The following is a 111,976-nucleotide window of genomic DNA, read 5'->3' as shown; positions in this document are numbered from 1 at the left end:
CTACCTGGAAAAAAAGCTGGGCATGAAGGTGGAATTTACGCCCGTGACCGACTACGCGGCATCCGTGGAAGGCTTGATCAATAACAAGCTCGACATGGTCTGGTTCGGCGGCTTTACCTTCGTGCAAGCGAACGTGCGCAGCGGTGGCAAGATCGTGCCCCTGGTGCAGCGCGAGGAAGACACGAAGTTCCGCTCCGTATTTGTGACCACCAGCAAGGACATCAATCAGTTGTCCGACCTGAAAGGCAAGAACTTCACGTTCGGTTCGGAATCGTCGACGTCGGGCCACTTGATGCCGCGCTACTACTTGCTGGCCGCCAAGATCAACCCGGACACGGACATGAAGCGCATCGCGTTTTCCGGCGCGCATGACGCCACCGTGGCGGCCGTCGCCGGCGGCAAGGTCGATGCGGGCACCTTGAATATCTCCGTGTGGGAAAAGCTGGTGGAAGCGAAGAAGGTCGATCCCGCCAAGGTGCGCGTGTTCTACACGACGCCCGGCTACTACGATTACAACTGGAGCGTGCGCGCCGACATGAACCCCGCCGTGCGCAAGAAGCTGACGGACGCCTTCCTGGCGCTCGATCCATCCACGCCTGAAGGCAAGGAAATCCTCGAACTGCAGCGCGCCACGAAGTTCATCCCCACCAAGGCGGAGAACTACAAGGATATCGAAGCGGCTGCGCGCAATGCGGGTTTGTTGAAGTAATTTCCGACACGCGGCAGAAATCTGGGGTCAGACCCGTCGGGTCTGACCCCGGCTCTTTGCCCCGGACTTCAATAGATGTAACAACTTTCCAGCAATCGTAGCCAACAAACGCATGACATTCCAACTTCACAAGGTCAGCGTCCACCACGCGGGCGCCGCCGGCAATGCGCTGGCCCTGCGCGAACTCAGCCTGGACGTGGCCCAAGGTGAACAGATCGCCCTGATCGGCCCTTCCGGCGCCGGCAAGACCAGCCTGCTGCATACCCTGGCCTGCGCGCTGCGCCCCGAGTCCGGCACCTTGACCATCCTTGGCACCTCTCCGTGGCAAATCGGCAGCGGCGAACGCCACGCCTTGCGCGCGCGCCTGTTCCTGGCGCCGCAGACGCCGCCCTTGCCGCCGCGCCAGCGGGTCGTCAACGCCGTGCTGGCGGGCCGCTTGCCCCAATGGAGCTTGTGGACGGCCATCCGTTCGCTGCTGGCGCCCGTCGAGCCGCGCGCCGCTTGGGACGCCTTAGCTAAATTCAACCTGCAGGATAAGCTGTATGCGCGGGTCGACCGCCTGTCCGGCGGCGAACGCCAGCGCTGCGGCATGGCCCGCGCGCTCGTGTCGGATGCGCAAGTGTTCCTCGTCGACGAACCGCTGTCCGCGCTCGACCCCACGCTGGCCTTGCAGACCATCCATGTGCTGCAGGCGGAAGCGACGGCGCGCCACGCCACCCTGATCTGCAGCCTGCACCAGGTGGATATCGCGCGCGCCTGTTTTCCCCGCATCGTCGCCCTGCGCGACGGCAAGATCGTCTTCGACTTGCCTGGCGCCGAGGTCAGCGACGCCATGATCGAAGCGCTGTACCGCAACAAGGCCGATCCGGCCCCGCAGTTCGAAGCCGTGGAAACGCAGCTGGACGCCGCGAGGCCCCTTTGCTGACGAGCACCGCCATCCCCCGCGACCCCGCCTGGCGCGGCCGCCTGACCGGCGCTGCCGTCGTGCTGCTCGTGCTGTGGCCGATGCTGGTGCAAGCGGAATTCAAGCCGTGGATTCTATGGGATGCGCAAAGCCTGGCCGCCACCTGGCAATTCCTTGCCAGTTTCGTGCCGCCCGCCCACTCGCTGGAATTCCTGCAACTGGTAGCCATTTCCAGCTGGGAAACCATTGCCATGGCCACGGCCGGCATGGCGCTGGCCATGCTGGGCGCCATCCCCCTGACCTTGCTGGTGACGGAGCGCCTGTCCATTTCGCGCATCGGCTCCGGCCGGGTGTCGCCGCTGGCCGCCGCCCTGCGCCACGCAATCCGCGCCCTGCTGGTGCTGCTGCGCAGCGTGCCGGAACTGGTGTGGGCCTTGTTATTGGTGCGCATCGTGGGACTGGGGCCGACGGCGGGCGTGATCGCCATCGCCCTCACCTATTGCGGCATGCTGGGCAAGGTCTATGCGGAAATCCTCGAATCGTCGGACGCGGCCGCCTGCAACGCGTTATTGCACAACGGCAGCGGCAGGCTGAAAGCCCTGCTGTATGGCGCCCTGCCCGAATCGGCCGCCGAACTGGTGTCCTACACGATCTACCGCTGGGAATGCGCGATCCGCGGCTCCGTCGTCATGGGTTTTGTCGGTGCGGGCGGCCTGGGCCAGCGCATGGATGAATCGATGAAGATGATGGCGGGCAGCGAGCTGGCCACCATGCTGATGGTCTTCGTGCTGCTGGTGGCGGGCGCCGATGCCGTCTCGGCCATGCTGCGCCGGAGGCTGGCATGAAGAGCGATACGTCCATGCTGCCTGTTGCCGAGCCCGTGCGCTGGTCCACCTGGGCCTTGCTGGCCTGCTTGCTGCTGCTGGTCATCGCCAGCTTTGCCACCCTGCCCCTGAAATGGGGCGAGTTCTTCAGCGCCGACGCCGTGCACACGAGCGCAGACTTCCTGCACGGCTTCGCGCCGCCCGAGCTGGCGCCGAACTTCCTCATGAAAGTGGGCGTGGCCACCTTCGAGACCCTGGCCATGTCCGCCATCGGCACGGTGATTGCCGCCGTGCTGGGCGCGCTGCTGGCCCTGCCCGCCAGCGGCCGTTTTGGCAATGTGGCGCGCAACGCGACACGGGGCGTGCTGAATGTTCTGCGCTCGATTCCCGAACTGGTGTGGGCCTCCATCCTGCTGATCGCCGCCGGCCTGGGCCCTTTCGCGGGCACCCTGGCGCTGGCCCTGCACACGGTAGGCGTGCTGGGACGTTTGTTTGCCGACGCCTTCGAGAATTGCCCGCCCTTGCCGGCGGCGACCCTGCGCATCAACGGCGCGCGCCCCGCCGTGGCCTTCCTGTACGCCACCTTGCCGCAGTGCAGCCCGCAAATGATGTCGTATACCCTGTACCGCTGGGAAAACAATATCCGCGCCGCCGCCATCCTCGGCGTCGTCGGCGCGGGCGGCCTGGGGCAGATGCTCAAGTATCACCTGTCGCTGTTCCAGATGCCGAGCGCCGCCACCGTCATCGTCGCCATGCTGCTGATGGTGGCCGCCGTCGATGGCCTCAGCTACCTGCTGCGGCGCGCCATGACCCGCTGATCCGTTTAATTTTTCACAAGGAAACCCCATGTCCGGCTGGTGGACCATTATCTCGACAGAAACGCCCGAACAGATGGCAGATATGACGAAAGTCGGCAAGCAGGCGTTTCTCGCCACCTGGGAAGCGGGCTTGTCCGGCGCGGACTGGATCGCGCAACTGTGTACGCAAGGCAAGGCCACCCAGCTGGCCTTCAACGGCTTCCCCAACCGCTACACGGCCACGGCGGACGTCATCGCGCCCCTGCTGCAGGCAGGCATTGCCGAAACGCACGATGACGAATTTCCCCAGGACCGGCCCACGGGCTGGCCCGGCACCATCACCGTGCACGGCGAACGCATCGCCGCCTGCACGCCCGGGCAATTGCTGACCATCGAAGTGTGGGACCAGTCATGACGCAAGCGCTGATCCTTCGCAAGGAAACCGCGGCCGACATCACCGCCATCGACCAGCTCACGCGCGCGGCCTTCCTGCATGCCGAACACACGGACCACACGGAACAGTTCATCGTGCACGCGCTGCGTGCCGCGGGCGCCTTGAGCGTGTCGCTGGTGGCCGAACGGGAAGGCGCCATCATCGGCCACGTGGCCGCTTCCCCCGTCAGCATCAGCGACGGCACGCCGCGCTGGTATGGACTGGGTCCCGTTTCCGTTGCCCCTGGTCATCAGCAACAGGGCGTGGGCAGCCAGCTCATCGGACAATTGCTGGACGACTTGCGCCAGCTGGGCGCGGCCGGCTGCGTGGTACTGGGCGATCCACGGTATTACGGGCGTTTCGGCTTCCGCGCGGACGCTGCCTTGGTCCTGCCGGGCGTGCCGGCCGAGTATTTCCAGGCGCTGCATCTGGCGGGGCCCTTACCAACAGGTAACGTGACCTACCACCGCGCGTTTGAGGCCAATAGCTAGGCAAAGTCTTACGCGCATACAACACTGTCGCATGCACGGGCACCGGCAAGGCGGTGATGCTGTTAATATTGCCAAATACTTAAATGACTGGCGCCATCCATGGACGCACGCCACGCCATTCAAGCATGACGGACGTCTTTCCCGCCTATGCGGGCCACCCTTGCATGGAATTGCCGGCACCATGAAAAAATTGTTTTTTGGTATTACCACCGCCTGCTGCGGGCTGTTCACCAACGCCAGCGCCGCCCCTGTCGAAGACTTTATCGGCACCTGGAAACTGGCACGCACCACCGTGCCGAACTATGTCGTCATCAAGCACGATGGCGACCGGCTCGTGGCGCTGCGCTACTCGCGCAATGTCGCGAGCAACAGGATCGTCGAGCGGCGCTTTCCCGCCAGCTATGCGGACGGTGACGTAACCATCGCCGCGGGCGAAACGGTCATCGAAGCGCGCAGCGTGAACGACGTGGCGACCGTCACGATGCTGGCGGAAGCGTACAAAAAGATTTCCTCGTCCACGGACGCGCCCACCAGTTAAGGAATGTCGCAGACTTGAATCACATCCTCATCCGCCCCACCAGCGCCGCCGACTGGCCGGCGCTGAAATCCACGCGCCTGGCCGCCCTGCTCGACGCCCCCACGGCCTTCGGCGCCAGCCACGCCAGCGCCGCCCGTTTTTCCGATGCGGACTGGCAGCAGCGCGCCGTCAGCACGCCGCAGCGCACGTTCTTCCTCGCCTTTGATGGAGGGCAAGCCATCGGCCTCGCCGCGCAAGTGGTGGGTGCCAATGGCGAGTGCCATCTGATCGCCATGTGGGTGCATCCCGAATATCGGGGCCTGGACGTGGCGCGCAAGCTGGTCGATGCCGTAAAACAATGCGCCGTCGACAATGGCCATCCTCGGCTGGTGCTCGACGTGGCGCCGGAAAACACCCGCGCGGCCGCGTTCTACCAGAAACAGGGCTTTGTCTTTTTACCGGAATGGGAGCCGCTGGAAAGCCATCCCCATATCCAGGTGCAAAAGATGGAGTGGCTGGCGGCGGCATGAAGGCTTGTCTGAAAGTGCTTGCACGTGATAGATCTTCCAGGGAACGGTGGCTGTTTGAAAGCTGCACCGGATTGGCCTTGAGCGGACGTTTCGTTTGCCACGCACACTTGCAGTAATCCACCAGGAATGCCCCCGCTGGGGATTTTACTATTATTAAAAATTGATCGATTATGCCGAAACATAAAGCACTTGCCGAAGGACTCGCACTGATCTTTCAAGGTATCGCACATCTCAATTCGACATTTCCAAACCGGAAATTCACTGTTGATGGCCGCCTTGTGGGGGATATTGGGGAGATCATTGCCTCGCTCGAATACGACATGATACTCGACGAAGTATCGCAGCCCGTCTACGACGGGGTTAGCAGCGATGGAAAACGTGTGCAAGTCAAGGCAACGTTCAAGGATAGCCTGACCTTTAAGGGAACCCCCGACTACTTTCTCGGCTTTAAACTCTTTCCCGATGGGCGCTACGAGGAAATATATAACGGTCCGGGCAGTGTGATTTATGACAGATACGCGCATCGACGTGGCATCGGCAGCACTTTGCTTTCTTTTCCCAATGCAGTTTTAAAGGAACTTTCAAGTGCAGTAGCACCCGATTCAAGAGTTCAGAAACGAGGCATGTAAGTGCTGCAATTCCATCCAACGAAACTCGCCATCGCTGGCGGGGGATTCCTTTTCGGCCAATCAGTAACTACCCCTGCCATTTAACGAAAACGCGTTCAGTCGCAGGATCCCGAAAAGAGTGCTCTCCATTTTTGAAGCGCAATGCAAAAAAAACAGCTGATTCAAGCACTCCACTCCTCCAGATTGACACTCTGTCCTAAAAGTCCCCATTCACCGCCATTCTTTTCTACACTCACGTTTCCATGAATGCGCAGGAAAACCAGATGTTTCCTGGCTTGATAAACAGTTACTTGAGATTCTAATGAACAAACTGAATATGCGTGCAATAGCTGGTCTTCTGCTGTGTGTATGCGGCGCTGCCGTCCAGGCCAGGACGGATGTGGAGCCGGCCGTGGAACAAGCCGGGCCGGATGCGGCGGCATCCGTCAATGTCAAAGGCATCCGGGATCCGGACTGGAAACCCTACAGCGCCATGCTCAAGGGCGTCAAACGCTTCGAGGAAAAGCATGCGCTGGCGCCTGGCGCCGAGTTGAAATTCATCCTGGAGCCGCGCCGTGCCGAAGTCGACATGCACGCCATCGCGCTGCGGCTGGAAAGCGACGACGCGGGCATGGCGATACCGCTGGGGGAACGCAATATCTTCAGCTTGCCCGTCGGGCAGGGTCCCCTGTATGACAAGGCGGAGCTGACCTTGAACCGCAAGGCGGGGTCCGTCAGGTGGATACCCTACGTCAGGAGTGCGGCCACCAGCGACACGATCCGCCGCCTGGGCGACCTGCGGCTGGCGTGCGAAGTCCATTGGGCCATCGACAAGGAAACCTTGCCGTTTGCGATGCGCACGGCGATGGGCGCGCTGGGCGGGCCCTGCAATTTCGTGTCGCAAAAGGGCACCTACAGTTTTGCCGAACCGCGGCGCATCGCGGCGGCGACGATCAGTTTCAACGGCAAGAGCGCGCCCGTGCCCTTCAGCGGAACGTCGTTTACGCCACCGCTGCGGGAACAGGACTGGAGCGATGACAGCGTGCTCGAGCTGACGTTCGCCGACGACTAGCCGGCGCGGTGCCGGCACACTGCGGATCACGAAAAAATAGGGGCAGCATATTGAAAACGAGAAGCGTCATATTCTTTGCCATCGTGATCGGTATCATGTCGCCCTCATTTGCCCGCACGTGCAAGACGGCCAATTGCGGCAGCGATAATATCGAACACTTCATGGCATCGGACGGCGCATCGCTTGTTCGCACCATCCAAAGAAAGTTGCCTGGCGTATTGCACATGCCATCCGACGGCAAGGTTCCTGCATACACGACAGTGGAAATCAATTCACCAGCATCCGACACAGCGCTGTCCATGGCATTGGCGCGCGCCTGGAAACGAAGCTGGATAGAAAAAGGGGTGGATAACGCAAAGGGCGCGCTGCTGGCCTGCCAGCGCGAGACTTCGCTGCTGTTGACCGTGCCATTTATGCGCAGCGAAGGCCAGCAGGCACACTGCTACAGATTTTAAGACCGCGCACTTGGAATCCATTGCCCTGACAGCGGACGGTGCTTCCCCATTCCTTTGCCGCCAGCCAGGTCCACAATTTCAGCGGCTATTTCACCCGCTGCTTTTCCAATTTGCGCGCCAGGGTGCGCCGGTGCATGCCCAGTCGTCTCGCCGTTTCCGAGATATTGAAATCCGTCTCGGCCAGCATTTCATGGATGCGTTCCCATTCCAGGGTCTTGATGTTGGTAGCGCGGTTCGTCAGTTCGATATCGGCGTTGCCGGCCACGTGGCCGAAGGCCGCTTCGATATCGTCCGTGTTCGACGGTTTCGCCAGGTACTGGCAGGCGCCCAGCTTGATGGCTTCGACTGCCGTGCCGATGCTGGCGTAGCCCGTCAGCACGACGATCAGCATCTCCGGGTCGTGCTGGTGCAGCATCTGCACGCAGGCCAGGCCCGAGGTATTGCCGTTAAGTTTTAAGTCGACGACGGCGTAGTCGGGGCAATGCTGCTCGAGCAAGGCGCTCGCTTCGTCGAAATTCGTGGCCAGGATGACCTGGTAGCCACGCCGCTCGAACGAGCGGCCCAGGGTGCGGGCAAACGCGGCGTCGTCTTCCACGATCAGTAACAGACGGTCATCCTGCATGGTGGTCGCTTTCTCTTTCCAGTTTGATGGCCGCCAGCGGCAGGGCCAGGTGCACCACCGCCCCGCCCTGCACCCGGTTGCGCGCCGTCACCGTGCCGCCCAGGGTGCGCGCAACGTTGACCACCAGGAACAGACCAAGGCCGCCGCCGGGCTTGCCCTTGCTGCTTTGATACGGTTTGCCCAGGTGCGTCAGCATCGACGGCTCGAAGCCGGGACCCGCATCGGTAATGACCAGGTGCAAGGCGTCCGCTTCGCGCGTGGCTTCGAAGCGCAGCCAGTCGGGCGACGCTTCCAGTGCATTGTCGAGCACATTGCAGATGGTTTGCTTCAGGGTCGAATCGAAGACGACGGGTACGTCGTGCTCGATGCGGTTATCGTACTCGAAATCATGGATGGGCCGGCTGCTGCGCCACTCGTCGACCAGGTCGTTGAGGAAGGTGTTGATCGTCGTCTTCACGGACGACTCGCCGCGCGCCTCGCCTGCCGACAGCAAGATGCCGCTGACGATGCTCTTACAGCGCTGCAATTGCGCCTGCATTTCCGTGATTTCCTCCAGCAATTCGCCATTCTTGCTCAATTCCGGCATGCGGCGCCAGTCGCCGAGGATGACGGACAGGGTCGCCAGCGGCGTGCCCAGCTCGTGCGCAGCGCCCGAAGCGAGCAAACCCATGCGGATGATGTGCTCTTCTTCCGCCGCGCGCTGGCGCAGGTCGGCCACCTTGGCGTCGCCGGCGCGCTGGTTGCGGTTGATGCGCGTAATAAACACCACCAGCAAGGCCGCGTTAAGGATGAAACAGATCAGCAAGCCCTGCACGTACAGGCTGGAAAAGCCCCGCTCCGGGTCGATGGGCAGGATCAGGGGGCCGGGCAGCAAGGCCAGGCCGGCCAGGCACAGGCTGGTGATGGCCACCATGATCCAGGTCGACCACACTTCCAGCAGCACGGCGCTGAGGATAACTTGCAACAAGTACAGGAAGGCAAACGGGTTGCTGATGCCGCCGCTCAGGTAGAGCTGGGCCGTCAGCACGGTAACGTCGACCAGCAGGGCGAGGAACAATGCCGTGTTGGACACGGGCTGGCGTTCGTGCCAGCGCAGCAGGCTGGCCAAATTAAAAGCGATGAGGCAGGACAGCACTTCCAGCATGTAGGGCACGGGCAAGGCGATGCCCAGCCCCACGCCCACGCCGAAGATCGTGCTGATCTGGCCGATCACGGCCAGCCAGCGCAGCTGGATCAGCAGCTTCATGTTCTGGTGGCCGGCCGGATGTTCCATCTCGGCCGCCACCGCACCGCGTTCCAGCACTTCGCGGTTGGGCAGGATCTCAATCCTGCCCGGCATGATCACTTTCTTGGGTACTGTTGCCGCCGGCACGGCGCGCGCGGCGGCGCTTGTCTTCGCGCACGATCCACCACGTGATGCCGGCCACCATCAAGGCCAGCGCGAACCACGTCAGCGCGTACACGAGGTGACTGTTATGGAAGGAAATCACGGTCAGGCCGCCGACGGGGGCGTCGGCAGCCGTTTCCGACTTTGCCTTTGCGTCGACAAAATATGGCGCCACATTGCTCAGCATGTGCGAGGCGCCGATGGCGGCCACGTCGCGCGAATACCAGTGCTGCGTGGCAGGACTGTTTTCACGCAAGAAACCGCCGCCCGTCTCGCTGATGCGCAGCAAGCCATCGATTTCGACAATGCCGGCCGGCGTGCTGGCGCCGATGCTTTCGCGCCTGGGCACGAAGCCGCGGTTGATCAGCACGGTGCTGCCATCGGCCAGGCGCAAGGGCGTCACCAGCCAATAGCCGCTGCCCAGTGCCGTCGTTGCTTGCACCAGGGTATTGAAAATGGGGAGATACGTACCGGAGAGTCGCACATGGCGGTATTCATCCGTTTGCTGCGTGACACTGGCCCAAGCTGCGGGTCCAGGTGCGTCCGTTGCGGGCGCATGTACGCGTTGTTCGACGCGCTCGATCAGGTCAAGCTTCCAGAACAGGCGCTTGACTTGCCAGGTACCCAGGGCACAGAAACCGGCAAACAAGATCCCCGCCAGCAAGGCCAGTGCATACCGCACAGCCATGCCGCGTGGGCCTGGCGCGGCATCTTGCGATGCGGCGCCAGGGGCGCGCCCGGTGTTGCTTGGGCGCGTTTGACTCATCATGGAGCCGTTTTCGTATGCATGTACTCAGGCATCAGATCCGGCATCATGTTGTGGTTCATGTGGTACATGACCCACAGGGAACCAGCCATGGCAATACCCACGATCATGATCGTGAAGATCAGCGCCATCATGTTCCAGCCGCCTTCGGACTTGGTGTTCATGTGCAGGAAGTACACCATGTGTACCACCACTTGAACAGCCGCGAACGCCAGCAGGACCAGGCCCATGGTGCCCGAGTTGGTGATGGCTTTCGTCATCACCAGCCAGAACGGAATGGCCGTCAGGATCACCGACAGGATGAAGCCGATGGTATAGCTTTTCAGGCTGCCATGATCGTGATCGTCATGGTGGTGGCTATCGCCGTGTGTGTGGTGGTCGCTCATGGCAGCACTCCCATCAGGTAGACAAAGGTGAAGACGCCGATCCAGATGACGTCCAGGAAATGCCAGAACAGCGACAGGCACATCATGCGACGGCCGTTTTCCGGGGTCAGGCCATGCTTGTTCAACTGGAACATCAGGGTCACGAGCCAGATCACGCCGAACGTCACGTGCAAGCCGTGGGTACCGACCAGGGCGAAGAACGACGACAGGAACGCACTGCGCTGCGGACCGGCGCCTTCGTGGATCAGATGAATGAATTCATACATTTCCAGCGACAGGAAGGCCAGGCCGAACAGGCCCGTGATGCCCAGCCAGACCAGGGTGCTGCGCAATTGCTTGCGCTGCATGGTCAGCATGGCGAAGCCGTAGGTGATCGACGACAGCAGCAGCATGGCCGTGTTGACGGCCACCAGCGGCAGGTCGAACAGCGCGGCGCCCGTCGGGCCGTCCGCGTAGCTGCGGCCGACCACGGCGTACGTGGCGAACAGACAGGCGAAGATCAGGCAATCGCTCATCAGGTAGAGCCAGAAACCCAGCAGGCTGCCGTTTTCCGGGTGGTGCTCGCGCACAAAGTAGCTGCGCGTGCTTGGTGCGGCGCCAGCGGCGCCGGTGTTATGGGCGATGGTATCAGACATGGCTGCTCAGCAATTTAGTATAAGCGTCTTCGGTACGGACCACTTCTTCCGCAGGAATGTAGTAATCGCGCTTGTAGTTAAAGGTATGGACGATGATGGTGACCATCATGATCACGAAGCCAACGCTGGCGACGAGCCACATTTGCCAGATCAGGCCAAAACCGACCAGTGCGGACAGTGCGGCGATCACGAAACCAGCCCAGGTGTTCTTCGGCATGTGGATCTTCGTGAAACCGGACGTCGGACGCTGGTAACCGTGTTTCTTCATATCAGTCCATGCATCGAGTTCGTGCACTTGTGGCGTGAAGGCGAAATTATAGTCTGGCGGTGGCGACGACGTCGACCATTCCAGCGTACGGCCGCCCCATGGGTCGCCGGTCACGTCGCGCAGGGCGTGACGGTTGCGGTAGCTGACGAAGAACTGGATCAGCATGGAAGCGATGCCCAGTGCGATCGAGACGGCGCCAAACCAGGCGATGATGGTCCAGATTTGCAGCGATGGATCTTCAAAGTGGTTGACACGACGGGTCACGCCCATCAGGCCCAGCACGTACAGCGGCATGAAGGCCAGGTAGAAGCCGACGAACCAGAACCAGAACGAGCACTTGCCCCAGAACGCGTCGAGCTTGTAGCCGAAGGCTTTCGGGTACCAGTAGTTGATCGCAGCGAAGACACCGAAGACCACGCCGCCGATAATCACGTTATGGAAGTGGGCGATCAGGAACAGGCTGTTGTGCAGCACGAAGTCCGCTGGAGGTACGGCCAGCAATACGCCGGTCATGCCGCCGATGGTGAAGGTGACCATGAAACCGATCGTCCACAGCATGGGCAACTCAAAACGGATACGGCCGCGGTACATGGTAAACAGCCAGTTGAAGATCTTCGCGCCCGTCGGGATCGAGATGATCATCGTCGTGATGCCGAAGAAGGAGTTGACGCTGGCGCCCGAACCCATGGTGAAGAAGTGATGCAGCCATACCAGGTACGACAGGATCATGATGACGCAGGTGGCGTACACCATCGAGGCGTAGCCGAACAGGCGCTTGCTGCTGAACGTGGCAACCACTTCCGAGAACACGCCGAACAGCGGCAGGATCAGAATGTAGACTTCCGGGTGACCCCAGATCCAGATCAGGTTGACGTACATCATGGCGTTGCCGCCCAGTTCCGTCGTGAAGAAGTTAAAGCCGGCAACGCGGTCCAGCGACAGCATGGCCAATACAGCCGTCAGCACCGGGAAGGCGGCGACGATCAGGATGTTGGTGCACAGTGCGGTCCAGGTGAAGACTGGCATTTTCATCCAGGTCATGCCTGGCGCGCGCATCTTGACGATGGTGGCGATCAGGTTGACACCGGACAATAGCGTCCCGACCCCGGCAATCTGCAGGGACCATATGTAATAGTCTACCCCCACGTCCGGACTGCCGACGATGCCCGACAGCGGCGGATACGCCAGCCAGCCCGTGCGGGCGAATTCGCCGACGAACAGCGAAGCCATCACCAAGACGGCGCCCATGGTGGTCATCCAGAAGCTGAAGTTGTTAAGGAAAGGGAAAGCCACGTCGCGCGCGCCGATTTGCAGCGGCACCACGTAGTTCATCAGACCCGTCACGAAAGGCATCGCGACGAAGAAGATCATGATCACGCCGTGGGCGGTGAAGATCTGGTCGTAGTGATGCGGTGGCAGGAAGCCGGCATTGTCGCCAAAGGCGATTGCCTGCTGGGTGCGCATCATGAGCGCGTCGGCAAAGCCGCGCAACAGCATGACGAGGCCCAGGATCATGTACATGATACCGATTTTTTTATGGTCGATACTGGTGATCCAGTCGCGCCACAGGGTACCCCAGACGCGGAAATACGTCAGTGCCGCAACGAGTGCGATACCGCCCAGGGCGACCATTGCAAAGGTCGCCAGCAGGATAGGTTCGTGAAATGGAATTGCATCCCAAGTCAGACGGCCGAATATAAGCTTCGTCAGATCAATATGGTCTAGCATTGTTACTCTCAGAGAAAAAAGGGAGGCGCCAGGCAAGCGGCGCCAGTATCTGCAGCGCATTGCGCTGCGGGATTCATGCAGTCGTTACTTGGCTTGAACGCCCTTTTCAACTACTGCATCGCTAGCGACTACTGCCGTTACGGCCGCTACCGGGCTATTTGCCATCGTCAATTTGTATGGCTCGACCGGCGTCACGCACAGGGCGTCGGAAACGATGGTGCGGTTCAGGATTGCCTTGTACAGATCGCTAGGGACGGCGCTGTAGCGGCGGACCGGGTCGCGTTCGCTAGGCTTGGCCAGCTCCAGGTAGTCGTCGCGGTTCAGCGCGCCGCCACCGGCACGTGCCGATGCCACCCATTTGTCGAAGTCCGCATCGTTCACGCCGTGGAACTTGAAGCGCATGCCCGAGAAACCGGCACCGCTGTAGTTGGCGGAAAAGCCCTTGTATTCGCCAGGCTTGTTGATGACGGCATTCAACTGGGTTTCCATGCCCGGCATGGCGTAGATCTGACCTGCCAGTGCGGGGATGAAGAACGAGTTCATGACGGACGAAGCGGTGATCTTGAAGCGGATCGGACGGTCGACGGGCGCGTACAGTTCATTCACGGAAGCGATGCCTTGCTCCGGATAGATGAACAGCCATTTCCAGTCCAGGGCCACGACTTCGACGATCATCGGTTTGTGGCTGGCAGGAATCGGACGGTTGGCGTCGATACGGCTCAGCGGACGATAAGGATCGAGGGTGTGGGTGCTGATCCAGGTCAGCAGGCCCAGCACGATGATGATCAGCAGGGGCGCGCCCCAGATGATCAGCTCGAGGCGAGTCGAGTGGTCCCAGTCCGGCTCGTATTTGGCCGCGGTGTTGTTTTTTCTATAGCGCCATGCGAAAAGCAGGGTCAGGGCGATTACCGGAACGATAATCAACAGCATCAGCAATGTCGAGATGACAATCAGATTGCCTTGCTGAACTGCGATGTCTCCGGACGGATTCAGTACCACCGTATTGCAACCAGCCAACAATGCGAGAGGTAAAAGAAGCAGTCCGCGACGAACTTTTAATGAAAACATACAGGAAAGTCCAGTACAGGGGATGAAGATATGGTACTGTATTCTCACTGGAGCGCGTTGGCAATTGGACGTTTTGTCCTACCCCTTGCTCGGATTTTCACTCGGTGGTTGCGGAGTTTTCCTACAACTATCTATTGAATAGTCCTACTCCGGGCGTGAGACACCCGGGGTATGTTACGCGTTGGCCGAACTCGAAACTATATTGGAGACGATCATCATGTCCAGCACGCGCATACACAGCGGGGATGTACCCGCTGACTTTTCCCCCCATTCCCTGCGCGACGCAAGCGGGGCCGGTACGGTCGAATCGCATATCGACCCCGGTGAGATCGCCGTCGGCGTGATCATCGGCCGCGCTTCCGAATACTTTGACTTCTTTGTCTACGCCATCGCTTCGGTGCTGGTGTTTCCGCGCGTCTTCTTCCCATTCGAAGAACGCCTGGAAGGGACTTTATATGCCTTCCTGATTTTCTCGTTCGCCTTCATAGCCCGTCCGTTCGGCACCGTGATCTTCATGGAGATCCAGCGCCGCATGGGACGCAGCGCCAAGCTGACGTTCGCCCTCTTCCTGCTGGGCGTATCCACGGCCGGCATCGCTTTCCTGCCGACCTATTCCCACCTGGGCTTTGCCGCCATCATCTGGCTGTCCGTGCTGCGCATCGGCCAGGGCGTGGCGCTGGGCGGCTCATGGGATGGCCTGCCATCGCTGCTGGCCCTGAACGCGCCGGAAAACAAGCGGGGCTGGTACGCCATGCTGGGCCAGCTGGGCGCACCCGCCGGCTTCCTGATCGCCGCCGGCCTGTTCTGGTTCATGCTGACCACCCTGACGGATGAAGACTTCCTCGACTGGGGCTGGCGCTATCCGTTCTATGTGGCGTTCGCCATCAACGTGGTCGCCCTGTTTGCCCGTCTGCGCCTGGTATCGACGAATGAATATGCGCGCCTGCTCGACGAACGCGAACTGCAGCCCGTGAGCGTGTTTGAAATGAGCCGCGGCCAGGGCCGCAACGTGCTGATCGGCGCCCTGGCCGCGCTGGCCAGCTATGCGCTGTTCCACCTGGTGACCGTGTTCCCGCTGTCGTGGATTTCCGTCTACCAGACGCGCTCCGCGCCGGACTTCCTGCAGATCCAGATGCTCGGTGCCGTGCTGGCCGCCATCGGCGTGGTGATTTCCGGCTTGCTGGCCGATAAAGTGGGCCGCCGCACCACCCTGGGCGTGCTGGCCGTGCTGATCGCCATCTTCAGCGCCTTCGTGCCGACCCTGATGGGTGGCGGCAATACGGGCCAGGACGTGTTCATCCTCGTGGGCTTCAGCCTGCTGGGCTTGTCCTACGGCCAGGCAGCCGGCGCCGTGACGGCCAACTTCCCTGCCCGCTTCCGCTACACGGGCGCGGCCCTGACGTCCGACCTGGCCTGGCTGGTCGGTGCCGGCTTTGCCCCGCTGGTGGCGCTGGGCCTGTCGGCCAACTTCGGCCTCGCCTACGTCAGCTTCTACCTGCTGTCGGGCGCCGTCGCCTCGCTGGCCGCGCTGAGCCTGAACCGGGCGCTGGAAATCCGCGACTGACATATATATAGTGCGCAGCGCGCGCAGTACTGAAAAACGCCGGCATCGTCCGGCGTTTTTTCATGGGCCGGTGCAACCTGACGCCACGCTCACTGTATCGCCAGCTGCCGCCCGCCCGTGCCCTCTTTCTTCGGCAAGTCCAGCAGCAGGACGCCATCCTGGTAGCGCGCCTGGGCGCCCGCATCGTCCACCTCCTGGGGCAGCACGAAACTGCGGTACTGTTGCCCGTACTCGCGCTCGCTGCGCACGATCTTGCCGCCCGCGTCACGCGTCTCTCGCTCATTCTTGCGTTCCGCACTGATGGAGACCCGGTTGCCGTCGATCGACACCTTGATGTCGTCTTTGCTGACACCGGGAAGGTCCGCCTGGACCAGATAGGTTTGCTCGGTCTCGGAAATATCGACACGCATGCGTCCATTGCCTACATCGCGCACGTGCAATACGGGCGCAAAAAAGTCGTGCATGAATTCTTCCATGTCGCTGAAAGGGTCGAAACGCCCCAGCGGGTGCTGCGGATCGCGGCGGATCAGATGGTTGGCCATGATGTGTCCTCCTGCATGGGCTGGCTTGCACACGGTAGCCTCCATGCCCCAGCATCTTGCGCTTGGCGCACGGACGCCACCACCTCCTGCATCTTAGGGCGCGAACGGCCAATCTCTTTGATCTGCCTCAATCGTGACCCGCTTGATTTTCCTGGATGAGCATCCGTGCGCTGTCACGCATTGCATCGGCGTGCGGGTCCGCAATTCCCCCCAAGGCTGTTATGCTAGCGCACGCTATGCTTGACCACCAGAAATCTTGCATTTCAATTAAAATTGACTTTTTCGCGACAGCCTTACACGGACATGATGAATACCAAGACCCCGATCGACTCCTTCAGCTTTCGCCGCATCCTGGCCCGCAACGTTACCTTGCCACTGGTCATCGGGGTCGTCACGGCCCTCGTCTTCGTCGGCCTGATCGCCTACCTGCTCTCGGCCCTGCGCTCGGTCGAGCATTCCGAACGGGTGATCGGCAATGCGAATGAAGTCATGAAATTGTCCGTCGACCTGGAGACGGGCATGCGCGGCTACTTGCTGACGGGCGATGAAACGTTCTTGGCGCCATATAAATCGGGCAAGGCAAAGATCGCCGTGGAAATGAATACCCTGCTGGACCTGGTATCCGACAGCCCCATCCAGGTCGACCGCCTGCGCCGCATCCGCGCGCTGCAAGGCCAGTGGATGGAGTACGCCGAAGCCGTGATCGCCCAGCGCCGCAGCAACCAGGAATTCCTCGCGCGCGTGCGCCAGGGCGAAGGCAAGCTGGAGTTTGACGAAATCCGCCGCGAATTCCTCACCTTCCTGTCCATGGAACAGCGGCTGCGCCAGGAGCGGGCCGATACGGCCGAGAGCCGCACCATGCTGGCCGTGCTGGTATTCCTCGTCCTCAGCCTGGGATTGTCGGGCCTGCTGGCCTACCTGGGCCGGCGCGAGCTGCTGCGCCTGTCCGACATCTACAACGATGCGCTCGAGCAGCGCGGCAAGGACAACGACGTGCTGCAGGAGCAGGCGTGGCTGCGCACGGGCCAGACGGAACTGGCGGCCCACACGAGCGGCCAGCTGGGCTTGCCGCAACTGGGACGGCATGTGCTGGACTTCCTGGCCCACCGCCTGGAAGTGGCCGTGGCCACCCTGTACGTCGTCGACGACGATGGCAGCCTGCGCCGCACGGCCGTGTACGGCTTCAACGAACAGGGCGTGAAGGACAAGCAGGTCTTCAAGCTGGGCGAAGGCCTGGTGGGCGAGACGGCGCGCGAGAAGCGCCTCAAGCACATCAAGCAGTTGCCGCAGGACTATCTGACCGTGACGTCCGGCCTGGGCCATGGCGCGCCGCTGGAACTGGTCCTGGCGCCCGTCAACAATGAAGGCGTCGTCAACGGCGTCATCGAACTGGGCTTCACGCATCCCGTCAGCGAACGCGCGAAGGAATGGCTGAATCTGATTGCAGCAAATGTCGGCACCTCGCTGGAAGCGGCCCTGTACCGCCAGCGCCTGCAAAACGTGCTGGAAGAAACCCAGCAACTGAACGAGGAACTGGAAGTGCAGCAGGAAGAGCTGCGGACGGCCAATGAAGAACTGGGCGAACAGTCGCGCGTGCTGGAACAGTCGCAAGCCCACCTGGAAGAGCAAAAGGCGGCGCTGGAGCAATCGAACGAGCAGCTGGCCGTGCAGGCGCTGTCGCTGGACCAGAAAAACATGGCCATCGGCCAGGCCCACGCCCAGCTGGAAGCGCGCGCCGAAGAGCTGCAGCGGGCCAGCCGCTACAAGTCCGAATTCCTGGCAAATATGTCGCACGAGCTGCGCACGCCGCTGAACAGCTCGCTTATCCTGTCCAAGCTGCTGTCGGACAACACCAGCGGCAACCTGACGCCGGAACAAGTGACGTTTGCGCAAACCATTTATTCGGCCGGCAACGATCTACTGACCCTGATCAACGATATCCTCGACATTTCCAAGGTCGAGGCGGGCAAGCTGGAACTGAACCCGGAAGCCGTGCCTTTCGACGAGCTGCTCAGCAGCATGAAGATGCTGTTCGGCGCCCAGGCGCAGCAAAAGAAACTGGGCTTTGACGTCAAGGTGGCGCCCGACGCCCCGCCGTCCTTCGTCAGCGACCGCCAGCGCCTCGAGCAGATCCTGAAGAACCTGCTGTCCAACGCCATCAAGTTTACGGATGCGGGCACGGTATCGCTGCACGTGAGTACCGATGCGGCCGGCCAGGTGCGTTTCCAGGTGCAGGATTCCGGCATCGGCATCGCCGACGACCAGCAGCAGAAGATTTTCGACGCCTTCCACCAGGCCGACGGCACCACCAGCCGCCGCTATGGCGGCACGGGCCTGGGCTTGTCGATCTCGCGCGACCTGGCCGCCTTGCTGGGCGGCAGCATCGAACTGGCCAGCACGGCCGGCCAGGGCAGCACGTTCACCCTGGTGCTGCCGCACAGCATGCCCGAGCGCGCGCCGGAAGCCGCGCCGGCAGCCGTGTCGGCGCCATCCGCGCCGCAGCCGACCGCGAAGCCGGCCGCCGCCGCCGCAACCAAGGCGGCGCCCGCCGTCAAGCCCGTGCCCCTGCCCACCTTCCAGGACGACCGCGACAGCACGCCAGCGGGCAAGACGGGCCAGCGTTCCGTGCTGGTGATCGAGGATGAGCCGTCGTTTGCGGGCATCCTGTTCGACCTCGCGCATGAAATGCAATACCGCTGCCTGGTGGCGCATGGCGCCGACGAAGGCTTGCGCCTGGCGGAAGAGTTCCTGCCCGACGCCATCCTGCTCGACATGGGCTTGCCGGACCGCCCGGGCTTGCTGGTCTTGCAGCAACTCAAGGAAAACCCGCTGACGCGCCACATTCCCGTGCACATCGTGTCCGGCAACGACCAGATGCAGGAAGCCATGCAGCTGGGCGCCATCGGCTACGCCACCAAGCCGCGCACGCGCGAGCAGCTGAAGGAAGTGTTCCGCAAGCTCGAATCGAAGTTCACGCAAAAGATGAAGCGCATCCTGCTGGTCGAGGATGACGAACGCCAGCGCGAAAGCGTGGTGCACCTGATCAGCGACGACGACGTGGAAATCACGGCCGTGGCGCTGGGCGAACAGGCGCTGGAATTGCTCAAGACGCAGATTTTCGACTGCATGATCATCGACCTCAAGCTGCCCGACATCGAGGGCAACGAATTGCTCGAGCGCATGGAGCATGAAGAGCTGTGCTCGTTCCCGCCCGTCATCGTCTACACGGGCCGCAACCTGAGCCGCGAGGAAGAAGCGGACCTGATGAAGTATTCGCGCTCCATCATCATCAAGGGCGCCCGCTCGCCCGAGCGCCTGCTGGACGAAGTCACCCTCTTCCTGCACAAGGTGGAATCGGAACTGTCGAGCGAGCGCCAGGGCATGCTGCAGCAGGTGCGCAGCCGCGAGCGCGTGTTCGAAGGCCGCAAGATCCTGCTGGTGGACGACGACGTGCGCAATATCTTTGCCCTGACGAATGCGCTGGAACAAAAAGGCGTGGTGGTGGAAATCGGCCGCAACGGCTTCGAAGCCATCAGCAAGCTCAACAGCGTGGACGATATCGACCTCGTATTGATGGATGTCATGATGCCGGGCATGGATGGCCTGGAAGCGACGCGCCTGATCCGCGCAGACGGCCGCTACAACAAGCTGCCCATCATCGCCATCACGGCCAAGGCCATGAAGAATGACCAGGAAGAATGCCTGCAGGCGGGCGCGTCCGACTACCTGGCCAAGCCGATCGACCTGGACCGCCTGTATTCGCTGCTGCGCGTGTGGATGCCGAAGATGGAACGCATGTGATGGCACGCCATGTCAGGGAGCGGCGCTGATGTCCCAGCGCTATACGGACGCGCAACTGCACGCGCTGATGGAAGCGCTGTATCAGCGCTACAGCTATGATTTTCGCGACTATTCGCTGCCCTCGCAGCGGCGCCGCCTCAATCACGCGCTCGATCGCTTCCACTGCGCAGACCTGGCAGCGCTGCAGCAACTGGTGCTGGCCGATGCCGCCGCCTTTGGCGGGCTGCTGCAGATTTTGACCGTGCCCGTCACGCAAATGTTCCGCGACCCCGCTTTTTTTCTCGCCCTGCGCGACCACGTGGTGCCCGTGCTGAAGACCTACCCATCGCCGACGATCTGGGTGGCCGGCTGCTGCACGGGCGAGGAAGCGTTGTCGCTGGCCATCGTGCTGCACGAGGAAGGCGTGCTCGAACGCAGCACGATTTATGCCACCGACATCAATCCGCAAGCGCTGGCCACGGCCGCGCGCGGCGTGTATCCGCTGCACCGCATGGCCGATTACAGCGACAGCTACCTGGCCGCGGGCGGCCTGGGCCAGCTGGCCGACTACTACACGGTCGAGCATGCGACGGCGCGTTTCCAGCAGCGCCTGCTCGACAGGATCAACTTTGCCGACCACAGCCTGTCCACGGACAGCGTTTTTATTGAAACGCAATTGATTTGCTGTCGCAATGTCCTGATTTACTTCAATAAAACCTTGCAGGAGCGGGCCCTGGGCCTGTTCCACGACTCGCTGTGCCACCGGGGTTTCCTGGGTTTGGGCAGCAAGGAAAGCACGCACTTTACCCGCTTTGCCGCCGACTTCGAGCCATTGCCGGGTCCCGAAAAGCTCTACCGCAAGCGTGCGCCGTCGCACGCCGCTTCCCACTACGCTGGACGGCAAAGCCATGCCAGGAATGAAACATGATGAATGAAACAAGCACCAAACTGCTGATCGTCGACGATTTGCCGGAAAACCTGCGCGCGCTCAATGCGCTGATACGCGAAAGCGACCGCAGCGTCTACCAGGCGTCGTCGGGCGAAGAAGCGCTGGCCCTGCTGCTGGAACACGATTTCGCGCTGGCCATCCTCGACGTGCAAATGCCGGAGATGGATGGTTTTGAATTGGCACAATTGATGCGCGGCACGGAAAAAACGCGCCACATCCCCATCGTCTTCGTCACGGCGGCCGGCAAGGAAATGAATTTTGCCTTCCAGGGCTATGAAAGCGGCGCCGTTGACTTCCTGCACAAGCCGCTCGACATCAATGCCGTGCAAAGCAAGGTCAACGTCTTCGTTGCCCTGTACCAGCAACGCAGCGAGACGCGGCGCCAGGTGCAGGCGCTGGAACACAGCCGCCAGCAGCAGGAAGCGCTGTTGAAAGAGTTGCGCGCCACCCAGGCGGAACTGCAGCGCTCGCTGCGCCTGCGCGACGAATTCATGTCCATGGTGGCGCACGAGCTGCGCACGCCCCTGAACACGCTGTTCCTGGAAACGCAGATGCGCACCGTCAACCTCGAACGGGGCAACCTGGCCGCTTTCGAGCCGGATAAGCTGAACAAGATGGTGGCGCGCGACGGGCGGCAAATCCGCAGTATGGTGCGCCTGATCGACGACATGCTCGACGTCTCGCGCATCACCAGCGGCAAGCTGTCGATCCGCCGCGAAGCCGTCGACCTGACGTGCCTGGTGCGCCGCGTGGCCGACGACCTGGGGCCGTACGCGGCCGCCACGGGCAGCGTGCTGGAAGTGCTGGCTTTCGAGCCCATCCAGGGTTTCTGGGATGCCTTCCGCGTCGAGCAGATCGTCGTCAACCTGATCAGCAATGCCGTGCGCTACGGCCAGGGCCAGCCCGTGGAAATCAGCCTGGCGCACACGCAGAACAGCGCCGTCATCGAAGTGCGCGACCATGGCATCGGCATCAACGCGCGCGACCAGGAACGCATCTTCGACGCCTTCGAGCGCGTCATGCACCAGGACCGCACGGGCGGCCTGGGCCTGGGCCTGTTCATCACCAAGCAGCTGGTCGATGCGCACGGCGGCGCCATCACCCTGCAAAGCCAGCCCGGCAATGGCGCCCTGTTCAGCGTCACCCTGCCGCTGGCCGGCAGCTGAGGCCGCCATGACCAGCACTCCTGTCTCCCGCAGCCATGCCGGCACCAGCGGCGTGGCCTTTCTGCTGCAACTGGAACGCCGGCTGCGCCTGCTGCAAGACACGGGCGAGATCCTGTCCCTGTCGGCGCAGCTGCTGGGGCAGCGCCTGGGCGCCCAGCAAGTGGCCTGCTTCGACATTGCCCAGGCCCTGCAATGCCCCACCCTCCAGCATGCATGGAGCGACGGCCTGGCGCCGGGCGCCGCCGGCGAATATTTCCTCGGCGATTATGCCGCCCGCCTGGCCGATACGCTGTCTGCGGGCCAGGCACTGGCCGTCAGCGACGTGATGAACGACCCACGCACGGCCATGCCGGCCGCGCTGGCCACGTTTGCGCGCCTGGACATCCGCGCCTTCCTGAACATTCCCATCGCCAAGGATGGCCAGCTGGCGGCCCTGTTCGTCGTGCACAGCCGCGCCGCGCGCCTGTGGCATGCGGACGAGATCGAACTGGCCGTGCAAGTGTCGGAACGGGTCTGGTCCACCATTTTGCGGGCCCAGGCGGAATCGCGCCTGCGCGCCCTCAGTGCCAGCATGGAAACGCAAGTGGCCGAACGCACGCGCGAATTCGGCCGCACCTGGAACGTCAGCCCCGATTTGCTGGGCGTGCTCAACCTCGACGGCTATTTCGAACACTCGAACCCCGCCTGGCAAGCCACCCTGGGCTGGTCGGCGGAGGAAATCCGCACGACGAAATTCCTCGAACTGGTCCACCCGGAAGACTTGCCGCGCACCTATGCGGCCTGGGATGCGGCCAACCAGGGCCAGCCCGCGCTGCGCTTTGAAAACCGCTACCGCCACAAGCTGGGCGGATGGCACTGGCTGTCGTGGGTGGCCGTGCCCGAGGGCGACAAGGTGTATTGCAGCGCGCGCGACATCACCGTGGAAAAGAAACTGGAAGCGGACCTGGCCGCGCGCAACAGCGAGCGCGAGCGCCTGTGGCGCAGCGCGCAAGACTTGATGGTGGCCATCGATGCCGACGGCTGCTTTGCCGCCGTCAACCCGGCCGCCAGCGCCATCCTGGGCTGGCTGCCCGAGGAAATGCTGGGCCGCAGCATCTTCGACTTCGTGCTGCCCGAAGATGCCGCCGCCACGCGCCAGGCGCTGGCGCAAGTGACGCACGAAGCCATGCCCAGCTTTGAAAACCGCTACCGCCACCGCGAGGGCGGCCACCGCTGGCTGTCGTGGTCGGCAGCGCCCGAAGGCGACCTGGTGTTCGCCACGGGGCGCCACATCACCCTGGAAAAAGAAGCGGAAAGCACCTTGCGCCGCATGCAAGAATCGCTGCGCCACAGCGAGATGGCTCTGCTGCAATCGCAAAAGCTCGAAGCGCTGGGCAAGCTGACGGGCGGCGTGGCCCATGATTTCAATAACGTCCTGCAAATTATCTCGGGCAATCTGCAACTGCTGCAGCTGAACCTGAACGACGACCCGCTGGCCGCCAAGCGCATCGCCAGCGCCTCGGCCGCCGTGGAACGGGGCGCCAAGCTGTCGGCCCAGCTGCTGGCGTTTGCCCGGCGCCAGCCGTTGAAACCGCTGGTGACGGATCTGGCGCACCTGCTGCGCTCGACGGAAGAACTGCTGCGGCGCGCCACGGGGGAAACCATCGAGACGCGCTTGCTGCTGGCCGACGACTGCTGGCGCGCCCTGGTCGACCCGCACCAGCTGGAAAACGTCATCCTCAACCTGGCCATCAATGCGCGCGACGCCATGGATGGCCAGGGCCAGCTGACCATCGAGCTCAGTAACAGCGTGCTGGGCAGCGACTACGCGGCGCGCCATGCGGACGTGGCGCCCGGCGACTACGTGCAGCTGGCCGTGTCGGATACGGGCACGGGCATTCCCGCCGACCTGCTGGACAAGATTTTCGAACCATTCTTCACGACAAAGAAGGAAGGCGAAGGCACGGGCCTCGGCCTGAGCATGGCGTACGGTTTCCTGCGCCAGAGCGGCGGCCACCTGACGGTGGACAGCGTGCCAGGCCATGGCAGCACCTTCCGCATCTACCTGCCGCGCTCGCTAGAAGCGGAAACGGAACTGCCGCTGCAGCTGGGCGGCCCCGTACTGGGCGGCAAGGAAACCATCCTCGTCGTGGAAGACGACGTGCAGGTGCAGACGACGGTGGTGGACATGCTGCGCGGCCTCGGCTACGCCGTGCTGCGCGCCAGCGATGGCGAAAGCGCGCTGGCCATCGTGGGCAGCGGCGTGGCCATCGACCTGCTGTTCACGGATGTGGTGATGCCGGGCAAGGTGGCCAGCACGGCGCTGGCGCGCCAGGCCCGCATGCTGCTGCCGCAGCTGGCCGTCTTGTTTACGTCGGGCTACACGCAGGACGCCATCATGCAGGGCGGGCGACTGGAACCGGGCGTGGAATTGTTGAGCAAACCGTACCGGCGCGAAGACCTGGCGCGGCGCATCCGCCACCTGCTGGCCAATGGCCGCCACGTGACGGCCCTGCACCAGTACCGCGCGCAGCTGGCGCCGCAGCCGCCCGCGCCGGGGCTGCAACCCGGCATGCGCCACATCCTGCTGGTGGAAGACAATGCGGACGCGCGCGCCATGACCAGCGAACTGCTGGCCATGCTGGGACACACGGTGCAAGCCGTCGGCACGGCCGAGGAAGCCTTGCCCCTGCTGGGCACGCCGGGACTGGAACTGCTGCTCACCGATATCAGCCTGCCGCACATGTCCGGCGTCGAGCTGGCCGAACTGGCGGCCCGCGAGCGGCCGCAGCTGGAAGTGGTGTTTTCCACCGGCCATGCGCCCGCCAATTCCGGCGTGCTGGACCCGGCCGCGCGCTTCCTCGTCAAGCCATTTACCGTCGAGCAACTGCAGCAAGCACTGCTGGCGCCCGCCGGCCCGCCGGCGTAACCGGCCTAAGCTGCCCAAGCTGCCTAATAGACTTCCAGCCGGCGCGCCTTCAGTGCGCCGGCCAGCTCCTCCAGTCCAAACGGCTTGCGCAGGAAGCGCGCGCTGGGGTCCTGCATCAGGCTGGCGCCCCAGTCATGCCCGGAAGCAAACACCACGTCCAGCTGGGGCCAGTGGGCACGCGCGTGGCGCGCCAGTTCCAGGCCCGACATGGTGGGCAGGCTGATGTCCGTCACCAGCACGTCCAGGCCCGGCATGGCCAGCAATGGCAACGCTTCCTCGGCGCTGGCCACGCCGTGCACGGTGTGGCCCAGCATATTGAGCATCTCGGTCGTCATTTCGCGCGCGTCGTCATTGTCTTCCACCAGCAGGATGCGCCGCCCGGACGGGTCGGGCGCGCCCACCAGGCGGCGATCGGCCAGCAAATGGCGCACGCGCCGCGCCAGGTCTTCGCGCCGGTAAGGTTTGCTCAGCAGTTCCACGCCCGGGTCCAGGCGTCCGCCCTGCATGATGGCGTTGTGCGTATACCCCGAAGTAAACAAGACGGCCAGCTCCGGCAGCAGCAGCCTGGCCTGCTGCGCCAGCTCCTTGCTGCTGACGGGACCGGGCATCACCACGTCCGTAAACAGCAGGTCAATGGCCACGCCCGTGCCCAGCAGGGCCAGCGCCGAGGCGCCGTCGTCCGCATGCAGCACGTCGTAGCCGAGGCCGCGCAGCATGTCGACCACCGTGTGCTGCACGGGCGCATCGTCTTCCACCACGAGGATGGTCTCGCTGCCGCCCAGCACGGGGCCGGACAGGCCCGGTGGCGGCTCGGCCAGTTTTTCCAGCGAACGGGGCAGATAGATCTTGAAGGTCGTGCCCGCGCCCGGTGCGCTGTGCACCTTGATGTGGCCCGCGCTCTGGCGGATGAAGCCGTAGGCCATGGACAGGCCCAGGCCCGTGCCCTCGCCTTCGCGCTTGGTGGTGAAGAACGGTTCGAAAATCTGGTCGATCACGTCGCGCTCCATGCCGTGGCCCGTGTCGGTGATGGTCAGCAGCACGTATTGCCCCTCCAGCACGTCGGCATGCAGGCTGGCGTAGGCGGCATCGAGCGTGACATTGCTCAAGGTAAAAGTCAGGCGCCCGCCTCCTTCCATCGCGTCGCGCGCATTGATGGCCATGTTGAGCAGCACGTTTTCCATCTGGTTCGGGTCGACCAGGGTATGCCACAAGCCTTCGCTGATGAAGGTTTCCTCGGAAACCGCCTCGCCCAGGGCGCGGCGGATCAGCTCATGCATGCGGCGCAGCAGACGGCCCAGGTCCGTCACCAGCGGCTTCAACGGTTGGCGCCGCGCAAAGGCCAGCAGTTGCGACGACAGCTTGGCGCCCCGCTCCACGGCCGAGGCTGCCGAATCGAGGCGCTTGGCCGCCTGCGGATTGTCGGCCACCGTCAGTTTCAGCAACTGCAAATTGCCGGAAATGATTTGCAGCACGTTATTGAAATCGTGGGCCACGCCGCCCGTCAGCTTGCCGATCGATTCCAGCTTCTGCGCCTGCAGCAGCGCCTGTTCGCTGCGCACCAGCGCCAGCCGCGCCTCTTTTTCATCGGTGACGTCGCGGCCGATGGCGTGGATCAGCTTTTGCGCCGGCACGGCCGTCCAGGAAATCCAGCGGTAGCCCCCGTCGCGGCGCCGGTAGCGGTTTTCCATGCGCAAGGTGGGCGCGCCATGGGCCAGCCGCGACAAGTCCTTCAAGGCGGCCATGCGGTCATCGGGATGCACGAGACTGATGAAATCCATGCCCAGCGATTCGATTTCCGGCCGGTCCAGGATCTGGCTCCAGGCGGGATTGACGGCGATGATCATGCCGGCCAGGTCCGCCACCAGCATGATATCGGTCGACAGCCGCCACATGCGGTCGCGGTCGGCCGTGCGGTTGGCCATTTCCACTTCCAGCGAGGAATTCAGGTAGGCCATCTTTTCCAGCACGTTCTTCTGTTCCTGCACGTCCGTGTTCGTGCCCACCCAGCGCAGCACCTTGCCCGCCTCATCGAACAGGGGCAAGGCGCGGGCCAGGAACCAGCGGTAGGCGCCGTCGCTGGCGCGGCGCATGCGGAATTCGTATTCGTAGGCGCTGGCCGTGGCGACGGCCCGTTCCCAGCTTTTCTGCGTGGCCTGCACGTCGTCCGGATGCACGCAGTTGCGAAAACCGCTCGACACGAGGGACTTCATCGATTGCCCCGTGTACTCGCACACCTGTTCGTTGACCCAGTAGGTGGCGCCGCTGCCATGCGCGAGCCAGGCCTGGTTGGGCATGGTCGAAGCGAGCGAACGGAACTGCGCCTCGCTGTCGAGCAAGGCATTGCGCGCCTGCCAGTGCTCGTCGATATCCTCGCACGAGCCATACCATTTCACGGCCTGGCCCCGCTCGTCGAGCCGGCAGTAGGCGCGCGAATGCACCCAGCGGTACAAGCCGTTCTGCCAGCGCACCCGCATTTCCGCATCGAAAGGCTGGCCGCTGCCCACCGCCTCGCTCCAGGCCGCCAGGGAATGGCGCACGTCGTCGGGGTGGATGGCGTCCAGCCAGTTGGTGCCCAGGCCGCTGCAACCGGTCCATTCGCGCCAGCGCTGGGCCACGTAATCGAGCTTGCCGTCGATATCGGCCGTCCACAGCACTTGCGTGTTGAGTTCGATGGCGTAATGAAAATGTTCGCGGCTGTCGTGCAGGGCTCTTTCCAGCTGGCCCCGCTCGATGACATGCGCGGACACGCGCGCGGCCAGCGCCAGCAGTTCGATTTCAGGCTGGGTGGGATGGCATGGCGCCTGGAAAAACAGGCCCAGCACGCCCAGTATATGTCCCTTGGCGCCAAACACGGGGGCGACCCAGCAGGCGCGGTAGCCGTGCAGCATGGCTTCCTTGCGTCCCGCACTCCAGTTCACGTCGCGCGTGATGTCGCCGCAATATACGGGCGCGCCGGAAAAGGCCGCCGTGCCGAACGGCGAAGGCTGTTCGCCGCCGTGGCGCAAGGCCAGGCACAGGTCTTGCGGCAGGCTGGGCGCGGACAAACCGCAAAAGCGGTCGGCCTCGTCGATGAGCACGAGGCAGGCATGCGCGCCGCCCTCGGCCAGGTCTTGCAGCGCCAGCAACAAATGCTCCAATGCATGGGCCAGGTCCGCGCCTGCCGCGATACTGCCCAGCGCACCATGCTCGGCGTCCAGCAATGAAAGAATGTTGTTTGCGTGCACCGTGTCGATAAGGGGAAAACTGATGCCCGGAATATACCATGGGGCACCCCTGTTGAAGGAGGAAAACAGCTCAGTGTTTTATGCCCGGGCCGGACGCAGGCAGGCAGGCAGGCAGGCGGACGGCCCTATGCTACAGTGTTGTTCTCTTCTCAAGCGTAACCTATGATGCCCACGTCCCTGCCCTCCTCCCTGATCGCCACCGCCCTGCTTGCCGCTACCCACGGCGCCGTCGCCGCTCCCATGAGCCTGGACGACTACCTGGCCCTGAACGGCCCCGCCCCCACGGCGCAGCTCGCCTATGGTCCCGCGCCGTCGCAATACGCGCAGCTGTTCCGCCCCGAAGGCAGCGGACCGTTCCCCGTCGTCGTGCTCGTGCATGGCGGCTGCTGGACGGTAGCCTTCGGCGGCATCAGGCAGATGCGCAACGTGGCCGGCGCCCTGGTGGCGCAAGGCATCGCCGTGTGGAATGTGGAATACCGGCGCGTGGACGAGCCGGGCGGTGGCTACCCGGGCACGTACGAAGACATGCACGCGGCGCTGGACAGCCTGCAACAGCACGCGCCCCAGTACCAGCTGGACGTGGACCGCATCGTGGCCATGGGCCATTCGGCCGGGGGCCAGCTGGTGCAATGGATTGCAGGGCGGGAAAAACTGCCGAAGACGAGCCCCCTGTACCGCGACAAGTTCCTGCCCGTGAAAAATATTATCAGCCTGGGCGGCCTGGCCGACCTGCGCCATGAAAAAGAGTTGATCAGGACCAGCTGCGAGCGCGACATCGCGCAATTGGCAGGCAGCGCCAGCACAGAGCGCCCCGACATCTACAGCGACACCAATGCGGCCGAGCTGATCCCCAACGGCAGCCGCACCGTACTGATCACAGGCGAGCTCGACACCATCTCCCCGCCCCGCGTCGCGCACGATTACGCGACCAAGGCAATCAAGGCCGGCGACCATGCGGAAGTGCTGATCTTGCCGGGCGCCAGCCATTACGACGAGATTGCGGCCACGTCGAATGCGTGGATGATGATTTTGCCGGTGCTTCGGCAGATGCTGGGGATGACGGACGGCAAGAGCCGATAAGGCAGGCGATCGATGGATGCGAAGACGCAGTTTTCGAACCGGGCAATGAAGGTGAACCATGCGGGAGAGCAAGGTGCCATCGGCATTTATACGGGCCAGATCTTCATGGCACGTTGGACGGCAAGTCATCTCGTACAGGAACTGCGCGCCATCAGGGTGCATGAACGGGAACACAGGACGATATTTCACGACGTTCTCGAGCGCCGTGGCTTGCCGCGCTGCCGCAGCTATTACCTGTGTGCAACTGGAGGCTACGTGCTGGGCATCGTTACGGGGCTGTGCGGCGCGCGCGCGATCTCGCTGACGACCGTGGCCGTCGAACGCGTGGTCCTGCGGCATCTGCGCCACCAGCTCGCCATGCTGAGCGACGACGATGACGCAAGCGGCGCCATTACAGCGATACTCAGGGACGAACAGGAACATCACGACCAGGCATCCATCCGCACGCAAGACAGTGGCATGTTCGGACGCATGCTGAGCGCCGTAGTGTCCGGCGCCACGGAATCGGTGATCTGGCTGGGAATGCGCCTGTAAGCCAAAAGATGTCGAGTACCTGGTGTTTGCATGTCGTCGTGGCGACGGGGCAGAGGCATATTCATCGCTGGAGCGACTCAAAGTTATGATTTCGATATTTTTATAGGCATATACAATGGCGTATGACAGGATTGATTGGCATTCTGGCGAAAACTATCCCGATGACTTGCCGGAAGAGAATGGCGGCATCCCTATCGGCATGTTCCTGGCCTGGTTGCTGAACCAGGACATGGCGAGCGCTTTTCACCGCACGGATTCCCCCGAGGAGCTCAAGCGCCTGGCACGCCGGGAAATGACCGGACTTCAATTTCTGATCGATGCTTGCGATGGCAAGCTATGGGAAGAGGATCTCAACGATCAGGGCAATGCTTTCACCGTTGACTATTACGATAAAAAGTCGGCATTCGCCCAACAGCATGGCAGCTTTCTGCAAGACTATTGTGATGTATTCAACCGTCACGCCGCCGAACATGGCTTCGAGTATCCCAGCGTCTATCACGTCCAGAATACCTGGGAGAAATTCGATCTGCTGAAACCCACCCTCGACCAGCGCTACGGCCAATGGCAAGCGTGGTCGGCCGATCCCGCCAACCGTCAGCGCGATCCCAAAGCCCAGTTTCTCCAGGCATGCCAGGAAGTCGGGAAGTTTCTCGTGCCGCATGGCTTTAAACCGAACAAGGCAGGAACCGTCTGGAAGAAGACGGCGGCCGACAAGGACACCGTTTTCGAGGTGTCCTTCGAGCCCGAACGCTATAATTCCCGCAGCGATGTTCGCATGACGGTCGACCTCTCCATCGCCAGCAAAGCGCTCAAGAGGTGGCTTGCGGAGAGAGGAACCGGTGCAGGCTACGCTGGCGGCATCCTGTTCGGCGGCTTGCGTCGGCCCGACAAGGATGCCAGCGCCATAGTCTGGCAGGTGGCGGGCTTGTCCGCGCGCTCCTCGATTGAGGAGATGGGCCAGTTGCTCACCGAACGCAGCCTGCCGCTTTTCTCCCTGTTCGCCGATCGTCCGCGGGCGCTGGAACATCTTGCGTCGCATGGGGGCGGTTTTTCCGCCATTTGCGAGCCAACGGCTACCCCTTTGTCATTCATGTTGTGCTTCGGGACCCAGGAACAGGCGCAGCTTTTTTTCACTGGCTATGTTGCTTCCAGACCATCCCCGTGGCGGCGCAATATCATTGGGACATTCAACAAGCTGCAAGCAGGGGAAGTTTGGGAATATTCCGCCTACTCGCATGAAACGGATATCAAGCTGGCGTTCCAAAGCGGCCTGAGTCTGCCGCAAAATGCCTGACTTTCCGGGCGGACGCGCGCCAGATTGAAGATGGGAGCAGATTGATCCCTGGCCGCTTGTAGCAGTCGTTCGACTGATACAGCATGTGCCTGTACGCGGCGCCTTGTGCCTTGTCCCTGCCGCGCCGCGCTTCTAGACTGGAGGCCTTTCCACGCTGCGACTGCCGACCATGACCGAACTCCTGCCCCTGATGAGCTATTGCTTTGTCATGTCCGCCACGCCCGGACCGAACAACGTCATGCTGGCCACCACCGGCGCCAATTTCGGCTATCGCGGTGCGCTGCCGGTGATCCTCGGCATCCAGGCCGGCATCTTTGTGCAGACCGTGCTCATGTGCGTGGGGCTGGGCAGCGTGTTCGTCGCGTATCCGATGGCGCAGCAGCTACTGCGGATAGCGGGCGCGCTGTACCTGATATTTTTGGCTTGGAAGCTTGCCGGCGCCTCGGTGGCGGGAGCCAGCGCACCGAAGGCCGTGTCGTTTGCGCAGGCCGCGCTGTTTCAGGCGCTGAACCCCAAGAGCTGGCTCAAGGCGGTCACCATGGCGTCGGTCTTCATGCCTTCGCAGGGCAATATGCTCGCCAGCGCGCTGCTGGTGTCCGTGATCGGCACCGTGGTGGGCACGCCGTGCAACGCCATGTGGGCGCTGTTCGGCGTCTCGATCCGCAGCGTGCTGAAAGCGCCCCGCAACCAGCGCATATTCAACCTGGCGATGGGGGGCATCCTGCTGGTCCTCGCCGTGATGTTTTTACGTTAGACTGCCATCCATGTTCTCCATCGACCGCTCTTCCCCCACCGCCCTGTTCAAACAGATCGAGGCAGCGTTGCGCCAGCAGATCGCGCAACGCGTCTTGCCGGGCGGGACCAGGCTGCCGTCGATCCGCCAGCTCGCCGCCCAGCTTGCGGTCAGCACCAACACCGTGGTGGTGGCCTATGACAGGCTGGTGGCCGCAGGCGTCATCGATACGCACGGCACGACGGGCTTCTTCGTCTGCGCGCCAGTCGACGCCAGCCGCGCCATTCCCGACGAGGTGGCGCTGGAGGCGGGCCAGGAGCAGGAACCGGTTTGGCTGAGCCAGCAAGTGAACGACCAGCGGCCGGGCGTGCTGTTGGCCAGCAGCGGCGCCTTGCCGCCCACCTGGCTGCAGGATGCGCTGCCGGCCGCCGCCGTGCAACGCGGCCTGGCGCGCAGCGCGGCCGGCATGGCTTCGCGCTGTCCGCCGCAAGGGCTGGCCGAACTGCGCGAACAGATCGCGCTGCTGTTGCGCGGCATCGGCATCGCTGCGGACGCCAGCCACATCCTCACCACTTTCGGCGGCACCCATGCAATCGACCTGATCTGCCGCACGTTTCTGCAGCCCGGCGATACGGTGCTGGTGGAAGACCCCGGATACTTCCTGATGTTCGGCAGGCTGCGCCAGGACGGGGTGCGCCTGATGCCCATCAAGCGCCGCCCCGATGGCCTCGACCTGGACGAACTGGAAGCCGCCTGCCGCGCGCACCGTCCGCGCCTGCTGTTCATGCAGACGGCCTTGCACAATCCCACCGGATGGAGCAGCAGCGCCGCCAACCTGCACAAGGTGCTGATCATGGCGCAGCAGTATGGCTTCCTGATCGCCGAAGACGATGTGCACGGCCATTTCCAGCCGGGGCACAGCACGCGGCTGGCATCGCTGTCCGGACTGGACGGCGTGATCTACTACTCCAGCCTGTGCAAGGCGCTGAGCCCGGCCCTGCGCATGGGCTACCTGGCCGCGGCGCCCGCCCTGCTCAAGCTGCTGATGCGGACCAAGATCCACGCCATCATGACCTTGCCCGCGCTGAACGAATACGTTCTGCTGGAAGTACTCAAGGCTGGCAACCTGCGCAAGCACCTGGAGCGGCTGCAACGCAAGATCATGGTGGCGCGCAACGCCAGCACGCGGCAACTGAGCGCGGCCGGCGTGCTGTTCGAGCAGCCCGGCGACGCAGGGATTTTCCTGTGGGGCAGCATGCCCGAAGGGCTGGACGTGGACTTGCTGGTGCAGGACGCCTACCGCAACAAGATCCTGATGATGCGCGGCGCCGCATTCTCGGCCAACGACACGTCCGACCAGCACATCCGCTTCAACGTCGCCTTCAGCCAGCATCCCCGCGTGAGCGCCTACCTTGAAGAACGCCTGCGCGCGGTGGCCGGCGCGCGCTCGACCTTGGCCCGCGCCAGCGGCGCCGCCAGCATCGCGGGCAAGTCCTGAGTATCGGCTGCACCACAGCAGACGTCCTCAAGCGCGAACTGTCACGACAGCAAGAACCCGCCCCCGCCCCCAACCCAGGCTCCCCGGGCCCAGCGGGCCTGAAAAATGGCCAGTGCAAGGCGCGCGGGCGAAGACAGTACGGTTAGTACGGCGAGCCCAAGCAACGCAGCCATGGGCATTTTCTCAGGCCCGCGGCTCTGGCCCGCTCTTCAATAAACAATAAAAACCTACTGCACGCGCGCCAGGTACTGGGCCAGCTGGGAAAAGGTCGCCTTGAACCCCTGCGTCATCGACTCATGCCCTTCCAGGAAAGTCCGATGCTGCTCATCGGTGGCCTTGTGCGGCGTGGAGCGCAAGGTCATCGTCGTCTTGCCGTTCTCTTCCGTCAGGGTCATGACATTGAACGATTCCAAAGGCCAGGTGGCGCTGACGGGGTGCTGCACGGCGTTGCCCTGCTTGTCGGCGAACGACAGGATAGAGACGATCTTTTCCGGCGCTTCGATGGCCTGGTAGGTGAACTTGCCCCACATCTCGTAGCCATTGTCGGCGCGCATGCCGTAGTGGAAGACACCGCCCGGCTTGAGGTCGAGCGCCAGCACGCTCAGTTCGAAGCCGACGGGGCCCCACCATTGGGCCAGGCGTTCCGGCTCCACCCACGACTGGAACACCAGTTCGCGGGGCGCGTCGAAGGTTTGCGTGATGACAAAGTCGCTGCTGTCGCGGTGCTGTCCGTCCTGCTTCTGTTTTTCCGTCGTCATGCTGTCTCCTGATGGTGGTGGGCTCCCTGTTAATGTACCAGCGGCGCCGATAAACGGGAAGGCCTGTACGCCTGTCAAACGGCCATGCTAGAATATTAGTTCGATACCTAACTATTAGACGACTCACCTTATGACTTCTATCGAAGAGCGCTTTTCCGCCGCGCTCCACAAGACGGCACGCGGCTGGCGCCATGCGATCGACCGGCGCCTGAAGGACCTGGACCTGGGGCAAGCAAGCTGGATGTGCATCGCCATGATCGCCAAGTCGCCGCAGCCGCCCTCGCAAAGCGAACTGGCGCACCAGCTGGGCGTGGAAAACCCCACCATGGTGTCGATGCTGGACCGGCTCGTGAAATCGGGCTTCGTGCAGCGCCAGCCATCGGAAACGGACCGCCGCGTCAAGCTGGTGGTGCTCACCGAGGCGGGCATGCAGGTGTACGACACGGTGCGCAAGGAAGCGGACGGTTTCCGCAAGGAACTGCTGCAAGGCATTGATCCCGATCAGCTGCGGGCCGCCACCGAACTGCTGGAAGCGTTGCAGGCGGCCACGGAGAAATCCGCATGAGTTCGGCCACAGCCAGCGCCGCACCGGCGCTGCCCGCCTCACAGGATCCCACCCTGAACCGGCGCATGATCACGATTTCCATCATGCTCGCCACCATCATCCAGGCGCTCGACGGCACCATCGCCAACGTCGCCCTGCCCCACATGCAGGGCAGCCTGTCCGCCTCGCAAGACCAGATCACCTGGGTGCTGACTTCGTTCATCGTCGCCGCCGCCATCGCCACGCCCCTGACGGGCTGGCTGTGCGACCGCTTCGGCCAGAAAAACACCTTCCTCGTTTCCGTGGCCGGCTTTACGCTCGCCTCCGTGCTGTGCGGCCTGTCCGGCACCCTGTCCGAGATCGTTGCCGCGCGCCTGCTGCAAGGCGTGTTCGGCGCGGCGCTGGTGCCCCTGTCGCAGGCCGTCTTGCTCGACATCAATCCACGCGAAAAGCACGGCTCGGCCATGGCCATCTGGGGCATGGGCGTGATGATCGGCCCCATCCTCGGTCCCACCCTGGGCGGCTGGCTAACGGACAGCTACAGCTGGCGCTGGGTCTTCTTCATCAACATCCCCATCGGCGCCATGGCCTTCTACGGCATCTGGCGCTATATCCGCAAGGACCCGCCGAACCGGCGCATGAACTTTGACATGTTCGGTTTTGCCACCCTGAGCCTGTCCATTGGCGCCTTGCAGATGCTGCTGGACCGGGGCGAGCAGAACGACTGGTTTTCATCGACGGAAACGTGGATCGAAGCCATCGTGCTGGCCATGAGCTTGTGCTACTTCATCGCCCACACGGCCTTGCGTCCGGCCGGCAAGTCCTTCCTCGACTACCGCTTGCTGAAAAACTCGAACTATGTGAGCGGCCTGCTGTTCATCTTCATCGTCGGCATGGTACTGTTCGCCACCCGCGCGCTGACGCCGTCGATGCTGCAAGGCTTGATGAATTACCCGGCGGCCATCGCTGGCCTGGTGACGGCCCCCAGCGGCCTGGGCACGATGCTGGCCATGCTGATCGTCGGCCGGCTGACGGGCAAGATCGATACGCGTATCCTGTTGGGCATGGGCTTTTCCATCACCGCGTTCTCGCTGTGGCAGATGGCCAATTTCACCCTGGACCTGGTGCCGAAAACCGTCGTGTGGAACGGCATCATCCAGGGCATCGGCCTGGGCCTGGTGTTCGTGCCCCTGAGCGCGGCCACGTTTGCCACCCTGTCGCCGCAGATGCGGGCGGAAGGCACGGCCATCTACAGCCTGGTGCGCAACATCGGCAGCAGCATCGGCATCGCCCTCGTGCAGACCTTGTTGGTGCGCAATACGCAGATCGCCCATGCTTCCCTGACGGAACACATCACCATCGCCAACCCGGCCCTGCATGACCCCGGCATTGCCAGCGTCTACAACCTGGGCACGGGCACGGGCATGGCGGCCCTGAATGGCGAAATCACGCGGCAGGCATCGATGATCGCCTACCTCGACGACTTCTGGCTGATGATGTGGCTGACCATCCTCGTGCTGCCGCTCTTGCTCCTGATCAAACCACCGAAGAAGAATGCGCCTGTCGTGGTCGACCACGCGGCCATGGAATAACCCTCATGCACACACCTATGAAACTCTCCCTGAGCGTCCTGGCACTGAGCTTGGCCCTGGCCGGCTGCGCCAGCATCCCGCCCGACACGCAACCGTTGCCGCAGCAAGACCTGGCCACGATACAGCTGGCGGCCGACATCCACCTGGCCAGCGAAGGCTGGCCCGCCGCCCAGTGGTGGCGCCAGTTCCAGGACAGCCAGCTGGACCAGCTGATCGAGCACGCCCTGTCCAGCAGCCCGAACCTGGAGGTGGCAAATGCCCGCATCGGCTCGGCCCTGTCTGCGTTCGATGCCCGGCATGCGGACCGCGGCCCCAGGGTAGACCTGGGCGCCAACGCCAACCGCCAGCGCTATTCGGGCAACGGCCTGATGCCCGCCCCCATCGGCGGCAATTACTACAATGAAGTCACCGTGGGCGTGCAAGCCCATTACGACCTGGACTGGTGGGGCAAGCACAAGGCGCAGATCGCCGCCAGCCTGGGCGAAGTCAACGCGCGCCGCGCCGAGTACGCGATGGCGGAACAGATGCTGGCCGCCGAGATCGCCCGCCACTACTTCAGCATGCAAAGTGGCTGGGCCCGCATGGACAACCTGCATGCGCTGGTCAAGCTGCAGCAGCAGCTGGTGACGGACAAGGAAAAGCGCATCGCCAACGGCCTGGGCGTCAGCGACGACCATCTGTCCGCGCAAACGCGCTTGAGCTTGCTGCAACAGCAGATCGCCCTGCTGGAAACGCAGATCGTCACGGAGCGGGAAGCCTTGCGCGCGCTGCTCGGTGCGGATTCCTCGGCCCTGGCCAGTCTGCAGCCCAAAGAAGCCCAGGCATTGCCGCACGCCCTGCCCGGCAAGCTGGGCATGGAATTGCTGGCGCGCCGGCCCGACTTGCAGGCGGCGCGCTGGCGGGTGCAGGCAGCCATGAGCACGATCGAGGCGGCGCAGGCGGCGTTCTACCCCGATATCGACCTGGGCGCGTCGTTCGGCCTCGATGCGATCAAGCTGGGCAAGCTGCTGCAGTCCGGCAGCCGCACCCTGTTCATCGGTCCCGCCTTGTCGCTGCCCCTGTTCGACAGCGGCCGCCTGCAGGCGCAGCTGGCCGGCGCGCGCAGCGAACGCAATGAACTGATCGCCGACTACAACCAGAATGTCTTCAATGTCGTGCGCGACGTGGCGCAGGCGGGGGCCAAGGTGCAGGGCGTGGAAAACCAGCTGCGCCTGCAGGAAGAAAACCTGCGCGCCAGCGAAGCGCAGTTGCGCAACGCCAACGCCCGCCTGAAACAAGGGCTGGCCGACCGCGCCACCCAGCTCAATGCGGAAATGACCGTGCGGGGCCAGGTAGACCTGGGCATGCAGCTGCAAAACCAGCGCCAGAACGCGGAAATCAACCTGAACGTGGCACTGGGCGGCGGCTACCGGGGCAGCAGCGACTTTGCCGATACCGCAAGCACCAGCAAACGCAGCACCCAACAATAACACTGACTACGGAACACATCATGAGCAGCGATACCACAGCAAGCACCACCCCAACCGAACAGCCGGGCAAGCGCAAGGCCGTCCTCCTCGCCATCACGGCCGCCTTCGTCGTGGCCGGCGTGGCCTGGGCCGCCTATTACCAGCTGGTGCTGGCCAAGGAAGAAGTCACGGACAACGCCTATGTGGGCGGCAACCTGGTCACCCTGTCCGCGCAAGTGACGGGCAATGTTGATGAAATCCGCGCCGACGAGACGCAGATGGTGAAAGCGGGCGCGCCCCTGATCACCCTGAACGGCATCGATGCGGACCTGGCCCTGAGCCAGGCGCAGGCGCGGCTGGGCAACGTCGTGCGCCAGGAGCGCGAGCGCTATGCCAGCGTGGCGCAGTACGACGCCGTCATCGAGCAGCGCCGCCTGGCGCTGGCCACGGCGCAGGGCAACCTGGCCCGCCGCGCGCCGCTGGCCGCGGACCAGACGATTTCCGGTGAAGACCTGGCCCATGCGAAACAGGCCGTCGATGACGCGAAAGCGGCGCTGGCCGTGGCGCAGCGCCAGGCCGAGTCCGCCAAATCGGGCGTGGCTGGCGTGAACCTGGCCAGCCATCCGGCCGTGCTGTCCGCCAGGGGCGACGTGGTGCAGGCGTGGCTGGCCGTGCGCCGCAACGCCGTGGTCGCGCCCGTCTCCGGCTATGTGGCCAAGCGCAGCGTGCAGCTGGGCACGCACGTGACGCCGGGCACGCCCTTGATGTCCATCGTGCCGCTCGACCAATTATGGGTCGATGCCAACTTCAAGGAATCCGAATTGCGCAATATCCGCGTGGGCCAGGCGGCCACCATCGAAACGGATTTGTATGGCAGCAAGGTGGTCTACCACGGCAAGGTGCTGGGCATGTCGGCCGGCACGGGCAGCGCGTTTTCCCTGCTGCCGGCGCAAAACGCCACGGGCAACTGGATCAAGGTGGTGCAGCGCGTGCCCGTGCGCATCACCCTGGACCCGAAGGAGCTGGCCGCCCACCCGCTGCGCATCGGCCTGTCGACCACGGTGACGGTCGACACCAGCCATGGCGAAGGCGCGACCCTGGACCAGCCGATGGTGGCGTCCACCGTCTACACGACCAAGGCGCTGGGCCAGCCCGTGGATGAGGCCGAGAAGATGGCGGATACCATCATTGCGCAAAATTTGCTGAAGTGATGCGTAGGTCGGATCAGGCCGCAGGCCGTCATCCGACAACATCGTTGGCGTTGCCGGTGGTGGCGTCGGATGACGCGCTTGCGCGCTAATCCGACCTACCCGCCTCTATTTGGTCTTGCCCGCCGCCGCCACCTGATCGAGGATATGCTTGGGCACGGCCGCATAGTGCTTGAATTCCATCGTGTAGGTGGCGCGGCCCTGGGTCAGCGAACGCAGGGTGGTGGAATAGCCGAACATCTCGGCCAGCGGCACCAGGGCCTTGACGATGCGGCCCGAACCGCCGGGAATGTCGTCGACGCCCTGCACCATGCCGCGCCGCGCCGTCAGGTCGCCCATGACGTTGCCCATGAACTCTTCCGGCGTTTCCGCCTCCACCTGCATCATCGGTTCCAGCAGCACAGGATGAGCCTTGCGCATGCCATCCTTGAAGGCGATGGAACCGGCCATGCGGAATGCATTCTCATTCGAATCGACGTCGTGGTAGGAGCCGAAGGTCAAGGTCGCCTTCACGTCCACCACGGGATAGCCGGCCAGCACGCCCGATTTCAGGGTTTCGACGATGCCCTTGTCGACGGCAGGGATGAATTCGCGCGGCACCACGCCGCCCTTGATGGCGTCGACGAACTGGTAGCCGGTGCCGGGCGGCAAGGGTTCCAGCTTGAGCACCACGTGGCCGTACTGGCCCCGTCCGCCCGATTGCTTGACGAACTTGCCCTCGATATCTTCCACCGCACGGGTGATGGTTTCGCGGTAAGCCACCTGCGGCTTGCCCACGTTCGCTTCCACGCCGAATTCGCGCCGCATGCGGTCCACCAGGATTTCCAGGTGCAGCTCGCCCATGCCCGACATGATGGTCTGGCCCGATTCCTCGTCCGTATGGACCTTGAACGACGGGTCTTCCTGCGCCAGGCGGTTCAGGGCGATGCCCATCTTTTCCTGGTCCGGCTTGGTCTTCGGCTCCACGGCTTGAGAAATCACGGGTTCCGGGAAGATCATTTTTTCCAGCACGATGATGTGGTCGAGCGCGCAGAGGGTGTCGCCCGTGGTGACGGCTTTCAGGCCCACGGCGGCGGCAATGTCGCCCGCATACACTTCCTTGATTTCCTTGCGCTCGTTCGCATGCATCTGCAGGATGCGTCCCAGCCGCTCGCGCGCGCTCTTGGTGGGGTTGTAGACCATGTCGCCCGAGTTCACCACGCCCGAATACACGCGGAAGAAGGTCAGCTGCCCCACGAACGGGTCCGTCATGATCTTGAAAGCGAGGGCCGAGAAATGCTCGTCGTCCGTCGGGTGGCGTTCCACCTCGTTGTCGTGCTCGTCATGGCCCATGATGGGCGGCACTTCCATCGGCGACGGCAGGTATTCGATGACGGCGTCCAGCATCGCCTGCACGCCCTTGTTTTTAAACGCGCTGCCGCACAGCATGGGCACGATCTCGTTACGGATGGTGCGCGCGCGCAAGGCTTGTTTCAGTTCCGCTTCCGTAAACGTGTCGCCATTCAGGTAGCGCTCCGTCATTTCCAGCGTGGCCTCGGCCGCCTGTTCGACCAGGTGCTCGTGCCATTCCTGCGCCTGGGCCTGCAGTTCGGCGGGAATCTCGCCATAGCTGAACTGCACGCCCTGGCTGGCGTCGTCCCACGTGATGGCGCGCATTTTCAGCAAGTCGATCACGCCCGTGAAATGCTCTTCCGCGCCGATGGGCAGCTGGATGGGCACGGCCACGCCCTTCAGGCGGTCGGCGATCTGCTTGCGCACGCGTAAAAAGTCTGCACCGACCCGGTCCATCTTGTTGATGAAGGCAATGCGCGGCACATGGTATTTGTTCGCCTGGCGCCAGACGGTTTCCGATTGCGGCTGCACGCCGCCCACGGCGTCGTAGACCATCACGGCGCCGTCGAGCACGCGCATCGAGCGCTCCACCTCGATCGTGAAATCCACATGGCCCGGCGTATCGATGATGTTGATGCGGTGCTCGGGGAAGTTGCCGGCCATGCCTTTCCAGAAGGCCGTGGTGGCGGCCGAGGTGATGGTGATGCCCCGCTCCTGTTCCTGTTCCATCCAGTCCATGGTGGCGGCGCCATTGTGCACTTCGCCGATCTTGTGGTTGACCCCCGTGTAAAACAGGATGCGCTCGGTGGTGGTGGTCTTGCCGGCGTCGATATGGGCGCTGATGCCGATGTTGCGGTAGCGCTCGATAGGTGTTTTGCGGGTCATCACAATCTCCATGGCTAGCCCCGGTACCCGGTTTTCCAGTGTAGCAGACATCGATTTGCAGAGCTGCCGGTAACCAGTTTTTACCGTGCGCACAACACTAACATTAACGCGCACGTGCGTTGCGCAGGATAAACAAGAGATTCAGCTATACTTTCATATCTATTAATTCAACAAAGATTAATCAGAATCAAGACGCACGGTGAGATATCGTGCAAGGCGACGCCGCCGGCATGCCAGCCCAGGTGCGCACCGAATGACATGCCCCACTCAGCCTATGACTATCCAACTAAGAAAAATAATCCTCTCTTCCCTGCTGGCGTCCCCGGCGCTGGCCATGGCCGGCGAACTGGAACAGCAAATGCAGCGTTGCGCCGTGCTTGGCGATGCCAGCGCCCGCCTGGGCTGCTTCGATACCCTGGCCAAGGCGGCGGAAAAAGCCACCATCGCCGCCGGCGGCGATGCGGCCACGGCCGCCGTGACCCTGGCAGCCGCTGCCGAAGTCGCTCCCTTCACGCCCGTCAGCCCGCCTGGCGTGGCCACGCCGGAAGCGGTGAACGCGGCCATTCCCGCCGTCGCGCAGGCTGGCGCGGCGCCGCCGGAAGCGCCGATTTCGCGTACGCAACAATCTTGGGAACTCAACGATGCGTCGAAGCGGGGCCTGTTCAACTTCCGCCCCCACCGCGACACCTATCTGTTGCTGGCCAATTACAGCGATGCGTCGAACGACGAGCCGTTCCAGGATTTCACGCCGGGCGGCATCAAGAGCCAGCACGTGGAATTGACGTTCCAGCTCAGCTTTAAAATGAAGATGCTGGAAGACATCGCCGGCACGCCCATCGACATGTGGTTCGGCTATACGCAGCAAAGTTTCTGGCAAGCGTATAACCGCAAGGCGTCGAGCCCGTTCCGCGAGACCAATTACCAGCCGGAACTGATGCTGGTCATGCCGATCAACAAGAATCTGGCCGGTTTGGAATTCAATTACCTGAACTTCGGCCTCGTGCACCAGTCGAATGGCCAGACCTCGACCCTGTCGCGCAGCTGGAACCGCGTGTATGCCGAGCTAGGCATGGAAAAAGACAACCTGGCCATCACGGCCCGCGTCTGGCACCGTCTCGACAATAGCGCCAAGGACAATGACAATATCGACATCATCGATTACATGGGCCATGGCGACTTGCGCCTGAGCTACCGCAACAAGGGCCATGAATACGCGGTGACGGCCCGCCGCAATTTCAGCAAGAAGCATGGTTCCATGCAGGCCAGCTGGGCTTTCCCCTTGAAAGCCAACCTGAAAGGCTATCTGCAGCTGTTCTCCGGCTACGGCCAGAGCCTGATCGACTACAACTACTCGCAGAAATCGATCGGCGCCGGTTTCATGGTCGACCTGTAAGCATCACAAGGCTAGAAATGAAAATGGCGCCATGGGCGCCATTTTTTTATTGTGGGAAAGTAAATCTCAGCGCCGGCCGCCGCCCAGCACGCGGGCCGGCAGCATGACGATGGCGCGCAGCAGTTCGAACACGCCTTCCACGCCGATGCCGATCAAACGGAATGGCAGCAACAGCAGCCAGGCCAGCGGATACAGCACGAGGGCCAGCAAGGCCAGGGGCCAGCACACCAGCAAGAGCAGCAGCCACAGCACAAATCCCAGCATCGCGTTCCCCCAGAATGAAATGTGCGGAGCAAGCCGTGCTTGCCCCGCTACCGTGACAGCACTATATAAAAGCGCCGGCGCGGCGGCAACGGCCATGCGATGAACTGCAGGATGGGGGGATGGACTGGATAAAAACGGGGATGAACGGTAGTTGGCGGCTCGCTTACTGGCCGACGCAAATCACTTTCGTGACGTACTCATGCGCGTTAGGCTTCTTGCTGGTGGCCCATTTGATGGCCTGGTTGGCATCTTCGATGGTCATGACGGTGGCCTTGTCCTTCGACTTGATGAAGGACACGCCTTCAAACACGCCTTCCTTGCTGCGCATTACCTTGGCAAACACGGGCGGCCTGGTCTCGCCATCGCTGATTTTGTTCTGTTGCACGAGGTAACGCTGATCGATCTGTTCCATGATAGTAAAGCTGTCCAGTGGGTAAAAGACGAAATATACCCTGAATGGACGAACGCCGCAGGATGAAATCGCTGCGGCGTTGCCTTTACATCCATGCCACTTAGGCGTAGACGGCGTTCTGTATCACCGGCTGCAGGTTCACGTCATAGATTACCTGCGCGCGGATCGACGCTTCCAGCGAAGGGATAGAGCCGCCCGCGCGGTACTGGAAGCTCACCTGCAGCACGTCGCCCGCCTTCACGGCGACGGGCGCGGCCAGCGGCAAGCACATGTAATGGTTCAGCCAGTCGATGGTGGTCGAGCGTTCGGGCACCACGGCCAGGATGTTCTTGGTGACGAAGCGCAAGGCGTTCAGGGTGCCGCTGCGCTCGACGACAAACTTGCCGTCGAAGCCGAACACGCTGTCGGTCGGCTGGCTGAAGTCGATGATGCTGTAGACGGACGGCGGCGCCAGTTCCTGCACGCCCGGGTGGATGGCCGTGGTTTCCTGGAATTGCACGATGGGCGCATAGAAGCCCTCGAAATCGTATTCCTGCTGCATCGGCTGCACGGCCATGATCACGGCTTCGGGCAGGAAGATGGGCAGCGGTCCGCCGAAGCGGGCCAGGTAGCGGCGCTTGAACGATTCGATCACTTCCACCTGCTTTTCGCGCAGCATGCCCACATGGATCATTTCGCAGATGACCACGTCGACGGGCTCGGGCGGCAGGTATTCGAAGGCGTCCGCGTGGACCACTTCGACTTTTTCACCGTTGGGATTGAGCGCCAGCATCTTGCGCGCTTCCTTGACCATGTCCGGATTGAACTCCACGCACCACACCTTGTCGGCGCGCGCGGCCGCAAACCACGACAGCACGCCCGTGCCGCCGCCCAGCTCCAGCACCTTCATGCCGGGTTTCACCGCGTAATCGATTGCCGACTTGAACCCGTGCATGCGGTTCTGGTCCATCAACATATTGTGGTGGTAATGGACGGGGATAAATTGCCCCAGGTAACAACTCTCGATTTCTCGTTCATTCAGCATGTCTGTCCTCTTGGAGTCTGGCTCCGATGGCCGATCGGTTTTGTCATTCCAGAAAGCAGTGATATCGCACGGGCTGCGCGAGGGGCGGCGACAATACAGCCGGCGCCTGACGTTGATGTGATGATTGCCCATGCGAGGTATCTCCTGATTAATGCGACACGATCATTATCGTGAATCGGGAGCGGGAACAAAGGGCTGAGGTGAGAGGCAATTCCATGCCAGTTTGAGCGCTGGCATGGAAAGTATTACTAAAGAGGCATTTACTTGCGCGCCGCGCGCGCCTGCTGGGCAGCCGTGATGATGGCCACCACGCCAGGCTTGTCGCCCGCCTGGGCGAACTGCACGGCCGTCCAGCCATGGTCGCTTTTCAGGCCGGCGTCCGCGCCCCAGGACAGCAGCAGCTTGACGGCGCCCTCCTGCCCTTCGCGGGCGGCAAACATCAGCGGCGTGATGTTGGCGGGTGCGCGCGCATCGACCACGGCGTCGCGGTCCAGCAAGATCTTCATGATGGGCAAGTCGCCGGCCGAGGCCGCATAGTGGAGCGCCGTCCAGCCGCTCTGGTTGACCTTGGCGCCCTTGGCCAGCAAGGCTTGCACGGCATCCTGCTTGTGCTTGTAGGCGGCCATCATCAATGCCGTGTTGCCGTTGGCCGAACGCGCTTCGAGGTCGATGCCGGGAGCGTCGAGCAGCACCTTGAAGACCCGGTCCGCATCGTCGCGCAGGGCCAGCACGAGGGGAATGTCGCCCCGCTGCGCGTCAGGCTGGTTCGGATTCATGCCTTCGTCCAGCATGCCGCGCACGCCGCTGGCGTTGTTGACGGAGACGGCGCGGAAGAAAGCGTCCGGTTCCGGCGCCGCGTGGCTGGCGCCGGCCCAGCACAGCAGCATCGCCAGCGCGAGTTTTTTCATCATGTCTGACCTTAAGAAGTTATGGCAACTGATTGAATAACTTGAAGAAATTGTCCGTCGTCTGGCGTGCCACCTGGTCCAGCGGTATGCCTTTCAGGGTGGACAGGTATTCTGCCACATGGGCCACATAACCCGGCTCGTTCATGCGGCCGCGGAACGGCACGGGCGCCAGGTACGGCGAATCCGTCTCGATCAGGATGCGCTCGAGCGGCACTTCCAGGGCCACGGCTTGCAAGTCTTTCGCGCTCTTGAACGTGACGATGCCGGAAAACGAAATATAGAAACCCATGTCGATGGCGGCGCGCGCCACTTCCAGGGATTCCGTAAAGCAATGCATGACGCCGGCCACGCCGCCGTCGGACACGCCCGCGCCCTCTTCGCGCATGATGCGTATCGTGTCTTCGCTGGCCGCTCTTGTGTGAATAATCAAGGGCTTGCGCGTGATTCTTGAAGCTTTGATGTGGGTACGGAAGCGCTCGCGCTGCCATTCGAGGTCGCCCGTCAGGCGGAAATAGTCGAGGCCCGTCTCGCCGATGGCGATGATCTTCGGATGGTCGGCCAGGCGCACCAGGTCTTCCACGGACGGTTCCGGCGTGTCTTCATAGTCGGGATGCACGCCGACGGATGCAAAAATATGCGGATACTGCTCGGCCAGGGCCAGCACCTGCGGGAAGTCCGGCAAGTCGACGGACACGCACAGCGCGTGCGTCACCTTGTTCTCGGCCATCTTGGCGAGGATTTCAGGCATGCGAGCAGCCAGCTCGGGGAAATTGATATGGCAATGGGAATCGATATACATAAGGCGGGATTGTACCGGAGCGGGGGAAAACCGGCAGGGGAACGGCTGCGCCGCGCAGCCCCTGCCGAGGCGGTTCAACTGCTGGCAGCCGATTAGACCTGGGAGGCCGGATGGTCGGCGAGCGGCACGAAGTGGCCGGTCGACTCGTCGAGCGCATCGAGGGAGCCGTTCTCGATGTCGTAGACCCAGCCGTGCAGGGTCAGGCGGTCTTGCGCCATGGCCAGGGCCACCGAAGGATGGGTGCGCAAGTTATTGAGTTGCGCCACCACGTTGGCGCGCACCATGCCGTCGATGCGCGACTGTTCCGTCGGATGGTCGATCGACTCGTTGATCATGCGCGCCGCATCGGCGTGGTGCAGCCAGCTGCGCACGGCCGGCATGTGGTCGAGGCAGGCGCAGGTGGCAATCGCCTTCATCGCGCCGCAATCGGAATGGCCGCAAATGACGATGTCGGTCACGTTCAAGGCGGATACGGCAAATTCGACCGTGGCGCTCACGCCGCCCGGCTCGGGGCCGTACGACGGCACGATGTTGCCCGCGTTGCGGATCACGAACAGCTCGCCCGGCTCGCGCTGCGTCACCAGTTCCGGCACCATGCGGCTGTCGGAACATGAAATGAACAGGGCTTTGGGGGTCTGTCCCGTGGCCAGCGTCTTGAACAACTCGCGGCGCGTGGGAAAAACCTCTTTTTGGAAGCGTAGGAAGCCAGCAATAATGTCGCGCATAAATAAATAAGATGGTTATCTGAACCCGTATTATCGCTGATCTGGCGCCTGCCCTGCCTATTGTCCTTCTGGCGGCTGCCACAGCTCCACCTTGTTGCCCTCCGGATCAATGACCCAGCCGAACTGGCCGTATTCCGAATCGGGCGCCTTGTCCAGCACGTTGCAGCCTTCGTCGCGCAGGGCTTGCAGCAGCGCATCGAGGTCATCGACCCGGTAATTGATCATGAAGGCAGCCTTGCCGGGCGCGAATTGCTCGCTGTCCTGTGCCGCCACGGACCAGATGGTGGTGCCGGCCGTGGGCTGGCCGTCGGCATCCGTCCAGGTAAACGCGGCGCCGCCCCAGGGCTGCACGTCCAGGCCCAAGTGGCGCTGGTACCAGGCGCGCAGCGCGGCCGGATCCTGCGCGTGGAAGAAGATGCCGCCGATGCCAGTGACCCGTTTCATGCACGCCTCCGTAGCGGGACGCTGCCCGCGTGTTTATCCAGTGCGCTGACTGTAACACCAGGCTCCGGGCATGGCAATCGGCCATGGCGCGGTAGGCAAAAACGTTATCAAGATGTATAGTTGGCGGCCGGTGCGCAGCCATGGGGCTGCGCGCGGAACCATGGAGAGTGTACATGCTGAAAATTGCCAGCCCTTTGATCCTGCTGGCCTGCCTGGCCCACAGCGCGCACGCACAAGACAGGCGCGACGCACCCAGGGCCATTCCCGACAGCGGCTTGTGCGCGCCCGTGTGCGCGTCGGCGCGCCAGGATTGCCGCGCGCGCGTGGAGCGCGCCACGGAAGACGACAGCAGCCCCATGCTGCTGATGAAGCCCAGCAGCAACCCCTACGCTGCTGCCAGCCGGGAAACGGGGCCCCAGTCGCAGCAGCTGCAGCCGACGCAAGCCCAGGCCTTGCGCGCCCGGCGCGCCGAACGCCAGCAAGCGTGCGAAGTGCAGTACCGCAGCTGCACGCGCGCCTGCGGCTAGATCATTCGCCCGCGCCAAGAATCATACAATCAACATCAACTTGATGATGCAAGTGCTTGATTCTATTGACAGCTGGATGCGTAGTCGAGCAGCATGTCCTCAAGGAACAGCTTGGGCGACAAGGGGTGCTCGGCAATGGCCCGGCGCTCATTTGCCGCCTTGATGGCCGCCATCAGACGGCTGACGTTGATGCGTCCGGCCAGCGCTTCCAGCTCGCGCCGGTGGCGCGGGTAGTAGCGTATGGTGCCCGACAGCTTGACGGAGAACACATCGTACAGCCAGCGCTGCAGGGACGCCACCAGCGGCGCCAGCGGAGACTTCTGCAATTTGTCGGCCGCCTTCAGGGCCGCTTCCACGCCCGGATTGGCCAGCACCTGCAGCAATTGTTCCGTTTCTTCGCGCCCGCCCGACTCGGACTGGGCCAGCGCGGCCAGCGGCGCGCCGCCCTGCTCGCGCAGCCAGCTGTCCGCATCGTTCAAGCCCTGGGCCTTGAGCCAGGCCAGGGCCTGCTCGTGGCTGGGCATGGGCAAGGCGAACTTGCGGCAGCGCGACAGGATGGTCGGCAGCAACCGGTCCAGGCTGTTCGAAGCCAGCAGGAACAAGGTGCCCGGCGGCGGCTCTTCCAGGGTCTTCAGCAAGGCGTTCGAGGCCGGCGTGTTCAGCGCCTCGGCCGGATACAGCACCACCACGCGCAAGCCTTGCCGGTGCGTGGAAATGTTCATGAAGTCGGCCAGGTTGCGGATCTGCTCGATCTTGATGTCTTTCGACGGCGTCTTGGTCTTGGCACTTTTCTTCGCGCCTTCGCCCTCTTCGCCGTCATCGGCCACCTCGTCTTCCAGCGCTTCCGGACGGACCCGGCGGTAATCGGGATGGTTGCCCTGGCTAAACCAGCCGCACGAGGCGCATGCGCCGCAGGCGTGGCCATCGGGACGCACGTCTTCGCACAGCAGCGCCTGCGCAAAGTGCTCGATGAAGTCGGCCTTGCCGATGCCTTGCGCGCCATGGAACAGGATGGCGTGCGGCATGCGCGGACGCAAGGCTTGCAATTGCTGCCAGGCGTCCTGCTGCCAAGGATAGAGAGAACTGGTCATTTTATCCTTTGTAAATCAGCGAGTTGCAACGCTTTGCTCAAGTAACACATCAAGCAGTTGCGCGAGTTGCACTTGAATGTCAGCAATGCTTTGCGTGGAATCGATGATGCGGAAACGCCCGGGGAACTGGGCGGCGCGGCGCAGATACTCGTTGCGCGTGTCGGCAAAGAAGTCAGCCTGCTCCTGCTCGAACTTGTCGAGCGCGCGCGTGGCGTCCAGGCGGGCGCGGGCCACTTCCAGCGGCACGTCGAACAGGAACGTGAGGTCCGGCTGCAGATGCGGGTGCACCCACGCTTCCAGCGCTTCCATCTTGCCCAGGTCCATGCCCCGGCCGCCGCCCTGGTAGGCGAAGCTGGCATCGGTGAAGCGGTCGGAAATGACCCACTCGCCCCGCTCCAGCGCGGGCGCGATGACTTGCGCGATGTGTTCGCGGCGGCTGGCAAACATCAGCAGGGCTTCCGTTTCCAGGTGCATTTTTTCGTGCAGCAGCAGTTCGCGCAGCTTTTCGCCCAGGCTGGTGCCGCCCGGTTCGCGTGACGAGACGAGGGTCACGCCCCGCTGCTGCAGGTAGTCGGCGACAAAGCCGATATGCGTCGACTTGCCCGCGCCATCGATGCCTTCGAAGGTGATGAAGCGCGGTTGATAGTGTTGTGTCATGAAACTCTTAATCTGGTGATGATGAATGCCGGCAATTAGCGCTGATACTGGTTCACGGCGCGGTTATGGTCGGGCAAGTTGGCCGAGAACTGGCTGGTGCCGTCGCCCCGCGCCACGAAATACAGGGCCTGCGTGCGGGCCGGCGCCAGCGCCGCCGTCAGCGATTGCGCGCCGGCCAGGGCGATCGGCGTGGGCGGCAAGCCGCCGCGCGTGTAGGTATTGTACGGCGTGTCCGCTTCCAGGTCGCGTTTGCGGATCTTGCCCTGGTAGCTGTCGCCCATGCCATAGATCACGGTCGGGTCCGTCTGCAGCAGCATGCCCGTCTTCAGGCGGTTGACGAACACGCCCGCGATCATGGCCCGCTCGGACTTTTGCCCCGTTTCCTTTTCCACGATGGAGGCCATGATCAGCGCCTCGTACGGATTTTTATACGGCAGGGCCGGATCGCGCTTGAACCACGCTTCGGACAAGCGGCCTATCATGGCCGTGTGCGCCTGCTTGAAGATCTGCATTTCGCTGGCGCCCTTGGCGAACAGATACGTGTCCGGGAAGAACAGCCCTTCCGGCAGCACGAACTCGGGGCTGATCTTCGCCATCAGTTCCCTGTCGGACAGGCCCGCGGTATCGTGCTTGAGGCCGGGATGATTGGCCATCGCCAAGCGCATCTGCTTGAACGTCCAGCCTTCGATGATGGTCAGCGACTCCTGTGCGAACTCGCCGCGCGCCAGCTGCGTGATCAGGCGCTGCGGCGTCGTGCCGGGCTTCAATTCGTAGGAGCCGGCCTTGATCTTCGACGTCTTGCCTTCGATGCGCGCCAGCAGGTTGAACAGGATGGGCACGATGGGCACGCCCGCATCGGCGATCTGCTGGCCGGCCGCATGCGCGCCGCTGCCCGGGCTGATCGTAAACGGGATCGCGTCGCCTTCCGTGGTGATGGGCTGCTGCGCCCAGTACACAAAAGTACCACCGGCGCCGATGGCGGCGATGACTGAACTGACTACAAGTTTTTTAAAGAAAGCCATTGTTCCGATTCTTGTGATGCGGTCGCTGATGGGCAGCGCCCGCTTGTTATGATCGTTCATTTGTGAAGAAAGTGCGCGCAAAGCGGCGCCAACACTGGCAATCTTGCCGCTGCCGACGCAAACTGCGCGACATCACTATAATGAACCCGTAATGATAATGCTTAATCGCTGATCTAATGGAAATTATGAATAACTGGAATCAATTTTTAACCGCCCAAGGCGCCCGCCCCGTTGCCACCGATGGCGCGCCTGACAGCGGCGCTCCCATCGCCGCCGCCCCCATCCATGATTTTGGCCAGTCCCTGACAGTGCCCCAGCTGCAAGACGGTTTTGTCGCGGCCATCACGGACCAGGGCTTGATCGACCTCCATGGCGACGATGCAGCCAGTTTCCTGCACGGCCAGCTGACCAACGATGTGGAGCACCTGAGCCAGGAGCAAGTGCGCCTGGCCGGCTACTGCACGCCGAAGGGCCGGTTGCTGGCCAGTTTCCTGATGTGGCGCAATGCCACCACCATTTATCTGCAATTGCCGCGCGCCATACAGCCCGCCATCCAGAAGCGCTTGCAGATGTTCGTGCTGCGCGCCAAGGCCAAGCTGCACGATGCGTCCGGCGATGAAGCCAATCAAGTCATCCTGGGCCTGGGCGGCAAGCAAGCCACCGCCGCCCTGTCCGCCTGGTTCCCCGTGCTGCCCGCCACGCCGTTCAGCAAGGTCGAGCATGCATCCGGCACCCTGCTGCGCGTGGCCGACGCGTTCGGCAGCGCCCGCTATGAATGGCTGACGTCGGCCGCCACGGCGCGCGACGCGTGGCCGCAATTGACGGCCCAGCTGGCCAAGGGCGGCTCCGACGCCTGGCACTTGTCGGACATCCATGCGGGCATCCCGCAAATCACGGCCGCCACGCAAGAGCAATTCGTGCCGCAGATGGTCAACTTCGAACTGCTGGGCGGCGTCAATTTCAAGAAAGGCTGCTATCCGGGCCAGGAAATCGTCGCGCGCAGCCAGTACCTGGGCAAGCTCAAGCGCCGCACCACGCTCGTCAGCATCGCTGATGCGGCGGCCGTGGCGGGCGGCGAACTGTTTGCCGTCAGCGACCCGGACCAACCTTGCGGCATGGTCGTCAACGCCGCGCCGAACGGCGCCGGCGGCATCGACGCCCTCGTCGAAATGAAGCTGGGGGCGATAGCGGAAGGTTCAAGCGCCGCCGGCGCCGTGCGCTACGGCTCGGCCCAAGGGGCCAGCGTGCATTTCCTGCCCATGCCTTACGTGCTCGACGCACTCGACTTGTGAGAATGCCATGAAAGATTTGTACATCTATTATCAAGTCAAAGAAGAGCACGCCCAGGCGCTGGAAGCCAGGGTCCGCGCCATGCAGGCGAAGCTGGCAGCCGCTTCCGGCGTGGCGCCGCAACTGAAGCGCCGTCCTGACAGCAAGGATGGCTTGCAGACGTGGATGGAAATCTATCCCGTCGTGGGCGAAGGTTTTGCGGACTTGCTGGCCGCTGCCGCCGACGAGGCAGGCTTGCTGGCCCTGACGGCCGGCGCGCGCCATACGGAAGTGTTCATGGATTTGCCTCCATGTGCCTGATCGTTTTTGCCTGGAAAGTCAATCCGCACGTCCCGCTGATTGCCGCCGCCAACCGCGACGAATTCTATGAACGCGCCAGCGCCCCCGCCGGCGCCTGGCCCGAGCACCCGCAGGTGTATGCGGGCCGCGACCTGCAGGCGGGCGGCAGCTGGATGGGCATCACGCAGGCCGGCAGCGGCAGTTCGCGCTTTGCCGCCATCACCAACATCCGCAGCCCGCAAGACCGCAATCCGGACGCCCCCTCGCGTGGCGCCCTGGTGGCCGACTATCTGGCGGGCAACATGTCGCCGCAAGACTACATCGCGCAAATCCGTCCCGGCAGCGGGGCCTACAACGGCTTCAACCTGGTGCTGGGCGATGCCGATACCCTGATCTGGTTTTCCAACCGGGGCGATGGCGATGCGCGCAATGGCCAGCCTTTGGAGCCCGGCATCTACGGCTTGTCGAACGCCCTGCTGGACGCGCCGTGGCCGAAAGTGCTGAAAACCAAGGCCCAGTTCGCCAGCCTGCTGTGCCAGGGTGCGCCCGACGAAGCGTATTTCGACATGCTGGCCGACACCACGCGCGCACCCGACTTCCGCTTGCCGGACACGGGCGTGCCGCTCGACCTCGAGCGCGTGCTGTCCGCCGTCTGCATCGAAACGCCAGGCTACGGCACGCGCACGTCCACCGTCGTGAAACTGTTCCCCGATTCGCCCGGCGAATTGCATGAACTGGTGATTCAGTAGCTCGGGTTAGCGCGCAGCGCGTAAGCCGACACCACCCACCACACTCCAGCGGCATCACCGCCGTCCCGATGCCGGATCAGCGCGCCCTTGGCGCGCCGATCCGGCCTGCGCAAGCCTCCCTGCCCCCTAAAACAATCACCGATCATCCATGCGCACAAAAAAAGAAAGCGCTTGCGCAAGCGCTTTCTTTTGTTTACGATGGATTCCAACGCGGCGACACAGCCGCATCCAATCGCAGCACATAAAAATAAAAAATACCATCAGGAGACACCATGGCCACCATGGAAGATGTAGCGCGGGCGGCAGACGTATCGCTGTCGACCGTTTCGCACGTGCTCAACGGCACCCGCAAGGTCAGCCCGAAAACCGTCGCCGCCGTCAACGCGGCCATGCAGCAGATCGGCTATGTGCCCAATATGCTGGCGCGCGCGCTGGCAGGTTCATCGTCGGGCACCATCGGCGTGGCCATATCCGCCTTTACCAATCATTACTTCAGCGAAACCGTGCGCGCCATCGAGGCAGCCTGCACGCGCCACGGCTTGATGATGCTGTTTTCCGATACGCATGACGATCCCGAGCAGGAATTGAAAGTGGTGCAGAACTTGCACCAGCGCAGGGTCGACGGCATCGTGCTGGCGCCGTCGGGCGACGCGTACAACCGCACGCTCGACTATTTGACCAGCAACAAGATCGCTTCCGTGCTGGTCGACCGCATGTCGCCCCAGCCGTTCGACCAGGTGGGCGTGGAAAACATCGAGGCGACGGCGCAGCTGGTCAGCCATCTGATCGCCGCCCACGGCCACCGCCGCATCGGCTTCATCGCGGGCGCACCGGGCCTGTCCACGACGGACGAGCGCATCGACGGCTACCGCCTGGCCTTGCAGCGCGCCGGCATCGTCTTTGATCCCGCGCTGCTGCGCTCGGGCGACTCCAACCTGGAACGCAGCGGCGCGGCCACGCGCGAACTGCTGGCCTTGCCATCGGACAAGCGCCCGACGGCCATCGTTGCCGGCAATAACCTGATGACCATCGGCACCATGCATGCCTTGCGCGACGCGCACATTGCGGTACCTCAAGACGTGGCGCTGGCCGGCTTCGATGATTTCGACTGGGCCGATTATTTCAGTCCCCGCCTGACGGTGATGGCCCAGCCGCTGGAAGAGCTGGGCGCCATGGCCGTCGACCTGTTGATCGAACGTATCGCCAACCCGGGCCGCGCCCAGCATGTGCAGCGCCTGTCGCCGGCCTTGCGCGTGCGCAATTCCTGCGGCTGCCCCTGACCTTTTACCGTAAATACACATGCATCCAGCAATTTCCCTTGGTATCGACCTCGGTACCTCCGAACTGAAAACCGTGCTGATGGACAGCGCAGGCAGCGTGCGCGGCCAGGCTTCCGTGCGCATCGCCACCAGCCGTCCGCAAGCAGGCTGGTCCGAGCAGTCGCCGCAGGACTGGTGGGACGCCTGCATCCAGGCGCTGGCCCAGCTGCGCGCCGGCTGGCCGCATGAGTATGCGCAGATCGCCTGCATCGGCCTGTCGGGCCAGATGCATGGCGCCGTGCTGCTCGACCTGGACGAGGCCGTGATCCGTCCCGCCATCCTGTGGAACGATGCGCGCGCCGAGGCCGAAGCGGCCGCCCTGGCGCGCGACTATCCGGCGTATGCTGACGTGACGGGCAGCCTGCCCATGGCGGGATTGACGGCGCCAAAACTGCTGTGGCTGCAAGCGCACGAGCCGGCCGCCTTTGCCGCCATCGCCTGCGTGCTGTCGCCGAAAGACTATCTGCGCCTGCGCTTGACGGGCAACAAAGTGACCGAGATGTCCGACGCGGCCGGCACCCTGTGGCTGGACGAGGCCAAGCGTTCCTGGTTCGCCCCCATGCTGGCCGCCTGCGGTATGACCTTGGCACAGATGCCGGCCCTGGCCGAAGGCGATGCGGCCACGGGCACCGTGCTGGCCGCCATCGCCGACCAGCTGGGCTTGCCCGCTGGCGTGGTGGTGGCGGGCGGCGGCGGCGACAATCCCGTCTCGGCCGTGGGCATCGGCGCCGTCAACGGCGGCGACAGTTTCATTTCGCTGGGCACCAGCGCCGCCATCGTCAGCGTGACGGAAGCGCCGCTGGGCAACCCGGCCGGCGGCGTGCACAGCTTTTGCCATGCCCTGCCCGGCCGCTGGTACGCGATGGGCGCGATCTTGTCGGGCGCCAGCTGCTTGCGCTGGGCGACTGGCGTGCTGGGCCAGCCCGACGAAGCAGCCCTGCTGGCGCTGGTGGAAGCGGGCTTGCCGTTTGACGTCCCCGTCGCGCCATCGGCGCCCCTGTTCCTGCCCTACCTGTCGGGCGAGCGCACGCCGCACAACGACCCGCAAGTGCGCGGCGCCTTTTTGCAACTGGGCCACGACAGCACGCCCGCGCAGCTGGGCTACGCCGTGCTCGAAGGCGTGGCCTTTGCCTTGCGCGACGCCATGGCGGCCGTCACGTCGACGGGCGCCGTCGTGCCCCACTGCATGCTGGTGGGGGGCGGCGCGCGCAGCCAGTACTGGGCGCAACTGCTGGCCAATGTGCTGGGCTGCGAAATGCGCACCTTGCACAACAGCGAACTGTCAGCCAGCCTGGGCGCGGCCAAGCTGGGCTTTGCCGCCATCGGCCAGCGCCAGCTGCTGTCCACCGGCTTGCCCATCAAAAACACTTTCCTGCCCGATGCCGCGCACAGCGCAGCCTTGAGCCTCCGCTACGGCCGATACCGTAGCCTGTTTCCTGCCGTGCAAGCCTTGCACCAACTTAGCGAAGGATAAGCAGCAATGAATCAACTGCAACAATTGAAGCAACACAGCACCGTCGTCGCCGACACGGGCGACTTTCTGCAACTGGCCCGTTTCGCGCCGCAAGACGCCACCACCAATCCGTCGCTGATTTTAAAGGCCGTGCTGCAGCCCGATTACGCGCCCTTGCTGGAAAGCACGGTCGCCGCCCATCCGGGCGCCTCGCTCGACGATATCGTCGACCAGGTGCTGGTGCGCTTCGGCCTGGAAATCCTGAAGGTCGTGCCGGGCCGCGTGTCGACGGAAGTCGATGCCCGCCTGAGCTTTGACCGCGCCGCCACCGTGGCCCGCGGACGCCGTCTGATCGCCCTGTACGAAGCGGCAGGTATCGACCGCGAGCGCGTGCTGATCAAGGTCGCCGCCACCTGGGAAGGCATCCAGGCCGCGCGCGAACTGGAAGCGGACGGCATCTTTTGCAACCTGACCCTGCTGTTCGCGTTTTGCCAGGCCGTCGCCTGCGCCGACGCGAAAGTGCGCCTGATTTCGCCGTTCGTGGGCCGCATCTACGACTGGCACAAGAAGTCGCAAGGTTCGGCATGGGACGAAGCGGCGCGCAGCCTGTCCAACGATCCGGGCGTGCAATCGGTCACGCGCATCTTCAATTACTACAAACAACATGGCATCGCCACGCAAGTGATGGGTGCCAGTTTCCGCAACGTGGGGCAGATCACGGCCCTGTCCGGTTGCGACTTGCTGACCATCAGCCCCGACCTGCTGGCCAAGCTCGAAGCCCTTGACGCGCCATTCGAGCGCGCGCTGGGCGGCGACCTGAGCGCGGCGCAGCCAGCCGTCACGTACGACGAAGCGGCTTTCCGCTACGCCTTGAACGACGATGCGATGGCCACCGAAAAGCTGGCCGAAGGCATCCGCGGCTTTGCCGTCGATGCGGGCAAGCTGGACGCCATGATCGAGAAATTGCGCAGTCACTAAGTTAAACCCGGTTTTCACCCGCAGCACCGTTTGTTTTTACAATAAAAACCCTTGGAGATCCTCATGAAAAAAGTCATTACCGCCACCCTGCTGCTGTCCGCCGCCTGCGGCGCCTTCGCCGCCGACAAACCGCTGAAATCGATCGGCGTCAGCGTGGGCGACCTGGCCAACCCGTTTTTTGTCGCCATCGGCCGCGGCGCGGAAGAAAGCGCGAAAAAGCTGGGCGGCCCTGGCGTGAAAGTCACGACTGTTTCCAGCAAGTATGACCTGAACACCCAGGTGGACCAGATCGAGAACTTCATCGCCAACAAAACCGACATCATCATCCTGAACGCCGTCGATTCCAAGGGCATCGCGCCCGCCATCAAGAAAGCGCGCAATGCAGGCGTGGTCGTGATCGCCGTCGACGTGGGCGCCGTGGGCGCGTCGGCCACCGTGATGTCCGACAACACCATGGCGGGCGACGTGTCGTGCGCCTACCTGGCCAAGCAGATCGGCGGCAAGGGCAATGTGGTGATCCTGAACGGTCCGCCCGTCACGTCCGTGATCGACCGCGTCAACGGCTGCAAGAAAACCCTGGCCGCGTTCAAGGATATCAAGATCCTGTCCGACAACCAGAACGCGGGCGGCAGCCGCGACGGCGGCATGACCGTGATGTCGAACCTGCTGACGGCCCATCCGAAGATCGACGGCGTGTTCGCCATCAACGATCCGACGGGCATCGGCGCCGAACTGGCGATCAAGCAATCGAAACGCACGGACGTGAAACTGATCACGGCCGTCGATGGCGCGCCCGATGGCCAGAACGCCCTGAAAAACAAGGCCGGCCTGTTTGCCGCCACCTCGGCGCAAAACCCGTACCGCATGGCCACGGACGCCGTGCAGATGGGCTACGACATCATGAACGGCCGCACGCCGAAGCAAACGATGGTGCTGTTGCCGACACCGGCCATCACCAAGGAAAACGTCGCCACCTACACGGGCTGGGTAAAGAACTGATCTGCCTGACCTGAACCACGTGGCGCCGCCTGCGATCAGGCGGCGCCAGTTTCACCAGCAAGGAAGGACAGTCATGAGCGACGATATTATTTTTGAAATGCGCGGCATCGAGAAGCGCTTTGGCGCCACGCGCGCGTTGCGCGGCGTGCACCTGACGGTGCGCAGCGGCGAAATCCATGCCGTGATGGGCGAGAATGGCGCCGGCAAGAGTACCCTGATGAAGATTCTGTCGGGCGTGTACACGCCGGACGCGGGCGAGATCATCCTCGACGGCAAGCCGATTCGGATCCGCAACCCGGGCGAGGCACGCGCGCTGGGCATCAACCTGATCTACCAGGAATTGAGCGTGGCCAAGAACATGACGGTGGCGCAGAACGTCTTCATGGGCAGCGAGCCGCAGGGACCGTTCTGGACCGTCAAGGGCGGCGAGATGCGCGCGCGCACGAACGCCATCCTGGCCGACCTCGGTTCCCGCTTCGACGCGGACACCATGGTGTCCACCCTGTCGATTGCCGAGCAGCAGCAGGTGGAAATCGCCCGCGCCCTCGTGCACGAAAGCCGCATCCTGATCATGGACGAGCCCACTGCCGCCCTGTCCGACCGGGAAACAGAACAATTGTTCCGCATCATCGAAGAGCAGCGCGACAAGGGCCTGGCCGTGCTCTACATCAGCCACCGCATGGCCGAGGTGGAGCGCCTGGCGCGCCGCATCACGGTGCTGCGCGACGGCGCCTATGTGGGCGAGCTGGGCAAGGATGAACTGGATCAAAAGAAAGTCGTGCAAATGATGGTGGGCCGCCCCGCCGACGACTTTTATTCGCACCAGCGGCGCACCACGCGGGGCGCCGAGCGCTTGCGCGTGGAAAGCGTGGGCGGCGGCAAGGTCAAGCCCGCCTCGTTCTCCCTGCATGCGGGCGAAGTGACGGGCCTGGCGGGCCTGGTGGGCGCGGGCCGCACGGAACTGGCGCGCCTGATCTTTGGCGCCGACAAGAAGCAATCGGGGCAAGTATGGCTCGATGGCCAGGAAGTGCATATCCAGCGGCCGCTGGCGGCGATACGCCACGGCATCGGCTACCTGCCCGAGGACCGCAAGAGCCTGGGCCTGTTCATGCAATTGTCGGCCATGGAAAACATGTCGATGAATATCCTTTCCAAGCATTCCACGGCGGGCGTGGTCAACCGCGGCGCCCTGACGCAGCTCACGCGCGAGGCCATTGCCAACCTGAACGTCAAGGTATCGGGGCCCGAAGGCATCGTGGGCGGATTGTCGGGCGGTAACCAGCAGAAAGTCTTACTGGCCCGCTGGCTGGCCATCGCGCCCAAGGTCCTCATCCTCGACGAACCGACGCGGGGCGTGGACGTGGGCGCAAAGAGCGAAATCTACAAGATCATCCACCAGCTGGCGGACGCGGGCACGGCCGTGCTGTGCATTTCCAGCGAACTGGCCGAGCTGGTCGGCATCTGCGACCGCGTGATGGTGATGTGCGAGGGACGCCTGACGGGCGAAGTGACGGGCGACGACATCACGCAGGAAAACATCCTCGCCTATGCCACCCAGCAGGAAGCGGCATAAAAACACCTGTCAAAACCTGCCGCGCCCCACAGCCGCTCGCTACGGTTTTGTCAGGCGTTTCAAGAATACGTCTTAAATAATCATTCAGGAGACTCATGATGACAACTAGCACCACCCGCGGCGCCGCGCGCGCCGGCGAACCCTTCAATGCCTCGAACATGATGCGCCGCCTGGGCATGCTGCCCGTGCTGGTGGTGCTGTACCTGGCCATGTACGGCCTGACCGTGTATTTCTCGGCCGATGGCACGTCCACCTTCATGACCAGCAACAACACCATGAACATCTTCCGCCAGGTGTCGATCAACATCGTGCTGGCGTCCGGCATGACCTTCGTCATCCTGACCAGCGGCATCGATTTGTCCGTCGGCTCCGTGCTGGCCGTCTCGGCCGTGGCGGGCATGCTGATGTCGCTGTCGGCCCAGTTTGCCGGCTTCTCGATCCCCGCCTTCCTCATCGTGGGCCTGCTGCTGGGCGCGCTCAATGGCGTGCTGGTGGCCCTCGTCGGCCTGAACCCGTTCGTCGTGACCCTGGGCACCATGACGGCCCTGCGCGGCGCCGCCTATCTGCTGGCCGACGGCACCAGCGTGCTGAACACGGAAATCCCCAGCTTCGAATGGATGGGCAACGGCAGCTTCCTGGCCGTGCCCTGGCTGATCTGGCTGGCCGCGGCCGTCGTCGTGCTGACGTGGTTCATCCTGCGCAAGACCACCTTGGGCCTGCATATCTACGCCGTCGGCGGCAACATCCAGGCAGCCCGCTTGACGGGCATCAAGGTCGGCCTCGTGCTGATGTTTGTCTACACCATCAGCGGCCTGTTCGCAGGCCTGGGTGGCGCCATGTCGGCCAGCCGCCTGTATGCGGCCAACGGCAACTGGGGCACGGGCTATGAGCTCGACGCGATTGCGGCCGTCGTGCTCGGCGGCACGAGCCTGATGGGCGGCGTGGGTTCCGTCTGGGGCACCGTCATCGGCGCCTTGATCATCGGCGTGATGAACAATGGCTTGACGATCCTGGGCTTGTCGTCGTTCTGGCAGTATGTGGCCAAGGGTGTCGTGATCGTGCTGGCCGTCATTCTGGATAAATGGCGCCAGTCGCACGCACAGAATTAAAATCCGGGGTCAGACCCTCAACACCGCTAACGCAAAGCTCTGCGCCAACGTTATCGGGGGTCTGACCCCAGCAGTTAAAACCGCAAGCGCATCTCCACATGCGCAATCCCCGCCTCTTCGAATTGCTCCCCCTGCTGCACGAAACCGTGGCGCGCATAGAATGGCGCGGCCACGGTTTGCGCGTTCAGGACCACGGCGGCATCGCCCCGTTCGCGCGCTTTTTCCATCAGCAGTTGCAGGATGGCGCCGCCCACGCCCGTGCCGCGGCCCGGCTGGCGCACGGCCATGCGGCCGATGTGGCCGTCCGGCAGTAAACGGCCCGTGCCGATGGCGTTGCCGGCATCGTCATAGGCGACGGCGTGCAGGCAGACGGCGTCCATGTCGTCGAGTTCGATCTCGGCCGGCACTTTCTGTTCATCGACGAAGACTTCAAAACGGATGGCGGTGGCGTCAGGGCCCAGGGTGGCCCAGTCGCCGAGGCGGATGGTGTGCTTGGTCATGGTAGGCAGTAGTAAAAGACAGGCCGTTATTGTCGCACGGCCTGCCCAGCTTTAGCAGGACACTCTGCCCAGCCGCTTCAAGCCAGCTTCACCAGCTGCTTGCCGAAGTTACGGCCTTTCAACAGGCCGATGAAAGCCTCGGGCGCGCTGGCCAGGCCGTCGGCCACGGATTCGCGGAATTTCAGCTTGCCCGTCGCCACCAGGCTGCCCAGCTCCGCCAATCCCTGCGGCCAGAATTCGGGCTGCTCGGAAACGATGAAACCGCGCACGGTGAGGCGGTTGGTAAGGATCAGGCGCGCATTGTCGAGCGGCGTCGGCTCGCCGTTGTAGCCGGCAATCCAGCCGCACACGGCCACGCGGCCAAACGCATTGGTGCGCGCCAGCGCCGCATCGAAGATGGCGCCGCCCACGTTTTCAAAGATGGCGTCGATGCCGTCCGGCGTGGCTGCCGCCAGGTCGGCCACCAGATTGCCCGCCTTGTAGTCGATGCAGGCATCGAAACCCAGCTCATCGACCACGTACGCGCATTTTTCCGCGCCGCCCGCGATGCCGACCACCCGGCAGCCTTTCAATTTCGCCAGCTGGCCCACCACGCTGCCCACGGCGCCGCTGGCGGCCGACACGACCACCGTTTCGCCCGCTTTCGGCGCCATGATCTGGTTCAAGCCATACCACGCCGTCATGCCGGGCATGCCCACGGAACCCAGGTAGGCGGAGGCAGGGATGTGCGTCGTGTCGACCTTGCGCAGCATGGTGCCGTCCGATACGGCCACTTCCGTCCAGCCCAGGGTGCCCACCACCATGTCGCCCACGGCAAACTTCGGATGCTTCGATTCGAGCACCACGCCCACCGTGCCGCCGATCATGGTTTCATCGAGCGCCTGCGGCGCCGCATAGCTCTTGTTGGCGCTCATGCGCCCCCGCATATACGGATCGAGCGACAGATACTGGTTACGCACCAGCAACTGTCCCTCCGCGATGGCGGGAATGTCTTTGGTTTCCAGACGAAAATGTGCCGGCTGCACTTCCTCATTGGAGGCGGGGCGCGAGGCGAGGACGATGCGTTGGTAGGTGGTCATGAATGCTCCTTATCAATAGATAGGATCAGCGGAAGGCTGGGGTCAGACCCGCCGGGTCTGACCCCGGGTGTCTGATGCGTAACGACTAAATCTCATAATCCATACATTGTCTGGCTTCCCGCACGGCCCCAAAGAACGGCTTGATCTTCACGTGCTCGGGATGGTTCTGGTAGGCATCGAGCGCTTCGCGGCTGGCAAACTCGCTGTACAGCACGATGTCGTAGGTGGCTTCCAGGCCGGGCTGGGCCACGGCCGCCTCGAATTTCAGGATGCCGGGCACCAGGTCGGAACAGGAATCGAGCAGGGCTTTCAGTTTCAAGGCATTCGTGGCGCGGTCGGCGCCTTCGGCGTGGTCTAACAGTTTCCAGAAAACGATGTGCTTGATCATGGTGGCAGGCTGGTTGTTTATCAATGAAGCATTACTGTAACCGCTATCGGCGCGCCTTGCAGGAAGCGGGCCGGAAAGTAAAACGGGCGGCCCTGGAAGCCGCCCGCAGACTGGGTTCACGCAAACATCACAGCACTTCGAACAGGCCGGCCGCGCCCTGCCCGCCGCCGATGCACATGGTCACCACCACGTATTTGACGCCGCGGCGCTTGCCTTCGATCAAGGCGTGGCCCGTCAGGCGCGCGCCCGACACGCCGTACGGGTGGCCGACGGCAATCGCGCCGCCGTTCACATTCAGGCGGTCCATGGGGATGCCCAGGGTGTCGGCGCAATACAGCACTTGCACGGCAAACGCTTCGTTAAGTTCCCACAGGCCAATGTCGGCCACCGTCAGCCCCGCTTTTTTCAGCAGTTTCGGGATGGCAAACACGGGGCCGATACCCATTTCATCGGGTTCGCAGCCGGCCACGGCAAAGCCGCGGAAGATGCCCAGCGGCTGCAGACCTTTCGCTTCGGCCACTTTCGCATTCATCACGATGGCCATCGAGGCGCCATCGGAAAACTGGCTGGCGTTGCCGGCGCTGATGACGCCGCCCGGGATGGCCGGGCGGATCTTGGCCACGCCGTCGTACGTCGTGTCGGCACGGATGCCTTCATCGCTTGAGATCGTCACTTCGCGCGAGACCAGCATGCCGCTGGCCTTGTCGGCCACGCCCATGATGGTGGTCATCGGCACGATTTCCGCGTCGAACAGGCCGGCCGCCTGGGCCGCGGCGGCACGCTGCTGGCTTTGCGCGCCATACACGTCCTGGCGCTCGCGCGAAATCTGGTAGCGCTTGGCCACCGTTTCGGCCGTCTGCAGCATGGGCCAATAGACTTCCGGCTTGTGCTGCTGCAGCCAGACCTCGCGGTACATATGCGTGTTCATCTCATTTTGCACGCAGGAAATCGATTCCACGCCGCCCGCCGCATAGATATCGCCTTCGCCGGCGATGATGCGCTGCGCCGCCAGGGCGATGGCCTGCAAGCCCGACGAGCAGAAACGGTTGACGGTCATGCCGGCCGTGGTGACGGGGCAGCCGCCCCGCAGCGCCACCTGGCGCGCGATATTGCCGCCCGTGGCGCCTTCGGGAAAGGCGCAACCGACCAGCACGTCTTCCACTTCGTCCGCCTCGATGCGCGCGCGCTCGACGGCGGCCGCCAGCACATGGCCGCCCAGGGTGGCGCCATGCGTCATGTTGAACGCGCCCTTCCAGGACTTGGCCAGGCCCGTGCGGGCGCTCGATACGATGACGGCTTCATTCATGCTGTGTCTCCTTGTGGGAATGTTATATGGTCAGTAGTGGTCAGTGGTCGGTCTGCGGAATCAGAATAGCACATTTAAGTACGGTCGTTCGCAAAGTTGCTCCGTCTTTTTACCTGGCGCAAATGGCGCGCACTGTAAGCTTGGTGTAAGTTTCAAGCAAGCATGACGTAAGGTTCGGAGAACACACTCGCCTCCAAGCTGTTGCAAGAATGGTCAAAAAAGACCTCGGCACCAGTTCACTATAAAACATAGGGAGACAAACCATGGCATCATCATCCGGCCCGGCCGACGTACGGAAAGTATCCACCAAGGGAACGCCGATCACGCCCGAGGAACGCAAGGTCATCTTTGCGTCATCGTTGGGCACCGTCTTTGAATGGTACGATTTTTACCTGTACGGCTCGCTTGCTTCCATCATCGCCAAGCAATTCTTCATCGGCGACCCCACCACCACCTTCATCTTCGCGCTGCTGGCCTTTGCCGCCGGCTTCATCGTGCGTCCGTTCGGCGCGCTGGTCTTCGGCCGCCTGGGCGACATGATCGGCCGCAAGTACACCTTCCTGATCACCATCCTGATCATGGGCGGCTCCACCTTCATCGTCGGTTTGCTGCCGGGCCATGCGTCCATCGGCATCGCCGCACCGATCATCCTCGTCATCCTGCGCATCCTGCAAGGCCTGGCGCTGGGCGGCGAATACGGCGGCGCAGCCACGTACGTGGCCGAGCATGCGCCTGAAGGCAAGCGCGGCGCATTCACGGCGTGGATACAGACGACGGCAACCCTGGGCTTCTTCCTGTCGCTGATGGTCATCCTGGGCACCCGCCTGGCGACCGGCGAGAAGGATTTCGAAGCGTGGGGCTGGCGCATTCCCTTCCTCGTCTCCGTCATCCTGCTGGGTATTTCCGTGTGGATCCGCCTGGCCATGAATGAATCGCCGGCATTTGCAAAAATGAAGGCCGAGGGCAAGACCTCGAAAGCGCCGCTGACGGAAGCGTTCGGCAAGTGGAAAAACCTGAAGATCGTCATCCTGGCCCTGATCGGCCTGACCGCCGGCCAGGCCGTCGTCTGGTACACGGGCCAGTTCTACGCCCTGTTCTTCATGATCCAGACCCTGAAAGTGGACCTGGCAACGGCCAACGTGCTCGTCGCCATCGCCCTGCTGCTGGCCACGCCGTTCTTCCTGTTCTTCGGCAGCCTGTCCGACCGCATCGGCCGCAAGTACATCATCCTCGGCGGCTGCCTGATCGCCGCGGCTACCTACTTCCCCATCTTCAACGGCCTGACCCACTTCGCCAATCCGCAGCTGGAAGCGGCACTGAAGAACTCGCCAGTGGTGGTGGTGGCCGATCCTGCATCCTGCCACTTCCAGTTCAACATGACCGGCACCAAGAAGTTCCCGTCGTCGTGCGACATCGCCACGGGCTTCCTGTCGAACAGCTCGGTGAACTACACGAAGGAAGACGCGCCGGCCGGCAGCATCGCCAAGGTACGCATCGGCACGAAGGAGTTTTCCTCGTTTAACGCCGTCATGACGGCCGATGGCCTGAACTTCGATGCGGACAGCAAGGCCCACGAAGCCGCTCTGAAGAAAGAACTGGGCGCCGGCATCAAGGAAGCGGGCTACCCTGCGAAAGCCGATCCGGATCAGATCAACAAGCCGATGGTCGTCCTGCTGCTGTTCATCCTGGTGCTGTACGTGACCATGGTGTATGGCCCGATCGCCGCCATGCTGGTGGAAATGTTCCCGACCCGTATCCGTTACACATCGATGTCCCTGCCTTACCATATCGGCAACGGCTGGTTCGGCGGCTTGCTGCCCACCACGGCTTTCGCGCTGGTGGCCTTCAAGGGCGACATCTACTACGGCCTGTGGTATCCGATCGTCGTGGCCCTGGCGACCGTCGTGATCGGTACCCTGTTCGTCAAGGAAACCAAGGATAACAATATCTACGCCGACGATTGATCTGGCGCATGCCCCGGCAGCCATGCCGGGGCCTTCAACGCAAAACGCCGCTGACTGGTCAGCGGCGTTTTTTTTATAAGCGTATACAGTGGCGAGCCGAGCTTATTTGTCGCTCTTGCTCTTTTTCAACTGGTCGCGCTGCTGCACGTATTCCTGGTAGCTGGTCTGGTTGCGCTTGCGGCAGGCGTTGCGGTCATCGAAATTATTGAGGCTGTTGCAATACTCGCCGATCTTGTCCCGGTTCGCGTCATACAAAACTTCACAGCCGGTAATGGCCAGCAAAAAGGGAACGATCAGATATTTCATTGCTACTCTCATGGATAGGGACGGAATTGCGCGAAAAAACACCAGATTGCCCGCTCGATAAGCAGGCGGCTTTATCTTAACGCGATCTTGCCGGAAAGTACAAGCGCTCGGTATTACTTAATGGAAAGGATGACCGTGCACGGCCCGCTGGCGCATGCTATGGTGCACGTTTCTCCCACCGGATTCATGCCAGGCATGCCCGCGACCGCTCCCGCCACCCTGCCCGCCGCACCGCACGGCCCTTTGCAGCCCATCTTTGGCGCCTTGCTGCAGGACGTGTGCGCCAGCCTGTCCACGCATGCCGGCAACGTGCTGGACGGCATTTACCTGTACGGCAGCATCGCCCGCGGCGACGCCACGCCGGGCGTGTCCGACCTGGACCTGACCCTGGTGCTGCACCAGCCAGCCGTGCCGCAGCAACGGGCAGCACTGGAGGTCTTGCGCCTGGCCCTGCAGGCACGCCACCGGGAAGTACTGAAAATCGATTTCGATATCGGCCACCGCGCCCACGTGCTGGCGCCGGAAAACCTGTACAGCTGGGGCTACTGGATCAAACATCAGTGCCGCTGCGTGTGGGGCGAGGACCTGGCCCCGCACTTTGCGCCCTTCGCGCCCTCGCGCGCCATCGCCCTGGCCGTGAATGGCGACTTCGTTCCCGTGCTGGAAGACTATGCGCGGCGCCTCGATGAGGAGCGCGCGCCTGACGCCATCGTCCGCCTGCAAAGGGAAGCGGCGCGCAAGCTGATCCGTTCCACCAATATCCTGCGCCACGATGGCGAGCCGTGCTGGCCCGCCAGCCTGGACGAGCATGTGACGCTGTTGCTGCGCCGCCATCCCGCCATGCAGGCGCAGGCCGCCTATTTTCTTGCCCAGGCCAGGCCCGGCGCCACGCCGGCCAGCGGCTTTGCGCCGGCGCTGCGCCGGTTCACGCAGTGGCTGGCGCAGCAGCAGGCGAGCTAAACGTCCAGTTCCTCGTTCAACAGTGGATTGTCCGCCGCAAACGCCGCCAGATGCTCGAGCAGCACGCGCACGCGGGCCGGCAGGTAGCGCCGCTGCGTCCACACGGCATACACGTGGCGCGGCTGCGGCATCCAGTCGGGCAAGACGCGCACCAGCGAACCGCGGGCCACCTCCTCGCGGCACTGCAATAGCGGGCACAGCAGGATGCCGATGCCCGCATCGGCCATCTCCACGGCCAGGCGCATTTCATTGACGCGCAGGCGCGCCTGCGGCTCGATCGCCATGTCGGCGCCGTCGCCGGGCCGCCGCAAACGCCAGCTGCGCAGCGGCTCGGCCACGATCAGTTCATGCTGCGCCAGGTCCTGCAAGTCGCGCGGCACGCCGGCGCGCGCCAGGTAGGCGGGTGCCGCCACCATCACCAGCGACGCGCTGCCCAGGCGGCGCTGCATCAGCGAGGAATCGTCGAGCGCCCCCACGCGGATGGCCAGGTCGGCGCCGCTGCCCACCAGGTCTTGCAGCTGGTTCGACAGTTCCAGCTCCAGGCGGATATCGGGATAGCGCTGCATGAAGCTGATCCAGGCGGGCGTCAGCAAGCCGCTGGCGAAGTTGACGGGCGCCAGCACGCGGATGCTGCCCGAGACGGCCGACAGGCTGGCGTCGAGCTGCTGCGTCGCCTGGCGCAGCGCATGCACGAGGGGGCGGCACTGCTCGTAGTATTGCCAGCCTTCTGCCGTCGGCTGCAAGCGGCGCGCGCTGCGGTTGAGCAAGCGGTAGCCCAGCTGGCTTTCCAGCTTTTGCAGCCGGCGCGTGACGGTGGCGGCCGGCAATTCCTCCTTGACGGCTGCCGCATGCAGGCTGCCCGCCTCCACGATGGCAACAAACAGGGCCAGGTCATCGAGCATGAGTCGTCGCGTATGATTGCATATATGGAATTTGAAATTAAAAATATGGCGCTAGTATAGATTGCTGCAAGTCGTTACGCTGCCATCTTCTCAACTTTCCTGAAAGTGCACCATGTCCGAAGCCCTGCGCCTGCGCTGCGTATTTGCCTTCCTGATGTCGCTGGTCATGACCCTGCTGATGAGCGCCTGGGTCACGTGGCTCAATATCGGCCTGCAGGCGGACTTCCTGCCCCGCTGGCGCCATGCGTTCTTCGCCGCCTGGCCCGTGGCCTTTTGCGCCGTGATGCTGTTCGCGCCCCGCGTGCAGCAGATCAGCCGTACCATCGTTGCCAGGACGACGCGCCCGGCGCCTGCCTGTCCCGTCTGCTCGCCCGGCGCACCGGCCGGTACGGGGGCGGCCGCCTGTTCGTGCCCCCGCTGAGCAGCGCCCGCCCCTCTCCAGCGCCCCCGCGCCGGCCGTCCTTAACCGGCAGTTGGCCATCGGCAGTGTCACTCGGTCACTCGCGCCCACAGCCGCCCTGATCCGGGCTATGCTATGGCCGTCCTTGTTTTTACAGCGGAGTGCCGATGCTCGATCACGTTTCTCTCACCGTTACCGACCTGGAACGCGCCGAGCGTTTCTACGACGCCATCTTTGCCGCGCTGGCAGTGCCCAAGGTGGGCAGCGACCATGCCAACGCCTGGATAGGCTACGGCGAGCGCAGCGACGCCGACCACCCCGAACGCAGCTACTTTTCCGTACGCCTGGGCCCCGCGCCCGGCGATGCGCCGCGCCGCCATTGCTGCTTCAAGGCCCCCTCGCGCGCGGCCGTGGAAGCGTTCTGGCACGCGGGGCTGGCGCACGGCGGCATCGACCTGGGCGCGCCCGGCCTGCGCCACTATCACGCCAGCTACTACGCGGCTTTTCTGTTCGATCCGGACGGCAACCGCATCGAAGCCGTCTGCCATCGCGCCTAGGCCAGCGGGCAAGACGGGAAATCCGTCTCTGTTCGGCATTTTCACTTCAGCGTGAAATGCCTATAATGGCTGGCACGCCATACCGGTCCCCGGTCCCTGCACCAAGAAGGAGTTTCATGCATCATCTATTCGTCGGCCGCCCCGCGCGCACCATGCTCCTCTCCAGCGCCGGCTTGCTGCTGGCAGGCTGTTCCCTCCTGCCATCCACCCCGGCGATGCCGGGCGTACCGGCCACCGCGGCCCTGCCCGACGCCAGCATCGCCTACACCGTGAGCGGCCAGGGCGGCTTGCCCGTCGTGTTCCAGTCGGCCATGGGCGACGGCAAGGATGTGTGGGCCAAGGTGGTGCCGGAAGTGTCGAAACAGCACCGCGTGCTCGTGTACGACCGTCCTGGCTACGGCGACAGCCAGAAAACCACCACGCCGCGCGATCCCTGCACCATTGCCGCCCAGCAGCGCGCCCTGCTGGCGCAAGCGGGCCTGAAACCGCCGTATGTGCTGGTCGGCCATGGCCTGGGCGGACTGTACCAGTATGTGTATGCCAGGCTGTACCCGCAGGACGTGGCCGGGCTGGTGCTGCTCGACCCCACGCATCCGCAGCAATGGAGCCGCCTGCAGACGGACGCCTCCACCTACGCCATGCTCGTCAAGACGCGGCGCAAGCTGATGTTCAACAGTGCGGAATCGGCCGAATTCGATGCCCAGGCACAGTGCCTGCAGCATGTCGACATGGCCAGCCCCCTGCGCGTGCCCGCCATGCTGCTGGTGCGCGACAAGTTCGGCATCGAGGAAATGGGTTCGTTCGAGAACGTGGTGCGGGCGCAGGAAAAGGACTGGCAGCGCCTGTCCGGCGCGCCGGCCATCGAGCGCATCACGGGCGCCGGCTATTACATCCAGAAAGACAACCCCGTCATCGTCAACGAGGCGGTCAAGATGGTGGCGAAGAAGAAATAATAAATATCGCTGGCATTTAACCCCTGCAGCAAAATCCGGGGTCGGACCCTGATGGTCCGACCCCGGTCTCTGCCGTTGGGTTTCTTAGCTGTTGAAACCCTTGCCCTCGCCCGCCAGCTTCACCAGCAGGGGCGCCGGAGTCCACGCTTCGCCGTGGCGGCCTTTCGCGTAGCCGGCGATCGTATCGAGCACGTTCGGCAAGCCGACCGTGTCCGCGTAGAACATGGGGCCGCCGCGGAACAGGGGGAAGCCGTAGCCCGTCAGGTACACCATGTCGATGTCCGAGGCGCGCAGGGCGATGCCCTCTTCCAGGATGCGCGCGCCTTCGTTGACCAGCGCATACACGAGGCGTTCGACGATTTCCTGGTCGCCGATCTTGCGCCGCGCCACGCCGATGTCGGCCGAGTGCTGCACAATCATGGCGTTCACCTGTTCCGATGGATAGGCCTTGCGGTCGCCCGGCTTGTAGTCATACCAGCCGGCGCCCGTCTTCTGGCCATAACGACCCAGTTCGCACAGCAAGTCGGCCGTCTTCGAATACGTGACGTCCGGCTTTTCCACGTAGCGGCGCTTGCGGATGGCCCAGCCGATATCGTTGCCGGCCAGGTCGCCCATGCGGAACGGGCCCATGGCAAAGCCGAATTTCTCTACCGCCTTGTCCACCTGCTCGGGCAGGCAGCCTTCTTCCAGCAGGAAACCGGCTTGCCGGCTGTACTGCTCGATCATGCGGTTGCCGATGAAGCCGTCGCACACGCCGGACACGACGCCCGTCTTTTTCAGTTTTTTCGACAGGGCCAGCGCCGTGGCCAGCACGTCCTTGCCCGTCTCCTTGCCGCGGACGATTTCCAGCAGCTTCATCACATTGGCAGGACTGAAGAAATGCGTGCCGATCACGTCCTGCGGGCGTGTGGTGAACGCGGCGATCTTGTCCAGGTCCAAGGTGGACGTGTTCGACGCGAGGATGGCGCCCGGCTTCATGACGGCATCGAGTTGCTTGAACACGGTTTCCTTGACGCCCAGTTCCTCGAAGACGGCTTCGATGACGATGTCCGCCTGCGCGATATCCGCATAGGCCAACGTGCCGGAAACGAGCGCGATGCGCTGCTCGGCCTTGTCCTGCGTCAGCTTGCCCTTCTTGACCGTGTTCTCGTAATTCTTGCGGATGGTGGCCAGGCCCTTGTCCAGCGCTTCCTGCTTCGTCTCCAGCAGCATCACGGGAATGCCCGCGTTGGCGAAATTCATGGCGATGCCGCCGCCCATGGTGCCGGCGCCCACGATCGCCGCCGTCGCGATGGCGCGCACGGGCGTGTCGGCCGGCACGTCGGGCACCTTGCTGGCAACGCGTTCGGCAAAGAAGGCATGGCGCAGGGCTTTCGACTCGGGCGACTGCACCAGCTGCATGAACAGTTCGCGCTCGTATTTCAAGCCGTCGTCGAACTTCATCGTCACGGCGGCAGCCACGGCATCGACGCATTTCAGCGGCGCAGGGAACGGGCCGGACATGGCCTTGACCGTATTGCGCGAAAACTGCAGGAACGCTTCATGGTTCGGGTAGTCGACCTTGCGCTCGCGCACTTTCGGCAGCGGACGTACGTCGGCAACCTTGGTGGCAAAGGCCACGGCGGCAGCCAGCAAGTCGGCGCCGGGGGCGATCACTTCGTCGAACAGGGCCGTGCCGGCCAGCTTTTCCGACGCCACGGGCGTGCCCGAGACGATCATGTTGAGCGCCGTTTCCAGGCCCAGGACCCGCGGCAGGCGCTGCGTGCCGCCCGCGCCCGGCAAGATACCCAATTTGACTTCCGGCAAGGCCATTTGCGCGCCAGGCGCGGCCACGCGGTAGTTGCAGCCCAGCGCCAGTTCCAGGCCGCCGCCCATGCACACGCTGTGGATGGCGGCCACGACGGGCTTGGTCGCGTTTTCCACCACGCTGATCAGGGTATGCAGGGTCGGTTCCGTGAGCGCCTTGGGCGAATTGAATTCCTTGATATCGGCGCCGCCCGAGAACGCCTTGCCGGCGCCCGTGATGACGATGGCCTTGATGGCCTCGTCGGCCAGCGCCTGGCGGATGCCGGCCACGGCGGCCGTGCGCGTGGCCAGGCCCAGGCCGTTGACGGGGGGATTGGCCAGGGTAATGACGGCAACGGCGCCGTTTACTTGATATTCAGCACTCATGTCTCTTCCTTATTGATTTACCGGTTTTTGCTTGGCGATGAGGTGGTTGCAAGGGATGAAGCTTCACTATACCGCATAAAAGAACGCTCGTATTATTTTTGTCGCGGCGCGCGGGGCGCCGGTACCGGCCACCATGGTACAACATCGTCCGCTGCGGCTGGCGGCACCGCTGGCAGAAAGCGCCAGCAGCTATCGAATGCATATCCATTTTAAATAATTAAAACATAACAAGAAAAACACCGTTTTATTATGTGCGAAATGCGCTGCGCTATCGGTCCGCGGGCCAATAACGACACTTTTTACATTATTTATTCATGCCCCTTGTTTTTCGCCAGGGGCTGGGGAATAATAAAATTATTGATTCAAATCAATACACTGCAATTGATTTATTATTAGGGATCAGTGCCGCCGGCTATCGCCCGTTTATATCGCGCAGATTCTCACCGATTATCACGCGGATCATGTGCGGGGCATTATGGAATCATTTTATATCGTCATTACCTGTCAGTATTAGCGCCACCCATTCCTCTTCCCACACTGAAGGAAATACTATGGACGCAGCCAGCCATGTCAGCCACTCCCAGGATCTGGACTTACAAGCGATAAATACTGCATTGAACCGTGTCCAGGCCGTGATCGAGTTCGAACTCGACGGCACCATCCTGCATGCGAATGACAATTTCCTGCGCGTCGTCGGCTATTCCCTGGCCGAAGTGCAAGGCAAGCACCATGCCATCTTCTGCGACCCCGAGTATGTGAAAACGGCCGAATACCGCGACTTCTGGGCCAAGCTGGGACGCGGCGAGTTCGACCAGGGCGAATACAAGCGCCGCGCCAAGGATGGGCGCGAAGTGTGGATCAACGCGTCCTACAACCCCATCCTCGACGCCGACGGCAAGCCGTATAAAGTGATCAAGTTTGCCACCGACATCACGGCCAGCAAGCGCCGCAATGCCGATTACGAAGGCAAGATCGACGCCATCAGCAAGGCCCAGGCCGTGATCGAATTCCGGCTCGACGGCACCGTCATCCGCGCCAACGACAACTTCCTCAAGTCCGTCGGCTACACGCTGGCCGAGATCGAAGGCAAGCACCACCGCATTTTTTGCGAAGCGGAATACGCGAAGAGCGAGGAATACGCGCAATTCTGGCAAAAACTGGCCAAGGGCGAGTTCGACGCGGGCGAATACAAGCGCGTCACCAAGGATGGCCGCGAAATCTGGCTCAACGCCACCTACAATCCCATCTTCGACACGGAAGGCCGGCCATTCAAGGTGGTCAAGTTCGCCAGCGACGTCACGGCGCTGAAAAAGCGCAACGCCGAGTACGAAGGCAAGGTCAGCGCCATCGGCAAGGCACAGGCCGTGATCGAGTTCGACATGCAGGGCAATGTGCTCGACGCGAACGAGAATTTCCTCGCCGTCATGGATTACGACTTGAGCGATATCAAGGGCGAACACCACCGCATGTTTTGCGAGCCCGAGTACGCCAGCAGCGCCGAATACAAGAAATTCTGGCAAAAGCTCAACCGGGGCGAATTCGACGCGGGCCGCTACAAGCGCCTGGGCAACCATGGCAAGGTGGTGTGGATACAAGCCACCTACAACCCCATCCTGGACCTGAACGGCAAGCCCTATAAGGTGGTCAAGTTCGCCATCGACATCAGCGAACAGGTGAACCTGGAAAACAGCATCCAGGCCAAGGCCAGCAACGACAGCCGCAAGGTCAATGCCCTGCTCGAGTCGGTGGCGCGCGCGGCGCAAGGCGACCTGACCTGCAATATCGTGCCCGAGGGCGACGAGCCCATCGACCTGCTGGCGGGCGGCATCAGCAAGATGATCGTCGACTTGCGCGGCGTGATCGGCAACGTGGTGTCGGCGGCCAACGGCTTTGCCGACGCCTCGCATACGATCGCCGAGCGGGCCACGGGCGTGGCCGTGGGCACGCAGGCGCTGGGCGCCACGGTGGAGGAAATGAACGCTTCCATCGACGGCCTGACGTTTTCCATCAATTCCATCGCGGAAAACACCTCGAACGCCGACTACCTGGCGAAAGCCACGCAGCAGGAAGCGGAAGCGGGCGCGCGCGCCGTCGCCAAGTCGATCGAGGCGATGGACCTGATCAACCGCTCGTCGGAAGACATCGGCGAAATCGTCAAGGTCATCAGCGAGATCGCCAACCAGACGAACATGTTGGCGTTCAACGCGGCCATCGAGGCGGCGCGCGCGGGCGAGCACGGTCTGGGCTTTTCCGTCGTCGCCGACGAGGTGCGCAAGCTGGCCGAACGCTCGTCGCAAGCCACCAAGGAAATCTCCAAGCTGATCAACGAATCCGTCAAGCGCGTCTCCACGGGCAGCGAAATCTCGCGCCAGGCCAGCGACGCCTTCGACAAGATCGTCTCGGGCGTGGCGAAGACCACCCTGGCCATCTCGGATATCTCGAAGGCGGCCAACGAGCAGCTGCTGACGGCGCGCGAAGTGTCGACGGCGATCCAGTACATCGCCGAGGAAACGGAAAAGTCGGCCGCCAACTGCGACAGCATCGCCCGCTCGACGGACGGCCTGAACGAGCGCGCGGGCAGCCTAAACCAGACTGTCTCCGGCTTCGTGGTGTAGGCCATGAGCCACGCGGCCACCTTGACGCCCGAGGTGCTGACGACCCTGATCGCGCTGGTGCGCCAGCACACGGGCATCGCCATGACGGCGCGCAAGAGCGTCTTGCTGGAACGGCGTTTGCAGCCACGGCTGCAGGCGCTGTCCCTGCACAGCTACCAGGCTTACCTGGACCGGGTGGCCAGCGACCGCGACGAGGTGGCACATTTCATCGACCTGGTGACCACCAACGACACCCTGTTCTTCCGCACACCGTCCATCTGGGATTACTTCCGCGACCGCTACCTGCCCGCCTGGGCGCGCGCGCATCCGGGCGGCTGCCTGAGCATCTGGTCGGCCGCCGCCGCCAGCGGCGAGGAGCTGTATTCGATCGCCATGCTGTGCGAGCAATTCAAGCTGCAGGCGCCGACCTTCCGCTACCAGATCCTGGCCAGCGACATTTCGCAGCAGATTCTGGGCGCCGCCAGGGCCGGCCAGTACAGCGGCCGCTCCGTCGAACGCATCCGCCTGTCGCACCCGGACTTGCTGCGCAAGTACTTCACGCCCTCCCCGTATGGCGTCAAGGTCAACGAGGAACTGCGCCAGCACGTCAGCTTTGCGCAGCACAATCTGCTCGAGGCGCTGCGCCCGGCCCAGCGCTTCGACCTGGTCTTCCTGCGCAATGTGCTCATCTATTTCGATGCCGAACACCAGGAAACCGTGCTGCGCCAGGCGCGCCTGAGCCTCAAGGACGAGGGCCGGCTGATCCTGGGCGAGTCCGAAACCATCGCCCGCCTGGGCACCGGCTACCAATTCGAGTTTCCCATGATTTATAAGGCGGGCACGGCATGAGCATCAGCCTCCTCAACGAACACGGCGCGCCCTTGCAACACGTTGGCATGGGGCAACTTAGCGTGGGCATGCAGGGCGAACAGCTGCAGGCGCTGCTGGGCTCCTGCATCGGCATCGGCTTCATCTGGAAGAACGGCCCCTGCTGCGGCCTGGCCCACTGCCTGCTGCCGGAAGCGCCCGGTGCCGAGCCGGGCCTGGGCGCGCCTAGTGCACGTTATGTGAGCCAGGCCGTGCCCTCGCTGCTGCGCCTGATGGGCGTGCGCCAGGCCGACTACGCCGATATCGAGGTGGTGCTGGCGGGCGGCGCCAGCATGTTTGGCCCCCGCAATGGCCGCCTGCAGGTGGGCCGGCAAAATGCGGAAGCGGCGCAGAAATACCTGGACCAGTGCGGCCTGCACGTGAGTTTTTGCGCGCTGGGCGGACGCCACGGGCGCCAGCTGCTGATCGATTGCGCCCACCACAGCTACGCCGTCACCGATGTGGTGGCGCAACCCGGATTGAATCCACGCAAGGAAGGCGCATATGGATATGCATGAAGCGACGGGCTTGCACAGCCAGGCCCAGGGCGACGCGGCCGCCGACCTGTTCGGCTCCTTCCAGCTGGGCGGCGATGAATTCGCCCTGCCCGCCGGCTGCATCCGCGAGGTGGTGAACTACCCCGCAAAAGTCACGGCCCTGCCCCTGTCGCCCGCCTACCTGGAAGGCATGTTCACCTTGCGCGGCAGCGTCATTCCGGTGGTCAACCTGGGCCGCTTGTTCCGCGCCGATGCGCCGCGCGCCGTGGCCACGGACAAGATCGCCATCCTGGATTTTCAGCAAGTGCTGATCGGCATCGTCTTCCAGGACACGGGCGAAATCCTGCGCGTGCCCGCCAGCGCCCGCAGCGCGCTGCAGTATGGGGCCGGCGACGCGCACGCCGTCATCGCCGGCACGATCCTGCTCGACGGCGGTGCGCGCCTGCTGCAAATCCTCGACCCGCATGCGCTGCTGCGCATCGAGAACGTGCCGCACGTGCTGGCCCTGCAGGCGACGGGCGCCAAGCTGAGCACGGCCCGCTACCATGCGCAGAGCGAGCGGCGCCAGTGCGTCAGCTTTCATGCGGCCGGCGCCACGTTTGCCTTCGAAATGCTGGCCATCCAGGAAATCATCAAGGTGCCGGAACTGCACAGCTCCCTGCTGAACAGCGAACTGTGCCTGGGGCGCATGCATTTCCGCGGCAGCCAGGTGGCCGTCGTCGACTTCGGCGCCCTGCTGCAGGCCGCCGGCGCCGGCAAGGCGGCCACGCCCGAGCAGCGCATCATCGTCGTACGCCTGGAAGAGACGACGATCGGCTTTCTCGTCGATTCCGTCGACAGCATCGTGCATTTCTTTGGCGACGAAGTGCTGCCGATTCCCCTGCTGAGCAAGGCACGCGCGGCCATGTTCGCCGGCTGCATCACCAAGGAAGGCCTGGGCGACATCATTTTTCTGGACCACAAGGAAATCCTGTCGCAGGCCGAGATCGTCGAAATGCGCGACGGCCACGCGCGCCTGTACCCGGCCGACACGGAAACGGCCACCGCCGCCACGCGCAAGGCGCAGCGCCGCGTCTACATCACGTTTACGGTGGAAACCCAGTTCGCCGTGGAAATCGGGCAAGTGCGGGAAATCATCGACTTCAGCGGTGCCATCACCACGCCGCCGGGCATGCCGGCCTGCATGCGCGGCATGCTGAACCTGCGCCAGCAAATGATCAGCATCATCGATCTGCGCCAGCTGTATGCGATGCCGCCGCTGGCGGACACGGGCGCCGGCAAGATCCTCATCGTGGAACGGGGCGCCGAGCGCTACGGCTTCCTCGTCGACCACGTCGACAACATCATGACCATTTCCGACAGCCAGCGCTTTGCCGCGCCGCAAATCATCCGCACGGGCACGCATGACGACTTGCGCAGCGAAATGGATGAAATGATCGATATCGGCACGCAGGAGCAACGCCAGACCCTGTCCGTCTTCCAGTGCGATCACTTGCTGGAGAAACTGGGGTCGGCGTTGCCGCAGGCGGCGTGACAAACAAGCACTAACCCAACGGCGTCAAAATACCGGGGTCGGACCCTCAGGGTCCGACCCCAGCCCTTGCTGCAGGGTTAGCTGATGGGCCGCCCCCTGCCCTTGCTGCCGGCTGGATCAGGCCCGCTGATGCATCACAGCCCCGGCAGCTTGTGCCCCTTGAACTGGTCGCGCAGCTTGTTCTTCTGGATCTTGCCCGTCGCGCCCATGGGCAAGGCATCGATGAACAGCACGTCGTCGGGCGTCCACCACTTGGCGATCTTGCCTTCAAAGAACTGCAACAGCGCTTCGCGCGTGACTTCCATGCCGGGGCGCAGCACCACGACCAGCACGGGGCGCTCGTCCCATTTCGGATGGAATACGCCGATGCAGGCCGCCTGCAGCACGGCCGGGTGGGCCATGGCCAGGTTTTCCAGGTCGATGGTGCCGATCCACTCGCCGCCCGACTTGATCACGTCCTTGCTGCGGTCCGTGATCTGCATGTAGCCATCCGCATCGATGGTGGCCACGTCGCCCGTGGGGAACCAGCCATCCTGCAGCACCTCGCCGCCCTCGTTCTTGTAGTACGAGGAAATGATCCACGGCCCCTTGACCAGCAGATGGCCGTAGGCCACGCCATCCCACGGCAATTCCTTGCCGTCGTCATCGACGATCTTCATGTCCACGCCATAGATCGCATGGCCCTGCTTGTGCAGGATATCGCGCTGCGCCGCCTTGTCCATGGCCAGGTGCTTGGTCTGCAAGCCGCCCGTGGTGCCCAGCGGCGACATTTCCGTCATGCCCCAGCCATGGATGACTTCCACGTCGAACTTGTCGATCAGGGTATCCATCATGGCCGGCGGGCACGCGGCGCCGCCGATCACCGTGCGGCGGAAGGTGGAGAATTTCAAGCCGTTCTGCAAGGCGTAATTCAGCAGGCCCAGCCAGACGGTGGGCACGCCGGCCGAGAACGTCACCTTTTCCGATTCGAACAGCTCGTACAGCGACTTGCCGTCCAGCGCCGCGCCGGGAAACACCATGCGCGCGCCCGACAGCAGCACGGAATACGGCAAACCCCAGGCATTCACGTGGAACATGGGCACGACGGGCAGGACCGTATCGGTGGCGCGCACGTTGAGGGCGCTGGGCATGGCCGACGCATACGCGTGCAGCACGGTCGAGCGGTGCGAATACAGGGCGCCCTTGGGGTTGCCCGTCGTGCCCGAGGTGTAGCACAGGGCAGCGGCCGAGTTTTCATCGAACACGGGCCACGTGTAGTCGTCCGAATGCGTGTCGATCAAGTCTTCATAGCACAGCAGGTCGGCGATGCTGCTGTTGGCGGGCATGCGGTCGCGGTCGCACATCAGCACGAAATGGCGGACAAAGGTGCAGTCGGCGGCGATCTTTTCCACCACGGGCAGGAAGGTCAGGTCGAACAGCAGCACCTGATCTTCCGCATGGTTCGAGATGTAGGCGATCTGTTCGGGAAACAGGCGCGGATTGATGGTATGCAGCACGGCGCCCGAGCCGGACACGGCATAGTACGCTTCCAGGTGGCGGTAGCCGTTCCAGGCCAGGGTGGCGACCCGGTCGCCCATGCCCACACCGAGCCCGTGCAAGGCATTTGCCAGGCGCCGCGTGCGCTGGTGGCAATCGCGGTAGGTATAGCGGTGCAAATCGCCTTCCACGCGCCGCGAGACAATTTCCCCGCTGCCATAATGACGCGCTGCAAACTCGATAATGCTGGAAATCAGCAGGGGCTGGTTCATCATCTGGCCCATCACTGGGCTCATGGGAAATGCCATCGTGTCTCCTGGTAGTGGATGCTGGATTTTATTGCTGGAATTCAAAGATTTTTCCTAGTTTCGTACGGTCGTGCGGAAATCGTCAACGCATTTCGATATTGCAATGCAGCATGGAATTTTCGATTCCGTTTTTCCTCGTGTTCACGCCCGCCGCGGCAGGCCCGAAGACGCCCGGCGCACGCCCTGGCGCTGTGCGGTAAAATCGTATTTTGGCTGGCGCTTGTCTTCCCTTTCCTGCCGGCACCTCTTATTGAATGGAATTGCCATCACCGCCCTTACCTTACCACTGGATAATGCCTTTGCGGCCCTGCCGCCTGCGTTCTATACGCGTTTGATGCCCACGCCCCTGCCCGCCCCGTATTTCGTGGCTGCCAGCGGGCCGGCCGCACGCCTGGTCGGCCTCGATGCCGCGCGCTTGGCCGCGCCGGATTACGTCGAGCTGCTGAGTGGCAATACGGTTGCCGAACGCTCGATACCGCTGTCGGCCGTGTATTCGGGCCACCAGTTCGGCGTCTGGGCCGGCCAGCTGGGCGACGGCCGCGCCATCTTGCTGGGCGACATCGCCACCGACGATGGCCCGATGGAACTGCAGCTCAAAGGCGCGGGCGCCACGCCGTATTCGCGCATGGGCGACGGACGCGCCGTGCTGCGCTCGTCCATCCGCGAATTCCTGTGCTCGGAAGCCATGGCGGCGCTGGGCATTCCCACGTCGCGCGCGCTGGCCATCATGGGTTCGCAGCAAGGCATCATGCGCGAAACGGTGGAGACGGCCGCCGTCGTGACGCGCATGGCGCCCTCGTTCGTGCGCTTCGGCTCGTTCGAGCACTGGTTTTACCGCAAGAAGCCGGACGAGCTGAAAATCCTTGCCGATTACGTCATCGACGGCTTTTATCCCCATTTGCGCGCTGCGGCAAATCCATATCAGGCATTGCTGGCCGAAGTGTGCGTGCGCACGGCGCACATGATTGCGCACTGGCAAGCCGTGGGTTTCATGCATGGCGTGATGAACACGGACAATATGTCCATCCTGGGCCTGACCATCGATTACGGTCCCTTCGGCTTCATGGAAGCGTTTGACGCCGAGCACATCTGCAACCACACGGACCAGCAGGGCCGCTATTCCTACGCCAACCAGCCGCAGGTGGGCCACTGGAACTGCTATGCGCTGGGCCAGGCGCTGCTGCCGCTGATCGGCGAAGTGGAGCAGGCGCAGGCAGCGCTGGACACCTACCAGGGCGCCTTTGCGGACAAGATGAATGCCTTGCTGCGCGCCAAGCTGGGCTTGCGCACGGCGCAAGACGACGATACGGCCCTGTTCGACAGCATGTTTGCGCTGATGCAAGCCAATCACGTGGATTTCACCAACTTTTTCCGCGCGCTGGCGACCTTGCAGGTGGCCGCCCCCGAGCACGACACGGTGCTGCGCGACATGTTCATCGACCGCCCCGCATTCGATGCGTGGGCCGCCGCCTACCGCGCGCGCCTGCTGCAGGAACACAGCATCGATGCCGAGCGCCGCGCCGCCATGAACCTGGTCAACCCGAAATACGTGCTGCGCAACTACCTGGCGCAAGTGGCCATCGAGAAAGCCCAGCAGCAGGACTACACGGAAGTGGCGAAACTGCTGGAAATATTGCAAAAGCCATTTGACGAACAGCCCGAACACCAGCACTATGCGGCCCTGCCGCCCGACTGGGCCAGCCACCTTGAAGTCAGCTGCTCATCCTAAGGAGTCATTATGACCACGAATAAAGTCAAGAAAACGGACGCCGAATGGCGCGCCATGCTCGATTCCATGCAATACGAAGTGACACGCCACGCGGCCACGGAACGGGCCTTCACGGGCAAGTTCTGGGACCACCATGAACACGGCATCTACACCTGCGTCTGCTGCAACACGCCCTTGTTCGCGTCGGACACGAAGTTCGATTCCGGCTGCGGCTGGCCCAGCTATTTCCAGGCGCTCGACCCGGCCAACGTGACGGAAATCGTCGACCGCAGCCACGGCATGGTGCGCACGGAAATCGTCTGCGCCGTCTGCGACGCCCACCTGGGCCACGTGTTCCCGGACGGCCCGCCGCCCACCGGCTTGCGCTATTGCATCAATTCAGCCTCCCTGCGCTTCGATCCGCAGCCTTGATGGCACGGGAATGATGCTCAGGAGCAGCGATGTTGCTCCTAAGTCATTCCTAAGATGTTTACACCACGCTCATAGTAAAGTCTCGCCATGAAATTTCTATTCGACCTATTCCCCCTGATCGCCTTCTTTGCCGCCTTCAAGCTGGGCGGCATGTATGAAGCGGCCACGCACGATTTCGTGCAGCAATACCTGTCCGGCTTCGTGTCCGGCGGCCTGATCAAGGCCGACCAGGCCCCGTGGATACTCGCCACCCTGGTCGGCATCGTCGCCACCGCTTGCCAGGTCAGCTATCTGCTGCTGCGCGGCCGCAAGGTCGACGGCATGCTGTGGCTGTCGCTGTTCATCTTTGTCGTCTTCGGCGGCGCCAGCATTTACCTGCATGACGATTTCTTCCTGAAATGGAAACCGACCCTGATCTACTGGCTGTCCGGCCTGGCCCTCTTGATTGCCCACGTGGGCTTCAAGAAAAACCTGATCCGCAAGACCATGGAAGCGCAAGTGCAATTGCCCGATGCCGTATGGAACCAGTTGCTGGCCGCATGGATCATCTTCTTCGGCGCCATCGGTGCCCTGAACCTGTTCGTGGCCTTCGTGCTGTACAAGGGCGACATGGCTGCCTGGGTCAGCTTCAAGGCGTTTGGCGCGACGGGCATTTTCTTTGCCTTCATCGTGGCGCAAACCCTGTTCCTGGCCAAACACATCAAGGAAGACGCATGATGAATACCCTCACCGAAAATACTTCGCCGGAAACGCGCATGCAGCGCATCCGTACCCGCCTGGAAACGGCACTTTCTCCTCTGGAATGCGTGCTGGAAGACGACTCGGCGCGCCACCGGGGCCATGCGGGCGCCGCCTCGGGCGGTGGCCATTACAATCTACGCATTATTTCTAGTCAATTTGAGGGGCTCAGGCTCGTCATGCGCCATCGACTGGTGTATGATTCCGTGCACGATATGATGCATAATGAGATACATGCATTGGCGATTGTGGCCTTGGCGCCGTCCGAAGCAGGTTAAGGATGGCGTTTTTGGCGTACCGGGGCGACCTGGTATGCCGCTGGCCGCAAACGCCATGCACGCGTTTTCTGTCCATGCGTTTTTTACGAAACTTTCCCTAACAGGATTTAATAATGACTTTTAAGCCAGCCCGCTTGCTGATCGCACTACTCGCCGTTGTCGCGGTACCTGTTTTTGCGCAAAATGTTGCCGTTGTTAATGGCAAGCCTATCCCATCGTCGCGCGTTGATGCAGTCGTCAAGCAAGTCGTCGCCCAAGGCCAGCAACCGGATTCGCCGCAATTGCGCGAAGCCATCAAGAAGGACTTGATCGGCCGTGAAGTGCTGATGCAAGAAGCGGAAAACAAAGGTTTCGGTAAAGATGCAGCTGTCAAACAGCAAATCGAGAACGCACGCCAAGCCATCGTCATCAACGCCCTGGTCGGCGACTACCTGAAAAAGAATCCCGTCAACGACGCTGAAATCAAGGCTGAATACGACCGCTTCGTGGCCCAGACGGGCGACAAGGAATACCACGTACGCCACATCCTGGTGGGCACCGAAGCCGAAGCGAAAGACATCATCGCCAAGCTGAAAGGCGGCGCCAAGTTCGAAGACCTGGCCAAGCAATCGAAAGATGCCGGTTCGGCCGACAACGGCGGCGACCTGGACTGGGCAGCCCCATCGTCGTTCCCGAAAGTCTTCTCCGACGCCTTCGTGAAACTGCAAAAAGGCCAGGTCACCGAGACCCCGGTGCAAACGCCTAACGGTTTCCACGTGATCAAGCTGGACGACACCCGCGCGGCAAAACTGCCGACCCTGGAAGAAGTCAAGCCACAGATCGCCGAAGCGCTGCAGCAAAAGAAACTGCAAGCGTATCAGGAAGAAATGATCAAAAAAGCGAAAGTTCAATAAGAACTGACCTCCCCGGCGCCCTTTTCGGCGCCGGTCGTGTATTCTGCGCCTGAATGCGAACTGCACGGCAGTCGCGTTCTCCGTATCGGTTTTTGTATATTTATTAGGAATGAACATGATTTTGAAGCCAGCCCGCCTGATCTTAGCCCTGGTCGCCGTTGTCGCGATCCCTGCGTTCGCGCAAAACGTCGCCACCGTGAATGGCAAGGCCATCCCATCGTCGCGCGTTGACCAGGTCGTCAAGCAAGTCGTCGCCCAAGGCAAGCAAGCTGATTCGCCGCAATTGCGCGAAGCCATCAAGAAAGACCTGATCGGCCGCGAAGTGCTGATCCAGGAAGCCGACAAGCAAGGCTACGGCACCCGTCCGGAAGTCAAATCGCAGATCGACAATGCCCGTCAAAGCATCATCATCAACGCCCTGCTGGCCGACTACGTGAAGAAGAACCCCGTCAAGGACGCTGAAATCAAGGCCGAATACGACAAGTTCAAGGCACAGGCGGGCGACAAGGAATACCATGCTCGCCACATCCTGGTGGCCACCGAAGCGGAAGCGAAAGACATCATCGCCAAGCTGAAAGGCGGCGCCAAGTTCGAAGAACTGGCGAAAGTATCGAAAGACGGTTCCGCTGCCAATGGCGGCGACCTGGACTGGGCTAGCCCAGCTTCGTACGTGAAGCCATTCTCCGACGCCATGGTGGCCCTGAAACCAGGCCAGGTCACGCAAACGCCCGTGCAATCGCAATTCGGCTTCCACGTGATCAAACTGGAAGAAACCCGTCCGACGAAGCTGCCGGCACTGGAAGAAGTCAAGGGCCAAGTGGCCGAGTCGCTGCAGCAGAAGAAACTCGCCGCCTACCGCGACGAACTGATGAAAAAAGCCAAAATCCAGTAAAAACGCCTGATATAAGCTACTGCGCGTCGCGCTTTGCGGCCTGCGATGCTCACCGCCTCGGCGGCCCCGTACTTTCGTACGGTTGCGCGTCTCGGCCACAAATCGCTGCCGCTCGCTACGCTTCTATCAGCCGTTTGGATGGCTGGACAAGAGCGCTCTTCGGGGCGCTTTTTTTACGCCTGAAACTTAACGGGATGCGATGGACCAATCGATGGATTTACATGCAGAATTGAAGGCCGCGCTGGAAGCGGTTGCCGAACCGGGCCGTGCGGGGCCCATGCAGGCCTATATGCGCGACCAGTTCGTTTTCCTGGGCGTGGCAGCGCCGCAGCGGCGGACGGCCGCCAGGACCCTGCTGGCAGGCCTGAAGGGTATCGATGGGGGAACGCTGCTGGAACATGCGCAGCTGCTGTGGCAACAGCCGGAACGCGAATACCAGCACGTGGCGCTGGACATGCTGGCCCTGCACCGGCGGCAACTGGGCATAGAACATATCCCCACCCTGCTCGGGCTGGTGCGCCAGCGCGCGTGGTGGGACAGCGTCGACGGCATGGCGGGCATCGTCGGCGACGTGCTGCAGGCGGAATTGCGGCGCGGCGGCGACGGCCATGCGCACATGGATACAGCCCTGCGCCACGACGACTACTGGCTGCGCCGCATCGCCATGCTGCACCAGCTGGGCTGGCGCGCCAACACGGATGCGGCCTGGCTATTCGGCGCGGCGCTGGCGCTGGCCCATGAAGACGAGTTTTTCATCCGCAAGGCCATCGGCTGGGCCTTGCGCGACTACGCGCGCCACGCGCCCGAGGCCGTGACGGCGTTTGCCGACGCGCACCGCCAGCAACTGTCTCCCCTCACCCGCCGCGAAGCGCTGAAGCACCAGCCGCGCTGAAGGACGAGCCGCCCAGCAGGCGCAGCGCCGCGTCGATGCGGGGTCCGGCATCCCAGGCGGGCACGGGTGCCAGCAAGCCCAGCGCCATCTGCCGCAGCGGTTCGGCTATCACCATGGCCAGCAGCAAGCCGGCCAGTTCAGGCGCATTGCCGACTGACACGTGGCCGCGCGCGGCCTGGCGTCCCAGCCACTCGGCCAGCAAGGCCGTGCCCCGCTCGATGCCGTTGCGCTGGTACATGGCCAGCAAGTCCGCGCGCGCGGGAAACTCCGTGCACAGCAGGCGGAACAGTCCCACGGCATCGGCCGTCAGCACGCGCGCCGCCATCGCCTGCAAGATCTCCTTCAGCAAGGGCAGCACCTCGCCGGGCGCGGCCGCGTCATGCGCCATGGCCGGCAGGAAGCCATCCGTCCAGCCCCGCACCACGAGGGCGACGAGTTCCTCGCGGTTGGCCGCATATTGATACAGCGACTTCTTTGCCATGCCCGCGTGGCGCGCCACCGCTTCCATGGTGGTGGCCGCATAGCCTTCGTGCAGCAGCAGCCACGTGGCCGCCTGCACGGCCGCCTCGCGCGCTTCCTCGGGCGGCCGCGCCGGGCGGCCCCGTCCACGCACGGCCTTGCTCTCTTCTTGCTGCATGCCAGCTCCAATATTGATCGATGGGCAATTTTACACTGAAACATATTTTGGAAACGATATACGTTTCTTTAATATATAATTGTCTCACCCTAACAAAGGAGAAGGACATGACGAGCTACACGCATATTCAATTTCCATGGAGCATCACCGGCACGGGCGACTTGCTCGATCCGTTTCCCCTGCACCTGGAAACGGGCATCACGCGCCTGGCCGACGGCTGCCTGCTGGTGGCGGCCCGCACGGAACTGCACGGCTGCAGCGGGCGCATGCTGGACTGGTGGTTTACGTTTTTCGAGACGACGCAGCACATCAAATGGTGGCATCCGCACGACCACGTGGCGCACCATGGCTGGAACAGTGCATGGAAAAAGGGAGAGAGTTACTACGGCGCCTCGATCGAGGCCGTGGAATCGCTGGGCGACATCGCGCCCGTGAAAGCCAAGCTGAAGTTCCACGATCCGAAACACGTGTTCGATCCCGCGCAACTGCAGCTGGCCAGGGACAGCGGCGCCCTGTCGGCGGCCGTCTGCGCGCGCATCGGCTTTGGCGACCATGTGGTGCTCGACCCGCATGGCGACCCGCTCGATGGCGAAATGCTGCACCTAGCGCGCGACACGCCCACGGGCTGCGTGCTGCGCAGCCGCTTCCTGCTGGGACGCAACAGCTTGAACCCCGTGCGCGACGTGCCCGACGTGCTGGGCCTGAACTTGCTGCGCCATTGCTACAGCGAATTTACCTATCTGTCGCGCTTTTTGCCGTCGCTGTACTACGGCGAACATGGCAACGGCGAAAAGGCCCCGTTGCCCTGGTAAGGCAGGTCCTTACAGCCGCTTGTGCATGCGCGCCAGCGGCAGTTTGATGTCATCGGGCAAGTCCAGATGAAACTCTTCGGTCACGGCAAAACCGCTGGCCAGGTATAGCGGCACGCCGGGCATGGTGGCGGCCAGTTCCAGCGCACCGAAACCGGCCGCTTGCGCCTGGCCTTCGCAATGGCGCATCAGCATGCTGCCCAATCCCTGGCGGACGGCCGTCGGCTCGACAAAGAAGGCGCGGATGCGTCCCGGCTGGCTGGCCGGATCGAGCAGCGGGTCCGGCCCGCTCTTGGCCCGGTCGGCGCCATACAGAGTGGCACGCCGGCTCCAGCCGCCGCAAGCCAGCATGGCGCCATCGCGCTCGATCACGAAATACGTCTGGTCGGCCACGAGCTGCGTATCGACGCCGAACACGTGGCGCGTGACGGCCTGGGCTTGCTCCTGCGTATAGAATCCCGCGCTCAGTTCCACGCCGGAACGGGCGATCAGCGCATTCAGGCCGGCACATCGGCCGGCAGCGCTACGCGCAAGCGCGTCAGTGGGCCAAAACTGAACCAGGCGCGCGCGATGCGCCCTTGCACCACTTCATATGTCGCCACCAGTTCTTGCGCGGAAACACCGTCCGGCGTGTCGCCATGGACGATTTCATGGTCGATCACCAGCTTGCCGCAGGCGATGCGGTTAAGCAACTGCGCCCGTGGCCGGCTGGCGGCAAAGCGGGCCGTGAAACGGGGACCGATTTGCGCGCCGCCCGTGGCCAGCAAGGTATCGGGATGCTCGAATTGCTGCGCGTCATCGGCATAGATGGCCAGCAAGGCGGCAACATCGTGGGCGTTGTAGGCGTCCAGTTGGGCCTGGACCACCGCCGTGGGCGAAATGCGTGTATCGTTGCCAAGTGCCATGCGTGTACCTGTTGTGGAGTGGGTGGAAAGTTGCAAAGGGTAACATTGTCGCCCCTGTCGCGGTGCGGTTTGCTGCGATAATAACAAGATTCGTCGCAAGAGGCATCTTGAGGCGTCAACAATCAATCGCACAATCGCAGCAGGAGTAAATATCATGAAATGGGAAGGCAATCGCGAAAGCGACAATGTGGAAGATCGCCGCGGCGAAGATGGCGGCGGAGGCGGCGGTGGGGGCGGCTTCGGCTTTGGCGGGCGCTCGATCGGCATCGGCACCATCGTCATCGCCCTCGTCGGCTCGTATGTGCTGGGCGTCAATCCCTTGACCTTGCTCAACATGCTCAGCGGCGGTGGCGGCCAGATCAGCACACAGCAAAGCCAGTCGCCCGCGCGCCAGCCGCCCGAATCGGACGAGATGGCCCGTTTCGTGAAAACGGTGCTGGCCGATACGGAAGACACGTGGGGTGCCCTGTTCAAGGCGGAAGGCGGCAACTATGTGAAACCCAAGCTGGTCCTGTACTCGGGCAGCACGCCGACGGCTTGCGGCACGGGCCAGAGCGCAAGCGGTCCCTTCTATTGCCCCGGCGACCAGAAAGTCTACCTGGACCTCGATTTCTTCAACCTGATGCAGCAGCGCTTCAAGGTCTCGGGCGAATTTGCCGAAGCGTATGTGATCGCCCATGAAGTGGGCCACCACGTGCAAAACCTGATGGGCTTGTCCGAAAAGGTCGACAATGCACGCCGCTCGCAATCGGAGCGCCAGGCCAACGCCATGTCCGTGCGCCTGGAATTGCAAGCGGACTGCTTTGCCGGCGTGTGGGCGTATCACGCCAATGCCGACCGCAAGATCCTGGAACAGGGCGACGTGGAAACAGCGCTCAAGGCGGCCACGGCCATCGGCGACGATGCGCTGCAGCGCCAGTCGCAAGGCCATGTCGTGCCGGATTCGTTTACGCACGGCACTTCGGAGCAACGCGTGCGCTGGTTCAGCAAGGGCATCGAGAGCGGCCAGATTTCCCAGTGCAACACGTTTGAGGCGCGCCAGCTGTAACGGCGGTGCGCGGTTCCCTGCGGCAGGCCTGCCTGCCGCAGGGCCACCTGGCTGGCGGCAAGCGCTGCCACCTACTTCAGGTCGATGCGCCCATATTGCCCATGCGCCTCGTCATTCGGTCCCGCCGCATAGAACAGGGTATTGACGGGCTGGCTGTTGATCCCATTGCCGAAGGCGATGCCCCACAAGCCGTCGATCACCAGCGGCGTGCCGTCCATTTTGCGCAACGCGCCCCCCGCCTCGCCCGTGGCGGGATCATAGGCATTGATCTTGCCATCGCCAAAATTCCCTATCAATAACATATTGCTGGCAGTGCCGAAGTCGGCTGGCGCCAGCGCCATGCCCCACGGCGCATTCAAGGCCCCGCCGCTCACCAGCCGCTTGATCAGTTTGCCGCCGGTGTCGTACACGTTGACGATGCCCAGGCCCGCGCCTGCCTGCTCATCGTCGCCGCTGGCTTCGCGCAGGGCATACGCGACATAGATGCGCTCGCCGATGGCCTGGATGCCGAACGGTGCATAGCCAGCCGGCAAGCTGGGGTCGCTGAACGCACCAGACCAGCTGACCCTGGCGAAACTGGCATCGAAGACGTCGACGCGCTGGTTATGGAAATCGGCCGCATACAGGTAGTTGGCGCCCGCATAGGCGGAAATGGCCAGGCCCTTGTAGACGCTGCCGCCCCCGCTGCCATCGTACACGACCACGGCGGTCGTCGGGCTGACCGTGGGCGACCACGCCGCAATGCTGCCGCTCTCGCTGGCGAAAATGAAGGGACTGGCCGCCGTCACACCGTTCTGGCTCAGCTTGAAGTCTTGCGTGCCGTTGAATACGATGCCCGTCGGCCCCGCCGGCGTGCTGACCACCAGCGCCTGGGGCACGCCGTTGCCGTCGTACAAGGTGGACTTCGCCGTGCCATTTGCGACCACCCAGACGAAGCCGCGGGGATTGAAGGCCACGCCCCAGGCGTTGACGAGGTTGGGATCAATATGCGCGGCGGGTATCGCCGCCGTATCGGACACGAGACTGGTCGCCGCATACGTGCTCAGCGCGGGTGGCTTGTGGTGATGATGGCCGCCGCCGCAGGCAAGCAGCACGGCGGCCAGCGCCGCGGCGAAACAGGCGTACACTATCTGCCTGGTGGTGTGCGTTTTCATGGCCTTCCCCTTCTGCGTGGTGGGCAGCGTTGCACTGCCTGTCATCAGGGTATAACCGGGCCTGGCCGGACGCTTGAGGCGCGTCAAACGGGGTGAAGATAAGCCGAGGTCAGGGCACGGCCACGTCGTAGCGCTTGCCCAGTCTTTTCAGTTCGCCTGTCTCGATCAGGGTATTGAGTTCCTGGTCGAACTGCAGGCGCAGCTTGTCGAAGGCGGGCGAACGGGGAAAGGCAAAATAGCCGTTCTGCACTTCGATGACCCTGGGCAGGGGTTTCACCTGGCGCCCATAGCCGAGGCGGGCGATCACGGGGTCGGTATTGCGGCGATTGCTGACGAACAAGTCGACATGGTTATGCACGAGCATCTTCAAGCCGTTTTCCACATTGTTGGCCACGCTGACCTGCAAGCCGGGCCGCATGCGCTCCCAGTCCGCACCATAGGCCCAGCCATTGAGCAGCACCACCCGGCGGCTCTTCAGCGCCGCGTAGTCGCCATCCCAGGCGAAACTGGCGTCCTGGCGCGTATAAAAGACCATCTGGTCCTGATAGAACGGCTTGTCGGAAAAGCCCATGCTGGCGATGCGCTCGGGCGTCTTGTAGGGGCCGATGAGGATATCGGCCTGCCCCTGCACCAGCATGGCTTGCGCGCGCGCCCACGGCACCATGCGAAAACGCACGGTATTGCCCGTGCGCGCCGCCATCAGGCGCAGCAGTTCCGCGCCCAGGCCCCCATACTCGCCGCTGTCCTGGTATTCGAACACGCGCTCGAACTGCGCGCCCACGGCCAGCAACTCGCGCGCCTGCGCCAGCAGAGGCGCGGCAAGCGCGGGCCACAGCAGCGCCAAGGCCAGCAGGCGCCGCCCTGCTCCGCTCATCAGCCGACGATGCGCAAGGAGTAATCGGTGGCCCGCACGTCCTTGGTCAGGCTGCCGATCGAGATGCGGTCCACGCCCGTTTCGGCAATCGCGCGCACGGTGTCGAAATTGATGCCGCCCGATGCTTCCAGCAAGGCGCGGCCATGCGTCAAGGCCACGGCTTCGCGCATCATGTCGTTGCTGAAATTATCGAGCAGCACGGAGACAGCGCCCGCATCAAGCGCTTCCTGCAATTGCGCCAGGGTTTCCACCTCGATCTGCACGGGCACGCCCGCGTCGAGGTTGCGCGCGTTTTCCAGGGCCTGGCTGACGCCGCCCGCGGCCGCGATATGGTTTTCCTTGATCAGGATGCCGTCGTACAGGGCCAGGCGCTGGTTCTTGCCGCCGCCCACGCGCACCGCATACTTTTGCGCCAGGCGCAGGCCCGGCAAGGTCTTGCGCGTATCTAAGATGGATGCCTTGGTGCCGGCGATCACGTCGACATACTGGCGGGTGGCCGTGGCGACTGCCGACAGCAGTTGCAGGAAATTGAGGGCGCTGCGCTCGGCCGTGAGCAAGGCGCGCGCCGGCGCTTCGATCGTGCACACGACGCTGTCGGCCGTCATCATGTCGCCTTCGGCGTAATGCCAAACGATGTCGATGCTGCGGTCCAGGCTTTTCATGATGCCTTCGAACCACGGCGCGCCGCACAGCACGGCTGCTTCGCGCACGATGACGCGGGCCGTGACGATGTGGTCGGGCGGCACCAGCTCGCCCGTCAGGTCGCACTGGCCCACGTCTTCCAGCAAGGCGGCCAGCAAATTGCCTTCGAATGCGCGCGCCAGGGCGGGATCGAAAGGAGCGAAAGAATTAACGAGGGTACTCATGCTGGACCGATTCCTTGGAACAATGTAGTTTCTTTTGCCAGGTCCGCGCCCGGCTTGAGGCCCGCCTTCTTGGCGGCGGCGAAGTCGAGCATGCGGTTGATCGAGCGCACGGCCAGCTGGCCGACGGCAGGATCGACGTGGATTTCGTTGTGCATGTTTTCCAGCGTCTGCGCCAGGTTCAGCAAGCCGTTCATGGCCATCCACGGGCAGTGCGCGCAGCTCTTGCACGTGGCGCTGTTGCCGGCCGTGGGCGCTTCGATGAAGCGTTTTCCAGGCGCGGCCGCGCGCATCTTGTGCAGGATGCCGTTGTCGGTGGCGACAATGAAAGTGTCCGTGTCCATGGTTTGCGCTGCCGCAATCATTTGCGACGTCGAACCCACCATGTCGGCCAGCGCCACCACGTTGGCGGGCGATTCCGGATGCACGAGCACCTTGGCTTGCGGATACTCTTCCTTGAGCAAATCGAGTTCGATGCCCTTGAATTCGTCGTGCACGAGGCAGCTGCCCTGCCACAGCAGCATGTCGGCGCCCGTTTCCTTCTGGATATACGAACCCAGGTGTTTATCGGGTGCCCACAGGATTTTCTTGCCCTGCGCATGCAGGTGGGCCACGATATCGAGGCCGATGGACGACGTCACCATCCAGTCCGCGCGCGCCTTCACGGCCGCGCTGGTGTTGGCGTAGACGACGACGGTACGGTCGGGATGGGCGTCGCAGAAAGCCGTGAATTCGTCCACGGGGCAGCCGAGGTCGAGCGAACAGGTCGCGTCGAGGTCGGGCATCAAGACCGTTTTTTCGGGACTGAGGATCTTGGCCGTTTCACCCATGAAGCGCACGCCGGCCACGACCAGGGTCTTGGCCGGATGGTCGCGCCCGAAACGGGCCATTTCCAGGGAGTCGGAGACGCAGCCGCCCGTGGCTTCCGCCAGGTCTTGCAGGTCAGCATCAACGTAGTAGTGGGCAACGAGCACGGCTTCGCGCTCGATCAGCAGGCGCTTGATGCGCGTGATCAGTTCGGCTTTTTCAGCCGGGGATGGCGTCGCTGGCGTGCGTGCCCAGGCGTGGGCAGTGCAGCTGGCTCCGTCTTGTGGATGTTCATACTCGACGGATTTGATGGCTAAAGTTTGCATGGCTGTGTCAAACAAAAACGGGATAGACCGGCACGAACGCAATAAAGCAGGTGCGCCGGAACGAAAGGACCGCGGCGCGTCGGTGTGGTGATACCAGAGTACACCACCAGCTTTCCAAACGCCTGATAAAACCGTAGCGCGAGGCAGCGAGGCTCGGCGCCCCCTTGCGGCCGAGAAGCGCAACCGTGCTGAAGCACGGTGAGCATCACAGGCCGCAAAGCGCGACGCGCAGCAGGTTTGATCAGGTGTTTAATCGATACCTTGGCTCTTCAGGTAGTCCTCGTAGTTGCCGCGGTAATCGACCACTTCATCTTCCTTGATCTCGATGATGCGGTTGGCCAGCGACGAGACGAATTCGCGGTCATGCGACACGAAGATCAGGGTGCCCGCGTATTTTTCCAGCGCGATGTTCAAGGATTCGATCGATTCCATGTCCATGTGGTTGGTCGGCTCATCGAGCATCAGCACGTTGTGGCGGCCCAGCATCAGCTTGCCGTACATCATGCGGCCCTTTTCGCCGCCGGACAGTACCTTGACGGCCTTTTTCACATCGTCGCCGCCGAACAGCAAACGGCCCAGGATGGAGCGCACGGCCTGGTCGTCGTCGCCTTCTTTCGTCCACTGGCCGATCCAGTCGGTCAGGTTCGTATCCTTGGCGAAATCTTCCGTCGGATCTTGCGGCATGTAGCCCACGTTGGCGTTTTCCGCCCACTTCACGCGGCCCTGGTCCGGCTGCAGGCCGGCGATGTCGCCCGCGATGCAACGCAGCATGGTGGTCTTGCCGGCACCGTTGGCGCCGATGATGGCGATGCGTTCACCCGCCTCGACCATGATGCTGAAATTCTTGAACAGCTGGCGATCGAAGCCTTTCGAGATATTCTCGACTTCCACGGCCAGGCGGTGCAATTTCTTTTCGCCGTCGAAACGCACGAATGGATAGGCGCGCGACGATGGCTTGATGTCGTCGACCTTGATCTTTTCAATCTGCTTGGCGCGCGACGTGGCCTGGCGGGCCTTGGATTTGTTCGCGGCAAAGCGGCGCACGAATTCCTGCAGCTCGGCAACCTTGTCTTTCGCTTTCGCGTTGTTGGCCAGCTGCTGGTTGCGCGCCTGGGTCGAGGCGAACATGTATTCGTCGTAGTTGCCTGGATAAATCTTCAAGGTACCGTAGTCCATGTCGGCCACGTGGGTGCAGACCTGGTTCAGGAAGTGGCGATCATGGGAAATGATGATCATGGTGGAGTTGCGCTCGTTGAGCACGTCTTCCAGCCAGCGAATCGTGTTGATGTCCAGGTTATTCGTCGGCTCGTCGAGCAGCAGGATGTCCGGGTTCGAGAACAGCGCCTGCGCCAGCAGCACGCGCAGCTTCCAGCCTGGCGAGACATTGCTCATCGGGCCTTGATGCAGGTCGATGGCGACACCGGCGCCCAGCAGCAGTTCGCCCGCGCGCGATTCGGCCGTGTAGCCGTCGTATTCGGACACTTTGCCTTCCAGCTCGGCTGCCTGCATGTAATCGTCGTCCGTCGCTTCCGGGTTCGCGTAGATCGCGTCGCGCTGCTGGATGGCCGCCCACATTTCCGTGTGACCCATCATGACGACGTCGAGGACGCGCATGTCTTCAAACGCGAACTGGTCCTGGCGCAACTTGCCCAGGCGCTCGTTGGTATCGAGCATGACATTGCCGCCCGACGGGTCCAGGTCGCCGCCCAGGATCTTCATGAACGTCGATTTGCCGCAGCCGTTCGCGCCGATCAAACCATAGCGGTTGCCGTCGCCGAACTTGACGGAGATATTCTCAAACAATGGCTTGGCGCCAAACTGCATCGTAATATTTGCTGTAGATAGCATGTGATATTGGGTCTTTATTCAGTTAAAACAGCTAGTTAAGTACTTTTCTCCCATTATACAGCACCGACCATCATCCACTCCATAGTGGCCGGGGCAAGGGCCATGGCGACAGCCTGGATGAGGCCCGCCAGGCCCATGCACCGGCTGAAAATATATTTTCGCCAACTACCCGGCTAGCGCTACAATGTTGCACCATTAACAATTTCCCCAGAGGAATAATGAAACGATACAAATCCATCGCCACCTTGCTGCTGGCCACCTTGCTGTGCGGCTGCGCGGCCAGCCAGCGCCTGAGCACCGAAGACAGGGCGCGGTCAAAAACCGTGACGCTCAGCGAGCATGTCATGAAAGACAACCTGACCATCCAGGCGCCAGGCTGGATGAATCCGGGCATGATGTTCGGCGCCATCGGCGGCGGGGTTGGCGCCGCTGTGGCAGGAAGCCTGGAGGGATCGACGGCGGGCCAGTCGATCACCGAGGTGCAAGCGGCGTTCGACGCCTACCTGAAGGAGAACGGGGTGTCCATCGAGGCCATCGTGCGCGAGGAATTTGAAAGCGTGCTGCGCGAGTCCGGAAAAGTCGTGCTGGCGCCACCAACGGCGGAGAATGCCGCCTTGCCCGTCATCACGGTTTCTGTGCCCATGTATGGATTTGGCGTCACGCACGCGCTCGGCGAAAATGCCGTCCCCATCTTCAAGATCAGCGCCGCCATGACGGACGGCACAGGCAAGCTGATGTGGACCGAAAGCGAAATGATGCTGCCCTCCGTCCTGAGTCCCATGGAGGCGACGCCATGGGTCAAATTGCGCACCGACCCCAAGGTCGTCGAACAGGATTGGCGCAAGGCGTCACGCTACATTGCGCGGAAGATCATCGGCACGCTCTGAAGCCGCGCGGGCGCCGGCACCCCTCCCGCCGCCGCTCGTCGGCACAAGCGCAGCGGCGGCCATGGAATCGTGCACGCTTGCGCGGACGGGTGGCCGCCGCCCGCGCAAGCCGCCGGCACCAGCGGCTTCTGCGGCGCAGTGCTCCGGCAATCAGCGCCAGGTCCGCGGCCAGCATGCCGGCATGCGCCGGTTCTGGCACCGTGGAGACAATAATCGTGATCGATGCATTGATGCGCATGGAAATATTAACAACTATCTGACATCATGCGCCGGCGTGGCGGCGAGCAAGCCATGCCAGGAAAATATTATTGCTGTATTTCTATTTTGAAGGTAGGCTGCGACGGCATTGCCTGGACCGCCGCCATGCCCGGCAGCCGGTCACTGGCCGTCTTCTCTTTTCCATACATCAACAGGTATCACTTGAAAAAAATCACCCTCGCCGCCGCCGTGGCCGCCGTTGCCATCGCCGCCACCGCCTATGCTTCGCCGTACTACGCCTTGCACCAGATCAAGACCGCGCTGGCCGAGCGCAATGCCGACGCCCTGGCCAGCCACGTGGACTTCCCTGCCCTGCGCGCCAGCGTCAAGACGCAGCTGGAAGCGGGCATGGCCCGCAGCATCGAGGCGACGGCCGGCAGCGACAACCCGCTGGCGGCCCTGGGCCAGTCGATTGCCGGCGCCATGCTGGGCAAGATGGTCGACGCCATGGTCTCGCCAGCCGGCGTCGTCGCGCTGGTCAACAAGAGCGCCGTCAGCCCGCAAGCGGGAGCCGATGCCAGTGCGGATGCCCCGGCCGACGGCGCGCAGAACAAGGCCAGCTATACGGCAGGCTATACGGGCGTCAACACCTTCGTCGTGCGGGCGAAAGATGGCAACGCGCAAGATGGCGCGCTGGTCCTGCAGCGCCATGGCGTATGGGGCTGGAAACTCAGTTCGATCGAAATTGCGTCGGCGATGGCCGCGCGTTAATCGTGCTCATCGCATGAACATGCGACGCAGCGGCACCGCGTGCGCGCATATGCAGGCAATCCGGTACACAATGCGTGCCTTCTTTACCGGATTGCAGGACATTTCATGCTGACACACTTATCGCTGGCCATGGCGCTCGGCCTGGCCAGCGCCGCGCCATTCGCCCATGCCCAGGCGCTCGACGGGGCCACTGCCGCCGAACGCAGCCACTCCATTACCGCGCGCATGCGGGCGGAAACGTCCAAGGCCGCCGATCCCGACGCTCCCGCGCCCTTGCCCGTGCCCAGCGATATTTCGCTCGCCGAGCTCGAGCGCCGCTGGGCGCTGGGCCAGGCGCAGGCCGAAGCAAGGCACTTTTCCAGCGCACTCGATCCGGCCGCGTTGACGGCCCTGGCGCGGCAGATGGAGTGCCTCGATATCGTCGGCGTGCAACCGTTCGGCTTCCCGCTGGAACAAAAGCAGCCTACCGTCCTGAGCGGCGCCCACCTGCTGGCCCGCTGTCCGGACCGGGCCTACGTAACGATCACGGCCATGTCGATGGCGGGCAAGACGGGCAAGCGCGTCACCATTTCTCCCCAGTCGTTCAATCAGACGGTGGCTGGCAAGCCCGCGCGGCGTCTGTATTACAAGGCGCCCAGCGGCCGCCAGAAGGAAACGCTGACCTTTGTCGACGGCGATTATGTGTATGCGCTCGAATACTGGTCGCTAGATGACAGCCAGCAAGCGGGCATGGTCGGCACTCGCCGGATGGAAACATTGACGTTGCCGCAATAAAATGGACGCAATTAGCTGAAATACTGTATATTCATACAGTTATTTACCATTTTCTTGCCCGCCATGCCTGCCACGCCGCCCAACGACTTACCCTACACCATCTGCGTCAGCGACACGATCGATGCGGAGGTCGAGCAAACCATCCTCGAGGGCTTGAATGCCTACAACGATGCCATCACGGGATACCAGGACAGGCAGGTATTGAGCGTGGTCGTGCGCGACCGCGACAGCCAGCGGGTGCTGGGCGGCGCCATGGGTCGGACCTCGCTGGGCCTGCTGTTTCTCGATTTGTTTTATTTGCCCGCGTCCTTGCGGGGGCTGGGCATGGGCAGCCGGATACTGGAACAGTTCGAGGAAGAAGGACGCCGGCGCGGCTGCGCTTCGGCGGTGCTGTACACCATCAGTTTCCAGGCGCCCGAATTTTACGAGCGCCGGGGCTGGCGCCGTTTCGGCGAGATCGCCTGCAGTCCCGAAGGAACGAGCCGCGTATTCATGAGCAAGACCTTGCAGGCCGCATCGTAAGCTGTAAACGACAGCGGCCGGCAGCACACATGCCGCCGGCCGCTTCAGCAACAGTTGCTTACATGCCCAGGGACTTGAGCAGGTCGGCGTTGTCGTCGTCTTCCGGTTCCGCGGCAGGCGCCGGGGCGGCATCGCGTTCGCGGTTCGCGAATTCGCCATCCATCAGCGAATCGGCATCGACTTCGCGCGAATCGAAATCGTGCAGCTTGATGAACTCGGTACGGTCGATCGCCAGTTCCAGGTAGAAAATATTGTTCTTTTCCGTGTAGAAGGTAACGCGGCGCATTTCCGGGCGATCCAGCGGCGTGTCGACGCTGAGCATCACCTGCTTGTTCAGCACCAGCATCTTCGGCTGGCTCTGGGTAATATTCGTTTGCAGTTCGCGCCGTACCTTGCCCGTGAAATCGCCCACGATCTGGTTCATCAGCTCGCCCATGATGTTCGACACTTCGTCCGACGTGTAGAAGCTGGCCAGCTCCGACTTCGGCATGCCCATGTGCAGCATGTAGCGCTCGTAGATTTCCATCGCCGTATCGGCGGCAAAATTGAGCACGACCAGGCCCGTGAAACCGCCATCGAACATGACGAAACAGCCGATGTCCGGCTTCAGGCCCGTCTTGGTGATGCGCTGCACCATGCCTGAATAATTGACTTTACTTTGCGTTGCAACGTTGAGCACCCGAACCACCGAGTTGCACAAACTCATCAACAAATCTTCTGTACCGTACACAACATCCTTTTCTGCATCCATGAGCAACCTCTCCAACTATTTTAAAGATGACAGCACTGTTCCCTGCCCGCTGCGAGCCCCGACACGATAAATCGCTGAGCAAGCGGACGACTTCACCTTTGCATGCCTGACCTTGCCTGGCGGCGCGCGCCCCGTTGCCGCAGCCGCTCGCCCCCCTCTTACCTTTTTCTGTATAGAAATAAGTATCAGATGCGCAGAATACCGAGATGTAACATTTCCGTCCAGCCATACCTGCATTTACTTGACGATCTGTGCGGAAATACAAAAACGGCGCCGCCATGCGCCGCACAGCGGCCAGGCATGCAACATTGCGCGAAAGATCACGCTCTTCGTCCGCCCCGCACACCGTTGTGCGCGGCGCGCCGTGGCCGCATGTTTTATACTGCCGCGCACTAATAGCGCAAACGCAACATGAATGGAGAGGCAACAGACGATGAGTACACTGCAAGAGCAGGTAACAGCCGAAATCACCGCGGCCATCCATGCCTGGTTCGATGAGCGCCTGCAGCGCACGGACCTGGAGCAGGCCGTCAAGCGCACGACCTTGCAGACAGGCATCTTCAATGAGCTCCTGCTCGATTACAAACCGGGCCGCACCACCGCCGACGAGTTCGACCTGGGCCTCGACGACGACGCGCATCCCAGGACGCCGGCGCGTCTTGACGATGCGCAAGTGCGCGAGCTGATCGCACCGCAGCTGACGGCGCTGGTGCAAGCCCGCCTGGCGCCGCTGGTGGACACGCCGATGATCGACTACCGCTTCACCGTCCGCGGCAAGTTCCAGACGGCGCAGGGCAAGTTGCACCTGCCCTTGCTGGAATACGTCAACGAAAACAAGCGCCTGGCCTTGCTGGAAAACATACATGCGTACATCGGGAAAAAGCTCACGAACGGCAAGCATCCGACGAAGCCGCTGGAAACGTTCTTCCTGACGCGCCACCTGCTCGATCCCCACCTGTTCCCGCTGCCCGATATCGCGTGGACGATCGCCCAGTTCGAACGCATCGAACAGTTGAACAAGTCGCGGCCACAAGCGCTGGCCGAACACCGCGGCGATATCATCCAGGCTGTGTCGGCCTGGGCGGAAAAGCAGTTCCTGCCGCAATTCTACGACGTACAGCGATCGAGCTACCGCGGTACCGAATACGCCTTGAAGGCGGGCGCGGCGCACGATGCGCAAGCGCTGGCGCCCATCGACCTGCTGCTGTATGGCGCCGTCATGATATTGCGCCACGAACCGAGCTACGCCAAGTCGACCGGCCTCAAATTCCTGGAAATCGCGCGCGAACTGGGCAGCGAACGGGCCGTGCGCATGCTCAAGGAAGGCAGCGGCGCCTTCCCCGATACCGACATCCATGTAAAAAATGCGCTGCTGGAATGCCGTGCCAACGATGTGTTTGCCACGATCACCATCACCGTTGCCCAGGAAGAAGCAGACGCGTATGCGCAGGCGCTGGCATTCATCACGCACCTGCTCAACAATGGTTTCCCGAAAAGCTACCAGATCAAGCTCAAATCCAAGGTCAAGGCCTACCTGCCCATCAAGGGGCTGGCGAAATCCGATACGCACCGCTTCTTTGCCAACGCCCTCGCCCATGCCAGCCTGCAGCCGCAGCTGGAAGCGTATGCGCGCGCCGCCATCGAGCAATTCGAATTCTATGCCGACACGGAAGGCGAAAAGAATTGCATGCCGGGCAGCTATGCCGTGTTTGGCCTGGGCCTGCTCGACGCCCGCCATTTCCCCCTGGTGCAGCACTACATGGCAAACGTCGACGAGGAACACCAGTCCGTGCAAGACCAGTTCACGACGGCCTTCGCCGCCACCTTCGGCGTCACGACGGCCACCATTCCCGTACTGACGGCGTGCTTGCGCGCCTGCACGGATAACGTGAAACTGAAAATCCAGGCGGACTTCGAGGACGTGGAAAAACTCGACTGCCTGTACCGTCAGTTGCAGGGGCTGAAAGGCTACATGGTGGAACACATGCTGTATCCCATCTGGGGCAAACTGGAAAAACTGGCGGCCCTGGCGCGCAAGGTGCAAGGCCCCCGCAAGGAGCTGCTGCTGGCCTTGCTTGAAGCGGCGAGCAAGAATGATGCCTAATGTGCGCAACGTTATGACTTTCACCATATATAATGCGCGCGCCAGAATTGCCGCAAAGCATCTTTTGGCGCCTGACATCGAATCGTGGAGAAAATACATGCATCAAGCACAACAAACATCGCGCGCCTCCCTGCTGGCAGCAGCCTTGACGGCTGCCGTGGCGCTGGCCCAGCCCGCCATCGCCGCCGAGGCGCCAGCCGTCGAGCTGGCGCCCATCGACGTGGCCGACCTGTACATCAAGACCATCATCAACCAGGATGAAGCGAGCGTCGCCAAGCTCAACGCCTACCTGCGCCCTACCCGCCTGGCCGGCCACCAGAGCGCCGAATATGCGTCGTACACGGACTTGAAGGCAGCGGACGCCCAGTTCCCAACGGAAACCGGCAAGCTGATCGCCGACCTGTTCCCGGCCGCCATGCGCGCCGCCGTGACGCCGGCCGCCGAGCTGCTGGCCGCCAATGTCATCGCCGCCAAGAATGGCGCCGTCTGCAAGGCCACCAAGGCGGACCCCGTGACGGTGGAAAACGGCATGCAGACGGCCGCCGTCAGCTTCGAATGCCAGGTCGTCAAGGTGCCCGTGACATGGGCGACGGCCTCCCAGCAACTGGCCAAGAGCGGCTGCAAGGTCGAACAATGCAAGGCCGGCCTGCAAAAGATCGCCGCAACCTACACCAGTGCGCCAAAGCAGACGTGGCGCGCCGTGTTTGCCGTCAGCCGCGAAAAGAACACGGAAGCCTGGCGCAACGATTTCGCGCGCGAAACCTTCGATGAAATCTGGGATTACCTGTAATCCACGCCTCGTTTAGAATGGCTGGATGAACACAGTGACCCCGGTACCGCAGCCCGCAGGTCTGGCCTTGCTGCGCCTGCTCGACCCCGACCATGCAGAAGGCGCGGTGGTCCAGCAAGCGCTGTCGCAAGACTTGCCTGCCCTGCACGGCAGGCAATTGCTGGCGCTGCTGCGCCGGCTGCGTGCCGCCCAGTCCAACCAGCTGCATTATGCGGGCGCCAGCGTCGAGCAAGCCGAACAGCTGTTCGGCGCCGCCATCGCCGCCGTCAAGGCGGAGCTGGCCACGCGCCCGCACCTGCCCAACAAGCAGGAAGCCAAGGCCTTGCGCCAGGCGGCCGCAAAAAAACGTTAATCGGGGCGCAAGCCTGCCAGCCGTGCGCGCAGGTGCGCGGACGCCCTCCTATAATCGGAGGCTCTCCGTTTCCGCTCTTGAAAGGCGTCATCCATGTCCACACGATTTTCCCGCCGCTTGTTCGGCTGCGCCGTATTGGCTCTTTCCGGTTTGGCTGCCATGCAGGCCGCCCATGCCGAAGAGACGGGGCCCATCGATGCGCGTGCCGTCTGGCAGGAACGCTCGCTGTCGGCCTGCCGCAGCGGACAATCGCACTCTGCGCCCGACGTCTGCCTGCTGCGCACCATGAAGCGTACCGGTGCGCCCCCGCAAGCCATCGCCGCCGCCAGGATGCTGGTCGGGGCAAACATGCCAGGCTACATCTCTGCCTGGCGCCCGCTGGGCAAGGTGGCGCTGGCCACCGTCACCTATCCGTTTCGCGCCAACACGAATGAAAGCACCTTGCTGATCGGCAGCGATGGCGCGGCCATCGATGTCGACGAGCACTCCGTGCGCGAGGAAGACCGCGCCACGCCTGCCTGGCAAGCGTTTACCGCCGCCCACCCGGACGCCATGCCGTTTGCGCCCGCCGAGTTCGTCGGCAGCACGGCCACCAGCGATGGCGGCCAGAGCGTGCTGTTTTCCACGCCCATGATCACCTGCCACGCCTGCGCGGAGGATGGCGCGCTGCTGGTCGCCTACACGATCGACAAGGATGGTATCGTGCTCGAGCGAAAACTCTTGACGATCAAGTAAGGCTGCATCAAAGATACGATAAAATTGCTGGACGGCATGTCTATACAAATCGCACGCCGTCCATCCCTTTATTTTTGACAGGACACCATGCACCGTTTCAGCCCTACCCGCCTTAGCCTGCACCTCGCCACCGCCTTGCTGCTGTCCGGCAGCGCCGCCTTCCAGCTTGCCAGCGCCGCAGCGCCAGCGACAGCCGCCAGCGCAGCCACGCCGCTGGTCATCGGCGAAAGCTTTGTCATCGATTCGAAGGCGCTGAAGGAAAAGCGCCACATCAATGTGTATATGGCGCGCGCCTGGGATACCCCGCCCGACGCGCCGCTGCCCGTGCTGTACATGCCGGACGGGGGCGTGGCGGAAGATTTCCTGCACGTGGCCGGCTTGCTGCAGGTATCGGTAGCCAATGGCACGATGCGTCCCTTCATGCTGGTCGGCATGCAAAACACGCAGCGCCGGCGCGATCTGACGGGGCCGACGGAGAATGCGGAAGACCGCAAGATCGCCCCCGTGGTGGGCGGCGCGTCCGCCTACCGCGATTTCATCCGCGATGAACTGATGCCGGAAGTCAAACGGCGCTACCGCACGACGGGCGAGACGGCCATCGTCGGCGAATCGCTGGCGGGTCTGTTCGTGGTGGAAACGTATCTGCTGGAACCGCAGATGTTCGACCATTACCTGGCGTTCGACCCCAGCCTGTGGTGGAACCATGGCGCCCTGCCGCGCCAGGCGGCAGCCCTGCTGGCCAAGGGCAAGCCGGGCAAGCGCAGCCTGTACCTGGCCTCCAGCAGCGAAACGGGCATTGCCGTCGAAGTGCAGCGCCTGTCCGAGGTGCTGGAAAAACAGGCGCCGCCCGGCCTCCAGTGGCACCAGGAAAAGATGCCGGCCGAAACCCATGGCACCATCTATCACCCGGCCGCCCTGAAAGCGTTCCGCGACGTCTTCAAGCCAGCCACGCCGGCCCAGTAAGCGGGACGGCTACGGCGCTGGCAGCGCCTGCGCCATCTGCTCACGCAGCCAGTGCAGCAGTGCGGTCCGGCGCGCGTCGCCATCGAATGGCAGCGGCGACAGCAGAAAGTAGCCGGTGCCATCGCGCCGGAATCCCAGCGGCGCCGCCAGGCGCCCGCTGTCGATGTCTTCCGCCGTCATGAACACGGAACCGATGGCCACACCCAGGCCGGCGCAGGCCGCTTGCAGGCTCAGGTAAAAATGCTCGTAGGTCTGGCTGTCGCCGTGGCCCTGCCCATCCTCGCCGTCGTCCGCGCCGGCGGCGCGCCACTGCGCCCAGGCGGCCGGGCGCGACGCCGTGTGCAGCAGCGTTTGCGCAGACAGGTCCAGCCGACCATGCCGCAGCAAGGCCGGTGCGCACACGGGCGCGATCCATTCGTCGCACACCTTTTCCGCATGCAAGCCCGCATCCCATAGAAAATCATTGCGGCGCAGTGCGACGTCCACGGCGTCGCGCTGGAACGCCACCGGTCCGCCCGATGCAAACAGGTGCAGCGGCACGTCGGGATGCCGCTGGTAAAAGTCGCCCAGGCGCGGTATCAGCCACTTCATGGCGATCGTCGGCTCGCACGACACCACCAAAGGCGCCTGCGGCGCCGGCTGGCGCACGGCCTCGATGGCGGCATCGAGCCGTTCGAACGCCTGCTGGACGGCATCGCGCAGCTGCACGCCGGCGGCCAGGAGGAACACGCCGCGGTTGCGCCGTTCGAACAGGGCCGTGCCCAGCGACGTTTCCAGCAGCCGGATTTGCCGGCTCACCGCCCCGTGCGTGACATGCAATTCATCGGCCGCCTGGACAAAGCTGCCCAGCCTGGCCGCCGCCTCGAAGAAACGCAAGCTTCCGAGCGCCACCTGTCTAGTCATGATCTGTCATTTTTTGTCACACATAATCGCAAGATATCATCGTTTTTCACCGTTCGCCATTATAGGGATAATTACGTTTCCGGTCGCCGCCGTGGGCACACAACGCCAGTCATACAGGCGATGAATACTCACTGATTGCCATGCGGCGCCACCATTACCCAAGGAAAACGCATGATCGAATTGCTTGCCGTTGCACTCATTACCCTGCTGGCCTCCATCGTCCCCGGCCCCGATTTCGCGATGGTCACGCGCAACAGCTATCTGCATGGGCGCCGGGCTGGTCTGCTGGCCGCGCTCGGCATCGCCATGGGCGTGCAAGTCCACGTGTTCTATACCATGTTCGGTATCGGGCTGATCATCGCAAATTCACCGCTCCTATTTACTGCAATCAAGTTTGCAGGCGCCGTGTACCTGGTCGTGATCGGCTGGAAAACCTTTGCCAACCGCAACACTGTCGTTCTCGACCTGCAAGGTGGCGCAGCCGTGCCCCGCCATACGGTGTTCCTCAGCGGCTTCCTGACCAATGCCCTGAACCCGAAGACGACCTTGTTTGTCATCAGCACCTTTACCCAGGTGGTGCAGCCCGGCACGCCATTGACAGTCCAGTTTGGCTATGGGCTGTGCATGTCCGCCATCCATCTGCTGTGGTTTGCCCTGGTCGCCCTCCTGTTTTCAAAAGCCGCGTTCCGTTCCCGCATGATCCGTCGCCAGCGCACGATCGACCGGCTGATCGGCGCGATGCTGATCGCCCTGGGCGTACTGCTGGCCTGCGCCAACATGGACAAACTGTAATGGTATGCGGGGCTGCCCGCCAGGAGCTCGCCTGTAAAATTGCGCTGCCGGATAGTTTTGTTTCCGACGTGACAATTTTCCCGCCTGCCTACCATCCCGACCATATCGCCCATGAATTTCCTACAACTTTTCATCCTCTCCGTCGTCCAGGGCTTTGCCGAACTGCTGCCCGTGTCCAGCTCCGCCCACGTCATCGTGGCGGAAAAACTGATGGGCCTGGACCCCACGTCGCCCGAGCTGACCATGCTGCTCGTGATGCTGCACACGGGCACCATGTTTGCCGTCATCGTGTATTTCTGGAAATCCTGGCGCGCCACGTATTTCAGCTCGGCTACGGCCTTCCGCAGCAATGTGCTGCTGCTCGTGGCAGCCACGGCCCTGACGGGCATCGTCGGCTTCGGCTTGCTGAAGGGCATTACGCACATCATGAGCAAGGACGCGCCCGGCTTTGAAATCGAACACCTGTTCGGCAACGCAAAGCTGATGGCCGCCGCGCTGGCCGCCGCCGGCGTGCTGATCATCGTCTCGTCGCGCCTGCAGGCGCGGGAAAGCGGCACCTTGTCCATCGGCAAGGCGATGGTGATCGGCGCCGTGCAGGGACTGTGCCTGCCCTTCCGGGGCTTTTCCCGCTCGGGCGCCACCATTTCAGCCGGCATCGCCATGGGCGTGCCGCAGCGCCGCGCCGAGGAATTCAGCTTTGCCCTGGCCGTGGTGCTGACGCCAGCCGTGCTGGTCAAGGAAGGCTGGCGCTTTTACCAGGCCGTCGCGAATGGCAGCCTGGACCACCTGGAACACGGCAACAGCCTGCTGCAGCTGATCGGCCCCAGCCTGCTGGGCATGCTGCTATCGTTCCTGGCCGGCTTGCTGGCCCTGCGCTGGCTGTCGCGCTGGCTGGAACAGGGCCGCTGGCATTTCTTTGGCGCATATTGCCTGCTGGCCTCCTTGGTGGTGCTGTACGTAGGGTAAAATCGCCGGGTTTGCGTTAAACGCCGATAAAACCTGCTGCGCGTCGTGATTGACGGCCTGCGATGCTCACTGCCTCGGCGGCCCCGTACTCCGTACAGTTGCGCTTCCCGGGCCAACGGGGGCGCCGGCCCCCCCTTCCGCTCGCTACGGTTTTCTTCGGCGTTGTTGCTTTATTATCCAGCCAGGTTTTACAGGAAGCCAACGATGAATTTCGCCGCCACCGCCGCCCTTTCCCTTGCCATGTCCACCGATGCCTTCGCCGCCGCCGTGGGCAAGGGCGCCGCCCTGCACAAGCCGCAATGGCGCGAGGCGCTGCGCACGGGGCTGATCTTTGGCGTCATCGAGGCGATCACGCCCGTCATCGGCTGGGCCCTGGGCAGCGTGGCCGCGCCCTATGTGGAAGCGTGGGACCACTGGATCGCCTTCAGCCTGCTGGGCATCATCGGCTTGCTGATGATACGCAATGCCTTGTCCGACGCGGACGAGGAAGAAGCACCGGCCCAGTCGCATTCGTTCTGGGTGCTGGCCGTCACGGGCCTGGCCACCAGCATCGACGCCATGGTGGTGGGCGCGGGCCTGGCCTTGCTGGGCGCCAACATCGTCGTCACGGCTGCCGCCATCGGCTTTTCCACCTTCGTCATGGTCACCCTGGGCGTGATGCTGGGCCGCGTGCTGGGCACGATAGCGGGCCGGCGCGCCGAACTGGTGGGCGGCCTGGTGCTGATCATCATCGGCTGCGTGATCCTGTACGAGCATATCGGCCATCCGGCCTGAGGACGGGACCGCAGGAGGCGCGCACGGCACGCCAGGCGCCATGGCGGCGGGCAGCTTTGTGCTACATTCGATACTCTGCATTCATGTCTCGCAAGGTGACCATCATGGAAACTCTGGAGCTGCTTTTTGCCTCGCTGGTGCGCGAAACGGCCGAGTCGATACGCGACCACCACGTCCCTTTCGCCATCAAACACGACGAGCGCGCCTATTTCGAGTGGATGGACGGGCACCCGATCGATGGCTATATCCAGGAAGCGTATCGCGAGATCGAGGAAACGGCCCAGCAGCTGCGCGCCATTCGCGCTGGATGATGACGGCTGCCGCAAGCTACTGCGCGGGGGGCTTTGCGGCTGGCGATGCTCACCGTACTAAAGTACGGTTGCGCTTCTCAGCCACACATCCCTCCGCTCGCTACGCTTGTGCCAGCCGTCGTGACGTTTGATGGATAGTGGTCAAGAATTTGGGTATTGATCCAGATCAAACACTCTGCCGTTCCTATCGAGTTGATGGCCCAATACCGTGACAATGGAATTGGAGGCGGGAGACATGGATCAGCAACAAAAACACCAGATCAGGGGTTATGAATTTCATGTGGCGGGGGCGCTGGAGAAGGATGGGCGCTACCGGGGCATGATCTTGCTCAGCAAGCGCGGCGACACGCAGCAGGTGTACGCCAAGCCCGTGCTGATTGAAACGCCGAGCAGTTTCAAGTCCGTGCATGCGGCCTTGATCGAAGCGTCGGCGTATGCCCAGGAACTTATCTATAACGGCGCCATCAAGGCGCTGCTGCCGGCCGATGCGCCGCTGGCGGGTGCACAGACGAATACACAGGCGCCGCGGCCGCCCGATTTCGTTGGCAATTGAGGACCGCAAGCGGGGCCGCCTACCCCGGGTGGCGCGTATAATGACGCGCTTTCCCGGATGAAAACTCAGAACCATGGAATATGTGAATTTGCCGCTGGTCTTCCTCGTCGGCTGCGCCCTGATCGCCCTGCTGGCCAAGAAGAATGGCTACTCGTGGTACCTGTTCTTCTTCGCCATTGCCGTACCGGCGCCCCTGTTGCTGCTGGCCTTGCCCCATGTGGTGGGCGTAGAGGCAGCTTCGCTGACCTCCGTACGGCTGGGCACCGCCCTGTTCTTCCCCGTGGCCGGCCTGCTGCTGGCCCTGCGGCGGAAAAGCTGAGCAGCGGACAGCTTCAGCGCGCCGGCACGCCGTCCGCCAGGCGCCAGCCCACGGACAAGGCCACTTGCTGCGCTTCTTTTTCATTGCTGCAGTCGTCGTAATCGCAGGTGTCCGCGTACGCGCCGCACGTTTGGTTCTGGCTGATGTACGAGCCTACCCAGCGGCCATCGCGGCGCTGGCTGGCCGTGGCGCTGATGGTAAAGCCTTTGTGGATGGTGGGATTTTCAAAAGGCATAATTCCTCCGATGCAAGAAGCGTCAGGGACCTGACTGGCTTCCACTATGCGCTTGGCGCAGCGCAACGTCTGTACGCTGGCCCACACCCGCGCCATGGCGTTCGGGTATGATTTCGCCATGTGTGGACGATTCGATCAAAATGACACGGCGCGCATGCTGGCGTCATCCTTCGGCTGGACCGACGCGGTGTTCGACAGCGAGGCCGAGCCGCACCTGAACGTGTCGCCCGGCACCTACCGGCCCGTGCTGCACATACAGGACGGCGTGCGGCGGGTCGACGATGTGTTCTGGGGCTACCGCCCCGCCTGGGCCGCGCAGGCCACGCCCGCGCCCGGCAAGAAGAAAATTCCCATCGCCATCAACGCACGGCTGGAAAAGCTGGCCGGCGCCTACTGGAAACCGCTGCTGCGGGCGGGCCGCGGCATCGTCTGCGTCGATGGCTGGTATGAATGGACGGGAGAAAAAGGCAGCAAGCAGCCGTGGCACATCCACCGCAAGGACCGCGCGCGCCTGTTCCTGCTGGTGCTGGCCCAGTTCGGTCCCTGGAAGCACAGCCGCGAGGAAGCGGGCTTCGTGCTGGTGACGGCCGACAGCATGGGCGGCATGGTCGACATCCACGACCGCCGCCCCGTGGCCGTCAGCCTGGAAGACGCACACCGCTGGCTGGACCCCGCATTGACGCCGGAGCAGGCACTGCATCTGGCGCGCACCTGCATGCTCGACGTGGACTTGTTCGAATGGCATGCCATCGACAATCCGCTGGTGCCGTCCGCCAAGGCGAAGGCGCCGCCACCCACTGCGGCGCAAGGCACGTTTGACTGGGGCGTGGATTAGCGCCCAGACATGGTCACCGTGACCTGCTGCTTACTCGACAGAACCTGCTTGCACGACATGCTCGCCATCCTTGAGGACATAACCCGAATACTGGACCACATTCTTAATACGTGGCAATGCGGCCAAGCCAGGGTTTTTTTGCAGTAATAAGCTCATGTCGCGCTGTTCATTATCACGCATATCGCTCCTATCCCTTGTTTTCAAGCTCATCGTGTAAAAAAACTCGCCAAGATAGGTAACCTGCCCGGCCACGACCTGGAATCGTGCATTTGGCACGCTGATCGCGTAGCGCCGCAAATCCAGATTGGCTTGATAATATTGATACGCGCCTGCTTTTAATTTCACGGCATGCAGCAAGCCAAAATGATCAGAAAAATCGCTTTTCAAAACCTGCGAACCCACCGCCAGGAGCGCCAGTTCATCCTGCATGTATTTTGCCGTCGCGGGAGCAATCGTCAAAAACACGCCAGCCCCGAATTGATCAACATAATTCGTGCCGGTCGAGATAACGACATAACCCTCGTCTTTTTTCATCTTGGCCGGCTCGGCAAATTTGGCATCGGCGCGGTTCGACATACTTCCGCATCCAGTTGCCAGCATGGATATGAGCAAGAGCGCCGCCATCGTGCCTGGCCATGACTGAATTTTTTTCATTTCTTAACTATTCGAATGATCATGAAGGAAACGAAATTATCACCAACATGCATTTTAGTCAATTCATGACAGGGCCCAGGCCAGATAACTTGCGCAACAAAAAACAGCTTACGCGCCGGCCCATTAGGGAACAACATATGCACGACAGGGTCAGTCCAGCCGCGCCAGCCGGCGCCACAGCGCTTCCATGGGCCCCTGGCGAAAATGCCGCAGCCAGTAACGGCTCAGCAGCACCTGCCCCGCCATGATCAACACCGCCAGGCCCAGCATCTCGGCCGGACGCAGTGTTGCCCCCCAGCCCAGGCCCGGCCCTTGCAGCAGCCAGGTGCCGATCAAGGATTGCAGCAGATAGTTGCTCAGCGCCATGCGTCCCACGGGTGCCAGCCATGAGCCGAGCCAGCGCAGCATGAAGGGACCGGCCAGCATCAGCGCAGCCACATAGCCGGCCGCCAGCACGGGGCCGCCCGCGAACAGGCCCACTTCGAACAGGGCCGCGTCAAACACGGTCTGATACGGATCCGCCACCTGCCAGGCGATGGCGCCCGCCGCCAGCAAGTTGAACGGCAAGCCCACGCCCAGTCCCACGGCACGCACGCGGCGCCACAGGCGCTGGTGGCGCTGGGGCTGCGTCAGCCAGCCGAAACGCACGGACAAGATACCCAGCAGGAACAGCACGATGATATGCGGCAGCATGACGGCAGCGTACAGCAGCGAGACGAGAAAATCGTTGGCGCGCAGCCTGGCCACGGCCCAGGCGCCGCCTTGCGTGTAGATGGCGTAGCGGTCCGCAAAGCTGTGCAGGTCGCGCGCCGTGTCCGGCGCGCCGCCCTGCTGGCCCACGGGGATCAGCAGGCACATGAATAATAGAAAGCCTGCCGCCACCAGCCAGGCGCGGTTGCGCACGCGGCTGAGCCTGGCGGCTGCCAGCGGCAGCACCAGCATGCCGGCGACGGCATACGAGGTCAGCACGTCGCCGCTCCAGATCAGGAAACCGTGCAGCAGGCCGAATGCCAGCAGCCAGCGCAAGCGGCGCCGGTACGCGGTTTGCGCCTGTTCCCAGCTGCCCAGCTGGCGTCGCAGGGAACGTGTCTGCAGGGCAAAGCCGGCGCCAAACAGGAACGCGAAGACGGGATAGAACTTGAACTGCGCCAGCGCCGCCACGCCGAAAATGACGAGCTGGTCCAGCACGGGCGGCTGCGCGGGCAAGGTGCCGTAGCGCAGGGACAGCGTACCCCAGGCAAAGCCCCAGATATTCACCAGCAGGATGCCAAACACGGCGATGCCGCGCAGCACATCGAGCTGCAGCAACCTGCCGGGCTTGGCGTGCATGGCGTCCAGGGCGGCGTTCAGGGGCGCGCCAGGGTCGGGTAATCGCCCACCTGCAGGCTGAAGCCGGAAGCGTCCGAGCGCAGCTGCGCGTGGCCGCCGAACGGCAAGGTGACCCGGCGGCGGATGTGGCCGAATTCCAGCCCCGTCAGCACGGGTACGGGCAGGTGCTCGCGCACATAGGCCAGCATGGCGTCGAAATCGTAGCCGTTATCCATGGGGCTCAGTTTATACGCGGAAAAATCGCCGAGCACCACGGCTTGCTGGTGCTGAAGCACGCCCGCGTGCAGCAGTTGCAGCAGCATGCGCTCGACCCGGTACGGGTGTTCGTTGACGTCTTCCAGAAACAGGATGCCGTCATCGATTACCGGAAAATATGGCGTCCCCAGCAAATGCACGAGCATGGCCAGGTTGCCGCCCCACAGCTTGCCTTGCAGCTCGACATGCGGATTGCCAACGGACGCGCCCGTGACCGTGTGCGTGGGGCCTGCCAGGCACGACCACAGCTGGTCGAGCGTAAATTGCTCGGGCTCGTCGCGGATGAAGTCGTCGCAGATCATGGGGCCGGCAAAGCTGGCGCGTCCCGTCTTTGCCATCAAGCCCATGTGGAAAGCCGTGAAGTCGCTGTAGCCGACAAACAGTTTGCCGCTATCGGCCATGGCGGAAAAATCGATGTCGGGCAGGATGCGGCTGATGCCGTAGCTGCCGCGCAAGGCGATCACCACCTGCACGGCAGGGTCGGCCGCGGCCGCATGGAGCTGCGCCAGCCGGCCCGCATCCGTGCCGCCGAAGCGCTGAAACTTGTGTGCGTGGTCGTAGTAATTGTGGACGGTGGCGCCTTGCGCCTGCAAGCGGGCGATGCCGCGCGCCAGGGCCGCCTCGTCGGGCGCATAACCGCCCGGCGCGACGATGGCGATGCCAATCTCAGGTGTCTTCAAAATATGCCCAAGCCTTCAAAAAATGGTGGGCGCGCCTAGGCTGGCTGGGAGCGCATCTGGGGCGCCATCTTACCTTGCAGATGCACATCGATCAAGGCGAGCAGGCGCTCGATCAGCTGGGGCGGCATGTCATGCCCCATGCCCTCGATCACCTCGATGCGGGCGCCCGGAATCAGCGCCGCCGTATCGATGCCACAGGCGACGGGGATCAGGGGATCGGCCGCGCCGTGGATCACCAGTGCCGGACAACTGATGCTCGGCAGCAAGGCCGTGCGCTCGCCCGAGGCCGCGATGGCCACCATTTGCCGCGCCACGCCTTCGGGGCAACTGCCCCGCTGCAGCGCCGCTTCGATGCGCTGGTACAGCAGTTTTTCCGACACGGGATAGGCGGGACTGCCGATG

114 protein-coding genes (2 of these 114 only partly in view) are annotated in these 111,976 nt (G+C 63.0%); 70 read left to right on the top strand and 44 right to left on the bottom strand.

Annotated features, from left to right (window positions below; genetic code table 11):
- From GCN75_RS00835 to GCN75_RS00785, 11 genes are all read left to right on the top strand, one after another.
- Positions 1-709, top strand: partial view of a putative selenate ABC transporter substrate-binding protein gene (locus tag GCN75_RS00835; RefSeq protein ID WP_193317333.1) — the 3' portion only. It extends 170 nt beyond the left edge of the window; 709 of the gene's 879 nt are visible here — the last part of the coding sequence; its start codon lies off the left edge, out of view; its stop codon occupies positions 707-709.
- Positions 710-821: 112 nt separating this feature from the next.
- Positions 822-1,634: a phosphonate ABC transporter ATP-binding protein gene (locus GCN75_RS00830; protein ID WP_152280912.1), complete on the top strand. Its 813-nt coding sequence runs from the start codon at positions 822-824 to the stop codon at positions 1,632-1,634.
- Positions 1,628-2,458: a PhnE/PtxC family ABC transporter permease gene (locus tag GCN75_RS00825; RefSeq protein WP_152280911.1), complete on the top strand. Its 831-nt coding sequence runs from the start codon at positions 1,628-1,630 to the stop codon at positions 2,456-2,458. Before GCN75_RS00830 ends, GCN75_RS00825 begins: the two co-directional genes overlap by 7 nt.
- Positions 2,455-3,255, top strand: a complete 801-nt coding sequence (phnE, locus tag GCN75_RS00820) for a phosphonate ABC transporter, permease protein PhnE (protein WP_152280910.1) — start codon at positions 2,455-2,457, stop codon at positions 3,253-3,255. Before GCN75_RS00825 ends, phnE begins: the two co-directional genes overlap by 4 nt.
- A gap of 28 nt (positions 3,256-3,283) precedes the next feature.
- Entirely contained in the window at positions 3,284-3,649 is a 366-nt protein-coding gene (locus tag GCN75_RS00815) for a hypothetical protein (RefSeq protein ID WP_152280909.1), read from the top strand.
- Complete coding sequence (locus GCN75_RS00810) at positions 3,646-4,158, top strand: GNAT family N-acetyltransferase (RefSeq protein WP_152280908.1); 513 nt, start codon at positions 3,646-3,648, stop codon at positions 4,156-4,158. Before GCN75_RS00815 ends, GCN75_RS00810 begins: the two co-directional genes overlap by 4 nt.
- A gap of 181 nt (positions 4,159-4,339) precedes the next feature.
- Positions 4,340-4,696, top strand: coding sequence for a hypothetical protein (locus GCN75_RS00805; protein ID WP_152280907.1), 357 nt, complete (start codon positions 4,340-4,342; stop codon positions 4,694-4,696).
- Between the two features lie 14 nt (positions 4,697-4,710).
- Complete coding sequence (locus GCN75_RS00800; RefSeq protein ID WP_152280906.1) at positions 4,711-5,205, top strand: GNAT family N-acetyltransferase; 495 nt, start codon at positions 4,711-4,713, stop codon at positions 5,203-5,205.
- A 170-nt stretch (positions 5,206-5,375) separates the two neighbouring features.
- Positions 5,376-5,834, top strand: coding sequence for a DUF6998 domain-containing protein (locus GCN75_RS00795; RefSeq protein WP_152280905.1), 459 nt, complete (start codon positions 5,376-5,378; stop codon positions 5,832-5,834).
- 391 nt (positions 5,835-6,225) lie between these two features.
- Positions 6,226-6,885 carry a hypothetical protein gene (locus tag GCN75_RS00790; RefSeq protein WP_152280904.1) on the top strand — a complete coding sequence of 220 codons (660 nt, stop codon included), beginning with the start codon at positions 6,226-6,228 and terminating at the stop codon, positions 6,883-6,885.
- A gap of 50 nt (positions 6,886-6,935) precedes the next feature.
- A complete protein-coding gene (locus GCN75_RS00785) occupies positions 6,936-7,340 on the top strand; it encodes a hypothetical protein (RefSeq protein WP_152280903.1) in 405 nt (134 codons plus the stop codon).
- An 85-nt stretch (positions 7,341-7,425) separates the two neighbouring features.
- Here the strand turns inward: GCN75_RS00785 and GCN75_RS00780 are convergent, their stop codons facing one another.
- From GCN75_RS00780 to cyoA, 7 genes are all read right to left on the bottom strand, one after another.
- Entirely contained in the window at positions 7,426-7,962 is a 537-nt protein-coding gene (locus tag GCN75_RS00780) for a response regulator transcription factor (RefSeq protein ID WP_034788474.1), read from the bottom strand.
- Entirely contained in the window at positions 7,952-9,301 is a 1,350-nt protein-coding gene (locus tag GCN75_RS00775) for an ATP-binding protein (RefSeq protein ID WP_152280902.1), read from the bottom strand. Before GCN75_RS00775 ends, GCN75_RS00780 begins: the two co-directional genes overlap by 11 nt.
- Positions 9,285-10,118 (bottom strand): SURF1 family protein, encoded by an 834-nt coding sequence (locus GCN75_RS00770; protein ID WP_152280901.1) that lies wholly within the window; start codon positions 10,116-10,118, stop codon positions 9,285-9,287. Before GCN75_RS00770 ends, GCN75_RS00775 begins: the two co-directional genes overlap by 17 nt.
- Positions 10,115-10,501 (bottom strand): cytochrome o ubiquinol oxidase subunit IV, encoded by a 387-nt coding sequence (cyoD, locus tag GCN75_RS00765; RefSeq protein WP_099667923.1) that lies wholly within the window; start codon positions 10,499-10,501, stop codon positions 10,115-10,117. Before cyoD ends, GCN75_RS00770 begins: the two co-directional genes overlap by 4 nt.
- Positions 10,498-11,136 carry a cytochrome o ubiquinol oxidase subunit III gene (gene cyoC, locus GCN75_RS00760; protein ID WP_086144570.1) on the bottom strand — a complete coding sequence of 213 codons (639 nt, stop codon included), beginning with the start codon at positions 11,134-11,136 and terminating at the stop codon, positions 10,498-10,500. The genes cyoD and cyoC overlap by 4 nt, the downstream gene beginning before the upstream one ends.
- Complete coding sequence (gene cyoB / locus GCN75_RS00755; protein ID WP_152280900.1) at positions 11,129-13,132, bottom strand: cytochrome o ubiquinol oxidase subunit I; 2,004 nt, start codon at positions 13,130-13,132, stop codon at positions 11,129-11,131. The genes cyoC and cyoB overlap by 8 nt, the downstream gene beginning before the upstream one ends.
- Before the next feature lie 84 nt (positions 13,133-13,216).
- Positions 13,217-14,200, bottom strand: a complete 984-nt coding sequence (cyoA, locus tag GCN75_RS00750; protein ID WP_226938890.1) for a ubiquinol oxidase subunit II — start codon at positions 14,198-14,200, stop codon at positions 13,217-13,219.
- A gap of 217 nt (positions 14,201-14,417) precedes the next feature.
- On the opposite strand from cyoA, the gene GCN75_RS00745 reads away from it, so the two are divergent.
- A complete protein-coding gene (locus GCN75_RS00745) occupies positions 14,418-15,764 on the top strand; it encodes an MFS transporter (protein ID WP_152280899.1) in 1,347 nt (448 codons plus the stop codon).
- An 89-nt stretch (positions 15,765-15,853) separates the two neighbouring features.
- On the opposite strand, the gene GCN75_RS00740 is transcribed toward GCN75_RS00745, so the two are convergent.
- Positions 15,854-16,306, bottom strand: coding sequence for an Hsp20/alpha crystallin family protein (locus tag GCN75_RS00740; protein ID WP_152280898.1), 453 nt, complete (start codon positions 16,304-16,306; stop codon positions 15,854-15,856).
- Between the two features lie 306 nt (positions 16,307-16,612).
- On the opposite strand from GCN75_RS00740, the gene GCN75_RS00735 reads away from it, so the two are divergent.
- From GCN75_RS00735 to GCN75_RS00720, 4 genes are read left to right on the top strand one after another with little or no spacing between them, the layout of a single operon-like run.
- A complete protein-coding gene (locus tag GCN75_RS00735) occupies positions 16,613-20,107 on the top strand; it encodes a response regulator (RefSeq protein WP_152280897.1) in 3,495 nt (1,164 codons plus the stop codon).
- A gap of 28 nt (positions 20,108-20,135) precedes the next feature.
- Complete coding sequence (locus GCN75_RS00730) at positions 20,136-21,014, top strand: CheR family methyltransferase (protein ID WP_152280896.1); 879 nt, start codon at positions 20,136-20,138, stop codon at positions 21,012-21,014.
- Entirely contained in the window at positions 21,011-22,201 is a 1,191-nt protein-coding gene (locus GCN75_RS00725) for a hybrid sensor histidine kinase/response regulator (protein WP_226940964.1), read from the top strand. Before GCN75_RS00730 ends, GCN75_RS00725 begins: the two co-directional genes overlap by 4 nt.
- A 7-nt stretch (positions 22,202-22,208) precedes the next feature.
- Complete coding sequence (locus GCN75_RS00720; RefSeq protein ID WP_193317332.1) at positions 22,209-25,109, top strand: PAS domain-containing protein; 2,901 nt, start codon at positions 22,209-22,211, stop codon at positions 25,107-25,109.
- Between the two features lie 23 nt (positions 25,110-25,132).
- Here GCN75_RS00720 and GCN75_RS00715 read toward each other — a convergent pair whose 3' ends face one another.
- Positions 25,133-28,333, bottom strand: a complete 3,201-nt coding sequence (locus GCN75_RS00715) for a PAS domain-containing protein (RefSeq protein WP_226940963.1) — start codon at positions 28,331-28,333, stop codon at positions 25,133-25,135.
- Between the two features lie 165 nt (positions 28,334-28,498).
- On the opposite strand from GCN75_RS00715, the gene GCN75_RS00710 reads away from it, so the two are divergent.
- The 5 genes from GCN75_RS00710 (at position 28,499) to GCN75_RS00690 (ending at position 33,472) form a co-directional block, all read left to right on the top strand.
- On the top strand, positions 28,499-29,413 hold the full coding sequence (locus GCN75_RS00710) for an alpha/beta hydrolase (protein WP_152281057.1): 915 nt from the start codon (positions 28,499-28,501) through the stop codon (positions 29,411-29,413).
- 12 nt (positions 29,414-29,425) lie between these two features.
- Positions 29,426-29,947 (top strand): demethoxyubiquinone hydroxylase family protein, encoded by a 522-nt coding sequence (locus GCN75_RS00705; protein ID WP_152280894.1) that lies wholly within the window; start codon positions 29,426-29,428, stop codon positions 29,945-29,947.
- A 115-nt stretch (positions 29,948-30,062) separates the two neighbouring features.
- Positions 30,063-31,241 carry a DUF7832 domain-containing protein gene (locus GCN75_RS00700; protein ID WP_152280893.1) on the top strand — a complete coding sequence of 393 codons (1,179 nt, stop codon included), beginning with the start codon at positions 30,063-30,065 and terminating at the stop codon, positions 31,239-31,241.
- Between the two features lie 169 nt (positions 31,242-31,410).
- Positions 31,411-31,995: a LysE family translocator gene (locus tag GCN75_RS00695; protein WP_152280892.1), complete on the top strand. Its 585-nt coding sequence runs from the start codon at positions 31,411-31,413 to the stop codon at positions 31,993-31,995.
- Between the two features lie 10 nt (positions 31,996-32,005).
- On the top strand, positions 32,006-33,472 hold the full coding sequence (locus GCN75_RS00690) for an aminotransferase-like domain-containing protein (RefSeq protein WP_152280891.1): 1,467 nt from the start codon (positions 32,006-32,008) through the stop codon (positions 33,470-33,472).
- A gap of 227 nt (positions 33,473-33,699) precedes the next feature.
- Here the strand turns inward: GCN75_RS00690 and GCN75_RS00685 are convergent, their stop codons facing one another.
- Entirely contained in the window at positions 33,700-34,230 is a 531-nt protein-coding gene (locus GCN75_RS00685; protein WP_152280890.1) for an SRPBCC family protein, read from the bottom strand.
- 130 nt (positions 34,231-34,360) lie between these two features.
- On the opposite strand from GCN75_RS00685, the gene GCN75_RS00680 reads away from it, so the two are divergent.
- From GCN75_RS00680 to GCN75_RS00665, 4 genes are read left to right on the top strand one after another with little or no spacing between them, the layout of a single operon-like run.
- Complete coding sequence (locus GCN75_RS00680; protein ID WP_152280889.1) at positions 34,361-34,795, top strand: MarR family winged helix-turn-helix transcriptional regulator; 435 nt, start codon at positions 34,361-34,363, stop codon at positions 34,793-34,795.
- Positions 34,792-36,366: a DHA2 family efflux MFS transporter permease subunit gene (locus GCN75_RS00675; protein WP_152280888.1), complete on the top strand. Its 1,575-nt coding sequence runs from the start codon at positions 34,792-34,794 to the stop codon at positions 36,364-36,366. The genes GCN75_RS00680 and GCN75_RS00675 overlap by 4 nt, the downstream gene beginning before the upstream one ends.
- Positions 36,367-36,383: 17 nt before the next feature.
- The gene (locus GCN75_RS00670) at positions 36,384-37,835 is read left to right on the top strand and encodes an efflux transporter outer membrane subunit (RefSeq protein ID WP_152280887.1); all 1,452 of its coding nucleotides are present in this window, start codon (positions 36,384-36,386) and stop codon (positions 37,833-37,835) included.
- A gap of 20 nt (positions 37,836-37,855) precedes the next feature.
- Entirely contained in the window at positions 37,856-39,025 is a 1,170-nt protein-coding gene (locus GCN75_RS00665; protein ID WP_152280886.1) for an HlyD family secretion protein, read from the top strand.
- 105 nt (positions 39,026-39,130) lie between these two features.
- Here GCN75_RS00665 and fusA read toward each other — a convergent pair whose 3' ends face one another.
- Complete coding sequence (fusA, locus tag GCN75_RS00660; protein WP_152280885.1) at positions 39,131-41,239, bottom strand: elongation factor G; 2,109 nt, start codon at positions 41,237-41,239, stop codon at positions 39,131-39,133.
- 274 nt (positions 41,240-41,513) lie between these two features.
- Between fusA and GCN75_RS00655 the strand changes: the two genes are divergently transcribed.
- On the top strand, positions 41,514-42,632 hold the full coding sequence (locus GCN75_RS00655) for a phospholipase A (protein WP_226940961.1): 1,119 nt from the start codon (positions 41,514-41,516) through the stop codon (positions 42,630-42,632).
- Between the two features lie 66 nt (positions 42,633-42,698).
- On the opposite strand, the gene GCN75_RS00650 is transcribed toward GCN75_RS00655, so the two are convergent.
- The 7 genes from GCN75_RS00650 to GCN75_RS00620 form a co-directional block, all read right to left on the bottom strand.
- Complete coding sequence (locus tag GCN75_RS00650) at positions 42,699-42,896, bottom strand: hypothetical protein (protein ID WP_034784591.1); 198 nt, start codon at positions 42,894-42,896, stop codon at positions 42,699-42,701.
- A gap of 163 nt (positions 42,897-43,059) precedes the next feature.
- Entirely contained in the window at positions 43,060-43,308 is a 249-nt protein-coding gene (locus GCN75_RS00645; RefSeq protein ID WP_092708370.1) for a hypothetical protein, read from the bottom strand.
- A gap of 100 nt (positions 43,309-43,408) precedes the next feature.
- The gene (locus GCN75_RS00640) at positions 43,409-44,332 is read right to left on the bottom strand and encodes a methyltransferase domain-containing protein (RefSeq protein ID WP_152280884.1); all 924 of its coding nucleotides are present in this window, start codon (positions 44,330-44,332) and stop codon (positions 43,409-43,411) included.
- A 260-nt stretch (positions 44,333-44,592) separates the two neighbouring features.
- Positions 44,593-45,243 (bottom strand): ankyrin repeat domain-containing protein, encoded by a 651-nt coding sequence (locus tag GCN75_RS00635; RefSeq protein ID WP_152280883.1) that lies wholly within the window; start codon positions 45,241-45,243, stop codon positions 44,593-44,595.
- Positions 45,244-45,259: 16 nt separating this feature from the next.
- On the bottom strand, positions 45,260-46,039 hold the full coding sequence (locus GCN75_RS00630) for a TatD family hydrolase (protein ID WP_077404693.1): 780 nt from the start codon (positions 46,037-46,039) through the stop codon (positions 45,260-45,262).
- Between the two features lie 92 nt (positions 46,040-46,131).
- Positions 46,132-46,764: a carbonic anhydrase gene (locus GCN75_RS00625; protein WP_152280882.1), complete on the bottom strand. Its 633-nt coding sequence runs from the start codon at positions 46,762-46,764 to the stop codon at positions 46,132-46,134.
- Between the two features lie 57 nt (positions 46,765-46,821).
- Positions 46,822-47,208 (bottom strand): VOC family protein, encoded by a 387-nt coding sequence (locus GCN75_RS00620; RefSeq protein WP_152255639.1) that lies wholly within the window; start codon positions 47,206-47,208, stop codon positions 46,822-46,824.
- Between the two features lie 173 nt (positions 47,209-47,381).
- Between GCN75_RS00620 and GCN75_RS00615 the strand changes: the two genes are divergently transcribed.
- Positions 47,382-47,735 (top strand): hypothetical protein, encoded by a 354-nt coding sequence (locus GCN75_RS00615; RefSeq protein ID WP_152280881.1) that lies wholly within the window; start codon positions 47,382-47,384, stop codon positions 47,733-47,735.
- A gap of 62 nt (positions 47,736-47,797) precedes the next feature.
- Here GCN75_RS00615 and GCN75_RS00610 read toward each other — a convergent pair whose 3' ends face one another.
- From GCN75_RS00610 to mltG, 3 genes are read right to left on the bottom strand one after another with little or no spacing between them, the layout of a single operon-like run.
- Positions 47,798-48,826: a DNA polymerase III subunit delta' gene (locus tag GCN75_RS00610; RefSeq protein ID WP_152280880.1), complete on the bottom strand. Its 1,029-nt coding sequence runs from the start codon at positions 48,824-48,826 to the stop codon at positions 47,798-47,800.
- A 15-nt stretch (positions 48,827-48,841) separates the two neighbouring features.
- Complete coding sequence (gene tmk, locus GCN75_RS00605; RefSeq protein WP_152280879.1) at positions 48,842-49,483, bottom strand: dTMP kinase; 642 nt, start codon at positions 49,481-49,483, stop codon at positions 48,842-48,844.
- A 35-nt stretch (positions 49,484-49,518) separates the two neighbouring features.
- Positions 49,519-50,505 (bottom strand): endolytic transglycosylase MltG, encoded by a 987-nt coding sequence (gene mltG, locus GCN75_RS00600; protein ID WP_152280878.1) that lies wholly within the window; start codon positions 50,503-50,505, stop codon positions 49,519-49,521.
- 176 nt (positions 50,506-50,681) lie between these two features.
- On the opposite strand from mltG, the gene ygfZ reads away from it, so the two are divergent.
- The 9 genes from ygfZ (at position 50,682) to GCN75_RS00555 (ending at position 60,254) form a co-directional block, all read left to right on the top strand.
- Positions 50,682-51,797 carry a CAF17-like 4Fe-4S cluster assembly/insertion protein YgfZ gene (gene ygfZ, locus GCN75_RS00595; RefSeq protein ID WP_152280877.1) on the top strand — a complete coding sequence of 372 codons (1,116 nt, stop codon included), beginning with the start codon at positions 50,682-50,684 and terminating at the stop codon, positions 51,795-51,797.
- 7 nt (positions 51,798-51,804) lie between these two features.
- Positions 51,805-52,095, top strand: coding sequence for a DUF4936 family protein (locus GCN75_RS00590; protein WP_152280876.1), 291 nt, complete (start codon positions 51,805-51,807; stop codon positions 52,093-52,095).
- Positions 52,086-52,823, top strand: a complete 738-nt coding sequence (locus GCN75_RS00585) for an NRDE family protein (protein WP_152280875.1) — start codon at positions 52,086-52,088, stop codon at positions 52,821-52,823. The genes GCN75_RS00590 and GCN75_RS00585 overlap by 10 nt, the downstream gene beginning before the upstream one ends.
- A gap of 272 nt (positions 52,824-53,095) precedes the next feature.
- The gene (locus GCN75_RS00580; protein ID WP_152280874.1) at positions 53,096-54,103 is read left to right on the top strand and encodes a LacI family DNA-binding transcriptional regulator; all 1,008 of its coding nucleotides are present in this window, start codon (positions 53,096-53,098) and stop codon (positions 54,101-54,103) included.
- A gap of 31 nt (positions 54,104-54,134) precedes the next feature.
- Positions 54,135-55,616, top strand: a complete 1,482-nt coding sequence (xylB, locus tag GCN75_RS00575) for a xylulokinase (RefSeq protein WP_319633272.1) — start codon at positions 54,135-54,137, stop codon at positions 55,614-55,616.
- A gap of 6 nt (positions 55,617-55,622) precedes the next feature.
- Complete coding sequence (gene tal / locus GCN75_RS00570; protein WP_152280872.1) at positions 55,623-56,573, top strand: transaldolase; 951 nt, start codon at positions 55,623-55,625, stop codon at positions 56,571-56,573.
- Between the two features lie 63 nt (positions 56,574-56,636).
- Positions 56,637-57,572 carry an ABC transporter substrate-binding protein gene (locus GCN75_RS00565; protein ID WP_121669532.1) on the top strand — a complete coding sequence of 312 codons (936 nt, stop codon included), beginning with the start codon at positions 56,637-56,639 and terminating at the stop codon, positions 57,570-57,572.
- Between the two features lie 73 nt (positions 57,573-57,645).
- Positions 57,646-59,145: a sugar ABC transporter ATP-binding protein gene (locus GCN75_RS00560; RefSeq protein ID WP_152280871.1), complete on the top strand. Its 1,500-nt coding sequence runs from the start codon at positions 57,646-57,648 to the stop codon at positions 59,143-59,145.
- A gap of 98 nt (positions 59,146-59,243) precedes the next feature.
- Entirely contained in the window at positions 59,244-60,254 is a 1,011-nt protein-coding gene (locus tag GCN75_RS00555) for an ABC transporter permease subunit (protein ID WP_152281055.1), read from the top strand.
- Between the two features lie 74 nt (positions 60,255-60,328).
- Here GCN75_RS00555 and GCN75_RS00550 read toward each other — a convergent pair whose 3' ends face one another.
- The 4 genes from GCN75_RS00550 to GCN75_RS00535 all read right to left on the bottom strand — a co-directional run bounded on the left by GCN75_RS00550 (position 60,329) and on the right by GCN75_RS00535 (position 63,527).
- Positions 60,329-60,754 (bottom strand): GNAT family N-acetyltransferase, encoded by a 426-nt coding sequence (locus tag GCN75_RS00550; RefSeq protein WP_152280870.1) that lies wholly within the window; start codon positions 60,752-60,754, stop codon positions 60,329-60,331.
- A 77-nt stretch (positions 60,755-60,831) separates the two neighbouring features.
- Positions 60,832-61,833: an NADP-dependent oxidoreductase gene (locus GCN75_RS00545; protein WP_152280869.1), complete on the bottom strand. Its 1,002-nt coding sequence runs from the start codon at positions 61,831-61,833 to the stop codon at positions 60,832-60,834.
- 85 nt (positions 61,834-61,918) lie between these two features.
- Complete coding sequence (locus tag GCN75_RS00540) at positions 61,919-62,221, bottom strand: Dabb family protein (protein WP_099377195.1); 303 nt, start codon at positions 62,219-62,221, stop codon at positions 61,919-61,921.
- A gap of 127 nt (positions 62,222-62,348) precedes the next feature.
- A complete protein-coding gene (locus tag GCN75_RS00535) occupies positions 62,349-63,527 on the bottom strand; it encodes an acetyl-CoA C-acyltransferase (RefSeq protein WP_152280868.1) in 1,179 nt (392 codons plus the stop codon).
- A gap of 263 nt (positions 63,528-63,790) precedes the next feature.
- Here GCN75_RS00535 and GCN75_RS00530 point away from each other — a divergent pair, with 263 nt between their 5' ends.
- Positions 63,791-65,491 carry an MFS transporter gene (locus tag GCN75_RS00530; RefSeq protein ID WP_152255623.1) on the top strand — a complete coding sequence of 567 codons (1,701 nt, stop codon included), beginning with the start codon at positions 63,791-63,793 and terminating at the stop codon, positions 65,489-65,491.
- A gap of 102 nt (positions 65,492-65,593) precedes the next feature.
- Here the strand turns inward: GCN75_RS00530 and GCN75_RS00525 are convergent, their stop codons facing one another.
- Positions 65,594-65,797, bottom strand: coding sequence for a hypothetical protein (locus GCN75_RS00525; protein ID WP_152280867.1), 204 nt, complete (start codon positions 65,795-65,797; stop codon positions 65,594-65,596).
- Between the two features lie 195 nt (positions 65,798-65,992).
- On the opposite strand from GCN75_RS00525, the gene GCN75_RS00520 reads away from it, so the two are divergent.
- Positions 65,993-66,757 carry a nucleotidyltransferase domain-containing protein gene (locus GCN75_RS00520; protein ID WP_226940959.1) on the top strand — a complete coding sequence of 255 codons (765 nt, stop codon included), beginning with the start codon at positions 65,993-65,995 and terminating at the stop codon, positions 66,755-66,757.
- Here the strand turns inward: GCN75_RS00520 and GCN75_RS00515 are convergent.
- Positions 66,754-67,659, bottom strand: a complete 906-nt coding sequence (locus tag GCN75_RS00515) for a LysR family transcriptional regulator (protein WP_152280865.1) — start codon at positions 67,657-67,659, stop codon at positions 66,754-66,756. The genes GCN75_RS00520 and GCN75_RS00515 overlap by 4 nt on opposite strands.
- 112 nt (positions 67,660-67,771) lie before the next feature.
- On the opposite strand from GCN75_RS00515, the gene GCN75_RS00510 reads away from it, so the two are divergent.
- The 3 genes from GCN75_RS00510 to GCN75_RS00500 all read left to right on the top strand — a co-directional run bounded on the left by GCN75_RS00510 (position 67,772) and on the right by GCN75_RS00500 (position 69,569).
- Positions 67,772-68,080 (top strand): DUF2798 domain-containing protein, encoded by a 309-nt coding sequence (locus GCN75_RS00510; RefSeq protein WP_152280864.1) that lies wholly within the window; start codon positions 67,772-67,774, stop codon positions 68,078-68,080.
- A gap of 146 nt (positions 68,081-68,226) precedes the next feature.
- Positions 68,227-68,616 carry a VOC family protein gene (locus GCN75_RS00505; protein WP_152280863.1) on the top strand — a complete coding sequence of 130 codons (390 nt, stop codon included), beginning with the start codon at positions 68,227-68,229 and terminating at the stop codon, positions 68,614-68,616.
- Between the two features lie 116 nt (positions 68,617-68,732).
- Complete coding sequence (locus tag GCN75_RS00500; protein ID WP_193317331.1) at positions 68,733-69,569, top strand: alpha/beta fold hydrolase; 837 nt, start codon at positions 68,733-68,735, stop codon at positions 69,567-69,569.
- Between the two features lie 84 nt (positions 69,570-69,653).
- Here the strand turns inward: GCN75_RS00500 and GCN75_RS00495 are convergent, their stop codons facing one another.
- Complete coding sequence (locus GCN75_RS00495; RefSeq protein WP_152280861.1) at positions 69,654-71,741, bottom strand: 3-hydroxyacyl-CoA dehydrogenase NAD-binding domain-containing protein; 2,088 nt, start codon at positions 71,739-71,741, stop codon at positions 69,654-69,656.
- 614 nt (positions 71,742-72,355) lie between these two features.
- Between GCN75_RS00495 and GCN75_RS00490 the strand changes: the two genes are divergently transcribed.
- From GCN75_RS00490 to GCN75_RS00475, 4 genes are read left to right on the top strand one after another with little or no spacing between them, the layout of a single operon-like run.
- Positions 72,356-74,356 carry a methyl-accepting chemotaxis protein gene (locus GCN75_RS00490; protein ID WP_226940958.1) on the top strand — a complete coding sequence of 667 codons (2,001 nt, stop codon included), beginning with the start codon at positions 72,356-72,358 and terminating at the stop codon, positions 74,354-74,356.
- A gap of 3 nt (positions 74,357-74,359) precedes the next feature.
- The gene (locus tag GCN75_RS00485; protein WP_152280859.1) at positions 74,360-75,184 is read left to right on the top strand and encodes a CheR family methyltransferase; all 825 of its coding nucleotides are present in this window, start codon (positions 74,360-74,362) and stop codon (positions 75,182-75,184) included.
- Positions 75,181-75,720, top strand: coding sequence for a chemotaxis protein CheD (locus GCN75_RS00480; protein ID WP_152280858.1), 540 nt, complete (start codon positions 75,181-75,183; stop codon positions 75,718-75,720). The genes GCN75_RS00485 and GCN75_RS00480 overlap by 4 nt, the downstream gene beginning before the upstream one ends.
- Positions 75,707-77,233, top strand: coding sequence for a chemotaxis protein CheW (locus GCN75_RS00475; RefSeq protein WP_226940957.1), 1,527 nt, complete (start codon positions 75,707-75,709; stop codon positions 77,231-77,233). The genes GCN75_RS00480 and GCN75_RS00475 overlap by 14 nt, the downstream gene beginning before the upstream one ends.
- A 134-nt stretch (positions 77,234-77,367) precedes the next feature.
- Here GCN75_RS00475 and GCN75_RS00470 read toward each other — a convergent pair whose 3' ends face one another.
- On the bottom strand, positions 77,368-78,993 hold the full coding sequence (locus tag GCN75_RS00470) for a 3-(methylthio)propionyl-CoA ligase (RefSeq protein ID WP_319633271.1): 1,626 nt from the start codon (positions 78,991-78,993) through the stop codon (positions 77,368-77,370).
- A gap of 358 nt (positions 78,994-79,351) precedes the next feature.
- On the opposite strand from GCN75_RS00470, the gene GCN75_RS00465 reads away from it, so the two are divergent.
- From GCN75_RS00465 to GCN75_RS00435, 7 genes are all read left to right on the top strand, one after another.
- Complete coding sequence (locus tag GCN75_RS00465; protein WP_449768867.1) at positions 79,352-80,746, top strand: protein adenylyltransferase SelO; 1,395 nt, start codon at positions 79,352-79,354, stop codon at positions 80,744-80,746.
- 9 nt (positions 80,747-80,755) lie between these two features.
- Positions 80,756-81,157 (top strand): peptide-methionine (R)-S-oxide reductase MsrB, encoded by a 402-nt coding sequence (msrB, locus tag GCN75_RS00460; protein WP_070218372.1) that lies wholly within the window; start codon positions 80,756-80,758, stop codon positions 81,155-81,157.
- 87 nt (positions 81,158-81,244) lie between these two features.
- Complete coding sequence (locus GCN75_RS00455) at positions 81,245-81,874, top strand: septation protein A (RefSeq protein WP_046682773.1); 630 nt, start codon at positions 81,245-81,247, stop codon at positions 81,872-81,874.
- Positions 81,871-82,173, top strand: coding sequence for a BolA family protein (locus tag GCN75_RS00450; RefSeq protein WP_405002768.1), 303 nt, complete (start codon positions 81,871-81,873; stop codon positions 82,171-82,173). The genes GCN75_RS00455 and GCN75_RS00450 overlap by 4 nt, the downstream gene beginning before the upstream one ends.
- A 113-nt stretch (positions 82,174-82,286) precedes the next feature.
- Positions 82,287-83,066, top strand: a complete 780-nt coding sequence (locus GCN75_RS00445) for a peptidylprolyl isomerase (RefSeq protein WP_152280856.1) — start codon at positions 82,287-82,289, stop codon at positions 83,064-83,066.
- A 115-nt stretch (positions 83,067-83,181) separates the two neighbouring features.
- Positions 83,182-83,958, top strand: a complete 777-nt coding sequence (locus GCN75_RS00440) for a peptidylprolyl isomerase (protein WP_034756072.1) — start codon at positions 83,182-83,184, stop codon at positions 83,956-83,958.
- Positions 83,959-84,169: 211 nt separating this feature from the next.
- On the top strand, positions 84,170-84,850 hold the full coding sequence (locus GCN75_RS00435) for a DNA alkylation repair protein (protein ID WP_226940955.1): 681 nt from the start codon (positions 84,170-84,172) through the stop codon (positions 84,848-84,850).
- Here the strand turns inward: GCN75_RS00435 and GCN75_RS00430 are convergent.
- A complete protein-coding gene (locus tag GCN75_RS00430) occupies positions 84,813-85,487 on the bottom strand; it encodes a TetR/AcrR family transcriptional regulator (protein ID WP_152280854.1) in 675 nt (224 codons plus the stop codon). The two genes, GCN75_RS00435 and GCN75_RS00430, sit on opposite strands and share 38 nt — an antisense overlap.
- Positions 85,488-85,594: 107 nt before the next feature.
- Here GCN75_RS00430 and GCN75_RS00425 point away from each other — a divergent pair, with 107 nt between their 5' ends.
- Positions 85,595-86,299, top strand: a complete 705-nt coding sequence (locus tag GCN75_RS00425) for a DAPG hydrolase family protein (RefSeq protein WP_152280853.1) — start codon at positions 85,595-85,597, stop codon at positions 86,297-86,299.
- Between the two features lie 9 nt (positions 86,300-86,308).
- Here the strand turns inward: GCN75_RS00425 and GCN75_RS29050 are convergent, their stop codons facing one another.
- Positions 86,309-86,770, bottom strand: coding sequence for a GNAT family N-acetyltransferase (locus tag GCN75_RS29050; RefSeq protein ID WP_226940954.1), 462 nt, complete (start codon positions 86,768-86,770; stop codon positions 86,309-86,311).
- Positions 86,771-86,793: 23 nt separating this feature from the next.
- The gene (locus GCN75_RS29045) at positions 86,794-87,201 is read right to left on the bottom strand and encodes a nuclear transport factor 2 family protein (protein WP_193317330.1); all 408 of its coding nucleotides are present in this window, start codon (positions 87,199-87,201) and stop codon (positions 86,794-86,796) included.
- A 154-nt stretch (positions 87,202-87,355) separates the two neighbouring features.
- Between GCN75_RS29045 and ypfJ the strand changes: the two genes are divergently transcribed.
- The gene (gene ypfJ, locus GCN75_RS00415) at positions 87,356-88,249 is read left to right on the top strand and encodes a KPN_02809 family neutral zinc metallopeptidase (RefSeq protein ID WP_152280852.1); all 894 of its coding nucleotides are present in this window, start codon (positions 87,356-87,358) and stop codon (positions 88,247-88,249) included.
- A gap of 71 nt (positions 88,250-88,320) precedes the next feature.
- On the opposite strand, the gene GCN75_RS00410 is transcribed toward ypfJ, so the two are convergent.
- The 5 genes from GCN75_RS00410 to GCN75_RS00390 form a co-directional block, all read right to left on the bottom strand.
- Positions 88,321-89,403: a TIGR03118 family protein gene (locus GCN75_RS00410; RefSeq protein WP_152280851.1), complete on the bottom strand. Its 1,083-nt coding sequence runs from the start codon at positions 89,401-89,403 to the stop codon at positions 88,321-88,323.
- A 109-nt stretch (positions 89,404-89,512) separates the two neighbouring features.
- On the bottom strand, positions 89,513-90,277 hold the full coding sequence (locus tag GCN75_RS00405; protein WP_152280850.1) for a substrate-binding periplasmic protein: 765 nt from the start codon (positions 90,275-90,277) through the stop codon (positions 89,513-89,515).
- On the bottom strand, positions 90,277-91,143 hold the full coding sequence (gene nadC, locus GCN75_RS00400) for a carboxylating nicotinate-nucleotide diphosphorylase (protein ID WP_152280849.1): 867 nt from the start codon (positions 91,141-91,143) through the stop codon (positions 90,277-90,279). The genes GCN75_RS00405 and nadC overlap by 1 nt, the downstream gene beginning before the upstream one ends.
- Positions 91,140-92,273, bottom strand: a complete 1,134-nt coding sequence (nadA, locus tag GCN75_RS00395; protein ID WP_070218383.1) for a quinolinate synthase NadA — start codon at positions 92,271-92,273, stop codon at positions 91,140-91,142. The genes nadC and nadA overlap by 4 nt, the downstream gene beginning before the upstream one ends.
- Positions 92,274-92,522: 249 nt before the next feature.
- Positions 92,523-94,121 (bottom strand): ABC-F family ATPase, encoded by a 1,599-nt coding sequence (locus GCN75_RS00390; RefSeq protein WP_034756044.1) that lies wholly within the window; start codon positions 94,119-94,121, stop codon positions 92,523-92,525.
- 218 nt (positions 94,122-94,339) lie between these two features.
- On the opposite strand from GCN75_RS00390, the gene GCN75_RS00385 reads away from it, so the two are divergent.
- The 4 genes from GCN75_RS00385 (at position 94,340) to GCN75_RS00370 (ending at position 97,273) form a co-directional block, all read left to right on the top strand.
- Positions 94,340-95,008: a hypothetical protein gene (locus GCN75_RS00385; RefSeq protein WP_152280848.1), complete on the top strand. Its 669-nt coding sequence runs from the start codon at positions 94,340-94,342 to the stop codon at positions 95,006-95,008.
- A gap of 420 nt (positions 95,009-95,428) precedes the next feature.
- A complete protein-coding gene (locus GCN75_RS00380) occupies positions 95,429-95,977 on the top strand; it encodes a DUF2939 domain-containing protein (RefSeq protein ID WP_193317329.1) in 549 nt (182 codons plus the stop codon).
- Positions 95,978-96,082: 105 nt separating this feature from the next.
- Entirely contained in the window at positions 96,083-96,751 is a 669-nt protein-coding gene (locus GCN75_RS00375) for a hypothetical protein (RefSeq protein ID WP_152280846.1), read from the top strand.
- A gap of 63 nt (positions 96,752-96,814) precedes the next feature.
- On the top strand, positions 96,815-97,273 hold the full coding sequence (locus GCN75_RS00370) for a GNAT family N-acetyltransferase (protein WP_152281051.1): 459 nt from the start codon (positions 96,815-96,817) through the stop codon (positions 97,271-97,273).
- A gap of 58 nt (positions 97,274-97,331) precedes the next feature.
- Here the strand turns inward: GCN75_RS00370 and GCN75_RS00365 are convergent, their stop codons facing one another.
- Positions 97,332-98,024 carry a DUF3334 family protein gene (locus GCN75_RS00365; protein WP_034784631.1) on the bottom strand — a complete coding sequence of 231 codons (693 nt, stop codon included), beginning with the start codon at positions 98,022-98,024 and terminating at the stop codon, positions 97,332-97,334.
- A 433-nt stretch (positions 98,025-98,457) separates the two neighbouring features.
- Between GCN75_RS00365 and GCN75_RS00360 the strand changes: the two genes are divergently transcribed.
- The 5 genes from GCN75_RS00360 to GCN75_RS00340 all read left to right on the top strand — a co-directional run bounded on the left by GCN75_RS00360 (position 98,458) and on the right by GCN75_RS00340 (position 102,968).
- Positions 98,458-100,128, top strand: a complete 1,671-nt coding sequence (locus GCN75_RS00360) for a DUF6138 family protein (RefSeq protein WP_152280845.1) — start codon at positions 98,458-98,460, stop codon at positions 100,126-100,128.
- 97 nt (positions 100,129-100,225) lie between these two features.
- A complete protein-coding gene (locus tag GCN75_RS00355) occupies positions 100,226-100,918 on the top strand; it encodes a hypothetical protein (protein ID WP_152280844.1) in 693 nt (230 codons plus the stop codon).
- Positions 100,919-100,943: 25 nt separating this feature from the next.
- Positions 100,944-101,270, top strand: a complete 327-nt coding sequence (locus tag GCN75_RS00350) for a hypothetical protein (protein WP_152280843.1) — start codon at positions 100,944-100,946, stop codon at positions 101,268-101,270.
- Positions 101,271-101,363: 93 nt separating this feature from the next.
- The gene (locus GCN75_RS00345) at positions 101,364-102,005 is read left to right on the top strand and encodes a hypothetical protein (protein WP_152280842.1); all 642 of its coding nucleotides are present in this window, start codon (positions 101,364-101,366) and stop codon (positions 102,003-102,005) included.
- 87 nt (positions 102,006-102,092) lie between these two features.
- Complete coding sequence (locus GCN75_RS00340) at positions 102,093-102,968, top strand: alpha/beta hydrolase (RefSeq protein ID WP_152280841.1); 876 nt, start codon at positions 102,093-102,095, stop codon at positions 102,966-102,968.
- Between the two features lie 9 nt (positions 102,969-102,977).
- Here GCN75_RS00340 and GCN75_RS00335 read toward each other — a convergent pair whose 3' ends face one another.
- A complete protein-coding gene (locus GCN75_RS00335; protein WP_152280840.1) occupies positions 102,978-103,871 on the bottom strand; it encodes a LysR substrate-binding domain-containing protein in 894 nt (297 codons plus the stop codon).
- 171 nt (positions 103,872-104,042) lie between these two features.
- Here GCN75_RS00335 and GCN75_RS00330 point away from each other — a divergent pair, with 171 nt between their 5' ends.
- The 6 genes from GCN75_RS00330 (at position 104,043) to GCN75_RS00305 (ending at position 107,586) form a co-directional block, all read left to right on the top strand.
- Positions 104,043-104,663 carry a LysE family translocator gene (locus tag GCN75_RS00330; protein WP_152280839.1) on the top strand — a complete coding sequence of 207 codons (621 nt, stop codon included), beginning with the start codon at positions 104,043-104,045 and terminating at the stop codon, positions 104,661-104,663.
- A 111-nt stretch (positions 104,664-104,774) separates the two neighbouring features.
- Entirely contained in the window at positions 104,775-105,629 is an 855-nt protein-coding gene (locus GCN75_RS00325; RefSeq protein ID WP_152280838.1) for an undecaprenyl-diphosphate phosphatase, read from the top strand.
- 204 nt (positions 105,630-105,833) lie between these two features.
- Entirely contained in the window at positions 105,834-106,403 is a 570-nt protein-coding gene (gene mntP / locus GCN75_RS00320; RefSeq protein WP_152280837.1) for a manganese efflux pump MntP, read from the top strand.
- Between the two features lie 104 nt (positions 106,404-106,507).
- Positions 106,508-106,714, top strand: a complete 207-nt coding sequence (locus GCN75_RS00315) for a hypothetical protein (RefSeq protein WP_152255589.1) — start codon at positions 106,508-106,510, stop codon at positions 106,712-106,714.
- Positions 106,715-106,949: 235 nt separating this feature from the next.
- On the top strand, positions 106,950-107,267 hold the full coding sequence (locus tag GCN75_RS00310; protein ID WP_152280836.1) for a hypothetical protein: 318 nt from the start codon (positions 106,950-106,952) through the stop codon (positions 107,265-107,267).
- Positions 107,268-107,340: 73 nt separating this feature from the next.
- On the top strand, positions 107,341-107,586 hold the full coding sequence (locus GCN75_RS00305; protein WP_152280835.1) for a hypothetical protein: 246 nt from the start codon (positions 107,341-107,343) through the stop codon (positions 107,584-107,586).
- A 13-nt stretch (positions 107,587-107,599) separates the two neighbouring features.
- Here GCN75_RS00305 and GCN75_RS00300 read toward each other — a convergent pair whose 3' ends face one another.
- The gene (locus GCN75_RS00300) at positions 107,600-107,821 is read right to left on the bottom strand and encodes a hypothetical protein (RefSeq protein ID WP_152280834.1); all 222 of its coding nucleotides are present in this window, start codon (positions 107,819-107,821) and stop codon (positions 107,600-107,602) included.
- A 94-nt stretch (positions 107,822-107,915) separates the two neighbouring features.
- Between GCN75_RS00300 and GCN75_RS00295 the strand changes: the two genes are divergently transcribed.
- Positions 107,916-108,656 carry an SOS response-associated peptidase gene (locus GCN75_RS00295; RefSeq protein WP_319633270.1) on the top strand — a complete coding sequence of 247 codons (741 nt, stop codon included), beginning with the start codon at positions 107,916-107,918 and terminating at the stop codon, positions 108,654-108,656.
- A gap of 30 nt (positions 108,657-108,686) precedes the next feature.
- Here GCN75_RS00295 and GCN75_RS00290 read toward each other — a convergent pair whose 3' ends face one another.
- From GCN75_RS00290 to GCN75_RS00275, 4 genes are all read right to left on the bottom strand, one after another.
- Positions 108,687-109,310: a hypothetical protein gene (locus GCN75_RS00290; RefSeq protein WP_152280832.1), complete on the bottom strand. Its 624-nt coding sequence runs from the start codon at positions 109,308-109,310 to the stop codon at positions 108,687-108,689.
- Positions 109,311-109,460: 150 nt separating this feature from the next.
- Positions 109,461-110,639: a DUF418 domain-containing protein gene (locus GCN75_RS00285; protein ID WP_152280831.1), complete on the bottom strand. Its 1,179-nt coding sequence runs from the start codon at positions 110,637-110,639 to the stop codon at positions 109,461-109,463.
- A 17-nt stretch (positions 110,640-110,656) separates the two neighbouring features.
- A complete protein-coding gene (gene ldcA, locus GCN75_RS00280) occupies positions 110,657-111,574 on the bottom strand; it encodes a muramoyltetrapeptide carboxypeptidase (protein ID WP_152280830.1) in 918 nt (305 codons plus the stop codon).
- A gap of 35 nt (positions 111,575-111,609) precedes the next feature.
- Positions 111,610-111,976, bottom strand: the 3' end of a protein-coding gene (locus GCN75_RS00275) for an alpha/beta fold hydrolase (RefSeq protein WP_152280829.1). Its footprint extends 551 nt past the window's final position; only the last 367 of its 918 coding nucleotides appear in the window; its start codon lies beyond the right edge, outside the window — the gene reads right to left on this strand; its stop codon occupies positions 111,610-111,612.

Origin of the sequence: Janthinobacterium violaceinigrum (assembly GCF_009208555.1) — a bacterium.
Lineage (GTDB): Bacteria > Pseudomonadota > Gammaproteobacteria > Burkholderiales > Burkholderiaceae_D > Janthinobacterium > Janthinobacterium violaceinigrum.
Note: the sequence above shows the minus strand (reverse complement) of the source record. Positions and strands in the feature narration are given on the sequence as shown.

Bases quoted from the DNA above. Each gene is read 5' to 3' on its own strand.
- GCN75_RS00830 (WP_152280912.1), top strand. From the start codon at position 822: ATGACATTCCAACTTCACAAGGTCAGCGTCCACCACGCGGGCGCCGCC.
- phnE (WP_152280910.1), top strand. From the start codon at position 2,455: ATGAAGAGCGATACGTCCATGCTGCCTGTTGCCGAGCCCGTGCGCTGG.
- GCN75_RS00815 (WP_152280909.1), top strand. From the start codon at position 3,284: ATGTCCGGCTGGTGGACCATTATCTCGACAGAAACGCCCGAACAGATG.
- GCN75_RS00810 (WP_152280908.1), top strand. From the start codon at position 3,646: ATGACGCAAGCGCTGATCCTTCGCAAGGAAACCGCGGCCGACATCACC.
- GCN75_RS00805 (WP_152280907.1), top strand. From the start codon at position 4,340: ATGAAAAAATTGTTTTTTGGTATTACCACCGCCTGCTGCGGGCTGTTC.
- GCN75_RS00795 (WP_152280905.1), top strand. From the start codon at position 5,376: ATGCCGAAACATAAAGCACTTGCCGAAGGACTCGCACTGATCTTTCAA.
- GCN75_RS00780 (WP_034788474.1), bottom strand. From the start codon at position 7,962: ATGCAGGATGACCGTCTGTTACTGATCGTGGAAGACGACGCCGCGTTT.
- GCN75_RS00775 (WP_152280902.1), bottom strand. From the start codon at position 9,301: ATGCCGGGCAGGATTGAGATCCTGCCCAACCGCGAAGTGCTGGAACGC.
- GCN75_RS00770 (WP_152280901.1), bottom strand. From the start codon at position 10,118: ATGATGAGTCAAACGCGCCCAAGCAACACCGGGCGCGCCCCTGGCGCC.
- cyoD (WP_099667923.1), bottom strand. From the start codon at position 10,501: ATGAGCGACCACCACACACACGGCGATAGCCACCACCATGACGATCAC.
- cyoC (WP_086144570.1), bottom strand. From the start codon at position 11,136: ATGTCTGATACCATCGCCCATAACACCGGCGCCGCTGGCGCCGCACCA.
- cyoB (WP_152280900.1), bottom strand. From the start codon at position 13,132: ATGCTAGACCATATTGATCTGACGAAGCTTATATTCGGCCGTCTGACT.
- cyoA (WP_226938890.1), bottom strand. From the start codon at position 14,200: ATGTTTTCATTAAAAGTTCGTCGCGGACTGCTTCTTTTACCTCTCGCA.
- GCN75_RS00745 (WP_152280899.1), top strand. From the start codon at position 14,418: ATGTCCAGCACGCGCATACACAGCGGGGATGTACCCGCTGACTTTTCC.
- GCN75_RS00740 (WP_152280898.1), bottom strand. From the start codon at position 16,306: ATGGCCAACCATCTGATCCGCCGCGATCCGCAGCACCCGCTGGGGCGT.
- GCN75_RS00735 (WP_152280897.1), top strand. From the start codon at position 16,613: ATGAATACCAAGACCCCGATCGACTCCTTCAGCTTTCGCCGCATCCTG.
- GCN75_RS00730 (WP_152280896.1), top strand. From the start codon at position 20,136: ATGTCCCAGCGCTATACGGACGCGCAACTGCACGCGCTGATGGAAGCG.
- GCN75_RS00725 (WP_226940964.1), top strand. From the start codon at position 21,011: ATGATGAATGAAACAAGCACCAAACTGCTGATCGTCGACGATTTGCCG.
- GCN75_RS00720 (WP_193317332.1), top strand. From the start codon at position 22,209: ATGACCAGCACTCCTGTCTCCCGCAGCCATGCCGGCACCAGCGGCGTG.
- GCN75_RS00710 (WP_152281057.1), top strand. From the start codon at position 28,499: ATGCCCACGTCCCTGCCCTCCTCCCTGATCGCCACCGCCCTGCTTGCC.
- GCN75_RS00705 (WP_152280894.1), top strand. From the start codon at position 29,426: ATGGATGCGAAGACGCAGTTTTCGAACCGGGCAATGAAGGTGAACCAT.
- GCN75_RS00700 (WP_152280893.1), top strand. From the start codon at position 30,063: ATGGCGTATGACAGGATTGATTGGCATTCTGGCGAAAACTATCCCGAT.
- GCN75_RS00695 (WP_152280892.1), top strand. From the start codon at position 31,411: ATGACCGAACTCCTGCCCCTGATGAGCTATTGCTTTGTCATGTCCGCC.
- GCN75_RS00690 (WP_152280891.1), top strand. From the start codon at position 32,006: ATGTTCTCCATCGACCGCTCTTCCCCCACCGCCCTGTTCAAACAGATC.
- GCN75_RS00685 (WP_152280890.1), bottom strand. From the start codon at position 34,230: ATGACGACGGAAAAACAGAAGCAGGACGGACAGCACCGCGACAGCAGC.
- GCN75_RS00680 (WP_152280889.1), top strand. From the start codon at position 34,361: ATGACTTCTATCGAAGAGCGCTTTTCCGCCGCGCTCCACAAGACGGCA.
- GCN75_RS00675 (WP_152280888.1), top strand. From the start codon at position 34,792: ATGAGTTCGGCCACAGCCAGCGCCGCACCGGCGCTGCCCGCCTCACAG.
- GCN75_RS00670 (WP_152280887.1), top strand. From the start codon at position 36,384: ATGAAACTCTCCCTGAGCGTCCTGGCACTGAGCTTGGCCCTGGCCGGC.
- GCN75_RS00665 (WP_152280886.1), top strand. From the start codon at position 37,856: ATGAGCAGCGATACCACAGCAAGCACCACCCCAACCGAACAGCCGGGC.
- fusA (WP_152280885.1), bottom strand. From the start codon at position 41,239: ATGACCCGCAAAACACCTATCGAGCGCTACCGCAACATCGGCATCAGC.
- GCN75_RS00655 (WP_226940961.1), top strand. From the start codon at position 41,514: ATGACTATCCAACTAAGAAAAATAATCCTCTCTTCCCTGCTGGCGTCC.
- GCN75_RS00650 (WP_034784591.1), bottom strand. From the start codon at position 42,896: ATGCTGGGATTTGTGCTGTGGCTGCTGCTCTTGCTGGTGTGCTGGCCC.
- GCN75_RS00645 (WP_092708370.1), bottom strand. From the start codon at position 43,308: ATGGAACAGATCGATCAGCGTTACCTCGTGCAACAGAACAAAATCAGC.
- GCN75_RS00640 (WP_152280884.1), bottom strand. From the start codon at position 44,332: ATGCTGAATGAACGAGAAATCGAGAGTTGTTACCTGGGGCAATTTATC.
- GCN75_RS00635 (WP_152280883.1), bottom strand. From the start codon at position 45,243: ATGATGAAAAAACTCGCGCTGGCGATGCTGCTGTGCTGGGCCGGCGCC.
- GCN75_RS00630 (WP_077404693.1), bottom strand. From the start codon at position 46,039: ATGTATATCGATTCCCATTGCCATATCAATTTCCCCGAGCTGGCTGCT.
- GCN75_RS00625 (WP_152280882.1), bottom strand. From the start codon at position 46,764: ATGCGCGACATTATTGCTGGCTTCCTACGCTTCCAAAAAGAGGTTTTT.
- GCN75_RS00620 (WP_152255639.1), bottom strand. From the start codon at position 47,208: ATGAAACGGGTCACTGGCATCGGCGGCATCTTCTTCCACGCGCAGGAT.
- GCN75_RS00615 (WP_152280881.1), top strand. From the start codon at position 47,382: ATGCTGAAAATTGCCAGCCCTTTGATCCTGCTGGCCTGCCTGGCCCAC.
- GCN75_RS00610 (WP_152280880.1), bottom strand. From the start codon at position 48,826: ATGACCAGTTCTCTCTATCCTTGGCAGCAGGACGCCTGGCAGCAATTG.
- tmk (WP_152280879.1), bottom strand. From the start codon at position 49,483: ATGACACAACACTATCAACCGCGCTTCATCACCTTCGAAGGCATCGAT.
- mltG (WP_152280878.1), bottom strand. From the start codon at position 50,505: ATGGCTTTCTTTAAAAAACTTGTAGTCAGTTCAGTCATCGCCGCCATC.
- ygfZ (WP_152280877.1), top strand. From the start codon at position 50,682: ATGGAAATTATGAATAACTGGAATCAATTTTTAACCGCCCAAGGCGCC.
- GCN75_RS00590 (WP_152280876.1), top strand. From the start codon at position 51,805: ATGAAAGATTTGTACATCTATTATCAAGTCAAAGAAGAGCACGCCCAG.
- GCN75_RS00585 (WP_152280875.1), top strand. From the start codon at position 52,086: ATGTGCCTGATCGTTTTTGCCTGGAAAGTCAATCCGCACGTCCCGCTG.
- GCN75_RS00580 (WP_152280874.1), top strand. From the start codon at position 53,096: ATGGCCACCATGGAAGATGTAGCGCGGGCGGCAGACGTATCGCTGTCG.
- tal (WP_152280872.1), top strand. From the start codon at position 55,623: ATGAATCAACTGCAACAATTGAAGCAACACAGCACCGTCGTCGCCGAC.
- GCN75_RS00565 (WP_121669532.1), top strand. From the start codon at position 56,637: ATGAAAAAAGTCATTACCGCCACCCTGCTGCTGTCCGCCGCCTGCGGC.
- GCN75_RS00560 (WP_152280871.1), top strand. From the start codon at position 57,646: ATGAGCGACGATATTATTTTTGAAATGCGCGGCATCGAGAAGCGCTTT.
- GCN75_RS00555 (WP_152281055.1), top strand. From the start codon at position 59,244: ATGACAACTAGCACCACCCGCGGCGCCGCGCGCGCCGGCGAACCCTTC.
- GCN75_RS00550 (WP_152280870.1), bottom strand. From the start codon at position 60,754: ATGACCAAGCACACCATCCGCCTCGGCGACTGGGCCACCCTGGGCCCT.
- GCN75_RS00545 (WP_152280869.1), bottom strand. From the start codon at position 61,833: ATGACCACCTACCAACGCATCGTCCTCGCCTCGCGCCCCGCCTCCAAT.
- GCN75_RS00540 (WP_099377195.1), bottom strand. From the start codon at position 62,221: ATGATCAAGCACATCGTTTTCTGGAAACTGTTAGACCACGCCGAAGGC.
- GCN75_RS00535 (WP_152280868.1), bottom strand. From the start codon at position 63,527: ATGAATGAAGCCGTCATCGTATCGAGCGCCCGCACGGGCCTGGCCAAG.
- GCN75_RS00530 (WP_152255623.1), top strand. From the start codon at position 63,791: ATGGCATCATCATCCGGCCCGGCCGACGTACGGAAAGTATCCACCAAG.
- GCN75_RS00525 (WP_152280867.1), bottom strand. From the start codon at position 65,797: ATGAAATATCTGATCGTTCCCTTTTTGCTGGCCATTACCGGCTGTGAA.
- GCN75_RS00520 (WP_226940959.1), top strand. From the start codon at position 65,993: ATGCCCGCGACCGCTCCCGCCACCCTGCCCGCCGCACCGCACGGCCCT.
- GCN75_RS00515 (WP_152280865.1), bottom strand. From the start codon at position 67,659: ATGCTCGATGACCTGGCCCTGTTTGTTGCCATCGTGGAGGCGGGCAGC.
- GCN75_RS00510 (WP_152280864.1), top strand. From the start codon at position 67,772: ATGTCCGAAGCCCTGCGCCTGCGCTGCGTATTTGCCTTCCTGATGTCG.
- GCN75_RS00505 (WP_152280863.1), top strand. From the start codon at position 68,227: ATGCTCGATCACGTTTCTCTCACCGTTACCGACCTGGAACGCGCCGAG.
- GCN75_RS00500 (WP_193317331.1), top strand. From the start codon at position 68,733: ATGCATCATCTATTCGTCGGCCGCCCCGCGCGCACCATGCTCCTCTCC.
- GCN75_RS00495 (WP_152280861.1), bottom strand. From the start codon at position 71,741: ATGAGTGCTGAATATCAAGTAAACGGCGCCGTTGCCGTCATTACCCTG.
- GCN75_RS00485 (WP_152280859.1), top strand. From the start codon at position 74,360: ATGAGCCACGCGGCCACCTTGACGCCCGAGGTGCTGACGACCCTGATC.
- GCN75_RS00480 (WP_152280858.1), top strand. From the start codon at position 75,181: ATGAGCATCAGCCTCCTCAACGAACACGGCGCGCCCTTGCAACACGTT.
- GCN75_RS00475 (WP_226940957.1), top strand. From the start codon at position 75,707: ATGGATATGCATGAAGCGACGGGCTTGCACAGCCAGGCCCAGGGCGAC.
- GCN75_RS00470 (WP_319633271.1), bottom strand. From the start codon at position 78,993: ATGGGCCAGATGATGAACCAGCCCCTGCTGATTTCCAGCATTATCGAG.
- GCN75_RS00465 (WP_449768867.1), top strand. From the start codon at position 79,352: ATGCCCACGCCCCTGCCCGCCCCGTATTTCGTGGCTGCCAGCGGGCCG.
- msrB (WP_070218372.1), top strand. From the start codon at position 80,756: ATGACCACGAATAAAGTCAAGAAAACGGACGCCGAATGGCGCGCCATG.
- GCN75_RS00455 (WP_046682773.1), top strand. From the start codon at position 81,245: ATGAAATTTCTATTCGACCTATTCCCCCTGATCGCCTTCTTTGCCGCC.
- GCN75_RS00450 (WP_405002768.1), top strand. From the start codon at position 81,871: ATGATGAATACCCTCACCGAAAATACTTCGCCGGAAACGCGCATGCAG.
- GCN75_RS00445 (WP_152280856.1), top strand. From the start codon at position 82,287: ATGACTTTTAAGCCAGCCCGCTTGCTGATCGCACTACTCGCCGTTGTC.
- GCN75_RS00440 (WP_034756072.1), top strand. From the start codon at position 83,182: ATGATTTTGAAGCCAGCCCGCCTGATCTTAGCCCTGGTCGCCGTTGTC.
- GCN75_RS00435 (WP_226940955.1), top strand. From the start codon at position 84,170: ATGGATTTACATGCAGAATTGAAGGCCGCGCTGGAAGCGGTTGCCGAA.
- GCN75_RS00430 (WP_152280854.1), bottom strand. From the start codon at position 85,487: ATGCAGCAAGAAGAGAGCAAGGCCGTGCGTGGACGGGGCCGCCCGGCG.
- GCN75_RS00425 (WP_152280853.1), top strand. From the start codon at position 85,595: ATGACGAGCTACACGCATATTCAATTTCCATGGAGCATCACCGGCACG.
- GCN75_RS29045 (WP_193317330.1), bottom strand. From the start codon at position 87,201: ATGGCACTTGGCAACGATACACGCATTTCGCCCACGGCGGTGGTCCAG.
- ypfJ (WP_152280852.1), top strand. From the start codon at position 87,356: ATGAAATGGGAAGGCAATCGCGAAAGCGACAATGTGGAAGATCGCCGC.
- GCN75_RS00410 (WP_152280851.1), bottom strand. From the start codon at position 89,403: ATGAAAACGCACACCACCAGGCAGATAGTGTACGCCTGTTTCGCCGCG.
- GCN75_RS00405 (WP_152280850.1), bottom strand. From the start codon at position 90,277: ATGAGCGGAGCAGGGCGGCGCCTGCTGGCCTTGGCGCTGCTGTGGCCC.
- nadC (WP_152280849.1), bottom strand. From the start codon at position 91,143: ATGAGTACCCTCGTTAATTCTTTCGCTCCTTTCGATCCCGCCCTGGCG.
- nadA (WP_070218383.1), bottom strand. From the start codon at position 92,273: ATGCAAACTTTAGCCATCAAATCCGTCGAGTATGAACATCCACAAGAC.
- GCN75_RS00390 (WP_034756044.1), bottom strand. From the start codon at position 94,121: ATGCTATCTACAGCAAATATTACGATGCAGTTTGGCGCCAAGCCATTG.
- GCN75_RS00385 (WP_152280848.1), top strand. From the start codon at position 94,340: ATGAAACGATACAAATCCATCGCCACCTTGCTGCTGGCCACCTTGCTG.
- GCN75_RS00375 (WP_152280846.1), top strand. From the start codon at position 96,083: ATGCTGACACACTTATCGCTGGCCATGGCGCTCGGCCTGGCCAGCGCC.
- GCN75_RS00370 (WP_152281051.1), top strand. From the start codon at position 96,815: ATGCCTGCCACGCCGCCCAACGACTTACCCTACACCATCTGCGTCAGC.
- GCN75_RS00365 (WP_034784631.1), bottom strand. From the start codon at position 98,024: ATGGATGCAGAAAAGGATGTTGTGTACGGTACAGAAGATTTGTTGATG.
- GCN75_RS00360 (WP_152280845.1), top strand. From the start codon at position 98,458: ATGAGTACACTGCAAGAGCAGGTAACAGCCGAAATCACCGCGGCCATC.
- GCN75_RS00355 (WP_152280844.1), top strand. From the start codon at position 100,226: ATGCATCAAGCACAACAAACATCGCGCGCCTCCCTGCTGGCAGCAGCC.
- GCN75_RS00350 (WP_152280843.1), top strand. From the start codon at position 100,944: ATGAACACAGTGACCCCGGTACCGCAGCCCGCAGGTCTGGCCTTGCTG.
- GCN75_RS00345 (WP_152280842.1), top strand. From the start codon at position 101,364: ATGTCCACACGATTTTCCCGCCGCTTGTTCGGCTGCGCCGTATTGGCT.
- GCN75_RS00340 (WP_152280841.1), top strand. From the start codon at position 102,093: ATGCACCGTTTCAGCCCTACCCGCCTTAGCCTGCACCTCGCCACCGCC.
- GCN75_RS00335 (WP_152280840.1), bottom strand. From the start codon at position 103,871: ATGACTAGACAGGTGGCGCTCGGAAGCTTGCGTTTCTTCGAGGCGGCG.
- GCN75_RS00330 (WP_152280839.1), top strand. From the start codon at position 104,043: ATGATCGAATTGCTTGCCGTTGCACTCATTACCCTGCTGGCCTCCATC.
- GCN75_RS00325 (WP_152280838.1), top strand. From the start codon at position 104,775: ATGAATTTCCTACAACTTTTCATCCTCTCCGTCGTCCAGGGCTTTGCC.
- mntP (WP_152280837.1), top strand. From the start codon at position 105,834: ATGAATTTCGCCGCCACCGCCGCCCTTTCCCTTGCCATGTCCACCGAT.
- GCN75_RS00315 (WP_152255589.1), top strand. From the start codon at position 106,508: ATGGAAACTCTGGAGCTGCTTTTTGCCTCGCTGGTGCGCGAAACGGCC.
- GCN75_RS00310 (WP_152280836.1), top strand. From the start codon at position 106,950: ATGGATCAGCAACAAAAACACCAGATCAGGGGTTATGAATTTCATGTG.
- GCN75_RS00305 (WP_152280835.1), top strand. From the start codon at position 107,341: ATGGAATATGTGAATTTGCCGCTGGTCTTCCTCGTCGGCTGCGCCCTG.
- GCN75_RS00300 (WP_152280834.1), bottom strand. From the start codon at position 107,821: ATGCCTTTTGAAAATCCCACCATCCACAAAGGCTTTACCATCAGCGCC.
- GCN75_RS00295 (WP_319633270.1), top strand. From the start codon at position 107,916: ATGGCGTTCGGGTATGATTTCGCCATGTGTGGACGATTCGATCAAAAT.
- GCN75_RS00290 (WP_152280832.1), bottom strand. From the start codon at position 109,310: ATGAAAAAAATTCAGTCATGGCCAGGCACGATGGCGGCGCTCTTGCTC.
- GCN75_RS00285 (WP_152280831.1), bottom strand. From the start codon at position 110,639: ATGCACGCCAAGCCCGGCAGGTTGCTGCAGCTCGATGTGCTGCGCGGC.